Source organism: Luteimonas sp. 3794, from assembly GCF_031456825.1.
Lineage (GTDB): Bacteria > Pseudomonadota > Gammaproteobacteria > Xanthomonadales > Xanthomonadaceae > Luteimonas.
The window spans coordinates 173015-261110 of the sequence record NZ_JAVDVJ010000004.1 but is presented as its reverse complement, the minus strand read 5'-3'; the positions used below and the strand labels follow the sequence as shown (position 1 = coordinate 261110).

Annotated in this window: 78 protein-coding genes, 1 tRNA gene and 2 pseudogenes (1 of these 81 only partly in view); 46 read left to right on the top strand and 35 right to left on the bottom strand. The window is 67.0% G+C overall.

Annotation, left to right across the window (positions count from 1 at the left end):
• Window positions 1-387 precede the first annotated feature (387 nt).
• Window positions 388-1254 (bottom strand): outer membrane protein assembly factor BamD, encoded by an 867-nt coding sequence (locus J2X52_RS09065; protein WP_310151849.1) that lies wholly within the window; start codon window positions 1252-1254, stop codon window positions 388-390.
• Window positions 1255-1344: 90 nt separating this feature from the next.
• Here J2X52_RS09065 and rluD point away from each other — a divergent pair, with 90 nt between their 5' ends.
• Entirely contained in the window at window positions 1345-2334 is a 990-nt protein-coding gene (gene rluD / locus J2X52_RS09060) for a 23S rRNA pseudouridine(1911/1915/1917) synthase RluD (protein ID WP_310151846.1), read from the top strand.
• Window positions 2331-3095 (top strand): peptidoglycan editing factor PgeF, encoded by a 765-nt coding sequence (gene pgeF, locus J2X52_RS09055; RefSeq protein ID WP_310151843.1) that lies wholly within the window; start codon window positions 2331-2333, stop codon window positions 3093-3095. Before rluD ends, pgeF begins: the two co-directional genes overlap by 4 nt.
• A gap of 216 nt (window positions 3096-3311) precedes the next feature.
• On the opposite strand, the gene J2X52_RS09050 is transcribed toward pgeF, so the two are convergent.
• A complete protein-coding gene (locus J2X52_RS09050) occupies window positions 3312-5753 on the bottom strand; it encodes a TonB-dependent receptor (RefSeq protein ID WP_310151839.1) in 2442 nt (813 codons plus the stop codon).
• Between the two features lie 241 nt (window positions 5754-5994).
• On the opposite strand from J2X52_RS09050, the gene J2X52_RS09045 reads away from it, so the two are divergent.
• The 5 genes from J2X52_RS09045 (at window position 5995) to gloA (ending at window position 11859) form a co-directional block, all read left to right on the top strand.
• Window positions 5995-6486, top strand: a complete 492-nt coding sequence (locus tag J2X52_RS09045; protein WP_310151837.1) for a DUF3574 domain-containing protein — start codon at window positions 5995-5997, stop codon at window positions 6484-6486.
• A gap of 38 nt (window positions 6487-6524) precedes the next feature.
• The gene (locus tag J2X52_RS09040; RefSeq protein WP_310151834.1) at window positions 6525-8786 is read left to right on the top strand and encodes a TonB-dependent receptor; all 2262 of its coding nucleotides are present in this window, start codon (window positions 6525-6527) and stop codon (window positions 8784-8786) included.
• Between the two features lie 264 nt (window positions 8787-9050).
• Complete coding sequence (locus J2X52_RS09035) at window positions 9051-10658, top strand: hypothetical protein (RefSeq protein ID WP_310151831.1); 1608 nt, start codon at window positions 9051-9053, stop codon at window positions 10656-10658.
• Window positions 10659-10713: 55 nt separating this feature from the next.
• On the top strand, window positions 10714-11271 hold the full coding sequence (locus J2X52_RS09030; RefSeq protein WP_310151828.1) for a DUF4166 domain-containing protein: 558 nt from the start codon (window positions 10714-10716) through the stop codon (window positions 11269-11271).
• A gap of 57 nt (window positions 11272-11328) precedes the next feature.
• On the top strand, window positions 11329-11859 hold the full coding sequence (gene gloA, locus J2X52_RS09025) for a lactoylglutathione lyase (protein WP_310151825.1): 531 nt from the start codon (window positions 11329-11331) through the stop codon (window positions 11857-11859).
• Window positions 11860-12309: 450 nt separating this feature from the next.
• On the opposite strand, the gene J2X52_RS09020 is transcribed toward gloA, so the two are convergent.
• From J2X52_RS09020 to otsB, 3 genes are read right to left on the bottom strand one after another with little or no spacing between them, the layout of a single operon-like run.
• Window positions 12310-13683: a trehalose-6-phosphate synthase gene (locus tag J2X52_RS09020; RefSeq protein ID WP_310151823.1), complete on the bottom strand. Its 1374-nt coding sequence runs from the start codon at window positions 13681-13683 to the stop codon at window positions 12310-12312.
• Window positions 13680-15470, bottom strand: a complete 1791-nt coding sequence (locus J2X52_RS09015; protein ID WP_310151821.1) for a glycoside hydrolase family 15 protein — start codon at window positions 15468-15470, stop codon at window positions 13680-13682. The genes J2X52_RS09020 and J2X52_RS09015 overlap by 4 nt, the downstream gene beginning before the upstream one ends.
• A complete protein-coding gene (gene otsB / locus J2X52_RS09010) occupies window positions 15467-16282 on the bottom strand; it encodes a trehalose-phosphatase (protein WP_310151817.1) in 816 nt (271 codons plus the stop codon). The genes J2X52_RS09015 and otsB overlap by 4 nt, the downstream gene beginning before the upstream one ends.
• Before the next feature lie 34 nt (window positions 16283-16316).
• On the opposite strand from otsB, the gene J2X52_RS09005 reads away from it, so the two are divergent.
• Window positions 16317-16781, top strand: a complete 465-nt coding sequence (locus J2X52_RS09005; protein ID WP_310151813.1) for a thiol-disulfide oxidoreductase DCC family protein — start codon at window positions 16317-16319, stop codon at window positions 16779-16781.
• Between the two features lie 1255 nt (window positions 16782-18036).
• Here the strand turns inward: J2X52_RS09005 and J2X52_RS09000 are convergent.
• Together J2X52_RS09000 and J2X52_RS08995 are read right to left on the bottom strand one after the other, a co-directional pair.
• Window positions 18037-18558, bottom strand: a complete 522-nt coding sequence (locus J2X52_RS09000) for a hypothetical protein (protein ID WP_310151810.1) — start codon at window positions 18556-18558, stop codon at window positions 18037-18039.
• 431 nt (window positions 18559-18989) lie between these two features.
• Window positions 18990-19715 (bottom strand): glutathione S-transferase, encoded by a 726-nt coding sequence (locus J2X52_RS08995; protein ID WP_310151808.1) that lies wholly within the window; start codon window positions 19713-19715, stop codon window positions 18990-18992.
• A 189-nt stretch (window positions 19716-19904) separates the two neighbouring features.
• On the opposite strand from J2X52_RS08995, the gene clpB reads away from it, so the two are divergent.
• Window positions 19905-22514 carry an ATP-dependent chaperone ClpB gene (clpB, locus tag J2X52_RS08990; protein WP_310151805.1) on the top strand — a complete coding sequence of 870 codons (2610 nt, stop codon included), beginning with the start codon at window positions 19905-19907 and terminating at the stop codon, window positions 22512-22514.
• A 174-nt stretch (window positions 22515-22688) separates the two neighbouring features.
• Here clpB and J2X52_RS08985 read toward each other — a convergent pair whose 3' ends face one another.
• Window positions 22689-24206 (bottom strand): N-acetylmuramoyl-L-alanine amidase, encoded by a 1518-nt coding sequence (locus J2X52_RS08985; RefSeq protein ID WP_310151802.1) that lies wholly within the window; start codon window positions 24204-24206, stop codon window positions 22689-22691.
• Window positions 24207-24527: 321 nt separating this feature from the next.
• On the opposite strand from J2X52_RS08985, the gene J2X52_RS08980 reads away from it, so the two are divergent.
• A complete protein-coding gene (locus J2X52_RS08980) occupies window positions 24528-25427 on the top strand; it encodes a TIGR01777 family oxidoreductase (protein WP_310151799.1) in 900 nt (299 codons plus the stop codon).
• A 93-nt stretch (window positions 25428-25520) separates the two neighbouring features.
• Window positions 25521-26390 (top strand): GyrI-like domain-containing protein, encoded by an 870-nt coding sequence (locus J2X52_RS08975; protein WP_310151796.1) that lies wholly within the window; start codon window positions 25521-25523, stop codon window positions 26388-26390.
• Between the two features lie 10 nt (window positions 26391-26400).
• On the opposite strand, the gene J2X52_RS08970 is transcribed toward J2X52_RS08975, so the two are convergent.
• The 4 genes from J2X52_RS08970 to J2X52_RS08955 all read right to left on the bottom strand — a co-directional run bounded on the left by J2X52_RS08970 (window position 26401) and on the right by J2X52_RS08955 (window position 34114).
• Complete coding sequence (locus J2X52_RS08970; protein WP_310151793.1) at window positions 26401-27156, bottom strand: NAD-dependent protein deacylase; 756 nt, start codon at window positions 27154-27156, stop codon at window positions 26401-26403.
• A 2-nt stretch (window positions 27157-27158) separates the two neighbouring features.
• Window positions 27159-28889: a YbaL family putative K(+) efflux transporter gene (ybaL, locus tag J2X52_RS08965; protein WP_310151790.1), complete on the bottom strand. Its 1731-nt coding sequence runs from the start codon at window positions 28887-28889 to the stop codon at window positions 27159-27161.
• Window positions 28890-29137: 248 nt separating this feature from the next.
• Window positions 29138-31537: a TonB-dependent receptor gene (locus J2X52_RS08960; protein ID WP_310151788.1), complete on the bottom strand. Its 2400-nt coding sequence runs from the start codon at window positions 31535-31537 to the stop codon at window positions 29138-29140.
• 177 nt (window positions 31538-31714) lie between these two features.
• The gene (locus J2X52_RS08955) at window positions 31715-34114 is read right to left on the bottom strand and encodes a TonB-dependent receptor (RefSeq protein ID WP_310151785.1); all 2400 of its coding nucleotides are present in this window, start codon (window positions 34112-34114) and stop codon (window positions 31715-31717) included.
• A gap of 200 nt (window positions 34115-34314) precedes the next feature.
• Here J2X52_RS08955 and J2X52_RS08950 point away from each other — a divergent pair, with 200 nt between their 5' ends.
• Window positions 34315-36183, top strand: coding sequence for an ABC-F family ATP-binding cassette domain-containing protein (locus tag J2X52_RS08950; protein WP_310151782.1), 1869 nt, complete (start codon window positions 34315-34317; stop codon window positions 36181-36183).
• 57 nt (window positions 36184-36240) lie between these two features.
• Entirely contained in the window at window positions 36241-36936 is a 696-nt protein-coding gene (locus tag J2X52_RS08945; RefSeq protein WP_310151779.1) for a hypothetical protein, read from the top strand.
• Window positions 36937-36958: 22 nt separating this feature from the next.
• Here the strand turns inward: J2X52_RS08945 and J2X52_RS08940 are convergent, their stop codons facing one another.
• Entirely contained in the window at window positions 36959-37843 is an 885-nt protein-coding gene (locus J2X52_RS08940) for a LysR substrate-binding domain-containing protein (RefSeq protein ID WP_310151776.1), read from the bottom strand.
• 166 nt (window positions 37844-38009) lie between these two features.
• Here J2X52_RS08940 and bla point away from each other — a divergent pair, with 166 nt between their 5' ends.
• The 5 genes from bla to J2X52_RS08915 all read left to right on the top strand — a co-directional run bounded on the left by bla (window position 38010) and on the right by J2X52_RS08915 (window position 42136).
• A complete protein-coding gene (gene bla, locus J2X52_RS08935) occupies window positions 38010-38918 on the top strand; it encodes a class A beta-lactamase (protein ID WP_310151773.1) in 909 nt (302 codons plus the stop codon).
• A gap of 283 nt (window positions 38919-39201) precedes the next feature.
• Window positions 39202-39546, top strand: coding sequence for a zinc ribbon domain-containing protein (locus tag J2X52_RS08930; RefSeq protein WP_310151770.1), 345 nt, complete (start codon window positions 39202-39204; stop codon window positions 39544-39546).
• A gap of 111 nt (window positions 39547-39657) precedes the next feature.
• A complete protein-coding gene (aspS, locus tag J2X52_RS08925) occupies window positions 39658-41427 on the top strand; it encodes an aspartate--tRNA ligase (protein WP_310151767.1) in 1770 nt (589 codons plus the stop codon).
• Window positions 41424-41609, top strand: coding sequence for a hypothetical protein (locus J2X52_RS08920; RefSeq protein ID WP_310151765.1), 186 nt, complete (start codon window positions 41424-41426; stop codon window positions 41607-41609). Before aspS ends, J2X52_RS08920 begins: the two co-directional genes overlap by 4 nt.
• A 5-nt stretch (window positions 41610-41614) precedes the next feature.
• Window positions 41615-42136: a GNAT family N-acetyltransferase gene (locus J2X52_RS08915; RefSeq protein WP_310151762.1), complete on the top strand. Its 522-nt coding sequence runs from the start codon at window positions 41615-41617 to the stop codon at window positions 42134-42136.
• A 100-nt stretch (window positions 42137-42236) separates the two neighbouring features.
• Here J2X52_RS08915 and J2X52_RS08910 read toward each other — a convergent pair whose 3' ends face one another.
• Both J2X52_RS08910 and J2X52_RS08905 read right to left on the bottom strand, forming a co-directional pair.
• Entirely contained in the window at window positions 42237-43178 is a 942-nt protein-coding gene (locus J2X52_RS08910) for an alpha/beta hydrolase (RefSeq protein WP_310151760.1), read from the bottom strand.
• Between the two features lie 51 nt (window positions 43179-43229).
• Window positions 43230-43658, bottom strand: a complete 429-nt coding sequence (locus J2X52_RS08905; RefSeq protein ID WP_310151758.1) for an organic hydroperoxide resistance protein — start codon at window positions 43656-43658, stop codon at window positions 43230-43232.
• 109 nt (window positions 43659-43767) lie between these two features.
• On the opposite strand from J2X52_RS08905, the gene J2X52_RS08900 reads away from it, so the two are divergent.
• The 7 genes from J2X52_RS08900 to J2X52_RS08870 all read left to right on the top strand — a co-directional run bounded on the left by J2X52_RS08900 (window position 43768) and on the right by J2X52_RS08870 (window position 49637).
• The gene (locus J2X52_RS08900; RefSeq protein WP_310151755.1) at window positions 43768-44607 is read left to right on the top strand and encodes an AraC family transcriptional regulator; all 840 of its coding nucleotides are present in this window, start codon (window positions 43768-43770) and stop codon (window positions 44605-44607) included.
• Window positions 44604-45242, top strand: a complete 639-nt coding sequence (locus J2X52_RS08895; RefSeq protein ID WP_310151752.1) for an alpha/beta fold hydrolase — start codon at window positions 44604-44606, stop codon at window positions 45240-45242. Before J2X52_RS08900 ends, J2X52_RS08895 begins: the two co-directional genes overlap by 4 nt.
• Window positions 45243-45279: 37 nt before the next feature.
• A complete protein-coding gene (locus tag J2X52_RS08890; RefSeq protein WP_310151749.1) occupies window positions 45280-45996 on the top strand; it encodes a YebC/PmpR family DNA-binding transcriptional regulator in 717 nt (238 codons plus the stop codon).
• Between the two features lie 20 nt (window positions 45997-46016).
• Window positions 46017-46352: a hypothetical protein gene (locus tag J2X52_RS08885; RefSeq protein ID WP_310151746.1), complete on the top strand. Its 336-nt coding sequence runs from the start codon at window positions 46017-46019 to the stop codon at window positions 46350-46352.
• The gene (ruvC, locus tag J2X52_RS08880; protein WP_310151743.1) at window positions 46349-46870 is read left to right on the top strand and encodes a crossover junction endodeoxyribonuclease RuvC; all 522 of its coding nucleotides are present in this window, start codon (window positions 46349-46351) and stop codon (window positions 46868-46870) included. The genes J2X52_RS08885 and ruvC overlap by 4 nt, the downstream gene beginning before the upstream one ends.
• A 224-nt stretch (window positions 46871-47094) precedes the next feature.
• A complete protein-coding gene (ruvA, locus tag J2X52_RS08875; RefSeq protein ID WP_310151740.1) occupies window positions 47095-47685 on the top strand; it encodes a Holliday junction branch migration protein RuvA in 591 nt (196 codons plus the stop codon).
• Between the two features lie 113 nt (window positions 47686-47798).
• On the top strand, window positions 47799-49637 hold the full coding sequence (locus J2X52_RS08870; protein ID WP_310151881.1) for a potassium transporter Kup: 1839 nt from the start codon (window positions 47799-47801) through the stop codon (window positions 49635-49637).
• A gap of 18 nt (window positions 49638-49655) precedes the next feature.
• On the opposite strand, the gene J2X52_RS08865 is transcribed toward J2X52_RS08870, so the two are convergent.
• The 3 genes from J2X52_RS08865 to J2X52_RS08855 all read right to left on the bottom strand — a co-directional run bounded on the left by J2X52_RS08865 (window position 49656) and on the right by J2X52_RS08855 (window position 52019).
• Complete coding sequence (locus J2X52_RS08865) at window positions 49656-49799, bottom strand: hypothetical protein (protein ID WP_310151738.1); 144 nt, start codon at window positions 49797-49799, stop codon at window positions 49656-49658.
• A gap of 227 nt (window positions 49800-50026) precedes the next feature.
• Complete coding sequence (locus J2X52_RS08860; protein ID WP_310151735.1) at window positions 50027-50662, bottom strand: TrkA family potassium uptake protein; 636 nt, start codon at window positions 50660-50662, stop codon at window positions 50027-50029.
• A 22-nt stretch (window positions 50663-50684) separates the two neighbouring features.
• Window positions 50685-52019, bottom strand: coding sequence for a potassium transporter TrkG (locus J2X52_RS08855; protein ID WP_310151732.1), 1335 nt, complete (start codon window positions 52017-52019; stop codon window positions 50685-50687).
• 144 nt (window positions 52020-52163) lie between these two features.
• On the opposite strand from J2X52_RS08855, the gene J2X52_RS08850 reads away from it, so the two are divergent.
• The 14 genes from J2X52_RS08850 to J2X52_RS08785 all read left to right on the top strand — a co-directional run bounded on the left by J2X52_RS08850 (window position 52164) and on the right by J2X52_RS08785 (window position 63335).
• Window positions 52164-53453 carry a diguanylate cyclase gene (locus J2X52_RS08850; protein ID WP_310151727.1) on the top strand — a complete coding sequence of 430 codons (1290 nt, stop codon included), beginning with the start codon at window positions 52164-52166 and terminating at the stop codon, window positions 53451-53453.
• A gap of 211 nt (window positions 53454-53664) precedes the next feature.
• Window positions 53665-54666 (top strand): LLM class flavin-dependent oxidoreductase, encoded by a 1002-nt coding sequence (locus J2X52_RS08845; protein ID WP_310151724.1) that lies wholly within the window; start codon window positions 53665-53667, stop codon window positions 54664-54666.
• A gap of 110 nt (window positions 54667-54776) precedes the next feature.
• Window positions 54777-55808, top strand: a complete 1032-nt coding sequence (gene ruvB / locus J2X52_RS08840) for a Holliday junction branch migration DNA helicase RuvB (protein ID WP_310151721.1) — start codon at window positions 54777-54779, stop codon at window positions 55806-55808.
• A 19-nt stretch (window positions 55809-55827) separates the two neighbouring features.
• Window positions 55828-56277 (top strand): tol-pal system-associated acyl-CoA thioesterase, encoded by a 450-nt coding sequence (gene ybgC / locus J2X52_RS08835; protein ID WP_310151719.1) that lies wholly within the window; start codon window positions 55828-55830, stop codon window positions 56275-56277.
• Between the two features lie 6 nt (window positions 56278-56283).
• A complete protein-coding gene (tolQ, locus tag J2X52_RS08830) occupies window positions 56284-57081 on the top strand; it encodes a protein TolQ (protein WP_310151716.1) in 798 nt (265 codons plus the stop codon).
• Window positions 57082-57147: 66 nt separating this feature from the next.
• On the top strand, window positions 57148-57585 hold the full coding sequence (locus tag J2X52_RS08825; RefSeq protein ID WP_310151714.1) for a biopolymer transporter ExbD: 438 nt from the start codon (window positions 57148-57150) through the stop codon (window positions 57583-57585).
• Window position 57586: 1 nt separating this feature from the next.
• Window positions 57587-58573: a cell envelope integrity protein TolA gene (locus J2X52_RS08820; protein ID WP_310151711.1), complete on the top strand. Its 987-nt coding sequence runs from the start codon at window positions 57587-57589 to the stop codon at window positions 58571-58573.
• Window positions 58573-58950, top strand: coding sequence for a cell envelope integrity protein TolA (locus J2X52_RS08815; RefSeq protein WP_310151708.1), 378 nt, complete (start codon window positions 58573-58575; stop codon window positions 58948-58950). Before J2X52_RS08820 ends, J2X52_RS08815 begins: the two co-directional genes overlap by 1 nt.
• Before the next feature lie 78 nt (window positions 58951-59028).
• On the top strand, window positions 59029-60351 hold the full coding sequence (gene tolB, locus J2X52_RS08810) for a Tol-Pal system beta propeller repeat protein TolB (protein WP_310151706.1): 1323 nt from the start codon (window positions 59029-59031) through the stop codon (window positions 60349-60351).
• A gap of 65 nt (window positions 60352-60416) precedes the next feature.
• Window positions 60417-60929 carry a peptidoglycan-associated lipoprotein Pal gene (pal, locus tag J2X52_RS08805; RefSeq protein WP_310151703.1) on the top strand — a complete coding sequence of 171 codons (513 nt, stop codon included), beginning with the start codon at window positions 60417-60419 and terminating at the stop codon, window positions 60927-60929.
• Between the two features lie 8 nt (window positions 60930-60937).
• Window positions 60938-61750 (top strand): tol-pal system protein YbgF, encoded by an 813-nt coding sequence (gene ybgF / locus J2X52_RS08800; RefSeq protein ID WP_310151878.1) that lies wholly within the window; start codon window positions 60938-60940, stop codon window positions 61748-61750.
• 3 nt (window positions 61751-61753) lie between these two features.
• Window positions 61754-62434, top strand: a complete 681-nt coding sequence (gene queE / locus J2X52_RS08795; RefSeq protein ID WP_310151700.1) for a 7-carboxy-7-deazaguanine synthase QueE — start codon at window positions 61754-61756, stop codon at window positions 62432-62434.
• A gap of 76 nt (window positions 62435-62510) precedes the next feature.
• Entirely contained in the window at window positions 62511-63188 is a 678-nt protein-coding gene (gene queC / locus J2X52_RS08790; protein ID WP_310151698.1) for a 7-cyano-7-deazaguanine synthase QueC, read from the top strand.
• Between the two features lie 71 nt (window positions 63189-63259).
• Window positions 63260-63335: transfer RNA gene (locus J2X52_RS08785), tRNA-Lys, on the top strand.
• Window positions 63336-63481: 146 nt separating this feature from the next.
• On the opposite strand, the gene recQ is transcribed toward J2X52_RS08785, so the two are convergent.
• A complete protein-coding gene (recQ, locus tag J2X52_RS08780; protein WP_310151695.1) occupies window positions 63482-65326 on the bottom strand; it encodes a DNA helicase RecQ in 1845 nt (614 codons plus the stop codon).
• Between the two features lie 106 nt (window positions 65327-65432).
• Here recQ and J2X52_RS08775 point away from each other — a divergent pair, with 106 nt between their 5' ends.
• Both J2X52_RS08775 and tkt read left to right on the top strand, forming a co-directional pair.
• A complete protein-coding gene (locus J2X52_RS08775) occupies window positions 65433-66764 on the top strand; it encodes a dicarboxylate/amino acid:cation symporter (RefSeq protein WP_310151692.1) in 1332 nt (443 codons plus the stop codon).
• Window positions 66765-66849: 85 nt separating this feature from the next.
• A complete protein-coding gene (tkt, locus tag J2X52_RS08770) occupies window positions 66850-68838 on the top strand; it encodes a transketolase (RefSeq protein WP_310151689.1) in 1989 nt (662 codons plus the stop codon).
• Window positions 68839-69028: 190 nt separating this feature from the next.
• Here tkt and J2X52_RS08765 read toward each other — a convergent pair whose 3' ends face one another.
• The 11 genes from J2X52_RS08765 to J2X52_RS08715 all read right to left on the bottom strand — a co-directional run bounded on the left by J2X52_RS08765 (window position 69029) and on the right by J2X52_RS08715 (window position 78140).
• Complete coding sequence (locus J2X52_RS08765; RefSeq protein ID WP_310151685.1) at window positions 69029-69346, bottom strand: BolA family protein; 318 nt, start codon at window positions 69344-69346, stop codon at window positions 69029-69031.
• A gap of 73 nt (window positions 69347-69419) precedes the next feature.
• A complete protein-coding gene (locus J2X52_RS08760) occupies window positions 69420-71408 on the bottom strand; it encodes an acetyl-CoA hydrolase/transferase C-terminal domain-containing protein (protein ID WP_310151682.1) in 1989 nt (662 codons plus the stop codon).
• Window positions 71409-71492: 84 nt separating this feature from the next.
• Window positions 71493-72506, bottom strand: coding sequence for a cation transporter (locus J2X52_RS08755; RefSeq protein ID WP_310151679.1), 1014 nt, complete (start codon window positions 72504-72506; stop codon window positions 71493-71495).
• Window positions 72503-72946: an ABC transporter substrate-binding protein gene (locus tag J2X52_RS08750; protein WP_310151676.1), complete on the bottom strand. Its 444-nt coding sequence runs from the start codon at window positions 72944-72946 to the stop codon at window positions 72503-72505. Before J2X52_RS08750 ends, J2X52_RS08755 begins: the two co-directional genes overlap by 4 nt.
• A 93-nt stretch (window positions 72947-73039) precedes the next feature.
• Window positions 73040-73591 carry a flavin reductase family protein gene (locus J2X52_RS08745; protein ID WP_310151673.1) on the bottom strand — a complete coding sequence of 184 codons (552 nt, stop codon included), beginning with the start codon at window positions 73589-73591 and terminating at the stop codon, window positions 73040-73042.
• Between the two features lie 62 nt (window positions 73592-73653).
• Window positions 73654-74268 (bottom strand): ATP-binding cassette domain-containing protein, encoded by a 615-nt coding sequence (locus J2X52_RS08740; RefSeq protein ID WP_310151670.1) that lies wholly within the window; start codon window positions 74266-74268, stop codon window positions 73654-73656.
• Window positions 74268-74960, bottom strand: a complete 693-nt coding sequence (modB, locus tag J2X52_RS08735; RefSeq protein ID WP_310151875.1) for a molybdate ABC transporter permease subunit — start codon at window positions 74958-74960, stop codon at window positions 74268-74270. Before modB ends, J2X52_RS08740 begins: the two co-directional genes overlap by 1 nt.
• A 21-nt stretch (window positions 74961-74981) precedes the next feature.
• Entirely contained in the window at window positions 74982-75719 is a 738-nt protein-coding gene (modA, locus tag J2X52_RS08730; RefSeq protein ID WP_310151872.1) for a molybdate ABC transporter substrate-binding protein, read from the bottom strand.
• A gap of 89 nt (window positions 75720-75808) precedes the next feature.
• A complete protein-coding gene (locus tag J2X52_RS08725) occupies window positions 75809-76216 on the bottom strand; it encodes a hypothetical protein (protein WP_310151666.1) in 408 nt (135 codons plus the stop codon).
• 162 nt (window positions 76217-76378) lie between these two features.
• Window positions 76379-77245 carry an MBL fold metallo-hydrolase gene (locus tag J2X52_RS08720; RefSeq protein WP_310151663.1) on the bottom strand — a complete coding sequence of 289 codons (867 nt, stop codon included), beginning with the start codon at window positions 77243-77245 and terminating at the stop codon, window positions 76379-76381.
• Between the two features lie 73 nt (window positions 77246-77318).
• Window positions 77319-78140, bottom strand: a complete 822-nt coding sequence (locus J2X52_RS08715; RefSeq protein ID WP_310151660.1) for a S1/P1 nuclease — start codon at window positions 78138-78140, stop codon at window positions 77319-77321.
• A 187-nt stretch (window positions 78141-78327) separates the two neighbouring features.
• On the opposite strand from J2X52_RS08715, the pseudogene J2X52_RS08710 reads away from it, so the two are divergent.
• A pseudogene (locus J2X52_RS08710) lies at window positions 78328-79390 on the top strand (IS3 family transposase).
• A gap of 33 nt (window positions 79391-79423) precedes the next feature.
• Here J2X52_RS08710 and J2X52_RS08705 read toward each other — a convergent pair.
• The 5 genes and pseudogenes from J2X52_RS08705 to J2X52_RS08685 form a co-directional block, all read right to left on the bottom strand.
• Window positions 79424-81841: a hypothetical protein gene (locus tag J2X52_RS08705; RefSeq protein WP_310151657.1), complete on the bottom strand. Its 2418-nt coding sequence runs from the start codon at window positions 81839-81841 to the stop codon at window positions 79424-79426.
• Entirely contained in the window at window positions 81838-82170 is a 333-nt protein-coding gene (locus J2X52_RS08700; RefSeq protein ID WP_310151654.1) for a hypothetical protein, read from the bottom strand. The genes J2X52_RS08705 and J2X52_RS08700 overlap by 4 nt, the downstream gene beginning before the upstream one ends.
• A gap of 100 nt (window positions 82171-82270) precedes the next feature.
• Window positions 82271-82636: a hypothetical protein gene (locus tag J2X52_RS08695; protein WP_310151651.1), complete on the bottom strand. Its 366-nt coding sequence runs from the start codon at window positions 82634-82636 to the stop codon at window positions 82271-82273.
• Between the two features lie 231 nt (window positions 82637-82867).
• Window positions 82868-84535: pseudogene (locus tag J2X52_RS08690) on the bottom strand (type IV secretory system conjugative DNA transfer family protein); the annotation flags it as partial.
• A 45-nt stretch (window positions 84536-84580) separates the two neighbouring features.
• Window positions 84581-85135, bottom strand: coding sequence for a hypothetical protein (locus J2X52_RS08685; RefSeq protein ID WP_310151649.1), 555 nt, complete (start codon window positions 85133-85135; stop codon window positions 84581-84583).
• Between the two features lie 494 nt (window positions 85136-85629).
• Here J2X52_RS08685 and J2X52_RS08680 point away from each other — a divergent pair, with 494 nt between their 5' ends.
• The 4 genes in view from J2X52_RS08680 to J2X52_RS08665 are tightly spaced (at most 53 nt apart) and all read left to right on the top strand, a layout consistent with a single transcriptional unit that may run on beyond the window.
• Window positions 85630-86025, top strand: coding sequence for a hypothetical protein (locus J2X52_RS08680; protein ID WP_310151870.1), 396 nt, complete (start codon window positions 85630-85632; stop codon window positions 86023-86025).
• Window positions 86026-86035: 10 nt separating this feature from the next.
• Window positions 86036-86902, top strand: a complete 867-nt coding sequence (locus J2X52_RS08675) for a type IV secretion system protein (protein WP_310151646.1) — start codon at window positions 86036-86038, stop codon at window positions 86900-86902.
• Window positions 86903-86955: 53 nt separating this feature from the next.
• Complete coding sequence (locus J2X52_RS08670; RefSeq protein ID WP_310151867.1) at window positions 86956-87681, top strand: TrbG/VirB9 family P-type conjugative transfer protein; 726 nt, start codon at window positions 86956-86958, stop codon at window positions 87679-87681.
• A 44-nt stretch (window positions 87682-87725) separates the two neighbouring features.
• Window positions 87726-88096, top strand: partial view of a TrbI/VirB10 family protein gene (locus J2X52_RS08665; RefSeq protein WP_310151643.1) — the 5' portion only. It continues 787 nt past the right edge of the window; 371 of the gene's 1158 nt are visible here — the first part of the coding sequence; it begins with the start codon at window positions 87726-87728; its stop codon lies off the right edge, out of view.

Genomic DNA, 88096 nt, shown 5'->3' with positions numbered 1-88096 from the left:
CGAGCCGATGCGATGAAGCCGCATCGGTGCCCTCCGCTCCTCGCCTGACGCGGCACGCAGCCCAAACTCGCTGCGCTCAGACATGGGCTGCTCTTTGGCCCCGCCAGGCTCCGGTGCTCGGCTCGCTCTACGGCTCGATTCAAGTCAAAAGCTGAGAGCCAAAGCCAAAGCCAAAGCCAAAGCCAAAGCCAAAGCCAAATCCAAAGCCAAATCCAAATCCAAATCCAAATCCAAATCCAAATCCAAATCCAAATCCAAAGACAGCGAACGCAGGCCGGCGAAGGCCGAACGGATGCTGCAGGCCTACCGTTGCCAGGTCGACACCGCAAACCCCAAAAAGCAGAACGCCGCCCGAAGGCGGCGTTCTAAAGACCTGCAACCCGAAGCTCAGTCGCGATCGTTGTCGATCGCGGTGCGCTCGCTGGCGAAGGGGTTGAGGCGACGGATCTTCCACGGCTCGTTCGGCCACTTGCCGGTCAGCGACGGGTGATCGGGCTCGTTCTGCTCCAGCACGCGACGCGCATCCGCGGCCAGTGTGTCGTTGCCGAGGTTGGCGTAGCTCGCCGCGAGCAGGGCGACCGCATCGTTCTGGTACTCGCTCTGCGGGTAGGTTTCGAGCAGGTAGGTCGCGCGCTGCGCAGCGGCCACGTAGGCCTCGCGGCGCAGGTAGTACAGGCCGGTCTCGATCTCGTGACGCGCGAAGGTGTTGCGCAGCGTCGCCATGCGGGCGCGCGCATCGGCGGCGTAACGGCTGTTCGGATAGCGGTCGGCCACCGTGTTGAAGTCCGCGTAGGCCTGGTTGGGCGAAGCGAGATCACGGCGGCTGCTGTCCAGGCTCCACACGCGCTGCAGGAACACCGTGTCGCGGTTGGAGTTCACCAGGCCGCGCAGGTAGTACATGTAGGGGATGTTGCGGTGCGTGGGGTAGGTGCGGATGAAGCGGTCGATGCCCGAGATCGCTTCCTCGTTGTTGCCCATCTTGTAATTGGCATACGCGGTCTCGACCAGCGCCTGCTCGGTGTAGGGGCCGTAGGGGTACTGGGCGACCAGGCGGCGGAACGAATTGGCGCCGTTGCTCCAGTTGCCCTTGCGCATCGAGTCGTGGCCCTTCTGGTAGAGCTCGGCGACGGGCACGCCTTCGTTCTCGTCGTCCTTGGTGTTGCGGGAGCAGCCCGCGGCGACCATGACGACCAGCAGCAGGAGCAGCGAAGTGCGGGCCAGGGCGCGGATCGGCGAGGCGAGGCGTGGGGTCATGAGGGCGTTTGGGCGTATGGACACGAAGCGCGGATAATACCAGTCCGGGTGGATCGCCCGGCTTTCCCCGCCTGAACCCGAGCCGTCCCGATGCAGCAAGACCCCAGCGACCTCTCCGACCAGCGCACCGCCACGGTGCCGGATGCCGCGGCAGGGCGCCGTTTCGACGCCGTGCTCGCCGAGCTCTTCCCCCAGTACTCCCGCTCCAAGCTGACCACCTGGATCAAATCCGGCGAGGTGCTGCTCAACGGTGAGGTGCCGCGGCCGCGCGATGCGGTGGTGGGCGGGGAGACCGTCAGCCTGAACGTCGTGCTCGAGACCCAGACCACGGCCGAGCCGCAGGACATACCGCTGTCGGTGCTGTTCGAGGACGACCAAGTGATCGTGGTCGACAAGCCGGCCGGGCTGGTCGTGCACCCGGGCGCCGGCAATTACGACGGCACCCTGGTCAATGCGCTACTGTTCCGCGATGCCTCGCTGGCGACGCTGCCGCGCGCGGGCATCGTGCACCGGCTCGACAAGGATACCTCGGGCGTCATGGTGGTCGCGCGCACACTCGAAGCGCACAACGCGCTGGTCGAGCAGCTGTCGGCGCGCGACGTGCATCGCCAGTACCTGGCCGTCGTCGTCGGCGCGCTGGTCTCGGGCGGCACCGCGGATGCGCCGATCGACCGTCACCCGCGCGACCGCCTGCGCATGGGCGTGCGCGAGGACGGGCGCGAAGCCGTGACCCATTACCGTCTGCGCGAACGTTTCCGCGCGCACACCGCGCTCGAATGCCGGCTCGAGACCGGCCGCACGCATCAGATCCGCGTGCACATGGCGCATCTGCGGCATTCGATCCTCGGCGACCCGCTCTACGGCGGCTCGCTCAAATTGCCCAAGGGCGCGTCGGACGAGATGATCGCGACTCTGCGCGGCTTCCGCCGCCAGGCGCTGCACGCGGAAACGCTGGAGTTCAAGCACCCGGTCACCGGCGAGGCCGTGCGCTGCAGCGCGCCGCTGCCTGAGGACATGCAAATGTTGCTGAAGGTGCTGCGTGCGGACGCAATCCAGCACGCGGAGATGGGCCGCCGGTGAGCGCACTGCTGCACGCCGACTGGCCTGCGCCGCGCGGCGTGCAGGCGCTGACGACGCTGCGCCATGGGGCGGGTGTGTCGCAGGCCCCGTTCGACAGTTTCAATCTCGGCAATCATCGCAGCGCCGCCGGTGACGCACCGGACGCGGTCGCGCGCAATCGCGACGCGCTGGTCGACATTGCCGGCCTGCCATCGCCGCCGCACTGGCTGCAGCAGGTGCACGGCGTCGAGGTCGCGCGCTTCGTGGCGCCGGCGGGCGATGCGCAGCAGGCGCTGGTGGAGGCCGATGCGTCGGTGACCTCGGAAGCGGGTGTGGTGCTCGCGATCCTGACCGCGGACTGCCTGCCGGTGGTGTTCGCCGCCGATGACGGCAGTGAAATCGGCGCGGCGCATGCGGGTTGGCGTGGTCTCGCGGCGGGCGTGCTGGAAGCGACCGTCGCGGCGATGCGCACGTCGCCGACGCAGGTGCGGGTATGGCTCGGGCCGGCCGCGGGACCGGCGTCGTACGAAATCGGGGCCGAGGTGCGTGATGCGTTCGTCGCGGGCGATCCGGGTGCGGATGCTGCGTTCGTCGCCACGCGTGCCGGGCACTGGGGCCTCGATCTGTACGCGCTCGCGCGCCGGCGTCTCGAAGCGGTGGGGATTCGCGCTGATGCGATCCATGGCGGCGACCGCGACACGATCGCCGAGCCTGAGGCGTTCTTCTCGCATCGTCGAGACCAGCGCACGGGGCGGATCGCGACGCTGGTGTGGATGGCCTGAGGCTTCTAAAGCTTGGCTCGCCAGCCCCAATTGACCCAGCACCTCTCCCTCAGGGAGAGAGCCTGCCCCGGACCTGATCCGGGGTCGACGCGCAGAGCGCGTCGGGTGTGGGTTCGGACTCTACCGGAGCGCATAGAACAAAGCGCCCTCATCCGCCCTTCGGGCACCTTCTCCCGGAGGGAGAAGGAAAAATGCGGTGAAGCCCCGACTCCAACCTCAGAACGCGTAACGCACCCGCGTGTAGTAATACGCACCGCTGCTGCCGATACCCGACAGCACGTCGTAGGGCAGGTTGCCGAAGTAGAAGATGTCCTCGTTCGACAGGTCGGCGTATTCGTCGGTCAGGTTCTGGCCGCCGATCGCGAGCGTCCACTTGTCACCGAGGCGCACTTCGGCTTCCGCGTCGAGCTGCCACTTCGCGCCGTAGACCTGCTCGGGTTCGAAGCCGCCGCCGAAGTTGAAGACGCGCTTGGTGCTGCCGTGGCGGGTGACGCGGGCGAGCAGATTGAGGCGATCGTTCCCCCAGCTGCCGGTGAAGGCAGAACGCGTGCGCGGCGCGGCGTCGGTCAGCGTGTTGCTTTCCTCGACGCCGAACAGCACCGCGTCCGGCACTACTGCCGACAGTGCGGCAGGCGTCGCGATGACACGCTTGATCTCGGTGTCCGCATAACTCCAGGTGCCCGTCAACAGCAGTGAGCCGCCGGCCAGCGGATGCCGCCAGTTGGCGACGGCCTCGGCGCCGCGCGTGCGCGTGTCGGCGGCATTGGTGAAGAAGCTGACGCTCTGCACACCCGGCACACCGAATTCGGCGTCGATGAAATCGGTTAGCGCATCGCTGGTGATCGCTTCCGACAGCGCGACGCGGTCGTCGATGTCGATCTGGAACAGATCAAGGGAGAAGTCGAAGTTCTCACCGATCTGGCTGGTGAAACCGAGACTGGCGTTGATCGACTGCTCGGGCGTGAGGTCGGTCGCGCCGAGTGCGCGGGCGATCGGGCTGTTGACCGACAGCAGGCGACTCTGGATCAGCTGGCCGGCGGCGTTGTAGCCGGTGCCGGTGGATTCGTAGCCGATCTGGCCGAGCGATGGCGCGCGGAAGTTCTTCGACAGCGCGCCGCGCAACGCGAACGCCGGCACGAATGCGTAACGCGCGGCGAGCTTGCCGGTGACTTCGCCGCCGAAGTCGCTGTAGTGCTCGTAGCGCACTGCGGCATCGGTGCTGAGCTTCTCGCCGAAACTGCTCGACATGCTGGCGTAGACACTGGCGACATCGCGGTCGAGGTCAGCCTCGTCTTGCGGGGTCAGGCCGCCGCCGGCCTGCGAACCCGTCGGGCGATCGGTGAACGGGCCGGCCGCGTAGCTCGCCGGATCGCCGGCGCCGGTCTCGTAGTTCTCGACGCGGAACTCCACGCCGGTGGCGAAGGTGTGCAGATTGTCGCCCTGCGCGAACAGGCGGCTGACGTCGACATTGGCCAGCGTCTGGTCGAACGCGTAATCGCCGGTCTTGAAGCGCGTCGGGCTGGATGGACCCAGCGAGGCATTGATCGAATCGCGCAGGCGATAGGTGAATTCGTTGCGGCCGTGGTTGAGGCTGGCGTCGACATCCCACTCGCCCCACTGCGCGCGCACGCCGGCGACGCCGGCGATGTCGAGGTTTTCGCCGATCGACACGGGGCGGAAGCCGTTCGGATACACCTCGAGCCAGTTCGCTTCGCCATCGGGATAGCGGAAATAGTTCGCGCCTTCGGTGTCGCGCTGGATGTAGGTGCCGAACGCGTAGAACGTTGCAGCGTCGCCGAGCGCGATCTCGGTATTGAACCAGCCGCTGATGTCCTTGGACGCGCCGTTGCCGGCCTGGTAGTTGCGCCGGCCCTGCAGTTCGAGATTGCGCGGCGTCTGGTCCCAAGGCGGAATCTGGTCGAAACCGGCGCGGTTGGTCGGCGAGAGTTCCTTGTATTCCAGGCCCACGCGCAGGAAGCCGTCGTCGCCGAGCGCGGTGCCGACCTTCGCCGCGAGTGACGCACTCTGGCCGTCGGTGATGCGCTGGTCGGTGGGTTCGAACTTCGTGTGGTGCGCGCCGTAGCTGGCTTCGATCGCGCCGCCATCGCCGGCGTCGTCGAGGATGATGTTGATCACGCCCGCGACCGCATCGGCGCCGTACTGCGCGCCGGCGCCGTCGCGCAGGACTTCGATGCGCTTGATCGCGCTGAGGGGGATGGCGTTGAAGTCGACCGGCGTGGTGCCACGTCCGGTCTTCGAGCCCGTGGTCACCAGCGACGACACATGCCGGCGCTTGCCGTTGATCAGCACCAGCACCTGGTCCGGGGAGAGGCCGCGTAACTGCGCGGCGCGGATATGGTCGGCGCCGCCGGAGTTCGACTGGCGCGGGATGTTGAACGACGGCAGCAGGGCCTGCAGCGCAGCGCCGAGTTCGCCGTTGACCGCGCCGGCGCGGCGCAGGTCGTCTTCGTCGAGCACGTCGATCGGCGAGGTCGATTCGAGCACCGTGCGATCGGTCGCGCGGGTACCGGTGACGATGACGGCATCCAGACGCGTCGCGCCGTCGTTTGGCGTGGACTGTGCGAACGCGGGCGCGCCCAGGGCGAAGGCGATGGCGGCGGCGAGCGACGCGGCCGCGCGGCGGGGAGACTGCGACATGGAGATTCCTGTGCGGACGAAAGAGGCGTCGCACGGCATCGGACTCCGCCGGCGGAACCGGGGGGAGGTGCGTGCGGAGTCCGATGCCGGCGACGCGCGGCCGCGGTGGCCGGCCGTCATTAGTCGCAGAACATGCTCGATGCGTCCATCCGGATAAAGCGATACAGTGTTGCGGCAGCGCAACAATTTCCGCCCTTGCGGCTCCCTACGATGGCGGGCCGCCGTTCTCCAGGAAGTCTCCATGGCCCTTCATTTCGCCAACGCCCGCGTTCTGCCGCCGCTGCTGGCGGCACTGTGCCTGGCTGCGTGCGCGGGCACCCCGTCGATGGGCGCACTGCCGTCCGCCTCGGTCGCCACCGCCGCCTATCACGGTGATGCAGGGCGACCTGCAGAGGGCAAGGGTTGGGTACGCACCGAACTGTATTTCGCGACCGGCCAGTGGAACGCTTCGCCCGAGGACGCCGCCGCCGCCGAGCAGCGCTGGCTCGACTTTCTCGACCGCGAGGTCACGCCGCGCTTCCCCAGCGGACTGAGCGTGCTTGATGTCTATGGGCAATGGTTGCCGCCGGGGGCGACCACGCCGTCGCGCCTGCGCTCCAAGGAGCTGGTTGTGCATCATCCCGACACGCCGGAACAGGCGGCGGCGATCGAGGCGATCCGCGTCGCCTGGAAGCAGGAAACCGGCCACCTGTCGGTGCTGCGCTCGCAGTTGCACGCCGACGTTTCGTTCTGACCATCCCGCGTCACAGCCTGCCCGCCGAGGTGTTCCCTATGTCGTCCAGCCGCGCCCGCCAGACCGCGTTCCGTCCTGCCCGCCTTGCCCTCGCGCTCGCGTGCGCCCTGCCGATGACGGGGTTCGCGCAAGATGCGGCCACGCCGGCCGCCGCGACGCAGGAACGCGCCGCCACGCTCGATGCGGTGCAGGTCACCGCCCAGCGCCGCGTGGAGAACATCCAGGACGTGCCGGTGTCGATCACCACGCTCGATGCGGAGAAGCTCGGCGTGCTCGGCAGCGGCGGCACCGACATCCGCTTCCTGTCCGGCCGTGTGCCCAGCCTCAACATCGAGTCGAGCTACGGCCGCGCCTTCCCGCGCTTCTACATCCGTGGCCTCGGCAATACCGACTTCGATCTCAATGCCTCGCAGCCGGTCTCGCTGATCTACGACGACGTGGTGCTGGAGAATCCGCTGCTGAAGGGCTTCCCGGTGTTCGACATCGCTGGCGTCGAAGTACTGCGCGGCCCGCAGGGCACGCTGTTCGGCCGCAACACGCCGGCCGGCGTGGTGAAGTTCGACTCGGTGCGTCCGAGCCAGGACTTTGAGGGTTACGGCAAGGTGGCCTACGGCAGCGACAACATGTGGAACTTCGAAGGCGCGGTCGGTGGCGCGCTGACCGAGCGCTGGTCGGCGCGTGTGTCGGCGCTGTACCAGCGCCGCGACGATTCGGTGCGCAACACCCTGGCCGGCGCGCCCAACGACGGCTTCGAGGGCTACGACGAATCCGCCGCGCGCGTGCAGTTCCTCTACGAGGGCGACGGCTTCGAAGGCCTGTTCAACCTGCATCGCCGCGATCTCAACGGCACCGCGCGCCTGTTCCGCGCGAACCTCGTCGAGCCGGGCAGCAACCGCTTCGTGCCGGGTTTCGACCGCGATTCGGTCTCGGTCGACGGCGTCAACTTCTCCGACCTCGAAACCTGGGGCGGCAGCGCCCGTCTGCGCTGGGATTTCGGCCAGTACAGCCTGTATTCGATCACCGGTTACGAGACGCTGGAATCCTTGAACCGCGGCGACATCGACGGCGGTTATGGCGCGGCGTTCCTGCCCGATTCGGGGCCCGGTTTCATTCCGTTCGCGGCAGAATCGGCCGACGGCATTCCCGAGCACAAGCAGATCACCCAGGAAGTGCGCATCGAGTCGAATCTCGACGGCCCCTTCGACTGGCAGGCCGGCGCGTTCTGGTTCCGCGAGGAACTGACCGTCGACAGCCTCAACTACGATTCCCTCGCGCCCGGCAATCCGCAGACCGGCCACGCCGTGCAGGAACAGCGCAATACCGCCTGGGCGCTGTTCGCCTCTGGCGAATACGACGTCAGCGAGAAGCTCAAGCTGCGCGGCGGCCTGCGCTACACGCAGGACAAGAAGGACTTCAGCGCCAGCGTGCTGCAGGCGGTGCCATTCGGCACGCCGGTCGGCGGCCCGTTCTTCGAGACCACCGATGTCGACGACATCAGCTGGGATGCCAGTGCGGTCTACGAGATCAACGACGACGTCAACGTCTACGGCCGTGTCGCCAAGGGCTTTCGCGCACCGTCGATCCAGGGCCGGCTCGCGTTCGGCGGCATCTCGGTCGCCGATTCGGAAGAAGTGGTTTCGTACGAGGTCGGCGTCAAGGCGGACCTGTGGGATCGCCGCGGCCGCATCGGCTTCAACCTGTTCCGCTACAACGTCGACGGCCAGCAGCTGATTGCCGTGGGCGGTGCGACCAACCAGGCGATCCTGCTCAACGCCGACAAGTCGATCGGGCAGGGCGCCGAACTCGACCTGCAGGCCTGGCTGACCGACACGCTGCTGGTGACCTGGGGCACGAGCTACAACGACACCGAGATCCGTGACCCGAACCTCGCGGTCGCGGTCTGCGGCGGCGGTTGCACCGTGACCGATCCGACCGTGGACGGCTTCGCCCTCGTCGACGGCAACCCGCTGCCGCAGGCGCCGAAGTGGATCCACAACCTCACCGCGCGCTGGGCCACGCCGGTCGGCGACGACGCCGAGTTCTACGTCTACACCGACTGGGCCTACCGCGGCCAGGTCAACTTCTTCCTGTACGAATCGCCGGAATTCCGCGGCCGCTCGACGCTGGAAGGCGGCCTGCGCGTGGGCACGAACTGGAACCAGGGCACCTACGATCTCGCCGTGTTCGGCCGCAACATCACCGACAGCACGCGCATCGTCGGCGGCATCGACTTCAACAACCTGACCGGCTTCATCAACGAACCGCGGACCTGGGGTGTGGAGTTCACGGCGAGGTTCTGAGGGGCATCGATGGACCCGTCAGGAGTTTTTGTGACGGGCCTTTTCGCGCTCGCTGGAGCAAGCGAGCGCGCGTCCGAACTTATCGAAGCCTGATCCCGTCGTTCCAGCGAAAGCTGGAACCCATTTTGATCCTCGCCTTTGCATGTTGTTCCGCGAAGGACACGTTGAAGCAAGATCAAAATGGATGACCGGACGTTCGTCCGTTAGAAGCCCGGCTTCCGCCGGAATGACGGTGTAGAGATTCCAACCAATTCCGGGAAACCGATGTCCACCGCCGCAGCTTCCACTCACCGCACCCGCTTGTTTGTCCCCGGCGACATCAACGGCTTTTTCGGCCTCGTCGTCGACAACCTCTCGATCCTTGGCTTCATCGCCGCGGCGCTGGTCGGGATCTTCGGCGTGCCGGCCGACATCGTGTTCGGGCGCATGTTCCCGGGCACGGCCTTCGGCGTGCTGGTCGGCAACCTGATGTACACGTGGATGGCGCGCGGCCTCGCGCAGCGCACCGGCCGCGACGATGTCACCGCGATGCCGCTCGGCCTCGATGCGCCGACCAGCATCGGCATGGCGCTGCTGGTGCTCGGCCCGGCATTCGTCGCGTTCCGGCAGCAGGGCATGGACGCGAATGCGGCCGGCATCGCCACCTGGCAACTCGGCATGGCGTCGTTGGTGGTGATGGGCGCGCTGAAGCTGATGCTGTCGTTCGCCGGCGACTGGATCACCCGTGTGGTACCGCGCGCGGCGCTGCTGGGCTCGATCGGCGGCGCGGCGCTGATGCTGCTCGGCTTCCTGCCGCTGATCGAAACGCTGCGCTCGCCGGTGGCCGGCTTCGCGACGCTCGGCCTGCTGCTGTACGTGCTGGTCGCGCGTGGGCCGGTGCCGCTGCGCCTGCCCGGCGTGCCGTTCGCCCTGCTCGTCGGGCTCGCGCTGTATTACGGCCTCGGTCTCGCCGGTCTGTCGCCGGGTTTCGCGTTGCCCGATGCCAACTGGCCCGCGCCGGCACTGCCGTGGCCGAATCTCGGCTTCGTCGAAGGCCTGCCCGCGACGTTGCCATATCTGTCGCTGCTGCTGCCGTTCGGCCTGCTGATGGTCGTCGGCGGCATCAACGTCAGCGAGAGCGCGCGCGCGGCCGGCGACGACTACCGCACGCGCGACGTGCTGCTGGTCGAGGCCGTGTCGACGCTGGTCGCCGGCGTCTGTGGCGGTGTCGCGCAGACCACGCCCTACATCGGACAGCCGGCCTACAAGCACATGGGTGCGCGTACCGGTTACACGCTGCTGACGGGTCTGTTCATCGGCATCGGCGGCATGCTCGGCCTCGTCTCCGGCCTGGTGCAGTGGCTGCCGGTCGCGGTGCTCGCGCCGATCATCGTCTTCGTTGGCATCGACATCACCGTGCAGGCGTTCCACAGCACCAGGCGCGAACACGCGATCGCGGTGTCGCTGGCGTTCCTGCCGGCGATCGCCTACCTGCTCAACATCAAGTTCGGCAATCCGGCGTGGATCGATCCCGAGCGGATGGCCGCGCTGTACGCGCAGGTCGATGCCGGTCACGGCCTGCCGGAGATGGCGACGATCGTCGTGCTCGGCAACGGCTTCATCATCACCGCCATGCTGTGGGCGACCGCGCTGGTCGCACTGGTCGACCGGCGGTCCGGGGTCGCGGTCGCGACCTTGCTGGCAGCCGCCGTGGCCACGCTGTTCGGCGTGATCCATTCGGTGCATCCGACCGGCGCGCTGGTGCTGCCGTGGCAGCTCGACGGCCTGCGCCAGGCGATCGCGTTCCAGTTCGCCGCCGCCTATACGGTGCTCGCGGTGCTGGTCGGGCTGCTGGCACTTCAACGGCAGTCGACGCCGCCCACTCCGGACTGATCGCACCGGGCCTGCAGGCGCTATCCTGCGCCGCCCGGATCCGACCTGCCGCGCGATGACGCCGACCCTCTACCAGACCCTGCTCGGCGCCGCGTTCTTCCGCCTGCCCGACGCCTTGCGCGCGCTGCACGGCGTGCACGGCACGGCGCGCTACACGGGCGAGGTGACGGTCGTGCGCGGCACCGGGCTGCTGGCCCGCCTCTGCGGGCGTCTGGCGGGCATGCCGAGGGCGATGACCGGGGCGCCGATCACGGTCGACTTCGCCAGTGGTCCGCAGGGCGAGGTCTGGTCGCGCGTGTTCGGCGCCCCGCCGAAGGCCTCGCGTATGCGCTCGCGCCTCTCGCATCGCGATGGCGAGTTGCGCGAGCGCATCGGGCCAGTGCACTTCCGGTTCGTGCTGCATACCTGGGACGGCACGATCTTCTGGAACGTCGCCGGGGCGCGGCTGCTCGGCTTGGTGCCGCTGCCGGCCGCGCTGTTCCGCGACATCCGCTGCAACGAACGGGACGTCGACGGGCGCTACGCGTTCGAGATCGAAGCCGCGCTACCGCTGGCCGGGGCGGTGGTGCGCTACCACGGCTGGCTGCTGCCCGAGTCCGCCGACGCCGCGTGACCGCGGCCTTGCGGCAGCTTCGCCGATAATGGACGGCCCCTCACAGGAAGCCGTGCCATGACCGCACACACCCTTGCCGACCTCGCCAGCGTGCCGGGCGTCGCCCCGCGCGACGCCGCGACCCGCGCCTTCGTGTTCAACCACACCATGCTGCGGATCAAGGACCCGGTGGCGTCGCTCGAGTTCTACACCCGCGTGCTCGGCTTCACCCTGGTGCGCAAGGCCGATTTCGAGCAGGCGAAGTTCTCGCTGTTCTTCCTCGCCCTGGTCGACGACACCGCCGGCATTCCCGACGACGAAGACGCACGCCGCGAATGGCTCGCGCGCCAGCCGGGCGTGCTCGAACTCACCCACAACCACGGCACCGAATCGCAGGACGGCCCGGTCTACCACGACGGCAACAGCGACCCGCGCGGCTTCGGCCACATCTGCGTCAGCGTGCCGGACGTGCGCGCGGCGTGTGCGCGATTCGAGGAACTCGGCGTGCCGTTCCAGAAGCGCCTGACCGACGGCACGATGAAGTCGATCGCCTTCATCAAGGACCCGGACGGGTATTGGGTCGAGATCATCCAGCCAGCGAAGCTTTGATGTCGGCTGCCTACCAAGACGTGAGGCCATCGGCCGCAGGGGTATGACGCGTTGGCCCCTCTCCCTCCGGGAGAGGGGAGGACCATCGGCGGAGCCGATGGTGGGGTGAGGGGTGGGGCTTTACCGATGTTTTGCGCTTTTCGGCAGAGCGCCAAAAGCGCCCTCACCCCAACCCCTCTCCCAAGAGGAGAGGGGCTCAGAGCAGACGCGGCTCATTTTGGCGGGGCGCTTCGAACTCCACCCGCTGCCCCAGTGGACCAACACCTCTCCCTCCGGAAGAGAGCCTGCCCCGGACCCGATCCGGGGTCGACGCACGCAGTGCGTCGGGTGAGGGTTAAACGTCAGCAGTAACGCCTGCCGATCCGCGGCATCGCGAACTAGACGATCAACCTTCGAGCGCGGAAGATGACGGGTTTACTTCACTCTAACCATCTTGCGAAACGCGACAGCTCAGCGCCGCGTCGCTGCCAGCCGCGACAGGAAATCCTTCCGCCACGCGTGGATGTCGTATTCGCGGATCCGCGTGATCATCGACTGCCAGCGCTCGCGTCGTGCTTCCAGCGGCATCGTCATCGCCGCCGCAATCGCGTCGGCCACACCGTCGCTGTCGAAGGGATTGACCAACAGCGCGCCGTCGAGTTCGCGCGCGGCGCCGGCGAAGATCGACAGCACCAGCGCGCCGGGATTCTCAGGGTCCTGCGCGGCCACGTATTCCTTCGCGACCAGGTTCATGCCGTCGCGCAGCGGGGTGACCAGCGCCATGCGCGAAAGACGGTAGAAACCGGTCAGCGCGGGATGCGGGTAGGTACGGTTGACGTAGCGGACAGGCGTCCAGTCGGGATCGGCATGGGCGCCATTGATGTGGCCGGCGTATTGTTCGAGTTCGCGGCGCAGGGCGCGGTAGCTGGCAACGCCGCCGCGTGAGACCGGGGCGATCTGCAGGTAGGTCAACTTGCCGTGCTGGTCGGTGTGGCGCTCGAAGAAGCGCTGGATTGCGCGGAAGCGCTCTGGCAGACCTTTGGAGTAGTCGAGCCGGTCGACACCGATCGCCAGCGCACGGCCGTTGAGGCTCCCCTGCATGCGCTTCGTCGCCGCACTGCGCGCCGCCGTCTCGGCCAGCGATTCGATCACACCCGCATCGATGCCGATCGGAAACGCAGCTGCGGTGAACTGACGGCCGTCGTGGTCACGCAGATCCCCCTGGCCGGCCACCTGGCCGCCGCGGAACAGGCGGATGTAATCCTGGAAGCGTTCCAGGTCGCGCTCGGTCTGGAAGCCGACGAGATCGTAGGACGACAGTGCGCCGAAGGTCTTCTCGTGGTGCGGCAGGCCGGCGACGATGTCGGCCGACGGAAACGGCACATGCAGAAAGAAGCCGATACGCGCGCCGACACCACGCTTGCGCAATTCCTGCGCCAGCGGGAACAGGTGGTAGTCCTGCACCCAGACGATGTCGTCGTCGCGCAGTTCCTTCGACAGCTTCTCGGCGAACAGTGCGTTGACCCCGCGATAAGCCGCCTGGGTCAGTGCGTTGTAGTCGACGAGATCGAGCCGGAAGTGCAGTAGCGGCCACAGCGTGCGGTTGGAGAAGCCGTTGTAGTAACCCTCGTAGTCCTCGCGAGAGAGGTCGACGGTCAGATACTCGATGCCGTCCGCGTCCTGCCGGTGCATGTCGCCCGAATGCGCGCGTGCGACCTTGCCGCTCCAGCCGAACCACAGGCCGCCGGTTTCCTGCAGCGCCGCGTCCAGTGCGGTCGCGAGGCCACCGTTCTGGCTGGCGCCGGGCAGCGCGACGCGGTTGGAAACGACGACCAGGCGGCTCACGCGGCCTCCTGCCAGGACCGCGACAACCGCATCGCCGCCATGATCAGGCCGACGTGCGAATAGGTCTGCGGGAAGTTGCCCCAGGCCTCGCCGGTCTCGAACGAGAGATCTTCCGACAGCAGCCCGAGATGGTTGCGGCGCGACAGCAGGGTCTCGAACAGTTGCCGCGCCTCGTGCGTACGACCGATCGACGCCAGCGCGTCGATGTACCAGAACGTGCAGATGGTGAAACTGGTCTCGGGCGTGCCGAAATCGTCGGGCGTGACGTAGCGGAACAGGCCGTCGCCATGCCGCAGGGATTTTCCGATCGCCTCGACCGTACCGATGAAGCGCGGATCTTCCGGAGTCACGAAACCGAGGTCGGCCAGCAGCAGCAGCGAAGCGTCGAGCCGGTCGCCGCCAAAGGCATCGGCGAAGTGACCGAGCTGGGCGTTCCACGCTTCGCCGAGAATCCGTTCGCGCATGCCGTCGGCGCGCTCACGCCAGTAGCGGATGCGGTCTTCGATGCCGAGCTGCCCGGCGATGCGCGCCAGACGGTCGCAGGCTGCCCAGCACATCACCGCCGAATAAGTGTGCACATGCGCCTTGCCGCGGAATTCCCACAGGCCGGCGTCGGGCTGATCGAAGAGCTTGAACGCGAGTTCGCCCAGCGGTTCGAGCTTGCGGAACGTCGCCTCGTCGCCGCGATGCTCCAGACGGCGGTCGAAGAACAGTTGCGTCGAGGCGAGCACGACGCTGCCGTAGGTATCGTGCTGGCGCTGCACATAGGCGAGGTTGCCGCGGCGCACGGGGCCCATGCCGCGATAACCGTCCAGCGCCGGCATCGTTTCTTCGGTGAGTTCGTGTTCGAAACCGATGCCGTAGAGCGGCTGCATGTCGCCGTCGTCGCTGACCGTCAGATTGAAGATGTAGCGGATGTACTCCTCCATCGTCCGCGTCGCGCCGAGACGGTTGAGCGCACGCACGACGAAGGCCGAGTCGCGGACCCAGCAATAACGGTAGTCCCAGTTGCGCTCGGTGTCGGCGGCCTCGGGAATCGAGGTCGTCATCGCCGCGATGATGCCGCCGCTGTCTTCGTACTGGCACAGCTTCAGCGTGATCGCACTGCGGATCACTGCCTCCTGGAAGTCGAGCGGGATCGACAGGTAGCGCACCCACTCGCGCCAGTAGTTCGTCGTGCGGTGGATCGCGTCACGCACGAATTCCGGCAGCGGCTGGGTCAGGGTCTCGTCGGGGCCCAGCAGGAAATGCAGGTCGCGGTCGAGCACGAAGGGCAGGCCGTCGCGCAGCAGGCGGATCGGCAGATCGGTCGTCGCGCGCAGGTTGAAACCCGGCAGCACGTAGCGGATGTGGTTGCTGCCCCAGGTGCTGTCGGGCACGCGCGCGCCCCAGTCGGCGAGCGGGCGCAACAGCACGCGGATGCGCGGGCTGCCCGACAGCAGGCGCACGCGCCGCATCAGCATCACCGGGCGATAGAAGCGGTCGTGCTGGCGCCAGCGCGGCGCGAAGTCGGTGATCTCCAGCGACGCACCGTGACGGTCGTACAGCACGGTGCGCAGGATCGCGGTGTTCTCGACATAGCTCTGCTCGCTGCGTTCGAAATCGTCGAGTTCGATCGACCAGTCGCCGTGGCCTTCTTTGGGTGACAGCAGGGCGCAGAACGCGGGATCGCCATCGAAGGCCGGCAGGCAGGACCACACCAGACGCGCGTTGCGGTCGAAAAGCGCGCCGAAACTGCCGTTGCCGACGAGGCCGAGGTCGAGGCTGGGGGCGAGCGGTTGGGTCATCGTGAGGTCTCCGGGTTCGGGTCTGCGGGCACACCAAGCCACGCATGGACTGCGGCAGGATCGGACAGACGGAAGCGGGCGGCGCTGCCGGCGCGATCGCCGACCAACACGCTGATGCCCCCATTGGCGTTGACGGCGCAGAAGCCCGGCTCGTCGGTGAGGTCGTCGCCGGCGAACACCGGCACGCGGCCGGCGAACGGTGCCTCTTTCAGGAACGCGAGAATCGCGCTGCCCTTGTCGGCATGGCGCGGGCGCAGTTCGATCACGTGGTCGCCGGGCTGCAACTGGTAGTCGGGCAGTCCGCTGAGCGCACCGGCGGCGAACGCACGCAGCGCGAGTTCGGCAGCGGCCTTGTGCTCGGGCGCGACCATCCGCCAGTGCAGACCCAGCGCCGCGCCCTTGTCTTCGACCAGCGCGCCCGGGTGGGCGTCGACCAGCGCGATGGCGGCGTCGCGTGCACGCACCAGCGCAGGCGGTGCGTCGCTCGCGACGCCGGTGTGTCCGAGACGGCGCCGTTCCACGCCGTGCAGCCCGGCGGCGGCGAACACCCGGGGCGCGAACAGTTGGTCGAGCGTGGCGAGATTGCGACCGCTGACCAGGGCTAGCGCACCGCCGAGCGTCTGTTGCAGCACGGTCAGACGCGCGAGCAGCGCAGGCGGCACTTCGACCGCATCGGGTCGCGGCGCGAACGGCAGCAGGCAGCCGTCGACATCGAGAAAGAGGGCCGCGTCGGCCGGCAGTGGCGGCGGCGGTGGCAGCGCGGTCGCGGCCGGTTCGGGGACGGGCAGGGTGGCTTCCGGTGGTTGGCGCATTGCAGCATGATGGCTACGCGTCCGGAAAACCGATGTGAACTCCCTCAGCCCACCCGCGTCCTCTACTGCATCGCACGACGGTCCCATTGTCGTGTTCGATGGTGTCTGCGTGCTGTGCAGCGGCTGGGTGCGCTTTCTGCTGCGCCACGATCGCCGTGCAGGTTTCAGGTTCGCTGCGATGCAGGACCCCGTGGGCCACGATCTGCTGGTCGCGCATGGGATCGATCCGACGGATCCGGTGTCGTTCCTACTGGTTGATGGCGATGCCGCTTGGCATGACAGCGACGGGGTCATCGAAGTGCTGCAGCATCTAGGTGGCCTGTGGCGCGCTGCGGGTGTGCTGCGTGTTGTGCCGCGCGCTTTGCGCGATCCGGCCTATCGCCTGCTCGCGCGCAACCGGTATCGCATGTTCGGGCGCCGGGAGACGTGCATGGTGGCGCCGGCCGAGGTGCGCGCGCGGTTTCTGCAAGCCCGAACAGGCGTCAGCCGGGCCCGATGACGCGTGCGGGAGGGCTGCTTGTCGTCGGACTAGTAGCGAACGCAGCGAGACCGACACTCCGCGCCAGTGTTTGTGCCCTGGAACTAGGTTTTCCCGCCGGCATCGGCCTGGGTCTGCGCGTCCTTGTCCATCGTCAGAATCGCCCGCAGGCAATCCGTGGCGAGCTCGGCGCTGTGCAGTGCCGTACCCATCAGTCCGGCACGCCTTAGGCAATGAGGCTGCGGACAGCGCGGGTGCGGGCCAGCCGGCGGCGCAGCTCACCGATGTAGCCCTTGATGCGCGTAAGCCCGTCGACAGGGTGCTGTAACGACCGGCCGCAGGTCGTGCGCACCTCGCCGATCAGTCACTTTTGGCGCGCAGCCTCAGCGTCCGCCAGCTTCTGCTGGAGGTCGGTGCGCTCTTCGGGCGTGAATGCGGCTACGCGGTCTCATCGGTGAGCCGGGGCCACAAAAGCCTCGCGCGATGGCGGGGCTTGTGATTTCAGCGGCGAGCACTGCCGCTGAGTGATTCTTGTCAGATCATGTCTGGACGCGACAGGGCGTCGAGCAACTGCTCCTGCGATCCTCACCGCCTAGTCATGGGGACTTTCGATGCGTGCAATCAGCAGTGATAAGTGCCAATTGGGCGCAGCCAACAGACTGAAGTACATCTTCCGTAAGCAAAGACAGGCACGCAACGAGCGTACCTGCCGACACTGGCGATCAGAGGAGCACGCCTCTCGAACGGGGAAGAATTAGATTACGGGTCGATGATAGGCTCCACATCACCCACGTCGCCCACCGATCCTCGTCCAGATTGGGATCGCATACCGTACAGCCTCCCCCATTCGACCCCCCATCGCCACCAAGCCCTGGAGGCGTATAGCCGCCGTCACCCCCACCACCAGGCTGAGTGATCGGGACAGGCGTACTACCTAAGAACCCCCCACTGTGTGTGCGCGTATACGTCACGCAATGAGTTGAGTTACAGATAACAAACTTATCGCCAGCTACACGCGTATTCCGAGTCGACGCATACCAGTTTCCTCCGTTCTGATCTTCGTCATGCCAAGCGAGGAATGCTGCGGTTGGAGCATCCATGGTGGGGGTTTGGAGCAAACAGGAAGAAACGCATGTGTACGGGCCGTACACTTCCGGGTTACCCCCGGAGCCAGCTACCACAAAAAACTGCAGAGCCAACCAACGCCGCCGTAAAAATTCCGAGCCCAACTGCCTTGCCAGATCTCAGGGTCATAATAATCCTTTATGTTTTTCCGTTAATGCCCGTCACAACAGCGACCATGTATTGATCTTGCTAGATCGTCGGCACGAAGCTGTTCGTTTGCAGGGAGCAAGCCCCGAAGGTGGTTCAACATGTCTCCTGGCATTACGCCCGGCATTGAAAGATCAACTGCTTTGTAATAAGCATACGAGTTGACGGGGCTACGCTCCATCATCCAGCCTGATTCGTATGCCCTGGCAATCCAGATCATCGATTCTATGTTGCCGTTAGCAGCCAGATCCGACATGTAGCGCACCGATTTTCGCTTGTACTCTTCGAGACCCTGTGGGTCGCGAATCATCTCCGCTGCACTAGGGAAGAAGGCGTCGACATCCGTGGCATAGATCAGTTTCGCCTCGAGGGATCCGCCGGCAGCAGCTTTATCCAGCCAATAGCCGCGCGTACTGAAATCAGAAGATCCATCAGTTCTGCAGTCAGCGATTTCGTCTGCACTGCGCTTTTCAAACTGATCGCCTGCACCCATTGCCTCATAGATCGCGATCTCCTGCGCGTTCACACTCTTGTGCGAAGCCGAGTAGCAGACATCCTGCTTGCGATACAGCGCCAGAGAAGCGCGTAAATCTCCGGAATTCGCGCGCGGTACGAGCTCGCGTACCGCGTCGTCAACTGCCCCCTCAGGAACTTTTACGCGATCCGCCTCTTCGAGAACGTATGGCGCTCTACCTGTAGTAGGGTGCGAACTGCCTATGCTTTGAAGCCCGCTAATGGCTCCGTTTTGGATTGGCCCGTCAACGGCTACCGTTATTGAGCGGTCTAGCTGACCGCCCCTTTGAGTGGATCCCGGCCCGTAGGCCAAAACGATGAAGCCCATTGCGACACAAACGCACACGACAACAAATAGTGAATTTCTGCTCAAATAATAACTCCAGATCGCCTGTCCGGTGGAACTATGACATACCGTAGATGTAGACAGGAGGCGCCGCAGCCTTACAAGGCAGCAGGATTGGTAATCCCCCCATCCAGCTCCGGGTAATGCCGGAAGATCCCGTTGGTGTTGAACGCCAGCCTGCGCTCAGAGGCCAGATACGCGGCGATGTTCGGCCGCTCGGCGATCCGGCTCTCAAGCTTGCGCAAATGAGGGATTTTCGGGGCCAGCGCCGCCATCGCCTCGGGATACGCGTAGTCGAGCCCGCGCACGATCTGGAACAGCGACAGGTCGACGTAGGAATGGGCGCCCAGTGCATGGCCGTTGCCGCGTCCGACCACCTGTTCGAAATAACCGAGGAACTTCGGCAGCCGGTGCGTACGCAGATCCACGGCGCGACGCGTCGCCGCGTCCTTCTGGTCCTCGTAGTATTCGGCGCTGGCAATCGGATGGTGGCTGTCGTGGATCTCGGTCACCAGGTCGGCAATGGTGAGCTGCAGTTGCAGCGCCTGCAGTCGCGCGGCTTCGCCTTCGGGCACCAGATCGAGCCGGGGGCCGAGGAAGTGCAGGATGTTGGCGACCTGGGCCACGACGAGATTGCCGGATGCCAGGAACGGCGGGGCGAATGGACGGGCGCCGTCCCGCTCGCCGTCGAGGAAGGGCTGCAGCGCCTCATCGCCCGCTTCCTGGGCGACATCGACATAGCGTGCGCCGGCGTCCTCCAGGGCAAGCCGGACGAACTCGCCGCGCCCTTGGATGCCGGTCCAGTAGTAGAGCTGGTAATCCATGTGCCGCTCCGGGATGGGGAAGGCGTACCGTAGGGCTGGCCCCGCAAGCATCGGGTGAGCGCCCCGGCAGGACTCCGTCGACGCAGGGGTCCGTCGCAGGCCCGTCCGCGCTTGCAACCCGCGGCTTCGACCGCATCTGAGAGACATTGCCGGCGTCTGCCGGCCCTTCATGATCCCGAGGATTCCCCGATGCGGATGGACAAGCTCACCTCGCGTTTCCAGCAGGCGCTGAGCGACGCGCAGTCGCTGGCCGTGGGCCGCGACCACAATTTCATCGAACCGGTGCACCTGCTGCTGGCGCTGCTCGACCAGCAGGGCGGCGGCACGAGGCCGCTGCTGGGCCAGGCCGGCGTCAACGTGCCGGTGCTGCGCGAACGCCTGACCGAGGCGATGGAGCGGCTGCCCAAGGTCACGGGGCAGGCCGGCCAGCTGTCGGTCGGCAACGATCTGTCGCGCCTGCTCAACGTTACCGACAAGCTGGCCCAGCAGCGCGGTGATGCGTTCATCGCCTCCGAACTGTTCGTGCTGGCCGCGCTCGACGACAGCGGCGACGCCGGCAAGGCGCTCAAGGCCGCCGGCGCCGACAAGGCGCGGCTTGAAGCCGCGATCACGAAGGTGCGCGGCGGCGAGAGCGTCAAGGACGAGAACGCCGAGGACGCGCGTCAGGCGCTGGAGAAGTACACGATCGATCTGACCGCACGCGCCGAGAGCGGCAAGCTCGATCCGGTGGTCGGTCGTGACGAGGAGATCCGTCGCACGATCCAGGTGCTGCAGCGCCGGACCAAAAACAATCCCGTGCTGATCGGCGAGCCGGGCGTGGGCAAGACCGCAATCGTCGAAGGCCTGGCCCAGCGCATCATCAACAACGAAGTGCCCGAAGGCCTGCGCGGCAAGCGCGTGCTGTCGCTCGACATGGGCGCGCTGATCGCCGGTGCGAAGTACCGCGGCGAATTCGAGGAGCGCCTCAAGGGCGTGCTCAACGATCTGTCGAAGAACGAAGGCCAGATCATCCTCTTCATCGACGAGCTGCACACGATGGTCGGCGCCGGCAAGGCCGAAGGCTCGATGGACGCCGGCAACATGTTGAAACCTGCGCTCGCGCGCGGCGAATTGCACTGCATCGGCGCGACCACGCTCGACGAGTACCGCAAATACGTCGAGAAGGACGCTGCGCTGGAGCGTCGCTTCCAGAAGGTGTTCGTCGGCGAGCCGAGCGTCGAGGACACGATTGCGATCCTGCGCGGCCTCAAGGAACGCTACGCGGTGCACCACGGCGTCGAGATCACCGATCCGGCGATCGTCGCCGCGGCCACGCTGTCGAACCGCTACATCGCCGACCGCCAGCTGCCGGACAAGGCCATCGACCTGATGGACGAGGCCGCCTCGCGTATCCGCATGGAGATCGACTCCAAGCCCGAGGAGCTCGACCGCAAGGAACGCCGGCTGATCCAGCTCAAGATCCAGCGCGAGGCGCTGAAGAAGGAGAAGGACGCGGAGTCGAAGCAGCGCCTGGCGGATCTCGAAGCCGAGATCGCCACGCTCGAGCGCGCCTACAACGACATGGAGGAAATCTGGAAGGCAGAGAAGGCCAGCGTGCAGGGCGCGACGAAGATCAAGGAGCAGATCGAGACGGCCAAGCACGATCTCGAATCCGCGCAGCGCACCCAGGATTACGCGCGCATGAGCGAGATCCAGTACGGGCGCATCCCGGAACTCGAGAAGCAGTTGCAGGCTGCGCAGGAGGCCGAAACCCAGGGCTTCACCCTGTTGCAGGACAAGGTGACCGCGGAAGAGATCGCTCAGGTGGTCGCGCGCTGGACCGGCATTCCGGTCAGCAAGATGCTCGAGGGCGAACGCGAAAAGCTGCTGGCGATGGAGTCGCAACTGCACACGCGCGTGATCGGCCAGGAAGAAGCGATCAAGGTCGTGTCCGATTCAGTGCGCCGCTCGCGCGCGGGCCTCAGCGATCCCGATCGTCCGACCGGCTCGTTCCTGTTCCTCGGCCCGACCGGCGTGGGCAAGACCGAGCTGTGCAAGGCGCTGGCCGAGTTCCTGTTCGACAGCCAGGACGCGATGGTGCGCATCGACATGAGCGAGTTCATGGAGAAGCACTCGGTCGCGCGTCTGATCGGAGCCCCCCCGGGTTACGTCGGCTACGAGGAAGGCGGCTATCTCACCGAGGCCGTGCGGCGTCGGCCCTACAGCGTGATCCTGCTCGACGAGGTGGAGAAGGCGCATCCGGACGTCTTCAACATCCTGCTGCAGGTGCTCGACGACGGCCGTCTGACCGATGGACAGGGCCGCACGGTCGACTTCCGCAACGTCGTGATCGTGATGACCTCGAACCTCGGCTCGCACCAGATCCAGGAAATGAGCGAGCGCGGCACCGACGCCGACAGCGCCGAGGGCTACACGCAGATGAAGGCCGCGGTGATGGGTGTGGTGCAGGCGCATTTCCGCCCGGAGTTCATCAACCGGCTCGACGACATCGTCGTGTTCCACCCGCTGCAGAAAGCGCAGATCCGCGAGATCGCGAAGATCCAGCTGCGCGGCCTGGACAAGCGTCTGGCCGAACGCGGGCTGCGCATCGAGCTGTCGGACGCCGCCTTCGATCTGCTCGGCAATATCGGTTTCGACCCGGTCTACGGTGCGCGTCCGCTCAAGCGCGCGATCCAGCAGCAGCTGGAGAACCCGCTGGCGCAGCGCATCCTGTCGGGCGCGTTCGTCAGCGGCGACACCATCCGCGTCGATGTCACTGGCGGTGCACTGGAGTTTCGAAACGATGAGTTGCGGCTCTGAAAAAACACCGCATCCGAAGGGCGGCTGCATGCGGCGTCTGCTTGCGTAGTCAGCGGCTGGGGCTTCTCCCTCCCGGGGAGAAGTGCCTGCGATGTCGATGCGCGGCGCGCACTTATGCCCCGGTACAGCGAAGGCGTGCACCCGCATGGCAGGCAGGACAGGTGCGCTCAGAGCTCAGCTACCGACGGTGCAGCTGTAGGAATACTCAAGCTCCGGTGTCTTGATGCCACTCGCGTCGGTCAGCCATGCGACGTAGGTGAAATGCCCCGTCTGCGCCGGAGTCCCCGTGCATTTGAACGTGCGTTTGATTGGTGAGTCCTGCTGGGCGTTGTAGGTCAGTGCAGTCGGGCCGCATGTCCATGGCTGAGGGCAGGTGACGACACGGGTGCGTAGGGTCACGGGGAAGCGCGGCGCATCTTCAAAGTGCACAAGCATGTCCATTGGCGTGCCGACTGGCGCGCTGAAAGCTGGAATGTGGGTGATCAGGAAATCCGAGCAGGGCGCGTCGGCGTGGTGATCACTGATACCGCGTTCGATGCCTCTGACTGCGGCATTGCGGAACGTGCTGGATTGGAGTGCCTGCGCATCTGCAGCATTGGTGTGGAAACCCAGCTCGATGATTGCCGATGGCATGGCGGCCAAGCGGTTCTCGCCCTTGTTGTTCATGGGGATCGGATCGTTCGCGATGCTCCATGTCTCATAGCCGGATGTGCTTTGGATCGTCTGTTTCATTCGGCAAAGAATGCTTGAGACAAGTTCGGCATCAGTGGAACGTCCTGTGTGGTAATAGCCGCGCGTCCCGCGGACGTGCGGACTTGCAGCATCCGTATGCAGATGGATCGCGTAATCTGCGCCGACATGATTGGCATACAACGGTCGACTCCGGATATCTTCATCGTACTCACGCAGTGAGTGAGTGGCCGATGGCAGTGAATTCCAGATGCCTCGTTCTGCCGGCAGGATCGATTCCAAATAATAGCGCGCGGCTACTCTCCACCACTGCTGACCGCTAGGAACATGGATGGGAGTTTCGTTGGTGCGCGCCTTGTAAACGGTCGCGCCTCGGCTAGTGAGCTGTGTGGCGAGATCGCGCGCGAAGTAGGGCGTAACAAAATCTTCTGTCATGTTGTTGGATGGGTCGCGTTGTGCACGCCAGTCGTTGTACTGGTAGTTGAAGTAAAGGCCGTGTCCGCCGGCCAGTGCAACCTTGGGTGCCGTGGCTGTTTGCGTTCTTTCCCTGGATCGAGGTCTGGCAGGGGCGGCGGGATCGGGCAGAATTCTGAGTATGTCTTTGCCTCCGTATCTGAACTCTGCGCCGTTCACGTCAATCACATCACGCAACAATTCGTCGGCGACGTGATAAATCCGATGCTGCTGATCCTCGAGCTCTGATCCTGTATGCGTTGGAATCGCTCTGGTGCCGAGTTCGATAATCACGATCCTGCGCTCTGGCACAAGTCGAGTTCTGATGTCAAAGCCGGTCTGCCCTTCAATCAGGGGCAGGTGTGCGACCGCTTCGGTGAGTGCCTCGTCGAGCATCCTTTCAATACGCGTACGGTCGATGCTGCTCAGTTGTTCTATCGGCCTGCCCTCTGCGTGCCGTACCTGGCTCTGGGCCTCCGCGGGTGAAATGGCCGACAGGCCCAGCACAATGGCCCATGTCAGCTTCAGATCGGTATAGGTTGGGCGCATGATGACTCCTTGTCGTTTGCATCGTGACTTCGTCTTGAAAGTCGTGTGGCCCCACTGTGCTGTTGCGCCAAGAGTTCGACTGAAGGGGCTTCCGGTTCTCGTGTCGGAATGTGTCTGCATCGTGTGCGAGACTTGTTAGCGATCGCCCGTCGTCCATCGCGCGAAGGCTGGGGCAGTCTCAGGCGAAACGGGCGGTCCAAACGCGAGACGAGGTGGGGACTCTTCCCGATCCGCTGCACGCATGCGGCGCGCCGGCGTCATGACGCTCCACTCTCCAGTGATCTGCAAGCATGGGCGCTTGCAGACTTTCCGGGTTTCCCCATGCGCATCCTGATCACCGGCGGCAGCGGCTTCATCGGCAGCGCGCTGACAGCCCGTCTGCAGCGCGACGGCGGGCACGTCACCTGGCTGTCGCGGCGCGCGTCCACGCCCTCGCCCGAAGGCGTCGAAGTTCGCGACTACGCCTCGCTATGGGCCGACGACCGCTTCGATGTGGTGGTAAACCTCGCCGGCGCGGGTATCGCCGACGCGCGATGGAGCGCGTCGCGCAAACAGACGCTGCGCGACAGCCGTCTGATTCCGACCGGCGTGCTGACCGAATGGATCCGCACCGCGCATACGCCGCCAAAAGTGCTGCTCAGCGGTTCCGCTATCGGATGGTACGGCGCGCAGGGCGATGCGCCGCTGGACGAGACCAGCGCGCCACATGAGGAATTCCAGCATCGCCTGTGCGCCGACTGGGAAGGCGCCGCGCGCGCGGCCGAGGATCGGGTGCCCGTGGTGCTGCTGCGCACCGGCCTGGTGCTGCATCCGGCCGGCGGCATGCTGCAGCGCCTGCGGATGCCGTTCCAGCTCGGCCTGGGCGCGCGCCTCGGCGATGGTCGCCAAGTGCTGAGCTGGATCGCGCGCGAGGACTGGATCGACGCGGCGGTGTCGCTGCTGCGCGCGCATCTCGACGGCGCAGCCGATGCGCCGACCGGCGCGTTCAACCTCACCGCGCCCGAGCCCGTCGCCAACACCCGCTTCACCCGCGCGCTGGCCGATGCCCTGCGTCGACCGGCGCTGCTGGCTGTGCCGGCGAAAGCCCTTGAACTCGGCCTGGGCGAGATGGCGACGTTGCTCGTCGACGGCCAGTGCGTGCTGCCCGCGCGCCTGCAGCAGCGCGGCCACGCGTTCGCCTGGCCGCAGCTGGAGCCGTATCTGGAATCCGTGCTGCGCTGATCCGCGTTGGGTCCAGGCCATGTGCGCAAGATCGGGTACGCGCACCGGTCGCCTGCGCCGGATACTCGCGGCAAGCCCATCACGAGCGCCGCCATGAAAGCCGACACACGGACCCGTCTTGCACCGCGCATCGCGGCCGTTGCCGGTCAGCTGCAGGGACTCGTCGCCGAGGGCGCGTCGCTGCCGCCGCTGGCGACGCTTGCGCGCGAGGCCAGCCTGTCGCCATTCCACTTCCATCGCGTCTGGCGCGCGGCGACCGGTGAAACGTTCGGACGCACTTTGACGAGGCTGCGTCTGTCGCGCGCGCTGCAGCTGCTGGCCGCGGGCGAGACGGTGACGCAGGTTGCGCTCGCAGTGGGTTACGCCAGCCCGCAGGCCCTGGCCCGCACGTTCCGGCAAACGCTGGGCGTCACGCCAGCGGCGTTGCGCGGCCAGCCGGCGCAGGCGACGGCGTTGCTGGATCGCCTGCAACCGCCACCACCGCAGATATTCCAACCACTGGCCGTCGAGCTCGTCGAAATCGCACCATTCGAGGTTGTCGCGCTGCGTGCGCGCGGCGCATTCGACGATCTTGACGATGCCTTCGGACGCCTGTTCGGCTGGGCCGAAGCGGTCGGGGTGGTGGAAGACATCGATGCCCTGATCGGCATGCCGCTGGGTGATCACCGCGACCTGCCACCGCACGCGTTGCAGTTCGACGCCGCCGTGCGTCTGCCGGGACCGGCGACGCTGCCGCGTCCATTGCGCAGAGTGACGATCACCGGCGGTCGCCACGCACGCGTACGCCATGTGGGTGCGTATTCCGGGCTGGAGGACATGACCGATCGCCTGCTGGCGTGGTGGTGGCCGCAGAGCGGCGAACGCCTGCGCAGTGCACCACTGCATTACCACTTCCTCGACGATCCAGAGCAGGTGGCCGAAGCCGACCTGCGCGCCGACATCCTGTTGCCGCTGGAAGACTGAGCGGCGGGGATCAGCCCGCGAGAACGCGTTGCGGATCGTCGGGGGCCTGCTGCAGGCGCCTACGCAGTTGCGCCATGCCGGCGGTTGCGGTCATGGGCCAGTGCGCGGTCGCACGAGACGACAGCGGCGTCGCCTGCGGATTGATCTCGATCACCGCAATCCCGGCGTGCAGAGCGCGTTCCGGCAGGCCGGCTGCGGGCCAGACCAGCGACGAAGTGCCGACGACGACCAGCAGCTCGCAGGCATCGACGGCGCGTTCCGCGGCGTGCCAGACATCGGTCGGCAGCGATTCGCCGAACCACACGACGTCGGGCCGGAACGCTGCACCGCACGTCCCGCAGGCAGGCGGCGCTTCGCGCGCGCCGCCGTCGGGCGGTGGTGGTTGCGCGAGGATCGGATCGGGCACGACGCGCGCACCGCAGCCGCTGCAGCGCGAGGCCAGCAGGCGCCCATGCAGGTGCAATACATCGTGCGCGCCGCCGCGTTCGTGCAGGTCGTCGACGTTCTGAGTCACCACGGTCAGCGCGTGACCGTCGTCGACGAGGGCGGCCACGTCGATGTGCGCGGCGTTCGGCGCGGCCGCGGCGACCATCGCCGCGCGCCAGCGGTACCAGCCCCAGACGAGCCCGGGGTCGGCGCAGAACGCCTCGGCGGTGGCCAGACGTTCGGCGTCGAAGCGCGCCCACAGCCCGGTCAGCGCATCCCGGAACGTGGGGATGCCGCTCTCGGCCGACAGGCCTGCACCACTGAGGACGGCCAGTCGCATCGTCAGACCGGCTGGATCGCCTCGGCCGGCTCCGACCCCGGTCGTACTGGGCGGAATGGTGGTGTCGACATCACCATCTCGGCCAGCGAATACGCCAGTTCGCGCTCGGCCAGCACCGCACCGTCGGCGCCGTGCTCGAGCAGGTGCCGGACTTCGCCATCGCTGTGCGCGCGGGCCAACACGGTCAGGCCGGGGTTGATCGCCTTCATGCGTTCGATGGCTTCGCCGGCCTCCAGCGCCTGTGGAATCGCGAAGATCGCCAGCGCCGCGCGCTCGGGCGCGGCATCGAGCATCACCGGCTCGGAGGCGATATTGCCGCGCACGACGAGCAGGCCCCGTTCGCGGCCGCGGCGCACCAGCTCGTTGTCGTCTTCGACCACGACCAGCGGCACGCCGCGCTGCTGCAGCAGATCGGCGAGCTGGCGACCGACCCGGCCGTAGCCGACCAGGATCGCGTGGCCGCGCAGGTCCTCCGGCACCACGTGCTCCGGCGGCAGCGGCGCCGCTTGTGCGTCGGAAGCGGCCCGCGCGATCAGTTCCTGCTTGGCCTGCCAGCGGTCGAGCCACGCGAACAACAGGGGATTGACCACGATCGACAGCAGGGCGCCGGCCAGCACCAGGTCACGCCCTGTCTCGGGCAGCAACTGCAGGACGACGCCGAGGCCCACCAGAATGAAGGAGAACTCGCCGATCTGCGCCAGGCTGGTGGAGATCGTCAGCGCAGTCGAGCGCGGATGCTTGAACAGCCGCACGATCCAGTACGCCGCGATCGACTTGCCGACGACGATGATCAGGAACGTCGCCAGCACCTGCCACGGGTGCTCGACGAGGATCATCGGATTGAACAGCATGCCGACCGAGACGAAGAACAGCACCGCGAACGCATCGCGCAGCGGAAGCGAATCGTTGGCCGCCTCGTGGCTGAACTCCGATTCGTTGAGCACCATGCCGGCGAAGAACGCGCCGAGCGCGAACGACACGCCGAACAGCGCAGACGCGCCGAATGCCACGCCCAGGGCGATCGCCAGCACCGACAGGGTGAACAGTTCGCGCTGGCCCGTGCCGGCGATGCGCTCGAGCATCCACGGGATCACGCGGCGACCGACCAGCAGCATCACCGCGACGAATGCGCTGACCTTGAGCAGGGTCCACAGGATGGTCAGCAGGATCGTGCCGGCACCGGGCGCGCTCCCGTCGCCGCGATCGTTGGTGATCTGCGCCAGCACCGGCAGCAGCACGAGCGCCAGCACCATGACCAGGTCCTCGACGATCAGCCAGCCGACCGCGATCTTGCCGCGCCGGGTATCGAGCAGGCGCCGCTCCTCCATCGCCCGCAGTAGCACGACGGTACTGGCGACCGACAGCGCGAGGCCGAATACGAAGCCGCTGACCAGTGGCCAGCCCATCGCCCAGGCCAACACCCAGCCCAGCACCGTGGCGACGGTGATCTGTGCCAGCGCCCCGGGAATCGCGATGGACTTCACGTCCATCAGGTCCTTGAGCGAAAAATGCAGACCGACTCCGAACATCAGCAGCATCACGCCGATCTCGGCGAGCTGGTTGGCCAGATCCTGGTCGGCGACAAAGCCCGGCGTGAACGGGCCGACGATGATGCCGGCCACCAGATAGCCGACCAAGGGCGAGAGCCGCAGCTTGTTGGCGAGTGCACCAAACAGAAAGGCCGTCACCAGACCGACGGCAACGATGTTGATCAGGTCGGTGTTGTGCGGCATGGGGGCATAGCGCCGGAACTGGTCTTGCAGTGTCGCCGACGCATCGCGACAGGGGCAAGCAGCAATCTGCGTGTTCTTCGTCGAATTGCGGTGTTGACGCCGGGAAACGCCGGGAACGGGCACGAATGTGTCGTGCAAACGCTGCGTCTGCCGGTGGCCTCCTTCGCGCGAGCGCAATTGCGGGTTGCAGCGGCCGAAACGACGATGCCCCGGCAGGCCGGGGCATCGAAGTCATCAAGTAGAAGCGGTCACCAGTTGTAGGCGATCTTAGCGTAGGCGAACGCACCGCCGAAACCGAACGGCGAGAGGTTGCTGTAGGGGAACTGCCCATTGGTCGAGTTGCCGAAGATGTTCTCGTCCGGGTACTCGTTGAGCACGTTGTCGGCGCCCAGCGTCAGCGCCCAGTTCTCGCCCGGCTTGAACGTCGCCGACACGTCCAGCAACCACTTGGCGCCGTACGCCTGGTCGAGCGCCGCATTGTTCGGCGTCGTGCGTACGCTGCCGTAGCGCGTGGTCGCGAGCGCGAACGCCCAGTCGTCCACATTCCAGGTGCCCGAGAGCAGCAGCTTGTTGCGCGGAAAGCCGTCCTCGATGCGGCCGATCTCGGCGCGGTCGATGCGTTCAAGGTTGAGCCCGTTCTGCGTCAGCGCTTCCGGGTTCGGCGCAATGCGGGTGATCTCGGTCTTGGTGTGGTTGTAGCCGGCGGTGAGATCGACGCTGCTCGCGGCGAGATTCCAGCGGTAGCTGCCGACGACATCGATACCGCGCGTGCGCGTGTCGATGGCATTGGTGAAGTAGCGGCCGCCGGTGACGCCGAAGATGCCCTGCGATTCGAGCAGGCGACGCACCGCGTCACCAGTGAGGTTGGACGACAGGGCGATGCGGTCGTCGACATCGATCTGGTAGGCGTCGATGGTGACGTAGAGAGTGTCGACCGGCTGCAGCACCAGGCCCAGGCTGTAAGACAGCGATTCCTCGGGCTTCAGCGCCTCGGCGCCGAAGGCCTGCGCCACCGGGCTGCTGGCCGGGAAAGTGCGGATCTCGAACGGCGTGGTGACGCCGGCGATGAAGGTGGTGCTGACGGTCTGGAAATACTGCTGCGCGAGCGACGGCGCGCGGAAACCGCTCGATACCGTGCCACGCAGCGCGACCGCGTCGTTGAATGCGTAGCGCGCCGACAGCTTGCCCGAAACCTGGCTGCCGAAATCGTCGTAGTCCTCGTAACGCGCTGCGGCGCCCGCCGAGAGCTTCTCGGTGAGGTCTGCTTCCAGGCTCGCGTACACCGCATGGCTGTCGCGGTCGAACGCACCGGCGACTTCGGGCGCGAAACCGCCGAAGCCCTGCGCGCCTGCGCCCGCACCGGCCACGCCCAGCCCGGCGTTGGCGTAGGAACCGTATTCGCCCGGCGACTGGTTCCACTTCTCGTTGCGACCTTCCACGCCGAACGACAGCGTCGCCGGATAGGCCAGGCCGAGTTCCAGCGGACGGCTGATGTCGAGGTTGACGATGTTCTGCGTGGTTTCCAGCGCGCCGTCGTAGAACGAAGTCGGCGAGCTCACGCCCAGGCTCGCGTTGAGCGTATTGCGCGTATAGAACTCGAGGTGGTTGTAACCGTAGTTGTAGCTCAGGTCCCAGTTCCAATCGCCTGCAAAGCCCTTGACGCCCGCGACCAGCGACCGGTCCTTGGAGATGTTGTTGATTTCCGGCAGGAACCCATCGGGGTAGATGCTGCGGATGTTCTGCGTGGTGTTGCCCGGCGCGCGGAAGAATGCGAACGAGGTGACATCGCGATTGCTCGCGGTGCCGAAGCCGTAGACGCTGATGGTGTCGGTCAGTGCGAAATCGGTGTTGAAGCCGACCGCGCCGAAATCGACTTCCGGCTCGCCGATCACGAAGGCCTTCTGGCCGAGCGCGGGCTGGGTGACGCCCGGCGTGCCGGCGAACGGACGCGCGCGGTTGGTTTCTTCCTGCTGGCCGACCTGCGCCGACAAGTGAAGGAAGCCGCGCTCACCGAGCGCGAGGCCCGTGTCACCGGCGATCTGGGTCTGCTTGCCGTCGCCGGCCGAGTACTGGCCCGCGCTCAGCGACAGGCTGCCGCCTTCGGACGAGCCCTTGAGCACCACGTTGACCACGCCGGCAATCGCGTCGGAGCCGTACTGCGCCGATGCGCCGTCGCGCAGCACTTCGACGCGCTCGATCGCCGAAATCGGGATGGTGTTGAGGTCGACCGGCGCCGAACCGCGGCCGATCGTGCCGTTGAGATTGAGCAGCGACGAGGTGTGGCGGCGCTTGCCGTTGACCAGCACCAGCACCTGATCCGGCGCGAGACCACGCAGCTGCGCCGGGCGGATCGCCGAGGTGCCGTCGGTCAACGCCGGGCGCGGAAAGTTCAGCGAGGGCAGGGCGCGTGCGAGCGCGGTCGCCAGTTCCGTGGTGCCGGAGGCGGTCAGCGTCTCGGACGTGATGATGTCGATCGGCGACTGCGACTCGGCGACGGTGCGGTCGCTGACGCGGGTGCCGGTGACGATCAGGGTGTCGAGCGTGGACGTGCGCGCCTGGGTGTCGGCGGGTGCCTGCTGGGCGAACGCAGCGGTCGGAAACACCAGCGCTGCGGCGACGGCGAGGGTCAAACGGTGGGGGCGGAGCATCGGGGGAGGCCTGTTGTTGGAAATCTGTAAAGGCGATTGGAGCGCGTTGTCCTGAAATCGTCAATGATCATAAAAATGCGATCCAATCGTTCCTTATTTGGAACAGTTATGGCGAGCTGGAAACGACGACGCCCCGGCGGACCGGGGCGTCGAGGCTCGCGGGGGTGGCAGGGAGGCCTACCAGCGATAGGCGACGTTGCCGTAGACGAAAGCGCCATTGAAGCCGAACGGCGAACTGCCGCTCCACGGCAGTTGCCCGCCGGTGGAATTCGCGAACAGCACTTCGTCCGGATACTCGTTGAGCACGTTGTCGCCGCCGATAGTGAACTTCCACTTGTCGAGCGTGTACGAGAACGCGAGGTCCAGCGTCCAGGCCGGGTCGAAGGTCTGGTCGAGCGCGGCGGTGCTGCCGAGCACGCTGAATTCGCCGTAGCGCGTGGCGTTGGCCGTGGCCTCGAACCCGCCCGCTGACCAGGTGCCGCCCAGCAGGATCTTGTCGCGCGGCGCGCCGACCTCGAAGCGGCCGCGTTCGACCCGGTCGAAGCGCACCGCGGCCGGATCGATCGCGGTCAGCGTGGCCGGGTTCTCGGCCACCCGGTCGATCGTGGTCTTGTTGTAGTTGTAGCCCAGCGTCAGATCTAGCTGGCTATTCGCCAGCGCCCAGCCGTAGGTACCGACCAGGTCCACGCCCTTGGTCGTGGTGTCGATGGCATTGGTGAAGTAACGCCCGCCGCCGACACCCGCGAAGCCATTCGCCTGCAGGTAGTTGCGCACCGGCGCCGAGGTGAGGTTCGCCGACAGCGAGATGCGGTCCTCGACCTCGATCTGGTAGGCGTCGATGGTGACGTAGAGGTTGTCGACCGGCTGCAGCACCAGACCCAGGCTGTAGTTGGTCGATTCCTCCGCGCGCAGCGGTTCGGCGCCCAGCGCGATCGCCGCCGGATTGGTCACGCGGAAGGTCACGATGTCGAACGGCAGCGTGCCCTGCGGGGTGGCGATGAAGTTCGTCGCCGTCGACTGGAAGTACTGCTGCTGCAGCGACGGCGCGCGGAAGCCGGTCGACGCCGTCGCACGCAGGGCGATGGCATCGGTGAACTCGTAGCGGCTGGAGATCTTGAAGTTGCTGGTATCGCCGAAATCACTGAAGTCTTCAAAGCGACCGGCCAGGCCCAGCGACAGCTTGTCGGTGAGGTCGGCTTCCAGGCCCGTATAGAACGACAGCGCATTGCGGTCGAAATCACCGCCGTCACCGGGACGGAAGCCGGAAAACACCTGCGCGCCCGGCAGCGGCGTGGTCTGGCCCGGCGCGATGACACCGCCGTTCGCATACGAAAGCGGTTCACCCGGCGACTGGATGAAACCGTCACCGCGCCACTCGACGCCGTAGGACCAGGTGACCGGATAGTCGAGTCCCCACTCGAGCTGCTTGCTCAGATCGAGGTTCAGCACGTGCTGCCGGACTTCCAGCGCGCCGGCATAGAACTCGGTGGGTGACGTCGGCCCCAGGCTGCGATTGAGCGTGTTGAGGATGTCGAACGTCATCTCGCTGTCGCCGTAGGTGTAGCTGAAATCGATCGCGGTACCGCCCGCGGTTTCGGCCTTCAGGCCTGCGGTGAAGTGATGATCGGTGGTGACGTTGTTGATCTGCGGCAGGAACCCGTCGGGATAGATCGACGGGATGTTGCGCGGGTCGCCGGCCGGGCGGAAGAACCCGTTGGAGAGCGAATCGCGCTTGGTATAGATGCCGGTGCCATAGAATTGCAGGTACTCATTGACCGGCAGCTCGGCATTGAAGGTCACCGAGCCGTGGTCGACTTCCGGGTCGCCCTGGCGCTGCACCACTTGGCCGAGCGGCGCGGTGGTCGGGCCCGGCGTGCCGATGAAGGGCCGCGCACGGTTGGTCTGGTCCTGGTGTGCGCCCTGCGCCGACAGATGCACGAAGCCGTCGTTGCCGATGCCGAAACCCGCATCGGCCAGCACCTGGTACTGCGCGCCGTCGCCGGCGCTGTACTGGCCGTAGCGGCCCGATACGCCGCCACTGCCGGCCCGCCCCTTAAGCACGATGTTGATCACGCCTGCGATCGCGTCCGAGCCGTACTGCGCCGACGCGCCATCGCGCAGCACTTCGACGCGTTCGATCGCCGAGATCGGAATGGTGTTGAGATCGACCGGCGACGAGCTGCGGCCCTGCGAGCCGTTGACATTGACCAGGGCGCCGGAGTGATAGCGCTTGCCGTTGACCAGCACCAGCACGTGATCCGGTGACAGGCCGCGGATTTGCGCGGGGCGCACGGCGTCGGTGCCGTCGTTGATCGCTGGCCGCGGAAAGTTCAGCGACGGCAATGCACGCGACAGCGCCGTGGCCAACTCCGGCGTGCCGGTGGCGGTCAGCGCTTCGGGGGTGAGGATGTCGATCGGCGATTGCGATTCGGCTACCGTGCGGTCGGCGACCCGGGTGCCGGTAACGATCAGCGTGTCGAGTGTGCGCGGGCTTTGCCCGGCGGGTGCGTCCTGGGCGAGGGCGGGGCCTGCGGCGAGCGATGCGAGCAGGGCGAGATGCAGCGGGTGTCGGGTCATGCGGCGGTCCTTGTGGGGGTGAGGAAAGCGATGCGTGCGAACGACTGCCCATCGGCTTTAACACGCACGTAACAAACCGGTCAAAGGTTTCATCGGCATCGAAAAGGCCGCCTCCGGCCCGCTTCCGCGTTCTGGCAACCCGCTGCCTGCAATCCCCCCGGAAAGCCGCCCGACAGGCGGCGTCCGGTAGAATCGTCGGCATGATCTCTTTCAAGAATTTCGCCCTGCGGCGCGGCGAACGGCTGCTGCTGTCCGAAATGGACCTGACCCTGCATGCCGGCTGGCGCGTGGGCGTGGTCGGCCGCAACGGCACCGGCAAGTCCTCCCTGTTCGCGGCCGTGCGCGGCGAGGTCGAAGCCGACAAGGGCGATCTCGACCTGCCCAACCGCCTGCGTCTGGCGAGCATCGCCCAGGAAATGCCCTCGCTGCCGGACCCGGCCATCGACTTCGTGCTCGGCGGCGACGCCGCCGTGGCCGCCGTGCTCAAGGCCGAGGCCGATGCGCTGGCCGCCGAGGACTGGGAAGCCGTCGCAGACGTGCACATGCGCATGGCCGAAGTCGGCGCCTACGATGCCGGCGCGCGCGCGGGCAAGCTGCTGCATGGTCTGGGCTTTCCGGCCGAGACCCACCAACGCGCCGTTGCGACGTTCTCCGGCGGCTGGCGCGTGCGCCTGAATCTGGCCCGCGCGCTGATGACGCCCAGCGACATGCTGCTGCTCGACGAGCCCACCAACCATCTCGATCTCGACGCGGTGCTGTGGCTGGAGCAATGGCTGCTGAAATATCCCGGCACGCTGCTGCTGATCTCGCACGACCGCGAGTTCCTCGACAACGTCTGCACCCACACGCTGCATCTGCACGGCGGCAAGGCCAAGCTCTACACGGGTGATTACACCTCGTTCGAGCGCCAGCGCTCCGAGCAGCTGCGCCTGCAGCAGATCACCCACGAGAAATCGCAGGCCGAGAAGGCGCATCTGCAGAAGTTCATCGACCGCTTCAAGGCCAGCGCGGCCAAGGCCAAGCAGGCGCAGTCGCGGGTCAAGCGCCTGGCCAAGATGGCCGACACCGAGGCGGTGCGCGCCGAGCGCGAGGTACAGATCGATTTCCCGGCGCCAGTGAAGCTGCCGCACGCGCTGCTGCGCATTAATCACGGCACCTGCGGCTATCCGACCGCGGATGGGCCAGTCGTCATTCTCGACAATGTCGGCTTCGGTCTCGAAGCCGGCGACCGTATCGGCCTGCTTGGCCCGAACGGCGCCGGCAAGTCGACGCTGGTCAAGACACTGGTCGGCGAACTGCAGTTGCTGGCCGGCGAGCGCTACGCACATCCGGACCTGCGCATCGGTTACTTCGCCCAGCACACGGTGGAATCGCTGGTCGCCGGTACCTCGCCGATCGATCATCTGCGCGAAATCTCGCCGAACGCCTCCATCCAGTCGTTCCGCGACTTCCTCGGCAAGTGGAGTTTTCCCGGCGATCGCGCGTTCGAGAGCATCGACGGGTTCTCCGGTGGCGAACGCGCGCGCCTGGCGCTGGCACTGATCGCCTGGCTGCAGCCGAACGTGCTGCTGCTCGACGAACCGACTAACCATCTCGATCTCGAAATGCGCGAGGCCCTGGCCGAAGCGCTGAGCGATTTCGCCGGCGCGATCGTGCTGGTCTCGCATGACCGCCATCTCATCGGTCTGGTCAGCGACACCTTCTGGCGCGTCTCCGATGGTGTCATCATTCCGTTCGACGGCGACCTCGACGAATACGCCGCCTGGCTGCGCGCACGCGGCAACTCCGGCGAACTGCGCACACCGCCGCCGACAAAGGTCGCCGCCCCGGCGCCCGCTGCTGCGCCGGCCGCGGCGCGGTCCAAAGCCAACCCGCACAAGCTGCAGAAGGCGGAAGGGCGCGTCGCCGAACTCGAACAGGCGCTGTCGGAAATCGACGGCGCGCTCGCCGATCCCGACACCTATGCCGATCCCGACAAGGCCACGGCGCTCGGCCAGCGCCAGGCCGCATTGCGCGCCGAACTTGAGCAGGCCGAGGGTGATCTCCTGGCGCTTTATGAAGCGGCGTGACGGTGCCCCGGGTTCGCACGGGTTGCTGGCCTCGCGGGCGCCGGTTAGGGTGAAGCGATGAACCCGACCCCGCTCCGACTCGCCCTGCTCGCCACCGTGATCTCGCTCGCCGCCTGCGGCGACCGCGGATCCGCCGAACCCGCGCGTCCCGCCGCGGCCAATCCCACTGCCGACGCCGCCGTCGCCGCTGCAGCGGTCGACGCCGCCACCGAGCGCGTGCCCGCCGACGAATTCCTCGCCGCGATCGCCCGCCACTGCGGCGAAGCCTTCGCAGGTCGCATCGTCGCCAACGAGCCGGCGCCCGCCGCCGACGCCCCCCCCGATCCCTTCGAGGGCAAGGAACTGGTGATGCACGTGCGCGATTGCAGCAACCGCAAGGAAGAGCTGCGCATTCCCTTCCACGTCGGCGACGACCACTCGCGCACCTGGATTCTCACCCGCACCGAGACCGGCCTGCGCCTGAAGCACGACCACCGCATGCCCGACGGCAGCGACGATCCGGTGACCATGTACGGCGGCGAATCGCAGACCGCCGGCACCGCGCAGCGCCAGGAATTCCCGGTCGATGCCGAGTCGATCGAGATGTTCGAACGCGAAGGCCTCAACGCCTCGGTCACCAACACCTGGGCGATGGAGATCGAACCCGGCCAGCGCTTCGTCTATGAACTGGCCCGTCCAGGCGGCCGCAAGTTCCAGGTCGAGTTCGACCTGACCAAGACCGTCGCTGCGCCGCCGACACCCTGGGGCTACTGACCTCTGCCGCAGTCGCGCGTCGTCAGGGCACGCCAGGCGTCAGCGCGTTCTGCGCCTGCAACCACAGGCGCAGTTGCTTCACCGGTTCGCGTTCCGGCCGGGAGCGCAGTTGGGTGAACCAGTAGCGGCCCAGATCGATGCCGATGTCGAACGGCTGCACCAGGCGGCCTTCGCGCAGGTCACGCCCGAACATCGCCAATGGGAGCAGGGCGATGCCGGCCCCTGCCGAGGCAGCGCCTGCAAGTGCCAACGACGAATCGAACACCGCGCCCCGCGCCTCCACGCCATCAATGCCTGCGGCCTCGAACCAGCGCGGCCATTCGTCCTCGCGATACGACCGCAGCAGGGGCAGCGCGGCCAGATCCTGAGGCATACGCAGACGGTGCACGACGGACGGCGCACAGACCGGTGCGAACCGGGTGTCGGCAATCGGCGTGCACTCCAGCCCCTGCCAGTCGCCGTGGCCGAACCGGATCGCCGCATCCAGCCCTTCGCTGGCCAGATCGATGCGGTTGTTGTGGGTGGACAGGCGCAGGTCGACGCCGGGGTGGTCGGCTTCGAACCCGGGCAGGCGCGGCAGCAGCCAGCCGTTGACGAAGGTGCCCACTGCGCCAAGGCTGACCACCTCGCGCCGGGCGGTCGAGCTGGCCCGGTTGAGCGCTGCGGCCATGCGGTCGAAGGCCTCGTTGAGCACCGGATACAGCGCGACCGCCTCGTCGCTCAGGGCCACGCCGCGCGGCAGACGATGGAACAGGCGAATGCCCAGCGTGTCTTCGAGCTTGCGGATCTGATGGCTCAGCGCCGCCTGGCTGACGTGCAGCTCCAGGGCGGCCCGGGTCAGGTTCTGGTGCCGCGCGGCGGCCTCGAAAGCGCGCAGGGCGTTGAGTGGCAGATACGGTCGGGCCATGGCTGGATATTAGGCCTTCGCATGTGGCGAGGCGATTAGGCCGTTGCATCGGCTTTGCTTCTGGTTGCGTCATGAATTTTTCTGTGGGCTGGTGCCGGAATATCCCGCTGGTCGCGGGTTGAGCGGGCACCTAGGCTGGGCATCCCGAATTCGAAAGGACGTCTCGATGCCGTCACGCCGGAGTTTTCTGCACTGGGCCGGAGCGGCCTCGATGTCGCTGGCCGCCCTGCCGCTGGTCGGGCGCGCGGCGACCGCTGCCGGAGTGCCTGCCGCCGTGACCGGCGCCCGGGACTGGCCTGCGCTGGAAGCCGCCAGCGGTGGGCGCCTGGGCGTCACGCTGCTGGAGACAGCCAGCGGGCACCGGGTGGGCCACCGGCAGGATGAGCGCTTCCCGATGTGCAGCACCTTCAAGACGGTGCTGACCGCGACGGTGCTCGCCAGGGCGGACGACGGCAGCCTGTCACTGGACCGGCGTTTGCCCGTCGGGGCCGGCGACATCGTGTCGCACTCGCCGGACACCACGCGGCACGTGGGCAAGGACATGACCGTGCGCGACCTGTGCCGGACCACCATGGTGACCAGTGACAACGCGGCGGCCAATCTCCTGCTGGGCGTCGTAGGCGGACCGCCCGGGGTCACCGCCTGGTTGCGCGGCATCGGCGACACGGTGACCCGCAACGATCGCCTAGAGCCGGAGATGAACCGGTTCTCCTTCGACGACCCACGCGACACCACCAGTCCGGCGGCGATGGCCGCGACGCTGCAGCGCATCCTGCTGGGCGACGCACTGTCGTCGGCATCGCGCCAGCAACTGGCCGATTGGCTCATCGACAACGACACCGGACGCGACTGCATCCGTGCAGGCGTGGACGGGCGCTGGCGTGTCGGCGAGAAGACCGGCAGCAACGGGGTGGACACGCGCAACGACATCGGCGTGCTGTGGCCGCTTGCCGGGGGCGCACCGTGGGTGTTGACCTGCTATCTGCAGGGCGCGGCGGGCATCGACAGCGCCGCGCGTGATGCGGTATTGGCACGCGCGGCCGCGTTGGCCCAGCAGGCCATCGACGCGGCCTGAGCCGCAACGGCGCCGGCCATGCAATCGGCGCGGAATGGACGCGCGGAGACGCCGGCGCCGCCGCTCGGCATGGACGCTCCACGAAAAAGGCCTGGCGTGCGGCGCATTCGACAATGCAGCGTCGCGGCCTTTCGGCCGCGCGCGTGCCGACGCGTGGCGCCATCCGCCCGCCATGCCGACGAAAATCCCGCACAATCGCGCCCCATGGCCGGCTTGATCCGGCCCGGGGCGGCCACATTTCGGACGCCGGCAATTTCCCGCAACTTCCAGCACATCGCCCGCCATGCCGATCTATGCCTTCCAGTGCGCCGAATGCGGCCACAGTTTCGACCGTCTGCAGAAGATGTCCGATCCCGACCCCGAGACCTGCCCCGACTGCGGCGCGTCCGGGGTCAAGCGGCAGCTCACCGCGCCGTCGTTTCGTCTCGCCGGCAGCGGCTGGTACGAGACCGACTTCAAGAAGGACGGCGACAAGAAGCGCAATCTGGTCGAGAGCGGCGACGGCGCCAAGTCCGGCGGTGACAAGCCTGCGGCCGATGCGCCGGCGGCCAAGACCGAATCCAAGCCCGCGGCTACCGAATCCAAGCCGGCCGCCAAGCCGGCTGCGAAGCCCGCCTCGGCGGACTGACGTGCCTGCCGCCGCGTCCGCGGCGGTGACGCCTTAAACTAACGGGCTTGCATCCAGCACGGTCGTCGTCACGGCGGCCCGTGCGCCCGCGCTTTCGTGTCCGGAGTTCCCATGCGTACCCATTTCTGCGGCCTGATCGATGAATCGCTGATCGGCCAGACCGTCACCCTGTGCGGCTGGGCCGACGTCGCCCGCGACCTCGGCGGCGTCTGCTTCATCGACCTGCGCGACCACGAAGGCATCGTGCAGGTGGTCGCGGAATCGTCGGATGCGGACGGCAATGCCGCCGTCGTCGCGACCGCGGAAAAGGTGGGCTACGAGGACTGCCTGCGCATCACCGGCACGGTGCGCGCGCGGCACTCCGTCAACGCGAAGATCCGCACCGGCCAGGTCGAGATCGTCGCCACGCAGATCGAGGTGCTCAACAAGGCCGAGCCGCTGCCGTTCCACCACCACGAGAACCCGGGCGAAGAGACGCGCCTGAAGTACCGCTATCTCGACCTGCGTAGCCCGGACATGCAGCGCAAGATGCGCACGCGCACGAAGCTGGTCAGCGCGCTGCGCCACTGGCTCGATGACAAGGGCTTCCAGGACATCGAGACCCCGATCCTGACCAAGGCGACGCCGGAAGGTGCGCGCGATTTCCTGGTGCCGGCGCGCATGCATCCGGGCGAGTTTTACGCGCTGCCGCAGTCACCGCAGCTGTTCAAGCAGATTCTGATGATGGCGGGCTTCGACCGCTACTACCAGATCGCGCGCTGCTTCCGCGACGAGGCACTGCGCGCCGATCGCCAGCTGGAATTCACCCAGCTCGACATGGAGTTCGCGTGGGTGTCGGAGCGCGATGTGCAGGATCTGGTCGAGGCGATGATCCGCGACGTGTTCCGCGATGTCGCGAATGTCGAACTCGCCGCCGAATTCCCGCGCATGACCTACGCCGAGGCGATGCGTCGCTACGGCTCGGACAAGCCCGACCTGCGCATCGCATTGGAGCTGGTCGACGTGGCCGATCTGGTCAAGGACAGCCAGTTCGCGGTGTTCACCGGCCCAGCGAACGAAGCGGGCGGCCGCGTCTGCGCGCTGCGCATTCCGGGTGGCGCGAGTCTGAGCCGCAAGCAGATCGACGAGTACGCCGCGCACGCTGCGAAGTACGGTGCCAAGGGCCTGGCTTACGTCAAGATTTCGGAGGCCGGCGAGGTGTCGTCGCCGATCCAGAAGTTCTTCGACGAGGCCGCGTTCGCCGCGCTCGTGTCGCACGTCGGCGCCGGCAATGGCGACCTCGTGTTCTTCGGCGCCGGCAAGTATTCGACCGTCAGCGACTTCATGGGCGCGGTGCGCCTGAAGGCCGGCAAGGACTTCAGTCTGGTCAATGAAGGCTGGGCGCCGCTTTGGGTCACCGACTTCCCGATGTTCGAATGGGATGACGAGGCGCAGCGCTTTGTGGCCCTGCATCACCCCTTCACCGCGCCGTCGGTCGACGACGAAGCCGATCTGCGCGCGAACGCCGCGACGGCCGTGTCGCGCGGTTACGACATGGTGCTCAACGGCAACGAGATCGGCGGTGGTTCGATCCGTATCCACCGCTCGTCGATGCAGTCGGCAGTGTTCGAACTACTCGGCATCGGCGCCGAAGAAGCGCAGGCCAAGTTCGGCTTCCTGCTCGACGCGCTGAAGTACGGCGCGCCGCCGCACGGCGGCATCGCGTTCGGCATCGACCGCATCGCCGCGCTGATGGCCGGCACCGAATCGATCCGCGACGTCATCGCGTTCCCCAAGACCACCGGCGCGCAGTGCCTGATGACCGATGCGCCGTCGCCGATCGACGACGTGCAGCTGGCCGATGTGCATATCCAGGTGCGGCCGAAAGTGGTCGCCTCGTGAGCGCGCTGGAGTGGGAGGCGTTGCCGGGTGATGACGCCTCCGGGCTGGTCACCGAGCGCGCCCGCGTGCTCGGCGGCTGGCTGGTGCGGACCTATGCGCCGGAAGTGTTTTCGCGCGCGGGTGCCGTGGGGCTGACCTTCGTGCCCGACACGCACGCCGCGTGGGACATCGCGCAGGACTGACGCGGATGCCGACTGTTCTCCGCCGCGCCGCCGTCGACGACGCGCAGGTGTTGTCGACGCTCGCTGCGCGCACGTTCACCGAAAGCTTCGGCCATCTGTACCCGCGTGAGGATCTTGCGGCGTTCCTGGACGAGGCCTACGAGGTCGGACGCCAGCGCACGATCCTTGCGCATCCCGACTATGCGGTCTGGCTGCTGGAGGCGGACGGCGAAGCGATCGGGCATGTCGCGGCCGGGCCTTGCGGCCTGCCACATGCCGAGGTCGCGCCAGGCGATGGCGAGATCAAGCGGCTGTACCTGCTGCGCGGCTGGCAGGCCAACGGCCATGGCGCGCGGATGATGGACGTGGCGATGGACTGGTTGCTCGCGCAGGGTCCGCGCACGCTGTGGGTCGGCGCGTGGTCGGAGAACCTCGGCGCGCAGCGCTTCTATGCGCGTTACGGCTTCGAGCGGGTGGGCGATTACATCTTCCCGGTCGGCTCGATCAACGATCTGGAATTCATCCTGCGCCGTCCGGCGCAGCCGTGAACCGGGGCGCCGCGCGGGTCCCGCGTCGGCCGAGCGTCGCTCATGAAAACGCCGGCCGCACGGGTGTGCGGCCGGCGAGGCATGGATTGCAGCATGTGATCTAGCGGCGCAGGAAGGCGAGCAGGTCCTGGTTGAGCCGGTCCTTGTGCGTGTCGGTGATGCCGTGCGGCGCGCCGGGGTAGAGGATCACTTCGGCCTGCGCCACGTGGCGCGGCACCAGTTGGGCCGACATCGCCGGCGGCACGATCTGGTCGTCTGCGCCGTGGATCACCAGCGTCGGCACGTCGAACTTCGCGAGGTCGGGACGGAAGTCGGTCGCCGAGAACGCTTTGATCGAGTCGAAGGTGTTCTTGTGGCCGGCCTGCATGCCCTGGACGTAGAAGTTCTGGACCAGCCCCATGTTGACGATGGCGCCCGGCCGGTTGAAGCCGAAGAACGGGCCCGTCGCGATGTCGAGATACTGCTGCGCGCGGTTCGCCTGCGCTGCCGCGCGGAACCCGTCGAACAGGTCGATCGGCGCGCCGTCGGGGTTGTCGTCGGTCTTCAGCATGAAGGGCGTGACCGCACCGACCAGCACCGCCTTCTTCACCCGGCCGGTGCCGTGGCGGCCGATGTAGCGCGCGACCTCGCCGCCGCCGGTGGAGAAGCCGACCAGGGTGACGTCGCGCAGGTTCAGCGCAGTGATCACCGCGGCCAGGTCGTCGGCGTAGTGATCCATGTCGTTGCCGTCCCAGGGCTGGCTGGAGCGGCCGTGGCCGCGACGGTCGTGGGCGACGACGCGATAGCCCTGCTCGGCGAGGAATAGCATCTGCGATTCCCAGCTGTCCGAATTCAGCGGCCAGCCGTGACTGAAGGTGACGACCGGGCCGGTCTTCGGGCCCCAGTCCTTGACGTAGAGACGCACGCCGTCGGCAGTGACGACATAGGTGCCGTCGACAGTGGCGGCGGCAATGCGGGCCGGTTCGATCGGCGGCGCGGCGTGCGCGACGTGGAGGGCGGTGGCCAGCAGGCTGGCGGCGACGGTGCGGGTGAAGGTGTTCATGGCGGGGCCTCGAATGTGGGATGGGGTGGGGCGTGGATGGGGACGGGTGGATCAGTCGGCGATCGACAGCGTCACGTCGATGTTTCCGCGCGTGGCGTTCGAGTAGGGGCAGACGATGTGGGCCTGCGCGACCAGGTCCTGCAGCACCTCGCGGTCGATGCCGGGCGCGTCGATGCGCAGCGCGGCCTCGATGCCGAACCCGGTGGGGATCGGGCCGATGCCCACCGTGCCGGTGACGGTGGTGGTCGCCGGCAGCGCGACCTTCTGCCGGCCGGCGACGAACTTCAGTGCGCCGAGGAAACAGGCCGAGTAGCCTGCGGCGAACAGCTGCTCCGGATTGGTGCCGGGGCCGCCGGCGCCGCCCAGTTCGCGGGGCGTGGACAGCGCGATGTCGAGCACGCGGTCGGAGGACAGGGCGCGGCCGTCACGACCGCCGGTGGCGGTGGCCGAGGCGGTGTAGAGGGTCTTCTCGATGGACATGGCGGAACTCCTGGTGGGTGGGCGGGTGTCGCCCGGTGAGTGCACTGTGCGCGCCGCCGCGGATACTTGGGTGATATAAAGTCCACAAAATTTGACCTGGAGTCCGGATGTGGCGGATCGTCTTGCGGCGCTGATGGCGCATTTCCCGATGAATGCCCGGGTGTTCAACGCCGGTGCGCTGTGCGGCATCAATACGCTCGACAGCGACGGCGTCCATGGCCAGCTGCACTTGGTGCGCAGCGGCGCGGTCGAGGTGCACTACGGGAGCACGACGCTGTCGATCATCGGCCCCGGCCTGCTGCTGTTCCCGCGCCCGACCGCGCACCGCTTCGTCACCGATACGGACCGCGGCGCGGACATGGTCTGCGCCCATCTCGAGTTCGAGGGCGGTGCGGACAATCCGGTCACCGCCGCCTTGCCGGAGGTCGTGTGTCTGCCGCTGGACGAGATCGCCGGCGCGGCACCGGTGCTGGCGCTGCTGTTCGAGGAAGCCTTCGACCAGCGCTGCGGGCGCCTGGCCCTGATCGAACGCCTGTTCGAGGTGGTGATGATCCAGGTGTTGCGGCAGTTGATGGAGCGGGGCGAGGTGCAGGGCGGGCTGCTGTCCGGCCTGTCGCACCCGCGCGTGCGCAATGCGCTGGTCGCGATCCACGAGGCGCCTGCAGGCGCGTGGACACTCGACGCGCTCGCGCAGGCCGCGGGCATGTCGCGCAGCGCATTCGCGACCACCTTCGTCGACAGGGTCGGCATGACCCCCGGGCAGTACCTGCAGGACTGGCGCGTGCGCCTGGCCAAGCAGGCGCTGCGCCGCGGTCGGCCGCTGAAACTGATCGCCGACGAGGTCGGCTACGGCAGTGAGGCCGCACTGTCGCGCGCGTTCAAGGCGAACAGCGGTGTGTCACCGCGGGTCTGGCGGCAGGCGCGTGCAGCGAGCGAGGCCGTCGCATGAGCGCGCCGACGCGCGTGCTGTTGCTGCACGGCATCTGGATGGTGGGCTTGACGATGCGCCGCTTCGCGCGTGGTCTGGCCGAGGCGGGTTTCGAACCCGAGATCATCGGTTATCCGAGCATCGCCGGTGGCCCGGACGCAGCGGCCGAACGCCTGGCCGACGCGCTGGCGCAGGGACCTGCGCACGTGGTGGGCCACAGTCTCGGTGGCCTGGCGGCGCTGCGGGCCGCAGACGCGGCGCCCGCATTGCCTGTCGGGCGCATCGTCTGCCTCGGCTCGCCGGTCTGCGGCAGCGGCGCGGCGCATGCGCTGTCGCGGGTGCCGATGTCGCATCTGTACTTCGGCCGCAGCGGCGACATCCTGCATGCCGGCTGCGTCGCCTGGCCTGCCGCTCTGGAGGTCGGCATGGTCGCCGGCTGCGTGCCGCGCGGGCTGGGCGCGCTGCTGGCGCGGTTCGACGGGCCGCATGACGGCACGGTGTCGGTCGAGGAAACCCGGGCGCCGGCGCTGGCTGACCATATTGTCGTGCAGGCCAGCCACAGCGGCCTGCTGCTGTCGGCCGACGCGGTCCGGCAGACCGTCGGGTTCCTCCGCCATGGCCGCTTCGAACACGCGCGGCCGCAGCATGCGGAGTAAAATCGCCGGCTTCCAACGCCAACAGACCTGACGACCCATGGGACGAGGACCTTCGATCGAGGCCCGCAAGAACGCGACCGATGCCAAGCGCGGCAAGATCTTCACCAAGATCATTCGCGAGATCGGCGTGGCGGCGCGTGCCGGCGGCGGTGATCCGTCGAACAATCCGCGCCTGCGCACGGCGATCGACAAGGGCATGGCCCAGAACATGACCAAGGACGTGGTCGAGCGCGCGATCAAGAAGGCGACCGGCGAGCTGGAAGGCGTCGAGTACGAAGAGATCCGCTACGAGGGTTACGCCCCGGGCGGCGTCGCCGTGATCGTCGACACGCTGACCGACAACCGCGTGCGCACCGTGGCCGAAGTCCGTCACGCGTTCGGCAAGTGCGGCGGCAACATGGGCACCGAAGGCTCGGTGGCCTTCATGTTCAAGCGTCTGGGCGTGCTGAGCTTCGAAGGTCTGGACGAGGACGCGGTGACCGAGGCCGCGATCGAGGCCGGCGCCGACGACGTCGTGGTGTATCCCGAGGACGGCGCGATCGATGTGGTCACCAGCGCGGATGCGTTCGAATCGGTGCGTGACGCGATGACCGCCGCTGGTCTGATGCCCGGTCACGCCGAAGTGACCTACCGCGCCGACAACGACATCGCCGTCGACGGCGAGACGGCCGAGCAGGTGCGCAAGATGCTCGATCTGCTCGAAGATCTCGACGATGTGCAGGCGGTCTATTCCAACGCGCAGTTCGAGGGCTGAGGGGGCAGCGCCTGCCGCCGATGCGCACTTTCCTGCTCTGGGTTGGCTGGGCGTCCGTCGTGGGCAGCGTCGGCGATGGCCTGATCGCGGTACTGGCGCTGGTCGTGGTCGGCAACGCGGGCTGGGCGATGCCCGGGCCGTCGGTCGATGCGCTGCTGGCCGGCCACCTGCCGGCGCTGTACTGGGTGAAGTCGGTCGCGCTGCTGGCCATGCCTGGTGGATTCGTCGCCTGGCTGTTCGCGCTGCCGGCCGTGGTGTATTTCCCGGCACGCATCGTGATGAGCGCGCTGATCGGCTGGGCGGCCTTCGTCGCCGCACGGCGCCTCGCGCCGCGCCCGCCGCAGGCAGTGGCATGACCCGGATCCTCGGCATCGACCCCGGTTCGCAGCGCACCGGGGTCGGCATCATCGACGTCGATGCCGCGGGCAAGGTCACGCACGTCTTCCATGCGCCGCTGGTGCTGGTGACGGCCGGCGAATTTCCTGCGCGCCTGCGCCGCCTGCTCGACGGGCTGACCGCCTTGATCATCGAGCACCGGCCCGACGAGGTCGCGATCGAAAAAGTGTTCATGGCACGCAATCCCGATTCGGCGCTCAAGCTCGGCCAGGCGCGCGGGGCTGCGATCGGCGCGGTGGTCCTGCGCGATCTGCCGGTCAGCGAATACGCCGCCACCGAGATCAAGCTGGCGGTGGTGGGTCGCGGCGGCGCCGACAAGGTGCAGGTCCAGCACATGGTCGGGCTGATGCTCGGCCTGACCGGCAAGCTGCAGGCCGATGCGGCCGATGCGCTGGCGGTCGCGATCACCCATGCGCACGTCAGCGCGACCGCGAAGCGGCTCGGCGTCGACGTGAAGCAGGCCTGGGGACGCAAATGAGTGGTGAATCATCCGCCGTCATTCCCGCCTTCGCGGGGATGACGAGCGGATTTATGAGGTTTTGCAAGGATTCCGCGAGGGCGCGCGCCATTGACCTTGAGTCATTGAAATCAGGGGCCATGGAGTCCCGCTTGAGCGGGAATGACGTTGGTCCGGACGCTGCGAAGCGTTCGTCTTCGCGGCAACATGACGGCTGAAGCAGCCATCGAAAACGGACATTTCCCATGATCGGAAGACTGCGCGGCACGCTGGCCCACAAGGCTCCGCCCTGGCTGGTGATCGACGTCGGCGGCGTCGGCTATGAACTCGAAGCGCCGATGAGCACCTTCTACGACCTGCCCGAAGTCGGCCGCGAGGTCGCACTGTTCACGCACTACGCGCAGAAGGAGGACAGCGTCTCGCTGTACGGCTTCCTGCACGAGTCCGAGCGACGGCTGTTCCGCGACGTGCAGAAGGTCACCGGCATCGGCGCCAAGATCGCGCTGGCGATCCTGTCGGGCGTCAGCGTCGACACCTTCGCGCGCCTGGTGCAGACCGGCGACGTCACTGCGCTGACCAAGATTCCGGGTATCGGCAAGAAGACCGCCGAGCGCATGGTCGTCGAACTGCGCGACCGCGCGGCCGACCTGGCCGGCGCGGGTGGCGCGATCGGCGGGACGCAGGTACCAGCGGATCCGATGTCCGAGGCCGTCGTCGCCCTGCAGCAGCTCGGCTACAAGCCGGCCGACGCGGTGCGCATGGCCAAGGCCGCGGCCAATGACGGCGATCCGCCTGAAATCATCATCCGGAAAGCGCTACAGTCCGCGCTTCGCTGACACCCCACACGCGTCGGCCAGGTCGGCACTTCATGTCACACCCCAGCAAACAGCCTGCCGCGGGCCCGCGCGCCCACGGCACGTCGCATGGCCCTATCGGCCTGGCCGGCCTGATGGTCGGTGCGATCGGCGTGGTCTTCGGCGACATCGGCACCAGCCCGCTGTACACCCTGCGTGAGGCGTTCTCGGGGCACTACGGCCTGATCGCCGATCACGACACCGTGCTCGGCGTGCTGTCGATGATCTTCTGGTCGTTGATGCTGGTGGTGACCGTCAAGTACGTCACCATCATCCTGCGCGCCGACAACGACGGCGAGGGCGGCATCATGGCGCTGATGGCGCTGGCCCAGCGCTGCCTCGCCAAGGGCGGCCGCACCGGCTACATGGTCGGCATTCTCGGCGTGTTCGGGGCCTCGCTGTTCTTCAGCGATGGCGTGATCACGCCGGCCATTTCGGTACTGTCGGCGGTCGAGGGACTGGAGGTCGTCGCGCCGGCGCTGCATGCCTGGATCGTGCCGATCACCGTGCTGGTGCTGGGCGCCCTGTTTGCGACCCAGCGATTCGGCACCGCGAAAGTCGGCCGGATCTTCGGGCCGATCACCGTGCTGTGGTTCCTGGCGCTGGCCGCGCTGGGGGTGATGAACATCCTGCACGAGCCCGAAGTGCTCAACGCGATCAACCCCTGGTGGGCGGCGCGGTTCTTCATCGACCACAGCTGGGGCGGCGTCTTCATCCTCGGCGCGGTGGTGCTGGCCGTGACAGGCGGTGAGGCGATCTACACCGACATGGGTCATTTCGGTGCCAGGCCGATCCGCTATGCCTGGTACTTCTTCGTACTGCCGTCGTTGATGCTCAACTATCTGGGACAGGGCGCGCTGGTGCTCGAAGACCCGGCCGCGATCCAGAACCCCTTCTACATCGGCGTGCCCGAGTGGGCGCGCTGGCCGATGATCGTGCTGGCGACCTGCGCGACCGTCATCGCGTCGCAGGCGGTGATCACCGGTGGATTCTCGGTCGCGCGCCAGGCGATGCAGCTGGGTTACATCCCGCGCATGCGCGTGCGGCACACCTCCAGCGACACCATCGGCCAGATCTACATCCCCGGTATCAACTGGGCGATGGCGGTCATCGTGATCGCACTGGTTCTGACCTTCCGGACCTCGTCGGCGCTGGCCGCGGCCTATGGCATTTCAGTGTCGCTGACGATGCTGATCGACACCCTGCTGCTGATCATCGTCGCGCGCGCGCTGTGGCCGCGCTGGCGCAACTGGGTGCTGCCGCTGTGCGGCGTTTTCATCGTCGTCGACATCGCCTTCGTGATCGCCAACGGGGCCAAGGTGCTGCAGGGCGCGTGGTTTCCGCTGGTGCTCGGCATCACCCTGTTCACGCTGCTGCGTACCTGGCGCCGTGGCCGGCAGCTGCTGCATGAAGAAGTGCAGCAGCACGGCATCCGTATCGACACGTTCATTCCCGGACTGATGCTGGCGCCGCCCGTGCGGGTGCCGGGCACGGCGGTCTTCCTGACCAGCGACCGCGGCGTCGTGCCACATGCGTTGATGCACAACCTCAAGCACAACAAGGTGCTGCACGAACGCAACGTGTTCCTGACCGTGGAGACGCTGGCCGTGCCGTATGCGCACCGGCGCCTGAAGGTCGAGCAGATCGGTGACGGCTTCCACCGCATCGTGATCCGCTTCGGCTTCATGGAGACGCCCGACGTGCCGCTGGCGTTGATGCAGTGCGCCGACATCGCCGACAGCCCATGCATCGACCCGATGGACACCACGTATTTCACCAGCCGCGAAACCGTGGTCGCCGCGGCGCGACCCGGCATGGCGCTGTGGCGCGAGCGGCTGTTCGCACTGTTGCATCGCAATGCCGCCCCAGCGTCTGGCTTCTTCCGCATTCCGGGTAATCGCCTGGTCGAGCTGGGGACCCACGTCGAAATCTGACGCGCGGCATACCGCCCGTCAGCGTCTCCGGGGCGTGTCACCAGAGGATCCGCGACGTGTCATGTGCCGCTGGCGGAACAGCGCGTCGAGACCGAGATAAAGCCCGCCGCTGCCCGCCAGCACGACGGCGATGAACACCAGATCCTTGAGCACCGGATGCATTGAACGCCGCTCCACATCGAGGCGTCTACGGTAGCGCCGTGCAGGAGCTGCGTTCGCAAACTCTGCATACAATCTTCGTGCGCGGTCGTTGTCCCCACGACGTGCGCTGGATGCGCGGCATGCCGGGCTGTGGTCGGCGCCGACCGACCGCGGCGAGCCCCACACATCAGCCACGATGGGGGCCGGTCGGCAATGTCCGGGAAACGACGGCTGTCTGGCCGCTCTGATCAGTCCAGAGCGGCGAAGGTCTCGACGAGGTTCGTCGCACCCGAAACGATCAGGACATCGCCGGCTTCGACGATGGTGTCGGCGCGCGCGTAGGTGAAATCGGCACGGCCGCGCTTGAGTCCGACGATGGTGACGCCGTAGCGCGTGCGCAGCGCCGATTCGCTCAGCGTCTTGCCGGCCGCCTCGCGCGGCGCGCGGGTCTTGACGATCGCGAAGCCGTCGTCGAACTCGATGAAGTCGATCATCCGACCGGTCACCAGATGGGCCACACGTTCGCCCATCGCCGCTTCCGGATACACCACGTGGTGCGCGCCGGTGCGCTCGAGGATGCGGCCGTGCTTGACCGACGTGGCCTTGGCCCAGATATCGCGCACGCCCAGTTCCTCGAGCGCCAGCACGGTCAGCACGCTGGCCTCGATGTCGCTGCCGATGCCGACGACCGCACGGTCGAACTCGGCAACTCCGAGCGCGCGCAGCGCATCGGTGCTGGTGCTGTCGGCCTGGGCGACGTGGGTGAACGCGTCGGCGCAGCGCTGGACGGTGTCGGCGTCTTCGTCCACGCCCAGCACCTCGTGACCGAGACGGACCAGCGAGCCGGCGACGGCCTGGCCGAAGCGGCCCAGGCCCAGGACCACGACGCTGTCGGAAGGGGATTGTCTAGCCAACGATGGGGCGCTCCTCTGGATAACGGAAAGGCCGGGGCCGACTGTGCAGTGCAAGCGCGGTCGCCACGGTGATCGTGCCCACGCGGCCGACGAACATCAGGACGACCAGAACGCCCTGCGCCGAGGGCGGCAACGCGCCGGTGATGCCGGTCGACAGGCCGACGGTCGCGAAGGCCGAGATGGTCTCGAACATCACGGCGTCGAGCGGGAACGTGGTCAGGCTCAGCATGACCAGGGTGCCGATCGCCAGTACGGTGACCGCCAGCAGCACCACCGTCAGCGCCTGGCACTGGGTTTCATGGCTGATCCGTCGCCGGAAGACGGTGGTGTCGCGGTGGCCGCGGATCTCGGCCCAGACCACGAAACCGAGCAGGAAGAAGGTCGTCAGCTTGATCCCGCCCGCGGTGCCGGCGCTGCCGCCGCCCACGAACATCAACAGGTAATGCACGGCCAGCGTCTCGGTGCGCATCGCGCCGACATCAAGCGAGTTGAAGCCCGCGGTGCGCGCGGTCACCGAGTGGAACAGCATCGCCAGCGCCTTGCCGCCGGTGTCCAGTGGCCCGGCCGTGCCGGGGTTGTGCCATTCGTACAGACCGATCATCAGCGCGCCGCCGATGACCAGGACAGCCGTGCCCAGCAGGGTGATGCGGGTATGGATTGTCCAGCGCGACCAGGCGAGCGGGCGCTGGCGCAGTTCGTAGAGGACCGGAAAGCCGAGGCCGCCGAGCACGATGGCGAGCATGATCGGCCCGATTATCCAGGGATCGGCGACGAAGCCCATCAGGCTGTCGGAGTACGTGGAGAATCCCGCGTTGTTGAACGCCGACACCGACTGGAAGAGTCCGTTCCACACTGCGGTGGCCACCGGCTCGCCATAGCCCAGATGCAGGCGCAGGGCCAGCGCCGCGGCGGTGAGCCCTTCGACCAGGATCGTGGTCAGCAGCACGAGTTTCAGCACACCGGTGACATCGCCGAGGCCCAGCGAGTGGGTTTCGGCCTGCGCGAGCAGGCGCGTGCGCAGGCCCAGCCGTCCGGCGACCATCAGGCCGAGCAACGTCGCGCCGGTCATGATGCCGAAGCCGCCGATCTGGAACAGCGCCAGGATCACCCACTGCCCGAACGTCGACCAGTAGGTCGGCGTGTCGACCACGGCCAGCCCGGTCACGCAGACCGCCGAGGTCGCGGTGAACAGCGCGGTCATGAAGGGCGTCGGGTCGATGCCCGCACGCGCGGCCGGCAGCATCAGCAGACCCGTGCCGACGAGGATCGCAGCCAGGAATGCGAGGGGAACGATGCGGGTTGGGTGCTGAAGGCCGATGCGCGACAACGCGCGGCTCCTCGCCGTGGGGGCGGCATTCTCGCACGTTGCCTGCGCGCGCACGTGCGGGGTCGAGAAGCCGAAGCGCTCCGGCGCTCAAGTTTCCGGTGCCGCCGCCGTTGACGTCTTTCGATGCCTTCGAAACAGGCCCGGATGAGCGTGCTTCTGCCGATCGACCCGAGTGCAGCTCTGCCGCAGCGCGTGCTGCTGGTGGAGAACTCGCGCGCATACGTGCAGGCGCTGGCCGAGGCCATCGAGCAGCAGCTGGAACTGCCCGTCGTGGTCGCCTCGACACTCGCCGAGGCGAGGGCGCTGCTCGACCGCCACGACGACTGGTTCCTGGCCATCACCGGCCTGGTGCTGGCAGACGGCGACCGCAACACCGTCGTGGACTGCTTCCTGGAACGCGGTCTGTCGACGGTGGTGGTCACCGGGGTCTACGACGAGGACCTGCGCGCGCGGATGATGCGCCGCCGGGTCATCGATTTCGTGCTCAAGAGCACGCCGGGCAGTCTCGACTACATCGTCTGGCTGGTGAAACGCCTGGAGCGCAATCGGCGCATTTCCGCGCTGGTCGTCGACGATTCGCCGTCGGCCCGGATGCACACGGCCGGCCTGCTTGAGACCTTCGGCTATCGCGTCGTGCAGGCGGCCGATGGTGACGCGGCGCTGCATGTGCTGGAACGCGACCCGACCATCCGCCTGGCGATGATCGACCAGGAGATGCCGGGCATGCAGGGCGTCGAGCTCACGCGGCGGCTGCGTGCGTTGCGGGCGCGCGATCGGGTGGCGGTGATCGGCGTGTCCGGGCGCGACGATGCGGACCTGGTGGCGCGCTTCCTCAAGAGCGGCGCCAACGATTTCCTGCGCAAGCCCTATTCGCGTGAGGAGTTCTTCTGCCGCGTGTCGCAGAACGTGGACCAGCTGGAGCTCATCGGCAGCCTGCAGGATCTGGCGACCCGGGACTTCCTGACCGGTCTGCCCAACCGGCGCCATTTTCTCGAACAGGCGGAGCGCCTGGTGCCGCAGATGCGGGCCGCGCAGCGCCCGTTGGCGATGGCGATGCTGGATATCGACCATTTCAAACGCATCAACGACAGCTGGGGCCACGAGGCCGGCGATCATGCGCTGCGGGCCGTGGCAGGGGCGCTATCGGCGCACATGCGGCGCGAGGATCTGGTGGCCCGGTTCGGTGGAGAGGAGTTCTGTCTGCTCGCCCCCGACCTGGACGAGGACGCGTTGCCGGCCTATTTCGAGGCGCTGCGTGCCCGGATCGAGGCGATGTGCGTGCAGACGCCCGTCGGCGAAGTGCGGATGACCGTGAGCATCGGCGTGCGCACGGCCGCGCCTGAGGACGATCTCCACGGCCTGCTCGGCGACGCGGACAGGCGGCTGTATCTCGCCAAGGCAGGCGGACGGAATCAGGTGGTGTCAGCCGGCTGAGCGGTCTGTCTTGCGAATCGGTTCCAGGACAGCGGGGCGGTCTCGCGGCCCGTCAGCCGCAACGTATCGCAGGGCGTCGTGTCGCACTGGGGCCCGAGGGGCCAGAGCCCCCTTGGTCGGGCGCGGTCATGGACGCGGCTGGCTGACCAGCGGGATGCAGCGTTCAGGGCAGCCGCATGGGTTTTGTCGGTGGTGGCCCCATCTGTTCTGGATGGCCAATACATCCCCCCAGGTTCCATTCTCCATCCTCGACCTCGCCCCCGTGACCGAGGGCAGTACGCCGGCCGAATCCTTCGCCCGCTCGCTCGATCTCGCCCGCCACGCCGAAGCGCTCGGCTACGCGCGCTACTGGCTGGCCGAGCACCACAACATGCCCGGCATCGCCAGTGCGGCGACGGCGGTGTTGATCGGCCATATCGCCGGCGGTACGTCGACGATCCGCGTCGGGTCGGGCGGGGTGATGCTCCCCAACCATGCCCCGCTGCAGGTGGCCGAGCAGTTCGGCACGCTGGCGTCGTTGTATCCCGGGCGGATCGATCTCGGTCTGGGCCGCGCGCCCGGGACCGACCAGCCGACGACCAAGGCGCTGCGTCGTTACTACGCCGGCGCGGATGCGTTCCCGTCCGATGTGATGGAACTGCTGCGTTATTTCGAGCCGGCCCAGCCGGGACAGCCGGTGCAGGCCGTGCCCGGCGCGGGCCTCGATGTACCGGTGTGGATCCTCGGCTCCAGCCTGTTCGGCGCAGGTCTTGCGGCCACCCTCGGTCTGCCGTACGCGTTCGCCTCGCATTTCGCGCCAGGCGCGATGTCGGAGGCTCTGGCGCTGTACCACCGCGATTTCCGCCCCTCGAAACATCTGCGCCAGCCGCACGCGATGCTGGCGCTCAACGTCGTTGCGGCGGATACGCGCGCCGAAGCCGAGCGCCTGTTCACCACGCAGCAGCAGAGCTTCGTGCGCCTGCGCCGTGGCACGCCGGGCCTGATTCCGCCGCCGATCGACGACATCGAGGCGTTCTGGACGCCGGCCGAAAAAGCGATGGTCGCGCAGTCGCTGGCGTGTTCGGTGATTGGGGATCCGGGCGACGTGCGCGAAGGCATCGCCGAGTTCGTCGCGCGTCATCGCCCGGACGAACTGATGCTGACCGCCAACATCTTCGACCACGACGCACGCAAGCACAGCTTCGCGCTGGCCGCAGACGCGATGCGCGCCTGACGTCGCACTGTGTAGGAGCGCCCTTGGGCGCGATGCTTTTCGCCAGAGGCATCGCGTCCACCGGCGTTCTCACGCGCAATAACGCGCCCGCGCCATGCGATCATGCACGGATGACCGCAGACCGCATCATCGCCGCCGACGCCACCCGCGAGGACGACGCCATCGAGGCGAGCATCCGGCCGCAGCGGTTGGATGAGTACCTCGGCCAGTTGCCGGTCCGCGAACAGATGTCGATCTTCATCGAGGCCGCGAAGCAGCGGCGTGAGGCGCTCGACCACGTGCTGATCTTCGGGCCGCCGGGTCTGGGCAAGACCACGCTGAGCCACGTGATCGCCAATGAACTCGGCGTCGCACTGCGCGTGACCTCGGGGCCGGTGATCGAGAAGGCCGGCGATCTCGCCGCGCTGTTGACCAACCTGCAGCCGCACGATGTGCTCTTCATCGACGAAATCCACCGCCTGTCGCCGGTCGTGGAAGAAGTGCTGTATCCGGCGATGGAGGATTTCCAGCTCGATATCATGATCGGTGAGGGCCCCGCGGCGCGCTCGATCAAGATCGACCTGCCGCCCTTCACCCTAATCGGCGCGACCACGCGCGCAGGCTTGCTGACCGCGCCACTGCGCGACCGCTTCGGCATCGTGCAGCGCCTGGAGTTCTACAGCGCCGAGGAACTGACCCGGATCGTGCGCCGCTCGGCGCAGATCCTCGGTCTGTCCTGCGAGCCCGATGGCGCTGCCGAGATCGCCAAGCGCGCCCGCGGTACGCCGCGTATCGCCAACCGTCTGCTGCGCCGCGTGCGCGACTACGCGCAGGTGCGCGCCGGTGGCCGCATCGACCGCGAGGTGGCGAACGCCGCGATGCAGATGCTCAAGGTCGATCCGGAGGGCTTCGACGAACTCGACCGGCGCTTGCTGCACCTGATCATCGAGAATTTCGACGGCGGCCCGGTCGGCGTCGAATCGATGGCGGCAGCGCTCAGTGAGGAGCGCGGCACGCTGGAAGACGTCATCGAGCCCTATCTGATCCAGCAGGGCTATCTCGTGCGTACTGCGCGCGGACGGATGGCGACGACCAAGGCCTGGCGCCATCTGGGGCTGGAGCCGCGACGCGACGCCACCGCGACCCCCGGCCACCTGTTCTGATGTCCTGCGAGGCGCGGCTTTGACAGCGATTTTCACCCCTGTAACCGGTCCGGTCGGTCTATTCAGTTGGCCGACACGCGTCTATTGGGAAGATACCGACGCTGGTGGCGTCGTCTATCACGCGCAGTACGTGGCTTTCATGGAGCGCGCGCGCAGCGAGTGGTTGCGCGCCCACGGCTACGGACAGCAGATGTTGCGCGATACGCATGGCACGTTGTTCGCGGTCCGTGCGATGCGGATCGATTTCCGCGGTCCGGCGCGGCTCGACGATGCGCTGGAGGTCAGCGTGGTGTTGCGGCAGTGCCGGCGTGCAAGCGCGGTGTTCGTGCAGGAGGTGCGCCGTAACGGCGAACTGCTGCTCGATGCCGAGGTTCGCGTTGCGGCATTGTCGGCATCCGATTTCAGGCCGCGTGCGATTCCCGACGCGCTCTACACACAACTCAAGTCACTCGAAACGTCAGCGGAGTAATCCTGGATGAGTCTCATGCCCGTGCTGTTGCAGTCCGCCGCCCAGGTGCAGGCGTTGCCCGAAGAGGCCGCCGCAGGTGCGACCGAACTGGCGAACACCGGGGCCGTTGCGGCCGCGACCGCGCCGCTGCCCAACGACCTCAGCATTCTCGAGCTGGTGCTCCACGCGTCGATCCCGGTGCAGCTGGTGATGCTGCTGCTGCTGTTCGCGTCGATCTCCTCCTGGGTCATCATCTTCCGCAAGAAGCGCCTGCTCGACCGCGCCGAGAAGGAAGCCGACCGCTTCGAAGAGCGGTTCTGGTCCGGTGCCGAGATCAGCAAGCTCTACGCCTCGGCGACCGAGCGCAATCGTGAGATCGAGGGCCTGGAAGCCATCTTCGAAGCGGGTTATCGCGAATATTCGCGCCAGCGGCAGCGCCGTGGCGTCGATGCGCGCGCGCATCTCGAAGGCGCGCAGCGCGGCATGCGCGTCGCCGGCGCGCGCGAGCTCGACGGGCTGGAAAGCAATCTCGAATACCTCGCCAACGTCGGCTCGATCGCGCCGTACGTAGGCCTGCTCGGCACCGTGTGGGGCATCATGATTTCCTTCCACGGCCTGGCCAGCGTCAAGGAGGCGACCATCGCCACCGTGGCGCCGGGTATCTCCGAAGCGCTGATCGCGACCGCCATGGGCCTGTTCGCCGCGATCCCGGCGGTGTGGGCCTACAACCGTTTCGCGACCAAGGTCGAGCGTGTCGCCACGCGCTTCGAGGCCTTCTCGGACGAGTTCTCCTCGATCCTCGAACGCCAGACCGGCACCGAGTGATCCCCGCGGCGCGCCCAGGCGCGCCGGCCCAGTCTCGTTCGACCGTCCCCGCATCCGGATTCCGCCATGTCGTCGATCTCCCTTCGCCGTTCCAAGCGGCGCAAGCTCAAGAACGAAATCAACGTCGTGCCCTACATCGACGTGATGCTGGTGCTGCTGATCATCTTCATGGTCACGACGCCGCTGATGAATCTGGGCACCGACATCAATCTGCCGGACTCGCGCGCGATGTCGCTCGGCTCGCCGCAGGATCCAGTGGTCGTCAGCGTCTATCCCGACGGCCAGCTCGCACTGATGGTCGAGCAGCAGAACACCTCGGTTACGCGTGAGGATCTGGTGGCGCGTCTGCGCGGCATCCACACCCAGAACCCGGACGCGACGATTCTCGTCAGCGGCGACGGCGCGGCCAGCTACCAGCGGATCATGAATGCCATCGACCTCATCAACGAGGCCGGCATCACCAAGGTCAGCCTGATCAGCCGGCCGGCGGACAGCGCGAACTGAGATGCGCGAGTCGCGTTCCGACAATACGGTGGCAATCGGACTGTCGATCCTGGTCCATGTGCTGCTCTTCGGCCTGATCCTGCTCGGCGCGCTGTGGAACGCGTCGTCGCGGCCCGAGTCGGCGATGGGTTCGCCGGTCTCGGCCGACATCATCGACCCCAATGCGCTGAGCGCGGCAGACCGGCGTGCCCTGGCCAGTCGCCCTGATCCCGTGCCGGATCCTGTGCCCGAGCCCACGCCCGAGCCTGTGCCGGACCCGGTGCCAGAGCCCGTGCCGGAGCCTGTCGACGAGCCGGCGCCCGCCGCGCCGCCGCAGCCGCTGCCCGAGCCGCGTCCCGAGGATGCGGTCGACCCGCGCCAGGCTGCGCCGCAGGAAGTGGTGCCCAAGCCCGATACCGTGTCGCAGGCCGCCGTGCGCCGCGACGCGCTGGCCGCCGAACAGCGTGAAAAGGAGCAGGAGGAGAAGCGGCGTCAGGCGCAGATGGAACTGGCCGAGCAGCAGAAGCAGCAGGAAGCAGAGGAGAAGCGCCGACTCGCCCGACAGGAGCTCGAGAAGCTCCGCGCCGAGCGCGAGAAGACCCAGCGCGAGGCCCAGCTGGCCGAGCAGCGCCTGAAGCAGATCGCCGAGCGCAACGCGCAGCAGGCCTCCGAGCAGCGCGCAGCGGCAGCATCGGCCAGCCCGCCGCCCGGGCGGCCGGACGGCGACAGCGGCCTGGCCGCGAAGTACGCCGCGGCGATCCAGGAAGCGGTCCGTCGTAATTGGCGCAGGCCGGACAATATTCCGCTGGGTCAGGTCTGCCGGATGTACATCACGCAGCTGCCGGGCGGCGAGGTGATCAACGTCGAGTTCGACCCATCCTGCCCCTACGACGCACAAGGCCGGCGCTCGGTCGAGGCTGCGGTGCGCGCTGCGGAGCCACTGCCGTTTGCCGGTTTTGAATCGGTGTTCAATCGCCGTCTGAACTTCAACTTCAGGGCGCAGGACTGATGTCTCTGCGCATCGCGGCGGTGGCTGCGATCGCCATTGCGTGCGGTGTCTCCTCGCTCGCCGGCAGTGTCGAGGCGCGCACTGGCGAGGACCACGTCACACGCGAGGCGCGCTATGCCAAGGCGCTGCGCCATGCGATCGCCCAGCATTGGACTCCGCCTGCGATCGATCGCGGCGCCACATGCCGTGTGCGTGTCCGGCAGTTGCCCGGCGGCGAGGTCCTCAACGCCGAGCCCATGTCCGACTGTAGCTTCGACGCGGCGGCGCAGGCCTCGCTCGTGCGTGCGGTCTATCGGGCGGCTCCGCTGCCCTACGCGGGTTTCGAGCCGGTGTTCGCGCGTGATCTCACCATCACGTTCACCATGCCGACGCCATGATTGCGCCCTGATTCATCCTTGCGTCCCGCACAGCAGCCAAGCTGCGCGAGCTCACTTCTCCTCAATTCCGGTAACCCGATGAAGCCCATTCTGATCCGTTGCCTGCTAGCCCTGTTCGCGCTCGGCCTGCCCATGCTCGCCAGTGCGCAGCAGCAGGGCCTGGAAATCGACATCACCGGCGGCAGCACCCAGGCGATGCCGATTGCCGTGGTTCCGATGCCCTACCAGGGCAGCGGGACTGCCCCCGACACAGACGTCGCCGCCGTCGTGCGCGCCGATCTCGACCGCTCCGGCCAGTTCCGCACGCTGCCCGAGCGCGACATCGTCGAGCGTCCGACCCGCGGCAGCGAGGTCCAGTACCCGACCTGGCGCGCGCTGCGTCAGGACTTTCTCGTCGTCGGCCGCGTCGTCGACGCGGGCGGCGGCAGCTACCGGGTCGAATACGAACTGTTCGATGTTGCCAAGCAGGAGCGCGTACTAGGTCTGGCGATGACCGCGCGTCCGAACGCCATGCGCGATGTTGCCCACCAGATGGCCGACGCGATCTACGAAAAGATCACCGGCGTGCGTGGCGCGTTCTGGACCCGGATCGCCTACATCACTCAGACGGGCGTCGGCGAGAGCGCGCGCTACGCGCTGATCGTTGCCGATTCCGATGGCTTCAACCCGCAGACGGTGGTGCAATCCAGAGAACCGCTGATGTCGCCGACCTGGAGCCCGGACGGAGGCAGCGTCGCCTACGTCAGCTTCGAGAGCGGCAACTCGGCGATCTACATCCAGCGGATCGGTGACGGCAACCGCCAGCTGGTGTCCAGCTTCCGCGGCATCAACGGCGCCCCTGCGTTCTCGCCCGACGGCCGTCGTCTGGCGCTGTCGCTGTCGCGCAGTGGCAACCCGGAGATCTACGTGATGGATCTGGGCAGCAAGGCCTTGACCCAGGTCACCAACCACTTCGCCATCGATACCTCGCCCGCCTGGGCGGCCGACGGCAACAGCCTCTATTTCATCTCCGATCGCGGCGGCCGGCCGCAGGTCTACCAGGCGCCGGTGTCGGGTGGCAGCGCTACCCGGGTGACCTTCGAAGGCAGCTACAACGCCGATCCGTCGGTGTCCTTCGATGGCAAGAAAATCGTCGTGGCGCAAGGTTCAGGCAACGTGTACCGTATTGCACTGCTGGATCGCAGCCTGGGGTCGCCCCGCTGGTCCACGCTGTCGCCCGGGTCGCTCGACGAATCGCCGAGTTTCGCCCCGAACGCCGGCATGGTCCTGTACGCGGCGCGTGAGGGGCGCAGGGGTGTGTTGTATGCGGTGTCTTCGGATGGCCGTGTGCGTCAGCGCCTCGTCCTCGCCGATGGTGATGTGCGTGAGCCGGCATGGGGACCGTACCGGGAACAGCGCTGACGCTGCCTGCACGACCCGTCCAATAACAATTGCCCTGTTGCCATAGAAAACCAAGGATCGACGAGATGAAGATGACCACCCGTTTGATGCTGGCCGCGATGCTCTGCACCGCTGCCGTCGCGTGTTCCAAGAAGGTCAAGGAAGAGGCACCGGTCGATACCGGTCCGTCGACCGGCACCGTGGCTCCCACCGCTCCGACCGCGGGTGCCTACACCCCGGCCGACCTCGACAGCGACGCATGCCTGCGTCAGCGCGTCGTGTACTTCGATCTGGACCAGGACAACCTGCGTCCCGAGTTCCAGGCCGTGATGGCCTGCCACGCCAAGTACCTGCGTGACCGCAGCGCGTCGCGCATCTCGCTGGAAGGCCACGCCGACGAGCGCGGCAGCCGCGAGTACAACCAGGGTCTGGGCGAGCGTCGCGGCAATGGCGTGTCCTCGGCACTGCAGGCCAACGGTGGTTCGGCTGCCCAGCTGGCCGTCGTCAGCTATGGCGAAGAGCGTCCGGTCTGCAATGACTCGAACGAAGATTGCTGGGCCCGCAATCGTCGCGTCGAGATCATCTACACCGCGCGCTGATGCGTTCGATGCGTCATTGGCTGGTGCTCCCAGTCGCGTTCGCGGCGACCCTCGTGGTCGCCGCGCCCGCATGGGCGCAGCGTGCGAGCCTCGCCGATCGCGTGGCTTCGCTCGAGGCCCGCGCCGGTGATACCAGCGCGAGCGTCGACCTGCTCAACCAGCTCAATCAGTTGCGGCAGGAGGTCGTCTCCCTGCGTTCGCAGGTCGAAGAACTCCAGCAGCAGAACGAGCAGCTCAAGTCCAGCAATCGCAGCCAGTACCTCGACATCGACGGCCGGCTCAACCGGCTCGAAAGTGGGCAGGGTGGTGGCGGTGGTGGTCTGGAACTGCCCGATTCCACCGGCGCTGCGACGCCGGCACCCGCGGCAGGCGCGAATGCGCAGGCCGCGCGTGGCTCGGCGAGGGTCCCGCCCCCGCCGCAGGCCGCGCCTGCAGACGAACGCGCCGCCTACGAGCAGGCGTTCGATGCGCTGAAGAATGCGCGTTATGACGAATCCGCCACGTTGTTCCAGGGCTTCCTCCAGCAGCACCCGCAGGGCAGCTACGCGCCGAACGCGCTGTATTGGCTCGGCGAAAGTTATTACGTCACCCAGAATTACGCACTGGCGCAGGAGCAGTTCCTGTCCCTGTTGCAGCGCTATCCGCAGAGCGACAAGGCCCCGGGCGCGATGCTCAAGGTCGGCCTGTCGCAGTACGGCCTGAAAGACCTCGACGGCGCCGAGACCACGCTCGCCGATGTCGGCAAGCAGTATCCCGGCACCGATGCGGCGCGTACCGCCGCCGACCGGCTCCGCGCGATCCAGCTCTCGCGTCTGCGCTGATCCATGACCACCGTCGCGCCCGATGCGGTCGCCGCATCCGCGGCCGACCGGCTCAAGCTCACTGAAGTTTTTCTGTCGTTGCAGGGCGAAGCCCGCGATGCCGGCTGGCCGACGGTGTTCGTCCGTCTGACCGGCTGCCCGCTGCGCTGCACCTATTGCGACACCGCCTACGCGTTCCATGGCGGTGACTGGTGGACGATCGACGGCATCCTCGCCGAGGTCGCGAAGCACGGCGTCCGCCATGTCTGCGTGACCGGCGGCGAGCCGCTGGCGCAGAAGCGCTGCATCGGTCTGCTGCGGCGTTTGTGCGATGCTGGTTACCAGGTGTCGCTGGAAACCTCGGGTGCGCTGGACATCAGTGAGGTCGATCCGCGCGTGAGCCGTGTGCTCGACATCAAGACACCCGCGTCCAACGAGTCGCACCGCAACCGCTGGGACAACCTGCCGCTGCTGACGGCGCACGACCAGATCAAGTTCGTCATCTGCTCGCGCGCCGATTACGAGTGGGCGCGCAACGTCGTGCTGACCAAGGGTCTGCCGCACCGCTGCGACGTTCTGTTCTCCCCGAGCAAGGGCGAGATCACCGGCCGCGAACTGGCCGACTGGATCGTCGCCGACCGCCTGCCGGTGAAGTTCCAGATGCAGCTGCACAAGCTGCTCTGGGACGACGAACCAGGCCGTTGAGCCCCGCGTCCGCCCTGAGGCTGCGCTCGCCTGTCACGCGCCATCCGAATTTCCGTTTCGCATCCAGATCTCTCCCATGAAAAAAGCCGTCGTCCTGTTGTCCGGAGGCATGGACTCCGCCGCCGTCATCGCCATCGCCCAGGAGCAGGGCTTCGATGTGCATGCGCTGAGCGTGCGCTACGGGCAGCGCCATACCTCCGAACTCGACGCCGCCGTGCGCGTCGCTGCGGCGATGGGCGTTACCGCGCACAAGACCGTGGACGTCGACCTGCGCAGCATCGGCGGGTCGGCGTTGACCGACGACATCGACGTGCCGGAAGCGGGTGGATCCGGTATCCCGGTGACGTACGTACCCGCGCGGAACACGATCATGTTGTCGCTCGCGCTGGGCTGGGCCGAAGTGCTGGGCGCGGCCGACATCTTCTGCGGCGTCAACGCGGTCGACTATTCCGGCTATCCCGATTGCCGGCCCGAATTCGTCGATGCGTTCGAGCGCCTCGCCAACCTCGCGACCAAGGCGGGCGTCGAAGGCGCTGGCATCCGCGTGCACGCGCCCTTGCAGCGCATGGGCAAGGGCGACATCGTGCGCGAGGGCGTGCGGCTCGGCGTCGATTTCGGGCTCACGGTGTCCTGCTACAACGCCGACGCGCAGGGCCTGGCCTGTGGCCACTGCGACGCCTGCCGCCTGCGCGCGGACGGATTCACCGCTGCGGGCGTGCCGGATCCCACGCGCTACGCGCAATCGGCCGGCTGAGGCCGACGCGCCGCCCACATTGCGCTAGAATGCGCCCCCTGCGCCGGCCTCGCTGCCGGTGACTGTCTTCCGGGTCGTTAGCTCAGTCGGTAGAGCATCGGACTTTTAATCCGCTGGTCGATGGTTCGAATCCATCACGACCCACCAGCTTCCAGCGCGTAGGCGCAGCGATCCTCACGATCGCAACGACACCATCGTTCGCTGCGTGGCAGGCCGCTGGCGCCTGGATTGCCTCCGGATCTGCGAACGCCGGCACTTGCGGTCACCGCTGTGGATCCGCAGACGGCACGCGGTCAATCCGCGTCCAGCACCACTTCCAGCACCGCATCGCCATAACGCTCCAGCTTGCCGGCACCCACGCCACCGATGCCGCCGAGCTGGCCGTGGCTGATCGGGCGCAGGCGTGCGATCTCGCGCAGTGTGGCGTCGTGGAAGATCACGTAGGCGGGCACGTTCTGCTCGCGCGCCAGGCGTCCGCGCAGGGCGCGCAGCGATTCGAACAGGGGCCGGTCGGCCGGTGCCAGATCGATGTCCGCACCGGTCGCGGCGCGAGAGGTCCGCACGCGTTCCTTCGTGTTCGTCGGTTTGCGCAGCATCACCTGCGTCTCGCCCTTGAGTATGCCGCGACTGGCCTCGGTCAGGCGCAGGCCGCCGTAGCCTTCAGCGTCGACGTCGAGCAGGCCCTGCGCGACCAGCTGGCGCAGCACGCTCTTCCACACGCGTGCGTCGACATCGGTGCCGACGCCGTAGGTGCTGAGCTGGTTGTGGCCGAACTGGCGGATGCGTTCGCTTTCGCTGCCGCGCAGGATGTCGATGATGTGCGCCGCGCCGAAGCGCTGGCCGCTGCGATACACGCAGCTGAGCGCCTTCTGCGCAGGCACGGTGGCATCCCAGGCGGCCGGCGGGTCCAGGCAGTTGTCGCAGTTGCCGCAGGGCTGGCCGGCGCCCTTGGCCGCGTAGTCCTCACCGAAATTCGCCAGCAGCACCTGCCGGCGGCAGCGCATCGTTTCGCAATAGCCGACCAGCGCGTCGAGCTTGCGGTGCTCAAGCCGCTTGCGTTCGTCGCCGGATTCGGACTGCTCGATCATCTGCCGCAGCAGGACCAGATCGCCGAGGCCGTAGCACATCCATGCATCGGCCGGCTCGCCGTCGCGTCCCGCGCGGCCGGTCTCCTGGTAATAGCCCTCGATGGATTTCGGCAGGTCGGTATGCGCGACGAAGCGCACGTCCGGCTTGTCGATGCCCATGCCGAAGGCGATCGTCGCGACCACCACCACGCCGTCACTGCGCAGGAAGCGACGCTGGTTGGCCGCACGCAGGTCTGCATCCATGCCAGCGTGGTAGGGAATGGCGTCGATGCCCTGGCCGGCGAGGTACTCGGCGGTCTCCTCGACCTTGCGCCGCGACAGGCAGTAGACGATGCCGGCCGCGCCGCGATGTCCCTGCACGAAGTCGAGCAGCTGGCGCTTGGCGTTCTCTTTCTGCACGACCGTGTAGCGGATGTTGGGCCGGTCGAAGGAACTGACGAAGCGGCGCGCGTCTTCGAGCTGCAGGCGCTCGGCGATCTCGCGCTGGGTCGGCGGATCGGCAGTCGCGGTCAGCGCGATGCGCGGCACATCGGGCCAGCGCTCGTGCAGGATCGTCAGCTCGCGGTATTCGCGGCGGAAATCGTGGCCCCACTGGGAGACGCAGTGCGCCTCGTCGATCGCGAACAGCGCCAGCGGCGCGCGATCCAGCAGCGACAGGAACCGCGGCGTGAGCAGGCGCTCGGGCGCGACGTAAAGCAGGTCCAGTTCACCGGCGAGGAGCTCCCGCTCCACCCGCTGCGCGGTCTCAGCGTCGAGCGTTGAATTGAGGAACGCCGCGCGCACGCCGGACTGCAGCAGTGCGTCCACCTGGTCCTGCATCAGCGCGATCAGCGGCGAGACCACGATCGTTACGCCATCGCGCAGCAGCGCAGGCACCTGGAAGCACATCGACTTGCCGCCGCCGGTGGGCATCAGCACGAGGGCATCGTGGCCCGAGGCCACGTGTTCGACGATGGCGGCCTGTTCGCCGCGAAACGCGGCATGGCCGAACACGCGCTGCAGGGTGGCAAGCGCGTCGCCGGCGATGCCGGCAGGGGGAAGCGAAGACATGCGCCAAGGATACCGGCTGGCGCGCGGGTCGGGCGCCGTATCGGCGCGTCAGAAGATGCCCGGCGCTTTGCTAAGCTGCCTCACCTCTGCACAGGATCGACCGCCGATGACCTCGACCCCCAGCGCCGGCGGCATGCCGCTGCACACCAAGATGCTGATCGGGTTCGTCATCGGCACCGTGGCCGGCCTCGCGGCGAATTTCTACGTCGCCGATGCCGGCTGGCTCGACGGCCTGATCACCTATGTCACCGACCCCGTCGGCCAGGTGTTCCTGCGTCTGCTGTTCATGCTGGTAATTCCGCTGGTGTTCTCGGCGCTGGTGCTGGGCGTGGTGGAGATCGGCGATCCGGCATCGCTCGGACGCATCGGACTCAAGACGCTGCTGTGGATCCTCGCGGTGACCACGATGGCGGTGCTGATTGGCCTGCTGGCGGTCAACCTGTTCCAGCCCGGGCGCGGCATCGATCCTGCAGTCGCGCAATCGTTGCTGGCGGCCAGTTCCGACCGCGCGACCGAGATCGCCGGTGCGCGCGAGGGCGTGTCGGGCATCCAGGTGCTGCTCAACATCGTGCCGCGCAATCCGGTGGATGCCGCCGCGCGCGGCGACCTGATCGCGGTGATGTTCTTCGCGCTGATGTTCGGCATCGCCGCGGCCGCGCTGCGCACGCCGGGCACGCGCAGCTTCGTCGCCGCGGTGCAGGGCGTCTACGACATCTGCCTGAAGCTGATCGGCTGGGTCATCGCGCTGGCGCCGTATGCGGTCGCCGCGCTGCTGTTCTCGATCACCGCGCGGCTGGGCGTCGATGTGCTCGTCCAGCTCGCGCGCTTCGTCGGCACGGTGATCGCCGCGCTGGGCTTCCACTTCTTCATCGTGATCCCGATCCTGCTGTGGATCTTCGGCCGCATGAGTCCGCTGACGTTCTTCCGCGGCGCGCAACCGGCGCTACTGACCGCGTTCTCGACCTCGTCGTCCAGTGCCACGCTGCCGACCACGCTCAAGGTCACCGAAGAGAATCTCGGCGTGCCGCGCCGTGTGGCGCGTTTCGTCTGCACACTCGGCGCCACCGCCAACATGAACGGCACGGCGCTGTTCGAGGGCATCACGGTGCTGTTCCTGGCGCAGTTCTTCGGCGTCGAACTGGGCATGGGGCAGCAGGTGCTAATCCTGCTGCTGTGCATCCTCGGCGGTGTCGGCGCCGCCGGTGTGCCCGGCGGTTCGCTGCCGGTGATCGCGATGATTCTGGCGATGTTCGGCATTCCGCCCGAGGGCATCGGCCTGATCCTCGGCGTCGATCGCCTGCTCGACATGTGCCGCACCGTGGTCAACATCGGCGGCGACATGGCCGGCTCGGTGGTGATCGGGCGTTCCGAGCCGGCCGATGCGCCGGCAAGCGCGGTCGATGCGGGTCTGGGCGAGGCACGCACCGAACCCGTCTGAGCTGCCGGGCAGACGCCGGCGCGGCAAGCAAGGGACAGGCATGGGACAATCGCCGGCTCCGCCCGCTGCCGCCTGTCCCTTGCCCATGACCACGCCGACCCGTCGCGAACTCGCCAACGCCATCCGTTTCCTCGCCATCGATGCCGTCGATGCCGCCAAGTCCGGCCATCCCGGCATGCCGATGGGCATGGCCGACATCGCCGAAGTGCTGTGGAACGACCATCTGATCCACAACCCGGCGAACCCGCAGTGGTTCAACCGCGATCGCTTCGTGCTGTCGAACGGCCACGGCTCGATGCTGCATTACGCGCTGCTGCACCTGTCTGGCTATGACCTGCCGCTGGAAGAGCTGAAGAACTTCCGCCAGCTGCACAGCAAGACCGCCGGTCACCCGGAGCGCCACGAGACGCCGGGCGTCGAGACCACGACTGGTCCGCTGGGGCAGGGCTTCGCCAACGCGGTCGGCTTCGCGCTCGCCGAGCGTCTGCTCGCGCAGCACTTCAACCGTCCCGAATTCCCCGTCGTCGATCACCGCACCTGGGTGTTCATGGGCGATGGCTGCCTGATGGAAGGCATCTCGCACGAAGCGGCGTCGCTCGCTGGCACCTTGGGTCTGGGCAAGCTGGTCGCGTTCTGGGACGACAACCGCATCTCGATCGACGGCAATACCGAAGGCTGGTTCACCGACGACACCCCGGCGCGCTTCGAGGCCTACGGCTGGCGCGTGGTCCGCGACGTCGACGGTCATGACGCCGATGCAATCTCGCGCGCGATCGAAGCCGCGACTGCCGAAGACGACAAGCCGGTGCTGGTGTGCTGCCGCACGACGATCGGTTTCGGCTCGCCCAACCGCGCCGGCAAGGAGTCCTCGCACGGCGCGCCGCTGGGCAAGGACGAGTCCGACGCCACGCGCGCCGCGCTCGGCTGGAATCACGGTCCGTTCGAAGTGCCGCAGGCATTGCGCGACGGCTGGGCGGCAGTCGAGGCAGGCCAGGCGCGCGAGTCGAAGTGGACGCAGTTGTTCGACGCCTACCAGGCGAAGTACCCGGATCTGGCCGCCGAATTCCTGCGTCGCTCGAACGGCACGCTGCCGGCCGGCTTCGAGGCCGAGGCCGATGCCTTTATCGCCAAGCTGCAGAGCGACGGCCCGACGATCGCCTCGCGCAAGGCCTCGCAGATGGCGATCGAAGCCTTCGCGCCGCTGCTGCCGGAACTGGTGGGCGGCTCTGCCGACCTCGCGCATTCGAACCTCACTCTCTGGAAGGGCAGCAAGTCCGCGGCCAGCGCCGACGCCAATGCGAATTACGTCTATTACGGCGTGCGCGAGTTCGGCATGAGTGCGATCGCCAACGGCCTGGCGCTGCACGGCGGCCTCATCCCGTTCGATGCGACCTTCCTGGTGTTCAGCGACTACGCGCGCAACGCGGTGCGTATGAGCGCGCTGATCCCGGCGCACGCGATCCATGTCTACACGCACGATTCGATCGGCCTCGGCGAAGACGGCCCGACCCACCAGCCGGTCGAGCATCTCGCCTCCTTGCGCTACATCCCGAACAACGACGTGTGGCGCCCGTGCGACGCGGTCGAGTCGGCGGTGGCCTGGAAGTCGGCGATCATGCGCAAGGACGGTCCGAGCTGCCTGATCTTCTCGCGCCAGAATCTGCCGCATCAGGCACGCGACGCCGCCCAGGTCGACGCAATCGCGCGGGGCGGCTACGTGCTGAAGGATTCGGTCGGCACGCCCGAGATCATCCTCATCGCGACCGGTTCGGAAGTCGGCCTGGCTACGCAGGCGGCCGAGCAGCTGGGCGACAACGTGCGCGTCGTGTCGATGCCGTCGACCGACGTGTTCGACCGCCAGGACCCGGCGTACCGCGAATCGGTGCTGCCCAACGCGGTGCGCAAGCGCGTCGCGATCGAAGCCGGCGTCACCCCGTTCTGGCGCGCCTACGTGGGCCTGGACGGCGCTGTCATCGGTATCGACAGCTTCGGCGCTTCGGCCCCCGCGGACAAGCTGTACACGCATTTCGGCATCACGGTCGAAAAGATCGTCGAGGCGGCGAAGGCGCTCTGATCGTTCTGCGCGAGCGTTGAAGGTGTCAAGAAAAAGCCCGCGAAAGCGGGCTTTTTTGTAGGCGGTGTGTGGCCGCGAACGCTCAACCCATGCGGGTCTCGCCGTTAGCCCCATGTAGGAGCGCGCTTGCGCTCGGTTGGCATTCCCGCAAATGCCCGTTCGCGCGCGAGCGCGCTCCTACACGGATTCGTCAGGCCTTGGGCATGTCGTGCTTGCTCCCGCCCCGGCAATGCGGCGAATCCGGTACCTGCACTTCGGCCGTCCATTCCTCGGGCGTGAAGGTGTGCAGGGCCAGCGCATGGATCTGCTGCATCTGCGCACCGAGTGCGCGATACACGGCCTGGTGCCGCTGCAGCGCCCGCTTGCCGTCGAACGCCGCGCTGACCACGACCGCCTTGTAATGCGTCTCCAGCCCGCGGCTGTGCATGTGGCTCTCGTCCTCGACGTCGAGGTGCGTGGGCTGCAGCACGGCGAGGGCGTCACGGAGCTGGTCGGCGCGGGTGGTCATGGTCGGGTCCTGCACGGGAACATCGAACGAAATGGAGGCGTGACGTGCGATCGCAAGCGGGCGTGTGCCCGCGTCACGCAGCGGATGTCGGCGCGATGGCATCCGCTGGCCCGCTGTCACGCGCGGTGCGGCGCAGGCCGAGTGACACCAGCCGCGCCAGCAGGTGTTCGTTGAAACCGCTGGGCGCCTGCAACTGCATGCGTGCGAGCGCCGGCGTGTCGTCGCCGATGCCCCCGCGAAGCGCATCGAATACGGTCGCGAGCTTGCCGCGACGCGTCGCGGTCTGCGTGCGCAGCCAGGCCAGCGCGCGCAGCAGGCGCTGTTCGACGACATCGAAATCGCTGCCCAGTGGATAGTCGGGCAGGCTGCCGTCGGCGCGCAGCGGCGCCAGTGCCTTGCGCAGCGTCTCCGGCGTGTTGCGCTGCCACGGCTCCGGCACGACGAAGCGTGCATCCAGCTTCCCCGATGCATGCGCGCGCGCGACCAGGCTCCCCTGATGCGGCGCCTCGGCAATGCGCACCATTGCGCGCGTGCAATCTTCGTCGGTCGCGCCGCGGATGTCGGCGATGCCGTATTCGGTGATGTAGACGTCGCGCAGATGCCGCGGAATCGTCGTGTGGCCGTAGTGCCAGCGGATGTTGGCCTCGCGGCCGCCGCCGGCATCGCGCGCGGCGCGCAGCAGCAGCACCGAGCGTGCATCGGGCAGCGCGTGTCCCATCGCGACGAAGTTGTACTGACCACCGACGCCGGACACCACGCGCCCGTCTTCCAGACCATCGGATACTGCCGCGCCGAGCGCGGTCGCCATCATGCAGCTGTTGAAGAACCGCGCATCGCGACGTTGCAGGCGCTCGAGGCCTTCGTCGAGACCGTAGAGCTCGTTGACCTCGCCGACGCGCTTCATGCCGATGCCGCGGCGCGTTTCGTCGTCGAGTCCGCGCAGCCACGCATAGAAGTCCGGCGAGCCGAGATAGAACGCGCCGTGCAGGAATTCGCCGTTGCGCTCGATGAGTTCGCGATCGAGCGCGCTGGCAGTGCCGTCGTTGGCGCGGCGCATCAGGCTGGCCTTGTCGACGACGCGGCGCTTGATGACACCCACTTCGACCAGCCGCTTGAAGCCCTCGTTGATCATCTCGCTGCAGCCGTAGAGGCCGATCTCGAACGGATCGAGTCCGCCGCTGGCCTGCACCGTGCGATGCGTGGCGAGATCGGGGTCGAGTGCATGCAGCACGCGCCGGTACGCGGCGTTGTCGGTGTGGCGCAGCGCCAGCGCATGGCACAGCGCGTCGGCCAGCGCGCCGATGCCGATCTGCAATGTGCCGCCGTCGCGCACCAGTGCACTGGCGTAGAAGCCGATCGCGTAATCGGCATCCGAGACCGGCTGGCGCGGCAGGCCGAACAGACGTGGGTAGGGCGGCGGCGGGGCGATCACCACGTCGAAGAACGCAGCGTCCACCGTTGCGGTGCCGTCGAGCCATGGCAGCGCCGGATCGACTTCGCCGACGACCAGGGGCCTTGGGTGACCGGCTTTGAGCAGCGCGTCGATCACATCGAAGGTCAGATCAGTATTCGACGACAGGGAAAAACGGCTGCCGTCATCGTTGGCCGCCACCTTCTGCACCAGCACGTTGACGCCGCGATCGGCGAGCGCGCGCGCCACGTGCGTGTAGTTGAGGCTGGCGTAGCGGCGCTGCGCCTGTGACGAGTGCAGCATCGCGCCGGACTGCATGTAGAACTCTTCGATCTCGACATGTGGCGGCAGCGCATTGCGGCGCAGCGCGTCCACGTATTTCAGCCGCACGAAGTCTTCGCCGAAGTGGCGCTTCGCGAATGGCCCGATGAAACGGCCTTCGAGATCGTCGCCGCCCGACGGCGGGTCGAGTGACAGGGCGGTATACAACGTGAAGCGACGCGTGGGATCCGAAACCGCGGCATCGTAAAGCGCGTTGAGCAGGCGGTGTGGCTTGCCGATGCCGAGCGGGGCACCGATGTGGAAGGCACCGTCGACATGCGCATGGATGCGGCTGACGGCGTCTTCGATGGAGTCGACGTAGGCGGTCATCGGGTGAGGATACGCAGACGCACGTGAATAGGCGGCTTCAGCGGCCTTGAAACCGCGGCCTGCCCGTGACGGCGCGTGATGCTGTCAGCGCACGCTTGCAGGCGCTGCGGCCTCGTCGTGCGCGATCTTGGCGTGCCCCGGCATCGTGTCGGGCACCACGTGGACTTCATCGATCCGCCAGTGCACGGCGCGCGCCGTTTCGCGGATCGCGTCCGCGGCGTTTGCGGTCAGCGTCGCGGCGCGTGGAATCACGTAGATCACGCCCGACAGCCGCATGCCCTCTTCGTGGAAGCGCACGCGGCAGCTTGATACGTCCGGATGCCGCCGGACGGCGTCGGTCACCTGGTCCGGCAAGGTGTCGTGATCGCTGCGGTCCACGCGTTGCGGTCGTGCATCGTGCATGTCACGCACCGCGTTGCGCAGATTGCGCACGCCGTCGCGCACCACTTCGAATGCGATGAACACCGCCGCGGCCGCGTCCGCCCACCACAGGCCGAAGCCGATGCCCAGCACGCCGACGATGCCTGCGACCGCGGTCATCCAGTCGGCCTTGTTCATGTCGGCATCGGCCTGCAGCGGCTTGGAATCGAGCGCGCGTGCGAGCCTGAGTTTCATCCGGCCGAGAATCACCGGCGGCACGCAGGACAGCGCCAGCGCCGCGATCATCACCCAGCCCTGCCAGACCACCGTATCCCCGAATGCGACCGAGCCGACCACCGGATGGGTCCGTGTGGCCAGCACATGCAGGCCGTCGAACACCAGCAGCAGACCGACCGCCGTCAGCGCCACCGACGAGGCGAGGAAGGTGATGTCGAACGCCCGCTCGCGGCCGTTGATGTAGGTGCCGTCGACGCCCCGCGCGCGGAACCGCAACGCGATCAGGAAGGCGATCGGCGGCAGCATGCTCAGCACGTCTTCAACCAGTGCGGTCAGCATCGCCTGCGAACCGCCCATCGTCAGCGCCATCATCACCGTGATCGCGCCGAGCAGGCCGATCGACCACCAGCACAGGCGCGCGGCGCGGTGCAGATCCTGCAGCTGCGGCGCCGCCAATGGACGCGGCACGCGTTGCACGGGAATGGCCTGCGCGTCGGTCACGGCAGGGGCCTGCGCTGCGCATGCAGCCAGCGGTCGACCTCGAGCTGCCATGCGTTCTCGCCCGGCGGCAAGGCGATGCGCCGCGCCGCATCGAAGACCAGAAACTTCCGCGACCAGCTCACATCCGTCCACGGCGACTGTGCCGTGTGGCCGCCTGCGACCATATGCAGGCGGTGGGCGAGGAGATCGTCCATCAAGGCCTCGTGGCCACCGATCACCCATTCCACTCGCAGGTCATGCGCATCGGCGAAGGCCTGGATCAGGGCGACCTCCGGTCCGCTGGGTGCCGCGTTGGACGTCGCTACGACATAGGGCGGATCGTGGCTCAGGCCGACGCGCATGGCATCTCGCGCACGGATGCTGCTGTCGTGTGTATCGCGCGGATATTGCCCGCAGGCGGCCAGGCACAGGCAGAGCAGCAGAAGCACGGGTCGGACCATGCCGGGGTTATCGGAGATCGGCGATGAAGGCAAGGTCATGCGGCGGGGATGCGGGCGGGGGATGACCGGGGGCACTCGGTGCGTGTTTCGCGGTTACGCGTCGAGCATCCCGGGCTTGAACAGCGCACGCCGGCTGCGGGCATCGCCGCTGACCATGAACTGGCCATTGCCGCGGTAGTGCAGCGTGCGCGGCCACCTCGGCCGTTTCGCCGCGTGGGCGGCGACCACGCGCCAGACGAACAATGGGTACTCGGCGGTCAGCCGGGTTTCGTGCAGGCGGCATTCGAAGCGGGCGTGGCATTCGCCGATACCGGGGGCATCGATCGCGTCCCCGTCGACCGCGCTGAGACCGAACTGCGCGAACTTGTCGGCGTCGGCGCTGCTGCAGTTGCCGATGCGCACGACCGTGTCGAGCAGATCCGCGGTGGGCAGGTTGATCACGCACGCTCGGCTGGCGCGCGCCAGCGCATGGCTGCGGTTGCCCGGATCGATGTAGGTGCCCACGAGATCGTAGCCCAGCATCATGTGCCAGCCGAGCGTCATGATGCCGCGCTCGCCCCGATGCGCGGTCGACAGCAGGACGACCGGGCCGGGTTCGAGATAGCGGCGCGTCTGGTCGGGCGGAATCGCGTGGGTGCGGGGCATGGCGCGGACCTCGGGCGGGCCCGCGATTGCCGCAGGTCGGCGGTGAACGCCGCGTCGCCTGCTCAATCGAGCGTGTGCACCGCGTCGGCCAGCCGACGCACGTCGTCGCTGGTGTGGCTGACGTAGAGCATCGGCAGGCGCACCTCGTCGCGCACGCGCTGCAGCCACGGGATCAATTCCTCGCGACGCGCCTCGTCCAGTGCCGACAGGGGTTCGTCGAACAGCAGCAGCGCCGGTTGCGACAGCAGGGCGCGCCCGATGGCAACGCGCTGCGCTTCGCCGCCCGAGAGATTCGCCGGCTGGCGCTGCAGCAGTCCGCCGATCCCGAGCAGCTTGACCACCTGATCGAGCTCGAACGTGTCGGCGCCATCGTGGTGGCGGCCGTAGCGCAGGTTGCGCAACACGTCGAGATGCGGAAACAGCCGCGCATCCTGGAACACGTAGCCCACGCGCCGGCGATGGGCGGGCACGTCGATGCGCGCCGCGCTGTCGAACAGCACGCGGCCGTCGATCTCGATGCGCCCCGCGCGCGGCCGGACCAGCCCCGCGATCGCATGCAGCACACTGGTCTTGCCGGCGCCGGATGGCCCCGTCAGCGCGAGCACGCGCTGCGCGGCGTCGAGTTGGATGTGCCGGGCGAAACTGCCGCGGCGCAGGTCGATGTCGACATGCAGCATCAGTCGTGCACCTCGCCGCGCTGGCGACGCACCAGCCATTCGGAGGCGAGCAGTGCGGCCAGCGAGATCGCGACCGACACCGCGGCCAGCCGCCAGATGCCGGCTTCACCGCCGGGCACCTGCATCAGCCCGTAGATCGCCGAGGACACGGTCTGGGTTTCGCCGGGGATGTTGGACACGAAGGTGATGGTCGCGCCGAACTCGCCCAGCGCCTTGGCGAACGCCAGCACCGCCCCGGCGATGACACCCGGCCAAGCCAGCGGCAGGGTGATGGTGCAGAACACCCGCAGCGGACTGGCGCCGAGGGTCGCCGCGGCCTGTTCCAGGCGGCGGTCCACGTTCTCGATCGACAGGCGGATCGTGCGCACCATCAAGGGGAAGCCCATGATCGCGCTCGCCAGGGCCGCGCCGGTCCAGCGGAATGCGAGCGAGATGCCCAGCGTCGCTTCGAGCCAGCGGCCGATCAGCCCGTTGCCGCCCAGCAGCACCAGCAATGCGAAGCCCACGACCACGGGTGGCAGCACCAGCGGCAGATGCACCAGGGCATCGAGCAGGGACTTGCCGAAGAATCGCCGGCGCGCGAGCAGCCAGGCGATGCCGATGCCCAACGGCAGGCTGCACAGCGCGGCGGCCGACGCGACCTTCAGGCTCAGCCGGATCGCGAGAATTTCATCCGGGCCAAAACCCAGCAGCGGGGCGGGTTCGACCATGGATCAGCGCACCTGGAAACCGTGCCGACGGAAGAGGGCCGAGGCGACGTCGCCATCGAGCCAGCGCACGAAGGCATCGGCCTGCGGATGGCGGCTGGCGGCGATGCGCGCAACCGGATAGACGATGGCCGGGTGGCTGTCGGCCGGGAATGTCGCCAGTACCTTGACGCGCGGTTCGGCCTGCGCATCGCTGCCGTAGACCACGCCCAGCGGCGCCTCGCCACGCGCGACAAGGGTGAGCGCCGAGCGCACGCTGTCGGTCTCGGCCACGCGCGGCTGCAGGGCGGGCCATTGCCCCAGCGACGCGAATGCAGCCCTGGCATACCGGCCGGCCGGCACGCTGGCGGTGCGCGCCAGTGCGAGCCGGCCACGCGCGCCCAGCAGCGGCAGCAGATCGCTGTCGCGCGTGAGTGCAAACGGCTGCGTGGTGCTGTGGGCCGGCGCGATCAGCACCAGGGTGTTACCGAGCAGGTCGCGGCGCGAGCTGGCAGTGACGAGCCCGCGCGCCTGCAGCCAGTCCATCCAGTCCAGGTCCGCGGAGACGAAGACATCGGCCGGCGCACGCTGCTGGATCTGCCGCGCCAGTGCGGGACTGGCCGCATACGACACCCGCACCGGTTGTCCGGTGTCCTGCTGGTAGCGCGCGGCCGCCGCGTCCATCGCTTCCTTGAGGCTGGCCGCGGCGAATACGGTGAGCGGCGCGCGTGCCTGCGCGGCGGTCGGCAACGCCGCAAGCGCCATCAGCGCCAGCAGAAGCAGAGCGGCAGACAAACACAGCGGGAGGCGCGCACGAGGCATGGGCGGGGTGTATCCGGCGGGGCTGTAGAGGATCACGGTGCGGCGATGACGGTGATGCGTTCGACACGGCGCACGCTGCGCGCGGGGCTGGCGTCGCCTGGGACCAGCACGCGCAGTGGGCCGCTGTCGGCGTCGAGGGGTGCGTCGTTGCAGCGATCCACCAGATAGACGTCGCGGTTGCCGAGCCGCGCGTCGAGTTCGCCGAGCGAGAACAGCGTGCGTCCGCCACCGCGCGCGCCGACCAACACATAACGGTCCAGCGCGGCGCCACCTGCGTGGACATCGGCCATCGCGCCGCTGGACTGTAGTAGCGCGGCGAGGGCGACGCCTTCGCAGCGCAGCGGCTCGCCATCTGTGACGACCTCGATGCGATGCCGGGTGAGCGTGGCACGCGCTGCCGGGTCGAGCGGCACGACGACCGGCGACGGTGTTTCAGGCATGCCCGCCCGCTGGTGCGCTGCAGGGACTTGTGGATCGGGCGTCCGCGCATGGGTTGTGCCCGCACACAGCACCATCAGCACGCACAGGAGCCCGCCGAGCGCGGCGCACCTCCGGGAGGGGCGATCGGCCACAGCGATGGCGGGTACGGGCAACAACGTGGGTCAGACCGTATCGATCGGCAGTTTGAGGTAGCGCACGCCGTTGGATTCGGCCTCCGGCAGCGCGCCGGCGCGGATGTTGATTTGCACCGACGGCAACAGCAGCGCCGGCATCGGCAGCGTGGCGTCGCGGGCCTCGCGCAGTGCAACGAAGGTGGCCTCGTCGATGTGGTGGCCGACGTGGATGTTCTCGCGCTTCTGCGCGCCGATCGTGGTTTCGCAGGCCACCGCGCGGCCGCCGGGGCCATAGTCGTGGCAGACAAACACGCGGGTGGCGTCGGGCAGTTCGAACATGCGCTGGATCGAGCGGTACAGCGTGGCCGCGTCCCCGCCCGGGAAATCGCAGCGGGCGGTGCCGCCGTCTGGCATGAACAGCGAGTCGCCGGTGAACAGCGCATCGCCGATCAGATAGGCGTTGCTGTCGCTGGTGTGGCCGGGCACTGGAATCGTCCGCGCCTGCAGCGCGCCGATCGCGAATGCGGCGTCAGCGCCGAGCAGCTGGTCGAACTGCGAGCCGTCGACCTGAAAATGTTCGCCCAGATTGAAGATCGGCCGGAAGGTCTTCTGCACGTTGCGGATGCCGTCGCCGATCGCCAGCTGCGCATTCGGCAGTTTCGCGCGCAGCCAGTCGCCGGCCGAGAGGTGGTCGGCATGGGCGTGCGTTTCGAGGATCCATTGCACGTCGAGGCCGTGCGCCTGGACGTGGTGGAGCAGCGTCATCACCGAGACCGTCGACGTGCGCGCCGAGGCCATGTCGAAGTCCAGCACCGGATCGACGATCGCCGCCGCGTTCGACCCCGGATCGCGGACGATGTAGCTCCACGTGCCGCTGCCGGCGTGGTGGAACGGGGTGACCAGCGGTTGCGGCATCGCGAGCTCCTGCCCGTGGGACACGGCCGATGCTAGTCCACGCGTCGCGCGCGAACGTTGCGATTGCGTAATGTCAGCGTTGCGCCGGCGGCGCGAGCGCGGTGTTCAGCAGCGCGCCGAGACGGGCGCCGGCATCGCGCAGGGCCTGCTCGATCTGCGGCAGATGCGTGGTCACGTAGGCATCGCTGATTCGCGCGCGGCGCGGGTAGACCCCGGGCGAGACCGCGATGCGGCAGGCGGCTTCGGCCCAGTTGGCCGCTGGCGGCGGCAGCCGCGCCGGGCCGATGGCATCGGCCGAGGGCGCACGCGCGCTGATGCGCGCCAGCCAGGCATCGCCGGACAGGCTCTGGCTGTTGAGCATGCCGCTGTCCCAGAACGCGTGCAGGTTGGTGCCGCGTCCGCGGAAGTTGATCTGCTCATCGTTGCCGCCGCGGTCGTGGCCGTAGCCGGCGTGCATCGGCTGGTGCGCATCGCCGGTGAAATGCACGACGAATTTCAGCGCCTGCGCCCGCTCGGCACGCGGACGGGTGCGGTCGGCGAGGATCGCGGTCTGGGCTTTCAGTGCCTCGACCACGCAGTTGCCGTCCGGACAGTCGCGACGCGCCTCATAGCGGCAGTTCGACTCGCCGATGTTGACGTAGTGCCAGGACGCCGAGCGCCGGCCCAGGTCCGGATCGTGCTCACGCAGCTCATCGGCCCAGCTGGCGACCCCGGGCAGTGTGGGATCGGCCTCGCCGGCCAGCAGCCGGGATACCTCGGCGCGCGCGGCGGGCGTCAGATCGCGCTCGGCGACCTGCGCCACCAGACGGTGACCGAGCTTGCCCCAGGCCAGGGCGGACGAGGGGAGGGCAAAGGCGGCCAGCAGGCCACCGCATAGAAGGAGTCGACGCAGCATGGGCGCGAGTTTACCGGACGGCGCGCCGGTGATCCGGCATGCGGTCGGCCTGGCGCCGATTCGATGCGGTGAAGGCGGCGAAGGCGCGGTTACGCGACGTCCCCTCGCAATTGAGTAGCAGGCTGCTTTGGAGTCCAATCCCCAACGAGAAGGAGATTGGACTTGAAGAAGCGTTTCAGCGAAGCAGATCATCAGCTTTCTGGGTGAGGCCGAGGCCGGCCTGCCGGTCAAGGAGCTGTGCCGCCGGCATGGCTTCAGCGAGGCGTCGTACTACCTGTGGCGCAGCAAGTTCGGGGGGATGAATGTCTTCGAGGCCAGGCGGCTCAAGGAGCTCGAGATCGAAGACACGCGTCTGAAGAAGCTGCTGGCCGAGCAAGTCCTCGAGAGAGATGATCAAGGACGTGCTGCGGAAAAAATGGTGAGCGCACCGGCCCGTCGTGAGCAGGTGCGCTACACGGCAGGCAAAGGATTGAGCGAGCGACACGCCCTGCGCGTGGTGGACATGAGTGCCAGCGCGTTTCGCTACACGCCTCGCCCGGATCGCAATATTGAACTGCGGGCGCAGATCCAGGGCTTGGCGCATCGGCACAAGCGCTACAGCGTGGGAATGATTTACCTCAAGCTGCGGCAAGGCGGCCACATCGTGAACTACAAGCGCGGGGGGAGCGGTTGTATCAGCAGGCGAAGCTGCAGGTGCGGCGTCGCAAGCGCAAGAAGGTGCCGATGGGCGAGCGGCAACCGCTGATCCGTCCGGTGGCCGCCAACGAAGTGTGGTGGATGGACTTCATTTTCGATCGTACGGCCGATGGTCGCGTCATCAAGTGCCTCGTAATCGTGGACGATGCGAGCCACGAGGCCGTGGCCATCGATGTCGAGCGTGCGATCCCGGGCCATGGCGTCAGTCGTGTGTTGGATCGTCTGGCGCTCAGCCGTGGCCTGCCAAAGGTGATTCGGACCGACAACAGAAGGAATTTTGCGGCAAGGCGATGCTGAGTTGGGCACACGCGCATGGCGTCGCGTTGTGCCTGATCCAGCCGGGAAAACCGAAGAATGCTTACGTCGAGTCCTTCGACGGACGCCTGCGCGATGAATGCCTCAACGAGCACTGGTTCGCGACATTGCTGCACGCGCGCATCGAGATCGAGCGCTGGCGCTGGGAGCACAACAAGGGCAGACCCAAGAAATGCGTCGGCGGGCTGACGCCCGCCGCCTATGCAAATGATCAACGGGCGTCGCGCGATGAGACCTAATGAAATTAATCGCGCGCGCCAAAAAGCATCTCATCAATGGTGCATGGCCTGAGCTTGAGGCATCTCGCGAGCTGCGTCGGTCTGCGCGCGCAGGGACTGCTCTTGAGCTCTCATAGCGCTTTCCTCGATAGAAGGCGGCGACGCGCTGATACTGACGTCCACTCGCGGCCAACCGCTTGCAGTCGCAAACGCCGCATGCTCTCCGGCGATCTCAATCGATGCCAAAGAACGAGGGCCGATGCCGCCGCGATGGCATTCGGCCGTGAACTGCGCAAGGCGACGCTCGGACGTGCCCTGAGGCAGATTGTCTTTAAGCAGCGCATAGAGCGCATGCTGAGGATGATTGCTAGTCGCGAACGGCGACGCGGGCGTCTCCTTTGCCGACGTATCGCCCAGTGGAATTCCGAGTGGCCCAGGGGTTTCACCAGGCGCGCGTTGATCGGTCGGTGGAGCCTTCGCTCGCGGCTCAATAGAAGGCTCACGATGCGTCGTCTGATCGTCTCGTGCGCGCTGAATATCCTCCGCCGTTGTGGTGGCGGCGACGCGCACGACGCCCTCATGCCTGACGAGGTGATCAATGGGCGAGTGAATTGAGTAGCGCCCATCGTTATCCGGCTTGGGCGAGAGTGATGTGGTCGAGCGATCCAAGCCATGCATGACGCGCGTTCGCTCAACCGCGAGCAAGATTGCATCCATGCTCTCAACATTCGGATCAATGCCAAATGCAGCGTAGGTTGAAGTCAGGTTAGATCGATCCTGAGCTTCGGGGGATAGCGCGGCTCGGGCCGAGACGTGACTCATTGCGTCTGCATGCTGCGCCAGTGCCGGCAGTAGCGCATCGCGCGTGAGTTCAAGCTCGCGTTCTAGATTGCCTGAGGCCACTGCGCCTTCGTGCCGCCAAGCAGCATCTGCCCCGCGAACATAAGAGAGGCCGTTTGACGCCGTCAGCGTATCGGCACCCGCCAGCGCGCTTGTGATCTGCGTGGGCATCGGCCCATGCCGATCCCAGCCTTCCGAGCGATACGCGGCCTCATAGCGTGCGGCAGTTGCCGAAGGGCTATTCGCGATGTTTGACGCAATGGTCCGTGTTGACTCAGCGTCGAGCGCTTTCGCGCGCGCGGGAGAGGCGATCTCTCGCTCGAACACCGGTATGTCCGGCGCCTCTACGCGACTCACAATGTCTCGATACCATCCATCTCCCCGCGGATCCCGCTGCCAGTCGGCGCGCTGCAAGCTGGCGCGGTCTTCGGCGCCCGCCCCAAGTTTGAACGGGTTGGCAGGCGAGGGCTGATCGCGCGAGGCGAGGTCAACCGCAGCGTTTGTGGCTCGATAGTTCAGTTCACTCGTCTTCTCAGGCAGCGCAGAAAAGCTGCGACGCTGCGGCTGTGCTGCGGCGTCCTGCGTTAGGTCAGCGAGTTCCTCACGCTCCCACTGCTGGCCAGCGAGGCGCCACTGAACGCCGTCTTTGTCGACCTGCGTGTAGATCTTTTTGGCGTCCTCCCGGTCGGCGATCCGCTCACCCGCAACCGAGCCGATCACGCCGCCTACGACGCCCCCGATGATCGCTGTCTGCGGCGTTTTGCCAAATGTGGCCAGACCAAGTTCGGCGCCGGCTGCAGCGCCAGCCCAGCCCCCGATATTCCGTCCCGCAAAATGACTGAGCTCAGATTGAGCAGCGAGCACGCTCCCCTGATCGCGAAGCGCGTCTGACCTTGCACTGGTTGTTAGGGCGTCGTAAGCAGTCAGGGCCAATCCGGCCGTGCCGACGGTCTTCGCAAGTCCACTTCGCCCGTTGGTTCGCGCACCGCTCTCCCCCGCCGAGGCGACTGAAGCGCCCATGCTTCTGCGCGCGCTCAGGCTTTCGTGCAATGAGAGATCGTTTCCAAGGCTTGAAACCCGCACAGCCTCGCTGAAAAGGTTGCGGTTAGGCACCAGGTACTGGGTTGCTCCACCTGTTCGGGTGACCGCCCCTCCTAGTTCGGACGTGGGAGCGACCGTGCTCACGAACACTTCGGTCGGCACCCTCGGCACAATTCGATAAAGATCGTAGACAGGCGCTTCGCTTGCGATTGGCAGGCCGAAACGCTCGTTGATGCGGGCGCCCGCCGCGACCTCACGCAGAAAATCGGATTCTTTGCCGAAGAAAGGAGTGTAAGGCGTCGGTTGCGTGCCACTTGGCACCGCCTTGACCAAGGGTTCGCTGACGAGCTCCATGCGCGGCAGCTCTTGCCCAGACATGGTTTGAAGGATTGCGCGCTCTCGGATGACCTGCGCAGAGGCGGCGGGATCGGCCTCGATCAGTCGCTGCTGATAGATCAGGCCTTCATCAGTGCGCAAGAACTCCTTCGCGGCCTGTTCGCTGACGCCATGCGTTTTAAACGAACGACCAAGCGCAATGGCATCGGCGTGCTGTGATCTGATCTCACTGCTCAGAAGGCCATGATCGCTCATCGCCTTGCCTGCGCACGCATTTGCTCGAGCTTCTCTAGGTCGCGGCGATCCTCCTCCGAAAGACCACCCTTGAGCTCAATTGCGAAGGCAACATATGCCTCGTCTATGCTCGGGTTGGTCAAATGGGTGAACACCCCCTCGGCGAACGCGCGTTCACAGGGCACACCGTCCAGTGGCTTTGAAATCTGGCCGGCCTCTGCGGCGAGGAGCACGTCATCAAGCTCGACGAGCAGGGCCCGCGCTGCTGGATCATTCTCGTGAAGATGCAGCGCCCGCTCAAGATGCTCCGCCGCCGCACTGAGCTTGATCGTGTCGATAGCCTTCGTCATAGAAATCCCTCTCTGTGAAAACTTCGACCGAGCGATGAATTCGCCCGCAGTCGTCTGAAAAGCTGCATCAAACTAGTCTATCGAGCTTACACAAAAGCCTTCATTTCCAAGCGTCCTTGTTCTCGGTGAAGAAATCAAAGAGCTCGTGCAGATCAGAGAGGCCTGAGTTCATGGACCGAGCCCGAGACATCACTCGATCCTTCTCTGTCGCTACCTCAATTGCTTTGGGATCGCCATGCTCCTTCGCGCTTCGAAGCTCAGCCCCGGCGTTAATCATGTGGTGGGAAAGAATGTCCTCGAGCCTCCATAGTGCGAACTCGAATGGCGGCTCTAAAGATTTTGATCGCATGACGTCAACGAGCGCGTCTTGTAGCTCTTGCAGGATTTCCGGGTAATCCGCCAGAAGCACCTTGAGCTTGGAGGGAAGCGGAGGAACGCGATCAATGTCTGTTTGCACAGTATTCATTCCTTAAAGGCTACGCGTGGTAAGCGAAGCCGTTCATCCAGCGCTGCACACTCGCTCTTGGCCTTCTAATGCGGGATTGAGCTTGGCCAGCTCTGCGTAAGAGCAAGCACTGGTCAGTTCTCAGTGCATCTGGATGCGCTTCCATGCCGGTCAAGCGCGCAGCGCATTCTGAGTCGCGGCGTCTGGAGAGATACTCACTCTGACGCCTGCCGGCCCGCTTACTGGCGCTGCAAGCGCAAGTTGTTTGACCTCGACCGCGGGCATGAGGCGCTTCGTGAAGTAGCTGTCCTTGTAGTAGCGGATTTTCTTGCAAAGCACGGGATGGGCGAGCCCCTCGTAGATCACGATCTCCTTCTCAGGTCCCATGGCTTTGAGCTCCTGGGGAAGCATGAGCGCACGCTTCTCCAAGACCTCGTTATCCGACACCGAGCGACCCTGACCATGTGAGCGCGTGCGCGCCCGGCGGCGCACTGTCGTGTAGCCCAACATCTCGGAGTAATCGTTCGCATCCTGCTGCTCACGCGGGGCATAGATGATCTGCAGCGCGTGGTTCGTGATGATCGTGCGCGAGAGCTCTTTTCCATATACAGCGTCGAGCTGCGCCATCGATTGGATGATCGGTAGGAGCCTGAGGTTGTAGCCGGCCATGTAGGCAACGGCCTTGGAGATGATGTCGACCCGTCCGATAGACGTGAACTCGTCCATCAATAGGAGGCACTGGTGTTTCAACGACGTGTCGTTCTGCGGCAGCGTCTTGGTGTTGACGTTGATCAGCTGGCTGAAAAAGAGATTCACGATCAGCCGGCTCTCGGCCAGCTTGTTGGGTTGGATGCCGACGTAGATCGTCATGCGCTTGCGTCGGACGTCGTCGAGACGGAAGTCATCGTCGCTGGTGGCCGCGTCGAGGACCGGATTGAGGAAGGCGTTCAGCGGTTCGCGGAATGTGCCCATGATCGATGCAAACGTCACGTCGGCCTGTGAGAGCAGCCCCGCGAACGCGGCGCGGGTCTGCGCGCCGGCGAACGGTGCCTGCGAAAGGGACTGCAGATACGGTTTCAGTTCGCTGCCATCGCCAGACGACAGGCGAAGCACTTCCCCGAGCGTGGGTGTGGGCGCGTCGTCGAGGTGATCGCGCCGTTCGAAGACGTAGAGCGTGAACGCGAGGAAGGCATTGCGCGCCTGGCTGGTCCAGAACTTGTCGCGGTCGTCGCCATCGGGATAGAGCATCGCGGCGATGGCCTGCAGGTCGGAGACCCGGAATGCCGGGTCGGACGATACATAGGTCATCGGGTTCCAGCGGTGGGAGCGCCTGTCCTCGGCAAAGGGATTGAACAGGAACACCTCGTGGCCGATCGAGCGGCGCCAGCCCGAGGTCAGATCGAAGTTTTCCTGCTTGATGTCGAGCACCACGGCCGACTCGCGGTAGTCGAGCAGGTTGGGAATCACGATACCGACGCCCTTGCCTGAGCGGGTCGGCGCCGCGAGGATCACGAACTGCTGGCCCGACAGACGCAGTAGCTTGCCGTGCATCCGGCCCAGCAGGACGCCGTCGTCGCGCTGTTTCAGCAGCCCCTTGTTGGCGAGGTCGAGCATGCCCGCGAAGCGCGCGCGGCCGTGGATGTTGCGGTGACTGCGCAGCTTGAACAGCATCACCACCAGCGCCAGCCACACCAGGCACATCAGGCCGAAGCCGATGCCGCCGGCGGTCCAGATCCGCCACGCATAGGGCGCGACCTGGGGATGGTCGGCGACGCTGGCATACGCATACCAGGTGCCAACGCCGAGCAGGGCAGTGTCGAGTCCGAGCAGGACGAGGACCAGATAGCCGGCGAGATAGAGCGCGGCCACCGCGGCGCCGATGGTGACAAATACCGCAGATACCCAGCGCTCAGTGGACATGGAACCTCCAGCGCGCGGGTGGCGCCCTCCTGCCTGCGCACCCGGTCATGGCATTGCCTGCGGCGCGTCGACGAACACGTAGTCGCTATTGGATGGCCAGCGCCGGAGCCCGTCCTCGAGCTTGATGCACGGCCGTCCTTCGCAGGCGGTGATCGTGACCTGCTGCAGCGCTTCGAGCACCTCGGCGCGTACGCTCGCCCGCTCCGCGCGCGCCAGATTGAGGTGTGCGACGTAGCTGCTGGCACCAATGATGGCAACCGCGCCCACGACCAGAGCCAGCAAGGCCCCGCCGCCCAACAGCCGCGCGCGGGAGTCCAGTCCGGCCTGCGTTCGTTCCAGATGGGCAAGGAGATGCCCCAGGCGCTGCGACGCGGCGTCCGCGTGCGCCATGGTGGCGTCGAGCTGGCCGGTCAGCGCCTCGTGCACGGCGGTGGTGGTTGCGCGAAGCAGTGCATCGCGTCCGGCCGCCGTGTGCCGCGCGACGCCGGCGGCTGCGTCCTCCAGCACGCTTGCGGCCGCGCGCTGATTCGCTGCCGCCTGCTCGCACTGTTGCGTCAGGTGCGCCGCCAGCAACGCGGCGCTGGCGACGAAGTCCTCCATTTGCGCATGTTCCATGTGTTTCGTGGCCCGTCCTTTTTGCCTGGAACGAGGATGCAGGCAGGCGCGCGGCAGGGGTGACGTGATTTACCGGAATGCGGGGTGGGAAAAGCACCCGGATTGACGCGGGGATTGCGTCATCGCGTGTCAGTTGACCCCTGTTCGTCCTACAGGAAAGGACGTGCCTTGCGCCCAAGATTCCGCAAAAATGCCGCGATTCCAGCGGTTCCGGCCTGTGCGCCAGGACGCAGACGGCGGACATCGATGCGTCGCTGCACACGAAGTAGACGCGTTGACGTGTTTTTTCCGGCTCGCTTAGCTTCGCCTCGTCATCGCTTCGTAGCCCGCCAACGCGGATTGCGGAACGCCAGGGGACACACGCTCCACCGTCGCGCGCTTGATGTCGGCGCACGTCACGTGTTGAACGTGCACAGCAGGGACATGCCGTGGGTACGAATACACCAGTCACACGTTGGATCACCACGGGCATCGCCGCGATGTGCCTGGCTGCGGTGGCGGGCTGCGCGACACCGCAAGCAGCCGACCCGCGCGGGAAGTGGCGCCCTGTCCATCAGTTCGCCGAGGCACCGCAGGCGATCCCGCTGCAGCAGGCTTATGTCTTCCAGGCATTTCCGTCGGATGGAACCCTCAAGGCCCTGCTGACGCGCTGGGCAAGCGATGCGCGTGTCGGACTGTCGTATCTGCATGCCAGCGATTACACCTTGCACGCGCCGGTCGCCCTGCTCAGGACCACCAGCATCGAACAGGCTGCGGCCGATCTCTCCACGGCCTATGCGGCGCAAGGCGTCCGGGTGTCGGCCGAGCGGGGCACGATCGTGGTCAGCGATGCGAACACGACCTCGGTCGATGCCGCGCGCGGTGCCCGGGACTGAAGGGGCGGGCATGTTCGGCAAACGCACCGAATCGCCTGAGATCGACCGCGCTGTGGCGCAGGGGATCAGCTACGAACTCACGCTGGCCGACCAGATGCGTCGCAGCGAACGGCGGGCCTGGCGCGTGGCCGCCTGCGCGTTGGCGATGTCCCTCGTGCTCGCCGGTGGCTATGTGCTGTTCCTGCCGCTCAAGGAGCGTGTGCCGTACCTGGTGATGGCCGACCCCTACACCGGTACCGCAAGTGTTGCGCGGCTGTCGGGCGACTTCCACGACCGCGATGTCACGATGGAAGAAGCGATCAACAAGAGCAACGTCGCCCAGTTCGTGCTCGCCCGTGAATCCTACGATTCGGGTCTGATCGGCCAGCGCAACTGGCGCACCACGCTGTCGATGGCGGGCCCGGCGGTCGCGCCCGCGTACATCAACCTGCACTCCGAGCACAATCCGGAGCGCCCGTTCCGCATCTACGGCAGCGCGCGATCGGTACGGACGCGGATCCTGAGCATCGTATTGATCGGCGGCGGCGAAGGTCGGCGCCCTTCCGGCGCCACCGTGCGCTTCCAGCGCAGTCTCTACGACAAGTCGAACGGGCGCGTTGAACCGATCGATGCGCGGATCGCGACCCTCGAATTCGGCTACAACCCCGATCTGCGCTTGAGCGAAGAGGACCGCTTGCTCAACCCGCTGGGATTCCGGGTCACCAACTATCGCGTCGATCTCGATTTCGCCGCCGGCCCTGTCCCGGAACGTGAATTTCCAGGGACGCGCGCGGCGGCGCCAGCGCCGAGCGGGGACCCTATGCCGCCCCAGGGGTGGCCCGCTGAAGGCGGCGATGACGAGCCGATCGAACCCCTGACGACCGGAGAAGAGCCATGAGGCCTGGTGCACTGACCCGTCCGGTGGCAGCGGGGGCACGCGTATGGGCGGCAATGCTGCTCGCATGCGCGCTGCCGGCGGCCGCCCAGGTGGTCGAGGAATACGCCTATCAGCCCGATGCGGTCTATCAGGTGCGGACGGGCCTGGGCATCACGACGCAGATCGAACTCAGCGCACATGAGCAGATCCTCGATTACAGCAGCGGCTTCAGCGGCGGCTGGGAGATCAGTCGGCGCGACAACGTGTTCTACGTGAAACCGAAGAACGTCGATGTCGATACCAATCTGCTGGTGCGTACGGCGGCACACGCCTACATCTTCGAGATGAAGGTGGTGGCCAGCGACTGGCGTTCCCTCGACCAGGCACGTGCAGCGGGGGTCCAGTACAAGATCCGTTTCAGCTATCCGGGCGATACCCGCTTCGCGCCGGATGCCGCGGAAGCGCCCGAGGCCGTCGCAGAGCTGAGCACCGGCCTGCAACCGGATCGGCAATACCACTTCCGCTACGACTACACCCAGCACCGCCGCACGCCGCACTGGCTGGTGCCGTCCACCGTCTACGACGACCGGCGCTTCACCTACATCCGCATGGGCGATCGCACCCGTTTTCCGAGTGGCAATTTTCCCGCAGTGTTTGCGCGCGATAGCGAGGCTGGGGACGAGTTTGTGGTCAATTCAACGGTGGAAGGCGATGTGATCGTGGTCCATGGGACCTATCCCTATCTGGTGGTCCGGCACGGCGTGCACGTTGTCGGCTTGCGCAGGAGCGGTGAGCCGTGAACGAACATCCAACCGACAGCGAACGTCCGGCCGCCACTCCCAACTTGCGCGGCGCGGACAATCCCTACGAGGCCCGGCTCGGCCAACAGCCGGATCTCGATGCGGACGCTCCGGTGCTGCAGGCCGCCGAGGTGCAGCGTCTCAACCGTCGCGCCCTCGTGTTTCTGGCGGGTATCGTGGTGCTGCTCGGCGGCCTGGCGTTCTGGGTGTTCTCGGCCGGAGGACAGGCCGACGAGGGCGCGCGTCCGCGGACGCAGCCGGCAGAACAGATCGTCATTCCCGCGGCCCCGCGGGACCTGCCCGAGCTTCCTGTCGCCAGCGCGGATACGCGCGAGCCGGAGCTGCCCCCGCTCCCGGTGATCGATGATCCCCGTACCGGATCGTCCAGCGGCGTGGGCGAGGCGCTGTCGGGCGC

Bases quoted from the DNA above. Each gene is read 5' to 3' on its own strand.
- J2X52_RS08930 (WP_310151770.1), top strand. From the start codon at position 39,202: ATGCCGATCTATGCCTTCCAGTGCGCCGAATGCGGCCACAGTTTCGAC.
- modA (WP_310151872.1), bottom strand. From the start codon at position 75,719: ATGGCGCTTGCGGCGTTGCCGACCGCCGCGCAGGCACGCGCGCCGCTC.
- aspS (WP_310151767.1), top strand. From the start codon at position 39,658: ATGCGTACCCATTTCTGCGGCCTGATCGATGAATCGCTGATCGGCCAG.
- J2X52_RS09040 (WP_310151834.1), top strand. From the start codon at position 6,525: ATGTCGTCCAGCCGCGCCCGCCAGACCGCGTTCCGTCCTGCCCGCCTT.
- gloA (WP_310151825.1), top strand. From the start codon at position 11,329: ATGACCGCACACACCCTTGCCGACCTCGCCAGCGTGCCGGGCGTCGCC.
- J2X52_RS08775 (WP_310151692.1), top strand. From the start codon at position 65,433: ATGACCTCGACCCCCAGCGCCGGCGGCATGCCGCTGCACACCAAGATG.
- rluD (WP_310151846.1), top strand. From the start codon at position 1,345: ATGCAGCAAGACCCCAGCGACCTCTCCGACCAGCGCACCGCCACGGTG.
- J2X52_RS08670 (WP_310151867.1), top strand. From the start codon at position 86,956: ATGCTGCTCGCATGCGCGCTGCCGGCGGCCGCCCAGGTGGTCGAGGAA.
- J2X52_RS08850 (WP_310151727.1), top strand. From the start codon at position 52,164: ATGAGCGTGCTTCTGCCGATCGACCCGAGTGCAGCTCTGCCGCAGCGC.
- J2X52_RS08700 (WP_310151654.1), bottom strand. From the start codon at position 82,170: ATGACGAAGGCTATCGACACGATCAAGCTCAGTGCGGCGGCGGAGCAT.
- J2X52_RS08760 (WP_310151682.1), bottom strand. From the start codon at position 71,408: ATGACCGCCTACGTCGACTCCATCGAAGACGCCGTCAGCCGCATCCAT.
- J2X52_RS08825 (WP_310151714.1), top strand. From the start codon at position 57,148: ATGTCGTCGATCTCCCTTCGCCGTTCCAAGCGGCGCAAGCTCAAGAAC.
- ybaL (WP_310151790.1), bottom strand. From the start codon at position 28,889: ATGCCGCACAACACCGACCTGATCAACATCGTTGCCGTCGGTCTGGTG.
- bla (WP_310151773.1), top strand. From the start codon at position 38,010: ATGCCGTCACGCCGGAGTTTTCTGCACTGGGCCGGAGCGGCCTCGATG.
- J2X52_RS08765 (WP_310151685.1), bottom strand. From the start codon at position 69,346: ATGACCACCCGCGCCGACCAGCTCCGTGACGCCCTCGCCGTGCTGCAG.
- J2X52_RS08820 (WP_310151711.1), top strand. From the start codon at position 57,587: ATGCGCGAGTCGCGTTCCGACAATACGGTGGCAATCGGACTGTCGATC.
- J2X52_RS08960 (WP_310151788.1), bottom strand. From the start codon at position 31,537: ATGCTCCGCCCCCACCGTTTGACCCTCGCCGTCGCCGCAGCGCTGGTG.
- J2X52_RS09065 (WP_310151849.1), bottom strand. From the start codon at position 1,254: ATGACCCCACGCCTCGCCTCGCCGATCCGCGCCCTGGCCCGCACTTCG.
- J2X52_RS08995 (WP_310151808.1), bottom strand. From the start codon at position 19,715: ATGGATTACCAGCTCTACTACTGGACCGGCATCCAAGGGCGCGGCGAG.
- tolQ (WP_310151716.1), top strand. From the start codon at position 56,284: ATGAGTCTCATGCCCGTGCTGTTGCAGTCCGCCGCCCAGGTGCAGGCG.
- ruvB (WP_310151721.1), top strand. From the start codon at position 54,777: ATGACCGCAGACCGCATCATCGCCGCCGACGCCACCCGCGAGGACGAC.
- J2X52_RS08980 (WP_310151799.1), top strand. From the start codon at position 24,528: ATGCGCATCCTGATCACCGGCGGCAGCGGCTTCATCGGCAGCGCGCTG.
- J2X52_RS08745 (WP_310151673.1), bottom strand. From the start codon at position 73,591: ATGCCCCGCACCCACGCGATTCCGCCCGACCAGACGCGCCGCTATCTC.
- ruvA (WP_310151740.1), top strand. From the start codon at position 47,095: ATGATCGGAAGACTGCGCGGCACGCTGGCCCACAAGGCTCCGCCCTGG.
- J2X52_RS08970 (WP_310151793.1), bottom strand. From the start codon at position 27,156: ATGCGACTGGCCGTCCTCAGTGGTGCAGGCCTGTCGGCCGAGAGCGGC.
- J2X52_RS08985 (WP_310151802.1), bottom strand. From the start codon at position 24,206: ATGCGCCCAACCTATACCGATCTGAAGCTGACATGGGCCATTGTGCTG.
- queC (WP_310151698.1), top strand. From the start codon at position 62,511: ATGAAAAAAGCCGTCGTCCTGTTGTCCGGAGGCATGGACTCCGCCGCC.
- J2X52_RS09045 (WP_310151837.1), top strand. From the start codon at position 5,995: ATGGCCCTTCATTTCGCCAACGCCCGCGTTCTGCCGCCGCTGCTGGCG.
- tolB (WP_310151706.1), top strand. From the start codon at position 59,029: ATGAAGCCCATTCTGATCCGTTGCCTGCTAGCCCTGTTCGCGCTCGGC.
- J2X52_RS09050 (WP_310151839.1), bottom strand. From the start codon at position 5,753: ATGTCGCAGTCTCCCCGCCGCGCGGCCGCGTCGCTCGCCGCCGCCATC.
- J2X52_RS09035 (WP_310151831.1), top strand. From the start codon at position 9,051: ATGTCCACCGCCGCAGCTTCCACTCACCGCACCCGCTTGTTTGTCCCC.
- J2X52_RS08680 (WP_310151870.1), top strand. From the start codon at position 85,630: ATGTGCCTGGCTGCGGTGGCGGGCTGCGCGACACCGCAAGCAGCCGAC.
- J2X52_RS08955 (WP_310151785.1), bottom strand. From the start codon at position 34,114: ATGACCCGACACCCGCTGCATCTCGCCCTGCTCGCATCGCTCGCCGCA.
- J2X52_RS08725 (WP_310151666.1), bottom strand. From the start codon at position 76,216: ATGCCTGAAACACCGTCGCCGGTCGTCGTGCCGCTCGACCCGGCAGCG.
- J2X52_RS08915 (WP_310151762.1), top strand. From the start codon at position 41,615: ATGCCGACTGTTCTCCGCCGCGCCGCCGTCGACGACGCGCAGGTGTTG.
- J2X52_RS08940 (WP_310151776.1), bottom strand. From the start codon at position 37,843: ATGGCCCGACCGTATCTGCCACTCAACGCCCTGCGCGCTTTCGAGGCC.
- J2X52_RS08885 (WP_310151746.1), top strand. From the start codon at position 46,017: ATGCGCACTTTCCTGCTCTGGGTTGGCTGGGCGTCCGTCGTGGGCAGC.
- J2X52_RS09015 (WP_310151821.1), bottom strand. From the start codon at position 15,470: ATGACCCAACCGCTCGCCCCCAGCCTCGACCTCGGCCTCGTCGGCAAC.
- J2X52_RS08910 (WP_310151760.1), bottom strand. From the start codon at position 43,178: ATGAACACCTTCACCCGCACCGTCGCCGCCAGCCTGCTGGCCACCGCC.
- recQ (WP_310151695.1), bottom strand. From the start codon at position 65,326: ATGTCTTCGCTTCCCCCTGCCGGCATCGCCGGCGACGCGCTTGCCACC.
- J2X52_RS08740 (WP_310151670.1), bottom strand. From the start codon at position 74,268: ATGCTGCATGTCGACATCGACCTGCGCCGCGGCAGTTTCGCCCGGCAC.
- J2X52_RS08815 (WP_310151708.1), top strand. From the start codon at position 58,573: ATGTCTCTGCGCATCGCGGCGGTGGCTGCGATCGCCATTGCGTGCGGT.
- tkt (WP_310151689.1), top strand. From the start codon at position 66,850: ATGACCACGCCGACCCGTCGCGAACTCGCCAACGCCATCCGTTTCCTC.
- J2X52_RS08950 (WP_310151782.1), top strand. From the start codon at position 34,315: ATGATCTCTTTCAAGAATTTCGCCCTGCGGCGCGGCGAACGGCTGCTG.
- J2X52_RS08890 (WP_310151749.1), top strand. From the start codon at position 45,280: ATGGGACGAGGACCTTCGATCGAGGCCCGCAAGAACGCGACCGATGCC.
- J2X52_RS08715 (WP_310151660.1), bottom strand. From the start codon at position 78,140: ATGCTGCGTCGACTCCTTCTATGCGGTGGCCTGCTGGCCGCCTTTGCC.
- J2X52_RS08905 (WP_310151758.1), bottom strand. From the start codon at position 43,658: ATGTCCATCGAGAAGACCCTCTACACCGCCTCGGCCACCGCCACCGGC.
- J2X52_RS08895 (WP_310151752.1), top strand. From the start codon at position 44,604: ATGAGCGCGCCGACGCGCGTGCTGTTGCTGCACGGCATCTGGATGGTG.
- J2X52_RS08695 (WP_310151651.1), bottom strand. From the start codon at position 82,636: ATGAATACTGTGCAAACAGACATTGATCGCGTTCCTCCGCTTCCCTCC.
- J2X52_RS08685 (WP_310151649.1), bottom strand. From the start codon at position 85,135: ATGGAGGACTTCGTCGCCAGCGCCGCGTTGCTGGCGGCGCACCTGACG.
- J2X52_RS08865 (WP_310151738.1), bottom strand. From the start codon at position 49,799: ATGCATCCGGTGCTCAAGGATCTGGTGTTCATCGCCGTCGTGCTGGCG.
- J2X52_RS08975 (WP_310151796.1), top strand. From the start codon at position 25,521: ATGAAAGCCGACACACGGACCCGTCTTGCACCGCGCATCGCGGCCGTT.
- queE (WP_310151700.1), top strand. From the start codon at position 61,754: ATGACCACCGTCGCGCCCGATGCGGTCGCCGCATCCGCGGCCGACCGG.
- ruvC (WP_310151743.1), top strand. From the start codon at position 46,349: ATGACCCGGATCCTCGGCATCGACCCCGGTTCGCAGCGCACCGGGGTC.
- J2X52_RS08945 (WP_310151779.1), top strand. From the start codon at position 36,241: ATGAACCCGACCCCGCTCCGACTCGCCCTGCTCGCCACCGTGATCTCG.
- pal (WP_310151703.1), top strand. From the start codon at position 60,417: ATGAAGATGACCACCCGTTTGATGCTGGCCGCGATGCTCTGCACCGCT.
- J2X52_RS08845 (WP_310151724.1), top strand. From the start codon at position 53,665: ATGGCCAATACATCCCCCCAGGTTCCATTCTCCATCCTCGACCTCGCC.
- J2X52_RS08675 (WP_310151646.1), top strand. From the start codon at position 86,036: ATGTTCGGCAAACGCACCGAATCGCCTGAGATCGACCGCGCTGTGGCG.
- clpB (WP_310151805.1), top strand. From the start codon at position 19,905: ATGCGGATGGACAAGCTCACCTCGCGTTTCCAGCAGGCGCTGAGCGAC.
- ybgF (WP_310151878.1), top strand. From the start codon at position 60,938: ATGCGTCATTGGCTGGTGCTCCCAGTCGCGTTCGCGGCGACCCTCGTG.
- otsB (WP_310151817.1), bottom strand. From the start codon at position 16,282: ATGCGCCAACCACCGGAAGCCACCCTGCCCGTCCCCGAACCGGCCGCG.
- J2X52_RS08750 (WP_310151676.1), bottom strand. From the start codon at position 72,946: ATGGTCCGACCCGTGCTTCTGCTGCTCTGCCTGTGCCTGGCCGCCTGC.
- J2X52_RS08705 (WP_310151657.1), bottom strand. From the start codon at position 81,841: ATGAGCGATCATGGCCTTCTGAGCAGTGAGATCAGATCACAGCACGCC.
- J2X52_RS08720 (WP_310151663.1), bottom strand. From the start codon at position 77,245: ATGCCGCAACCGCTGGTCACCCCGTTCCACCACGCCGGCAGCGGCACG.
- J2X52_RS08870 (WP_310151881.1), top strand. From the start codon at position 47,799: ATGGTCGGTGCGATCGGCGTGGTCTTCGGCGACATCGGCACCAGCCCG.
- J2X52_RS09030 (WP_310151828.1), top strand. From the start codon at position 10,714: ATGACGCCGACCCTCTACCAGACCCTGCTCGGCGCCGCGTTCTTCCGC.